We start from the raw sequence: 84,860 nt of genomic DNA on the forward strand, positions 1-84,860 counted from the left end.
CAATAGCCTTTTAGGTTATCTTTAAAATATTAAAAACTATTTATTTTATGAATCGAATTAAGTATATAGTAGTACTACTTCTTGTTAACCTTTCTTTTTTTTCTTGTAAAAGTTCGTTACCACCTACTGCTGAAATATCCTTTGAGCAAAAACTAAGAAATTTGTTCCCTACAGCAGATATAAGCGCAATACAGGTAAATGATCATTTTACAGAATCGTACCGATTGATATTAAAACAACCATTGGACCACAACAATCCAGATGCAGGAACTTTTGATCATTATGTATATCTCTCTCATTCTGATTATTCGCAGCCCACAGTATTAGTTACCGAAGGGTATTCTGCAAAACATAGAACATATGAGTTAAGTACTCTGTTAAAGGCAAATCAGGTTATGGTAGAATATCGATTTTATGGAAAATCAAGACCAAATCCGATTCCGTGGAAGTACCTGACCAATGATCAGGCTATTCAGGATTATCATCTTCTGGTTACTAAACTTAAAAAAATATATACCAACAAATGGATATCTACAGGAATAAGTAAAGGAGGGGAGACTGTATTGATTTATAAATCAAAGTACCCAAAAGATATGGATGCTGCAGTTTCTTATGTTGCTCCTTTGATTAATACCCGAGAAGACCCAAGAACGCAAGAACATATCGATACTGTTGGAACCGATGAGTGCAGAACTAAGATTACTAATTTTCAACGGTTATTGTTAACTCGAAGAGAGGCTCTTTTAAAGGAAATTGATCAACATTCGAGAAAAAAGAAAATGAGTTTTACAAAAGTATCCCCAGAAGAGGCTCTAGAATACGCAGTACTAGAATTCCCTTTTTCTTTTTGGCAATGGGGAGGCAAGTGTGATGAAATTCCTAATGGGAATGCCGATCCTACTACCTTATTTACTTACCTTAATAAAGTAGTAGGCATTGGCTTTTATAATGATAAAACATATCACAACCTATTACCTTCTTATTATCAACATATGGTAGAGCTTGGGTATTACGGATTTGATAGTACTCCTGTGCAGGATTTAATTAAAGTGGTAAAACAGCCTACTAATATGAGATTCGCACCCAAAAATGTTACTATGGTGTATGATCAGGATTATATTAAAAAGGTTAGGGATTATGTAGAGAACAAAGGAGATCATATCATTTATATTTATGGAGAATATGATCCCTGGGGAGCATGTTCACCTACCCCAAAACCTCATGTAAATGCCTTAAAAATGGTATTACCCAAAGGAAGTCATAGTACCAGGATTAAAAATTTCTCAAAAGAAGATCAGAGAAAAATCTATGATAAATTACAAGCATGGTTGTAAAAGATGATTACGCTTATTTACAATAAATTTTAAGCCTGTAGCATCTGCTACAGGCTTAAAAATAATAACAGATGATGGATTAATACATTTTTAAAACTTGAAATTCGTCATAGCTTAACATCCAGGTACCATCTTTTTTTACCCATTTTTCCTGGTAAATTTTTCCTTCCCCAATATTCATAGACCAATCTGAAGAGATTTTAACTCCATTTGGAGAAACTACTCTAAATGTGGGATTGTGATAGGTTAGGTTTTTTGCGCCAGAGGTAATTAATTTTTGCCAAAACTGGGTAATCTTAGGTTTACCGTGTACTAATTTAGCCATAGGAATGGCATTCATTGTAGCATTCTCGAGATATCCATTGGTAAATGTTTCTGTATTTTGTGTGTTAAACCCCTTAGTTATGTGTATAGATGCCTTAATAACAGCTTCTAGCATTTGATGACTTGCAATAGGATTTGTTTTATTTTCTTTAGAAGTTTTAAATTGTTCTACTACTTCAAAATCATCATATGTGAGTACCCACTTCCCCTTTTTTTTCTCCCACTTTTCTTGAAAAATAACTCCTCTTCCTACATTCATGCTCCAATTTGCAGATAATAAAGCAGTTGATGTATTTACGACTTCTATACTTAGATCGGTATAGATTAAGTTTGTGGCTCCCGATTGTATAAAAGGTTGCCAAAAATCGGTAATTTCCCGAACGCCTCTTTTTATACCAAAGGGTTGGGCGCTCATCATAGCTTTTGGGTCATAGCCTTCAATACAGGTATTACTTTTTCCTTTATTAAATGCTAATATCCATTCTTTACTGGCATTAAGTACTTCTAATGCTATTTCATGATGTGCAGTAGGAGAATGTTCTGCATAAGATTGCTTTACAGTTTCTTTTTTCTCTTCTGGTTTATCTTGGATCCAGGCAATAGAAACTATCAGGATCAAACATAATATTACTGTGTTTACTACTTTCATTTGTTTATTTTTTGAATTATAAGTGCAAAGAAAGCAGTAGAAAAGGTGTCATACTTGTGACTTTTATCACACTAGGTATCTTTTTTTAGAATTCTAATTTCTTGTTTTCCTAATGCAACGATTCCTTCTGTTTCTAATTTTTTTAGAAGTCTTGAAATTACTTCTCTTGTAGTGGCTAACTCCCTGGCTAATTGTTGATGTGACCTTTGTAAAACAGCATTATTAGATTCTATCATTAGATATTCGAGTAAACGTTCTCTAAGAGGTTTAAAAGCAAGTTTTGAGTAGTTATTAATTAGTACATTGTAGCTATCTCTAAATGTATTTATAGTAAATCGATTCCAGGATTTATATGTAAAACACCAATCTTTTACGAATCTTACAGGGATATTTAATACTATTGATTCTTCTTCGACAATAGCATTAACGGTACTTTTGCAATCTTCAAAACAGGCAGATAAAGAAAGGGTACAGGTTTCCATATCTCCTAAATAATAAATAAGGATTTCACGTTCTTCATTTTCCTGATATACTCTAACTTTTCCGCTGATTACAATTTTCAGAACTTTAATATATTTATTTTCTTTTATTAGAAACTCACCTTTTTGATGTTTAGAAATAGAAGTTTTTTCCCGAAGCTCTTTTTTGAGTTCTTCTTCTGATATGTGTAGTTTTTGAAATACTTGATCTAACATAATCTAGGGGTGTTTTCGTTTCACAGAACTACTTTTTCAGAGTTTATGGTATTGATAATTCTATTTTAGACTATACTTTAAAGTTAAGTATGAATGATGATAAAAATAATCATTTTAAATTCTTATCAAATTATATGACTTATGCTGTAATCTACAAGAAGCGCAAACCGTTATGATTTGCGCTTTCTACTCTTGTTAAAAGCTTTTATTCTTCGTCTTTAATTTTTAAAAGAATATTGGCTAGTTGTTCTGGTTGAGAGAAATTTGGAGTATGGCTAGAATGTAAAGTGAATACTTTTTTTACCTTTCCTTTATACATCGCTCTTTGTACTTCGATGGGTATAGCCCTATCTTCTGTACATTCTATATAGTACTTTGGGATTCGCCCAAAATTACTTTCTGTAACTTCTAACTCATACATGAGTGGGGCAGATGGCTCTGGAACAATATAGGGTTTGGCACCTTCAAAAACTTCTTTAGGGATATCATGAGCAAAAGCATTTTGGATTTCATTTTCATTTACCAGGGCGTAAGTTTTATCTTCAGACAGGTAGAAATTATCTACCGCTACTGAACCTTCTACTCCTTGAGCTGCACTAAAAAAAGAGCCTCCATTAGGTAATAAAAATGCGGTAAGATAGACGATACTTTTTACTTTATCGGGTCGTATTTCTGCCGCCCTGCTAACGGTGATGCCATTAAAACTGTGTCCGACCAATATCACAGGTTGTTCTTGTTTATCGAGAATATCTGTAATTGCTTTTACATAATCTGTCATTGTAATGGTGGCAGGAGGTGTTTTGTCGTTTCCATGCCCGGGAAGGTCTGGAGTAATTATAGTATGCCCTTCGTCTCTTAATTTTGAAGCTACATTTTCCCATTGCCAGGCACCTAACCAGGCAGAGTGTACTAATACATACGTTTCTTTTTTTGTTTCCATAATGTTACTTTTTTTTGTGTTTACATTGTTGTTTGCACCATTGCTAAATGTTACTATTCCGATCAGGAAAACAGCAACTAATTTTAATTTTCGTTTCATAAATTTTTAGCGTATTACTTATGGCACAAATGTATATGCGGAAACAGCCTTAAACTTGTACCTTTTGACACAAGTGGCTAATATTTTTTTATTTTTTCTGAAGAGACTATGAAAGAAGTTCTATTTTCTTGAACTGTAGTTTTACAATACGATCCGATTCATATTGCTTTAAGATTTTTGAAACTACTTCTCGGGTGGTACCTACTTCTTTGGCTAATTGTTGATGTGAGATATGTATGATTGAAGAATTATTTCTATTCGCTTCGGATCTTAGGTAATCTATTACTCTTTCATTGATTTTTTTAAAGGCTAGATCTTTGTAAGAAAGTAGTAAATCTTCATAACTTATAATGAAGGAATTAGTGGTAAAGGTATTCCAGGATTTAAATGTAAAACTCCATTCGGATACAAATCGCACCGGAATTTTAATAATTGTGGTTTCTATTTCTGTTTTGGCATGTACCAGGCTTTTACAATCTCTAAATGTTGCAGATAATGATAATACACAAGTCTGGATTGGATTTACATAATACAGTAAAATTTGGCGATCCTCATTTTCTTGCCAAACCCTTACTTTTCCCGAAATTACAATAGCTAACCACTTGATATATTTATCTTGCTCTACAATAAAGGTGTCCTTTGGTACCGTTTGTAATATTCCTTCTTTAAGAATATGTTCTTTCAGTTTTTCTTCTACAATATTCAAGCCTTTAAATAACTGTTCGAACTCGGTCATTTTTATGAATGAAAAAATAATTAGTACTATCTTAATTACTACAAATATATGTAAGTGATTATACTTACAGCGCACCTATTTTGAAACACTCATTATGCATTGTTAGTATCGGTATAATAAGTTTTAGTATGTTCGCTTTTATTTTCCTCCGCCTGGTAAATTTGTTTTAAGGTAATGGGTTAATGTTTCACGTAAGTGTCTAGAGGTGTTTTCTCCTTCATAGATACCATGAGATCGGTTAGGATATGATACCATAGAGAATATTTTATTATGACGAATAAGCGCATTAGCCAGTACTTCTATACTTTGATAATGAACATTATCATCTCCTGTTCCGTGAATCAGTAATAAATCTCCTTTAAGGTTTTTGGCAAAATTAACAGGAGAGCCTTTTTCATAACTTTCGGGCATAAGTTGTGGTATTCCCGAATATCGTTCCTGGTAAATGTTATCATATAATCTTTGATCAGATACTGGGGCTACTGCCATTCCCATTTTATAGATTTCTGGATATCTGAATAAAGCATTAAGCGTCATAGAACCACCACCGCTCCATCCCCAGATGCCAATACGATCCGGATCTACAAAATCAAACATTTCAATAATCTTTTGTGTCCCTTGTGCCTGGTCTGAAGAAGAAAGAACACCAATTTGCCCATACACACATTTTCGCCATTCTCTTCCTTTCGGCCCGGGAGTCCCGCGATTATCGATACTCATTATAATATACCCTTGCTGGGATAGCATGGTATGCCATAAATAGTTACTTCCACCCCAGGAATCTAATACGGTTTGGGACCAGGGTTCACCATATACATGAAATAACACAGGGTACTTTTTTGATGGGTCAAATGCCAGAGGTTTGATCATGTATGCATCCAGTGATGTACCATCGTCTAAAGAAATTTTAAAAAACTCTTGAGGATTGTGATCTATAGCTGCTATTTGCTTTTTTAGTTTTTGGTTAGAGACCAAAGTTTTAATCACTTTGTGATCGGGTAAAGAAATAATATCGGTAGTAGGAGGAAGGCCAGATTTAGAATAGGTATGTTGGGCAAATTTTCCATTCGGAGCTATGCGATATCGATGTGTTCCCGGTTGATCTTTTGGGGATAATCTTTCTGCTTTTCCTTTTTTATTAAGCTTGATTCTATACAAGTACCTTTGTGTGGCATTTTCTGGACTTGCCATATAATACAGCCATCCATTTTTTTCATCGATTAATTCAATATTAATCATATCTGAATCGGTAGGAGATACCTGAGTTTCATTACCATCTTTAACAAGGTAAAGCGCTTTCCAGCCACTTTTTTCACTCACCCAGGTAAATGTACTGGCATCCTCAAGGTATTTAAAATCATCTACAGCTTCTAACCAGGCAGTTTCTTTATCTTCATAAACCACCCGAGTACTCCCATCCAGAGTATTACAAAGCGTTACTTTATTATGATTTTGTGCCCTGTTGAGGTGTTGCAGAAGTAATGATTTAGAGTTCGGTTTCCAAATCATCCTAGGAATATATTGATTACTGGCATCGCCCGGGAGTTTCATCCAGGTTGTAACTCCTCCCGATGCATTAACGACTCCAACTTTTGCTTCAGACGGTTTTTCTCCTGCTTTAGGATACTGTACTGGTATTGTATACGAATAGATAGAATCTGTAGTATTGATCATCAGGAAATTTTTAATCTTACTGGCATCAATTCTCCAGTATGCAATCTTACTGCCATCGGGACTCCATCTAAAACCATCTCTACATGAGAATTCCTCTTCGTATGCCCAATCAAAGGTTCCGTTAATGATTTTATCTGTTCCGTCTGTTGTTAATGCTTTGATATTTCCATCGGTAAGTGATTCGATATAAATATTATGCTCTCTTACATACCCTATCTTATTTCCGTCAGGAGAGAACTTAGCAAACATAAGCGAAGAAGGTTTTGATTTTATACCTCCCAGTTTGATAAGTTTTTTTGTTTTTAAGTCTAGTACCCAATAATCTCCTTTGGTGTTATACCTCCATACTCGAGCAGAGTTGGTGAAAAATAAGACTTTACTTTTATCTGTAGACCAGGTGTAATTTTCTATACGAAGCGGAGTATCTGTTCCTTTAGGAATCATCCACTTTGCAGGAATTAAGATACTTTGTTCTCCTGTTTTAGTATCTGTTTTAATAATATCATAATACCCGTTGTTTTCTGAAGAAGCCACCAATGTGGTATATGAATCTCCGCCTTCGAACCATTTTAAAGCTTTTGATCGCTCTGAAGAAAAGTCTCTGCTACTAAAGATTTGTTCTAGTGAAAGTTTTGATTGTTGTGCAGATAAGATGCTTACACTTAGTATAACAAAGAATATGCAGCAGACCTTTTTGATCGTATTACAATGTATCATTAATCAGAAGTTTAATTTTAAAGAAATGTTCAATTTGGTGATTTCTCAAAGATATAGTGATATCGTATGGATTCTGCACTATAAGTTAACTAAACATGATACTATATTATCTTTTTTAGAGTTGTTTTGTTAAAAAACCAGAGAAAATAATACTTTATCTCGTAGTTCAATTTTGCTTCAGCATATAAAAATCCTTTTTGGAGATTCAGTTCAATTTAACTTAGAAGGATCATTATAGAGTGTTATTTTACTTTTTTAGAAGTTTGGTGTTATTAACGATTCGATATCTTGCAATAGATTAAGATGATACAGCAACCATCTGTTGTTTCTTTAATTCCTCTTCGTTTAAGTCTCGGGTTAACCAACCACTTCTACCCGCAGTAGCTATTGCATAAGGAGTAATCCAAAATAATGTAAAGGCATAAAAAACACTATATGGATAAGCCCAGAACGATTCTGATATAGTATGCTTTTTGGCATAAAATAAAGCTTGTATACTCGAAAAAACCAGTATACTCACCAATGTAGAACTAAGGAATAATAGTGGATATGTGCATATGAAAAATAACATTAATAGCGCAGCTGGATAGGCAGCTATCATTTTTAACCATTGGTTTAAGAGTAGTACCCTGGTACCAATTTTGGGTCCTTTTCTAAAATTTGTAAAGGCAAATTTACTCATAGCAATATTCTCACGAATGTTACTTCTTTCCCAGCGAATAAACATTTTGGATAAGTTTTTGTAGCGCTCTGGAGTGTTGGTATAAACGTATGCTTCACGCTGAAAAAATACTTTATAACCTTGTTTTAAAATCATATTGGTCATAGCACGATCTTCGCCAATTTTAGAAACTTGCCCCATGAATGTTTGACTAATCCAGCCTTGAAGACAATTGAAGACTGCTTCTCTACGATAAGCAGATAAAGCACCTGGGGTGCATAATACAGAACCTAATCTACTTTGTGCAGAGCGTATAAATTCGAAACTAAAGGCAAAACTCACATTTAACATGCGAGGAATTACAGCTTTTTCTTTGTTTAATACACGTACATTTCCTGCCACAGCACCGCATTCTTTATTTATAACAAAAGGGCTGGCCATAAGGCGCAACGTATCTTTTTTAACTATAGAATCACTATCAACAGTTATAAAAACTTCTCCTGTGGCTAAATTAAACCCACGGTATAGCGCGTGTCTTTTTCCTTTGTTTTTAGGTTGTTGGTAAATCGAAACCCGATCACCCAGAACTTCTTTAGCTTTTTGCATCCATTGCCATGTATTATCCTGGCTTCCGTCATCAATAGAAATTAACTGTAGTTTTTCTTTCGGGTAATCACTTTCGGCAAGACTAAGCAAAGTTTTATAAACCAATTCTCCTTCATTATAAGCAGGTACGATGACTGTGCAAGAAGGTAATTTGTCATACGGTACTGGTTTAATAACTTTATAACGTAGGTATAGAAACAGTATATAAATTAAAAAGCTAATTTTAAGAGTAAGTAGCACGATACCAGTGATCATTAAGGGGGTGCTCCAAGAGGTATTCATTCTTTCTAAATACACTTTTTCGAAATACGGTTGTAAGAAATAAAATAAAGATGCACCACCAAATATTAATAGAAATGTTGCTATTAGTATGAGAGGTGATGATACTTTTGAAATAAATTTATTTAGAATAGTAAAGGTGGTGTTTATAGGTGTTATTGTCTCCAAAGATTCGCAAGATGTTGATTGCTTCATGAATGTTTTCTTAAATTCCTCGTGAGAAAAAACAATATTGATGCCATTTTAGATAAGAATTGAATAACAAGTGTTTAGAGAATTACTCTAATTTTACAAGTGTAGAAATCTTACACACTTGTGTGTATTTATACGCCATCACTGCATGAAATTAGATGAGATGAGTATACTTTTATTTACAAAAAGACTCGACCTTAATTTATATAAGTACCCTAATCCTTGAACCTGAGATTAGGTTTTGATATGTCTTATGACCTTTTATGTTTGACTATATTTTGTCATAAGTTTATACATCATTATTTCTTTTACTATTATATATTTGTTTATCAAATTCTAAGTATAGTGTTGATTTTGATTGTTTTATGTGTTGTAAAATGATTAAATCGATTTATTACTGTGTTAAATAAAGTTATTTTGACTTTATTCTGTGAAATTAAATTAAAAACATAATGAAAATTAGTATTTGGTCGGATATTAGATGTCCTTTTTGTTATATCGGAAAAAAGAAATTCGAAACAGCATTAGAACGTTTTGCTCATAAGGATAATGTAATAGTAGAATGGAAAAGCTTTGAGTTAGATCCAGATTTAAAAACACAACCTCATATAGGTACTATAGCGTATTACGCAGATGTAAAAGGAATGGGGAGACAAAGTGCAGAGCAATTATTTGGCAATGCAACGCAAATGGCAAAAGAAGTAGGATTAGATTTTCATATAGAAAATGCGGTAACTGCAAATTCTCTTAATGCGCATAGATTAATTCACTTTGCAAAAACCAAAGGTTATGAAGAAGTTATGGGCGAGGCTTTGTTGAGTGCATATTTGATAGAAGGTAAAAATATAGACGATATAACATATCTGGCAGATTTGGCAGGTGCTATAGGAATGGATAAAGAAGAAACAACAAAAATGTTGGTTTCTGACGAATATACATACCATGTAAGACAAGACCAGATGGAGGCTAAGAATATTGGTGTAAACGGAGTGCCATTTTTTGTATTGAATAATAAATATGGAATTTCGGGAGCCCAATCTCCTGAAGCATTTTTACAAGTAATAGAAAAAGCGTGGAATGAGTATGAAAAAGAAAATCCAACTTTAGAAATCACAAAAGGAGATTCTTGTGATTTGGATGGTAATTGTAATTAATATTACGTATTCTTCAAAGAGTCACAGATAAAATTAGTCTCTTAAAAAACAAAATCGAAAAAATAAAAAACCATAAAAATAATTCGAGATTCTGATAAAAATACATAGGTATTACAAAAAATAAAGAAGGGATTGAATAAAACTATAGTAAATGAATGGGGAATTATAGGATTTTTTATATTTTCATGACTTAAGTAAAAAAGTATAGAAAAAAATTAAAAAACTAAAGTTTAATAAACAAATGAGAAACCTAATTAAAGTATTAATTCTTCTAATATCCTTATGTGGCTATAGTCAAGAGCAAAAGACACAAGTAAATGTATCTAAATTTTACAGAGAAGGTGACTTGTCGTTCTTACATATAGAGAAAGAAAAATACATTATAATGCAGATGACTCATTTTGAAAATGAAGAAAGCAATAAAAAAGAAATGATACTAAATGGGGTAGAGTATCGATTAAAGAAAGTATTTAAAATTAAAAACCTCAATTCAACTTCAGCTATTCATTCATTAGAATACTGGTCTAGTATAAATAATGACATTATATTAATGGATAAGTAGAAGGTATTTAGTCCTGATAACAAACGTTAATTAGATATACTATTTTAGTCACCGATTTTGTCACCTAAAATTAAGAAGCCTTGTATAATAATAAATACAAGGCTTTTTTGTGGAGTCGGAGAGGGCTGTAGCGATCAGTAAAATGTCCTGGGACATTTGCAGCGAAAGAGCCAGCTGGCGCATTGGCCGAATCCCCTGGGTACACAAAACCCTGCCATTTGGCAGGGTTGTAGTGGAGTCGGAGGGATTCGAACCCTCGTCCAAACAAGTAATACAATAGCTTTCTACACGTTTAGTTTTTGTTTAATTTTCGTCGATAAGAAAGACCAAAAACCGCCAACTTATCGCTTATTCTCAATTAAGTTTCGAAATTATATCAAGATCCTATAATTTCTAGGTTTACTTTTACGATACCTCATGATCAATCGCCGCAAACCAAGGCTCTTGAGAGGTATCCTGCTTGTTCACCTTGTGAACCGAGGCACTATCCTACTATAAATTCAGATTATGCAGCTAGGGCGTAGTTATTCTCGCCGTTTAAAAAAGTGAAATATGATATTTACGAGCTATATCCCAGCGCTCGACGTGCTTACCACTCCATTAATCTCGCTGTCAAAACCAGTCGACCCCAATGGTATTTTCCGAAATTTGATCATTATATTTCTTTAGAAAACAAAATATGCTCTCAATTTGACCAAAAATACTTTCGGGCAGCAAATATAATCATAATTATCATATCTTTACCCTCGTTTTTTAGTACAAAATTTATACCAATTCATATGACTAAGTTCGGTGTCATTAAAGAGCGAAAAAACCCGCCAGATCGTCGTGTCGTTTTTTCGCCAGATGGCCTAAAATCAGTAGTGACCAAATTTCCTCAAGCTTCTTTTATTGTCGAACCTTCTCATGTTAGAGTTTTTGATGACTCTGAGTATGAAAAAGCAGGTTTTACCGTTTCTGATGATCTATCAGATTGTGATGTACTACTTGGTGTAAAAGAAGTGCCTATTGCTGCTTTATTGCCCAACAAAAAGTACTTTTTCTTTTCGCATACGATCAAAAAACAAACGTATAACAGGGATTTACTAAAGGCAATTCTCGAAAAGAACATAGAACTATATGATCACGAAGTCATTGTGGGGCAGCATGGTTTTAGATTAATAGGATTTGGAAAATATGCTGGGATCGTTGGTACGTATAATGGATTTAGAGCCTGGGGACTTAAGTTTAATTCTTTTACCCTGCCAAAGGCCGAAACACTTAACGATCAAAAAGCATTAGAGTCTGAACTATCGAAAATTAAGCTACCTAATATAAAAATTGTCCTTACCGGAAACGGAAAAGTAGGAGGAGGAGCCAAAGAGATTCTCGATGCTATGAATATCAGACAAGTTGCTGTAGACGAATATCTTAATGCTACGTTTGATGAGCCGGTTTATGTTCAAATCGATGTGTTGGATTATAACAAGCGCAAAGATGGACGTACCATAGACAAGAGCGATTTTTATACAAACCCACAAGAATATGAAGGAGATTTTATGCGATTTGCAGAAGTGAGTGATATGTATATTGCAGGCCACTTTTTTGGAGACGGAGCACCTTATATTTTTACCAGGGAAGATGCAAAATCCGAAGATTTTAATATTAAGTTAGTAGCAGATATTTCATGTGATATCGATGGGCCGGTTGCCACTACAATTAGGTCTTCTACGATTGCAGATCCTATATATGGCTATAACCCGCAAACCGAAACCGAAACCGATGTTACAGATCCAAATGCAATCGGGGTCATGGCTGTTGATAATTTGCCATGTGAATTACCCAAAGATGCCAGTACAGGATTTGGAGATATGTTTTTAGAACATGTAATCCCTGCATTTTTTAATGATGACAAAGATGGTATTCTCGAAAGAGCAAGAATGACCAAAGACGGAAAGTTAACTGAGCGATATAGCTATCTTCAGGATTATGTAGAAGGTAAAGAATAATATGAATCAATAGATCAATACAATTAATATGACAACTCAGGAACTGGTTGCTCAAATACATGAAAAACAATCGTTTTTATGTATAGGATTAGATGTGGATTTAAATAAAATCCCTAAACATTTATTAGATAAAGAAGATCCTATTTTTGAGTTTAATAAAGCCATTATAGATGCTACGCATCACCTTGCGGTAGCCTATAAACCTAATACTGCTTTTTATGAAGCATACGGCATTAAAGGGTGGAAATCTCTCGAAAAAACAATTACCTATCTAAATGCAAATTATCCCGAGGTTTTTACAATTGCAGATGCCAAACGAGGAGATATTGGTAATACAAGTACAATGTATGCCAAAGCTTTTTTTGAAGACCTGGAGTTTGATTCTGTAACTGTTGCTCCTTATATGGGTAAAGATTCTGTAGAACCTTTTTTAGCTTTCGAAAATAAACACACAATTTTACTGGCATTGACATCTAATCAGGGCGCTTTTGATTTTCAGACAAAAAATGTAGAGGGAAAAGAATTGTACAAACAGGTATTAGAAGTTTCTAAATCTTATAAAAATTCTAAAAATTTAATGTACGTGGTTGGTGCAACCAAAGCCGAGTTTATCGGAGAAATTAGAAAAATAATACCAGATAGTTTTCTTTTGGTTCCTGGTGTAGGCGCACAAGGCGGAAATTTACAAGAAGTCTGCAGATACGGATTGAATGATCAGGTAGGACTGTTAATCAACTCTTCTAGAGGCATTATATATGCTTCAGATGGAGCAGATTATGCTAAAGCCGCAGCAGAAAAAGCGCTTGAACTTCAAAAACAAATGGAAAATATCCTGAAATCATAAAAATAAAAAAGGAACAAGAATAGTGCATACCCTTGTTCCTTTCCAAAAGGATAGAATTAACGTCTATTGGCGTTAAAAACATGTTTTGCATAACCATAAAGCCCGTATGCAATAAAAATAACGAAAAATGCCATTATACCATAAATGATAACATTTAGTAATATTGAACTCATAGCCCCAAAATTTTAATATTAATATCTTCTAAGATAAGAAGATAATTTCTAAAATCCTATTTTTAAGTATCTAATTATTAAGTATTTATGATTTTTTTATAATTTTTAAGAATTCATAAAACGTAACACGACCAACGATATGATACATACAGATCAATTGGGTAGGAGAATTGAATTTCCAAGACCTCCAAAGCGTATTGTTTCTTTGGTGCCTTCGCAAACCGAGTTATTAGTTTCGTTAGGAGTATCAGATGATATTGTTGGGGTTACCAAATTTTGCGTTCACCCAAAAACGATAAGAAGTCAAAAAGCTATTGTAGGAGGGACTAAGAAAGTCAATTATGAAAAAATTAAAAAGCTAAATCCTGATATTATTCTTTGTAATAAGGAAGAAAACACAAAAGAAATAGTAGAATATCTTGAAAAAGAATATCCTGTACATGTTTCAGATATTTTTTCTATATCAGAAGCTCTGGAAATGATTAAGCAATATGGAGATATTTTTGACAAAAAAGTAGAAGCAACTACACTGATATCTAAAATAAGATTAGAAAAAGACTCTTTTGACAATTTTGTGTCTGGGGTACCTCAAAAACGAGTTGCCTATTTTATCTGGAAAGATCCCTGGATGGTAACCGGTAAAAACACATTTGTAGATCATCTGCTAAAAGTAAATGGTTTTGTAAATGTCTTTGGCGATAAAGATCGTTATCCCGAAGTATCAAAAGAGGAACTTAGCACAATACAAGATTTAGACTTGATCATGTTATCCTCAGAACCATATCCATTTTCAGAAAAGCATATCGATGAATTGAAAAATACAACCACTGCAAAGATTATTTTGGTTGATGGAGAATATTTCTCATGGTATGGATCTCGACTTGCAGAAGCTTTTTCGTATTTTAGAACACTTCATGAAGTATAGAAAATTCTGTACATGACAATTATTTCTATACCATGCATGAAGTGTATTGGTATGAAATTAGCCCATACTTTATTTTTAAAAAACAGTACTAAACGGTTTTAGGAGTGTCAAATATTCATCAGGAAGATTGCCCTTCAATTTCTTTTATTTGAATTAAAATTTTATCAGCTTTTTGATGAAGTTGATCACTTTTTTCTTGATCAGTAAGTGCTAATTTGTATGCACTCTTCATTAATTTACAGTAGGTGTGCTGTAGTTTTTGCAATTCAGTTTTGTTCTTTAACCAGGCAAACATTTTTATTCTCTTACATTAATAGTGCAAAGATACTGGATAATAAAAAGGAGGTTTCTTAAGAATCAGTTAAGGTAGTCTAAAATTGTGATAAATAATATAAGACAAGTCTCTTAATCAATAATTAAGAGACTTGCTTAAGGTTTTATCGATCCTGCAATGCAAATACTCGTCGTAATAAGTCTGTTGTTCTGGAGCTAAGCTTAGTTCGGATTTCTTGCTCTTCTACAGCAATCATTGCATACACTCCTTTAAGAGCTTCACCCGTTACGTAATCAGTGAGATCCGGGTTAACATTATTTGTAAGGGGTATTGCATTATATTTTGTAATGATATTAGACCAAATTTTGTCTGCACCAACTTTAGAAAATGATTTATTGATTACAGGATTAAACTTTTGATATAGTTGACTACGAGTTTTACTCTCAAGGTATTGAGTAGCTGCCTTGTTGTTTCCCAGCAGTATTTGTTTAGCGTCATTAAACGTTATTTGTTTTACCGCACCTATGAATATAGGTGTTGCTTCTTTTACAGCATCTTCTGCAGCACGATTAATTGCTTTTAACCCTTCGTCTGCAAGTTTGCCTAATCCAATATCTCTTAATGTTTTATCTACTTTTTGTAATTCTTGCGGAAGAAGAATCTTAACAAGTTGATTCCTGTAAAAACCATCTTTTTGAGTAAGTTTTGTAACCTGCTTATCAATACCATTATCTAATGCCTCTCTAAGCCCGTTAGCAATATCAATATTAGTGATTCCAAATCCTCCCGTAGTTTGCGGTAGGTTATTTACAACTTGCTGTAACTCTGCACAGCTTGATAATAATAAGATGGCGAGTATACTAAAAATTTGTTTCATGATTTCTTATTAGATTTGAGATTGTGATTATAACTATTTTAAATACGCTGGTAAGATAATTTGAAATTTAATCATAATTACTTATTGCGAATTTTACCCGACCTTTAAAAATTAATAAATGTAGCCAGATGAAACCAAATTTAATTTTTTTAATACTATCTACTCTAATTATTTCATGTAAAAATGAAAAAGTATCGATAAAAAGCCAATCTGTTCTACAAAACGAATTTGATCAATACATAACTGTATTAGGAATTGCGCAGGATGGGGGATTTCCTCATATTAATAATACAGACGAATATATAGCGGTTCAAAAAGGTCTGGCAGATAAAGAATTGGTTACTGCATTGGGAGTTATTGATAAGAAAACCCATAAAAAATTTATGTTCGAGGCAACGCCAGATATGCCAGAACAATTGGCGCTCTTAGATAATGAACATCTAAAAAATGATGCTATTATCGATGGAGTATTTTTAACACATGCTCATATAGGGCACTATACAGGATTGATGCATTTTGGAAGAGAAGCTATGGGAGCAAATAAAATACCTGTGTATGCAATGCCAAGAATGCAATCTTTTTTAGAAACTAACGGCCCATGGTCGCAATTAGTCTCTTTGCAGAATATAGCTATTAAACCTATACAAGCAGATTCTACACTAACCTTAACAAAAGCGATACAAGTCATTCCTTTTTTGGTGCCTCATAGAGATGAATATTCTGAAACAGTAGGATATAAAATTATAGGAAATACTAAAAAAGCATTATTCATCCCGGATATTAATAAGTGGTCTCTATGGGAGAGAAATATTGTTGATCAGGTTAAACAAGTGGATTATGCATTTATTGACGCCACTTTTTTTAAAAACGGAGAAATCCCAAGACCAATGTCCGAAGTACCACATCCTTTTATCGAAGAAACCATTGTTTTATTTGAAAATGAACCTAAAGAAGTGAAATCGAAAATAATATTTATTCATTTTAACCATTCGAATCCCGTACTTCAAAAAAAGTATGAAGGAAGAACTGCTCTCGAAAAACAAGGGTATCATTTTGCAAATACCGGGGATGTTTTTCCTTTATAAAACATGACTTCATTGTTATAATAAAGAATTACTTTTTTTGTATTATTAAAGCGTTATTACCTGAGATGTTATTTCTTTCTAAATATTAGAAGGCCATAAGTACTAAGGTTAAAAGTTGAAATATAAAATCACTGAAAACAGGGGATAATACTTTTATGTATTGACTTACCTTTATAACTAATTCAAAATAAGTAAAAAGCTACAGATGCTTTAGGAAAACGACATGAAATTACCTAATACCCCCAGTGATACAAAAAAGCAAGAAACAATATCTTTGATAGAGGCTTGTAATCAAGAAGATATTCTGTTAGTAAAGCACTTACTTCAAATAGGGGCCGATGTAAATACGACTTCCGAATTAGGTTTTTCTGCGTTAAATATGGCAGTTATTAAGAATAATATTAAACTAATACATGTACTTCTTGATGCCGGGGCAGATATCAATTTTCAGAACACAGTTGTATTTGGTTTAGGTGAGACACCTCTTATATCTTCGATAAGAGAAAATAATGCAACTATTGTAGAATTTTTATTAAATCATGGGGCAGATCCTAATATCCCAAATCACTTTTATAAAACACCTTTGATGATAGCGGCAGAAGAAAATGCTCTGGAAGCTGCAAAAATATTATTAGCATATAAGGTGTCTATTGAGCATGGAATTCACACCGGGTCATATACAAAAACACCACTATGCATCGCTGTATTACATAATCATACAGAGATGGTTACTCTTCTTATACAGAACAGTGCAAAGATCAAACCGCTTAGAAAATTACCAAGGCATAAAATCAATCCCAAAATGGTAAAATGGTTAAAGCTGCGTAAATATTTATAAAAACCAGTATTCTGATTATAATGTTCTGTACTTTTAAAACAGAAGCATATTTTTATAACGCTTCCATTTTAAGAAAAAACTACAGTTTTATTATTATACACTAGTAATTTTCTTTCGAGATGATGTTTAATGGCTCGCGATAATACAATTTTTTCGAGATCTCGGCCTTTAAGCATAAAATCATCTGCATTATGAATGTGAGATACGCGTGCAATCTCTTGCTCGATAATAGGCCCGCCTTCTGGATCAGAAGTTACATAATGACTTGTTGCACCAATGATTTTTACACCTCTTTCGTAAGCAGAATGATATGGTTTTGTTCCAGGAAAAGCAGGTAAAAAAGAACGGTGTATGTTTATGATTTTATAAGGGAATTGATCTATAAAATCAGAAGAAATGATTTGCATATATCTCGCCAGAACTATAAAATCAATTTTATATTCTTTAAGAAGTTCAATTTGTTGTGTTTCAGCCTGTCTTTTGGTATCTGTTGTTACTGGGATGTATTTAAACGGGATATCAAAAGCATCAGCAATAGGCTTAAGATCTTCATGGTTACTTATAATAATGGGGATATGTACTTTTAATTCTCCAGAGGCATATCTTCCCAAAATATCATAAAGGCAATGATTATATTTAGAAACAAAAAGAGCCATTCGAGGCTTTTTTTCGGCATTGTACATTTCCCAATGCATATTATAATTTTCTGCAACATGTGTAGTAAAGGATTCTTTAAATAGTGCTAGTTTTTCTTCATCTTCATCAAATTCACATTCTAATCTCATAAAGAATTCCTTTAGTTCACGATCTACATGTTGTTCTATATAAATAGTATTCCCTTTTTTGGCCAGAATGAAATTGGTGACGGTTGCAATAATTCCTTTTCTGTCGGGGCAATTGATTAATAGGGTTGTTTTTTTCATTATGACTTGTGTTTTCTCAAGACATAAACTTACTATTATTGAACTGATTTTAGAAATTGTTTTTTCTTAAGTTTTATGAATTACCCTTATTTCCTTATGGATTTAAACTGTATTGCCATGATCAATGTGTGATTTTTAGAAAACTAACATAATTAATATTAAATTTGAACTATAAATAATGAAAGCATTAGATAGGTTAAATAAATTATATAATTCTAAAAAAATAATCCTTTTTGGTGCATATTTCGTAAATTGGCAGCAATAAAACCACTTTTTATTATCAATGGAACAAAAAACACCCTATACACCCAAGAATAAAGTAAGAATAGTTACCGCAGCTTCATTATTTGATGGGCATGATGCCGCTATTAATATTATGCGACGTATTATCCAGTCTACAGGAGTAGAAGTCATTCACTTAGGTCACGATCGCAGTGTAGAAGAGGTTGTGAATTGTGCCATACAAGAAGATGCAAATGCTATCGCGATGACTTCTTATCAAGGAGGGCATAACGAATATTTTAAATACATGTATGATTTGCTAAAAGAAAAAGGAGCAACTCATATTAAAATATTTGGTGGCGGTGGTGGAGTAATTCTTCCCGAAGAGATCAAAGAACTGATGGATTATGGGATTACTCGTATATATTCTCCTGATGATGGAAGAGAATTAGGGTTGCAAGGGATGATCAATGACCTGGTAGAGAGATCAGATTTTCCTATAGGAGATCGCCTTAATGGAGAAGTAGAGCATCTGGCAGAAAAAGAAATTGGTTCTATTGCCCGAGTTATTTCTGCTGCAGAAAATTTTCCTGAAGTAGCTAAGGATACTTTAGAGCAAATTCATATAAAAAATAAAACATCTAAAACACCTGTTCTTGGGATTACTGGTACAGGTGGTGCCGGTAAATCATCATTAGTAGATGAGTTAGTTCGTCGATTTTTGATTGATTTCCCTAAAAAAACGATCGGATTAATTTCTGTAGATCCTTCTAAACGTAAAACAGGAGGAGCGCTGTTAGGAGATAGAATTAGAATGAATGCTATTAATTCTCCAAGAGTATACATGCGTTCTCTGGCTACACGACAATCTAATTTGGCATTGTCTAAGTATGTAGCAGAAGCTATAGAAGTGCTTAAGGCTGCAGAGTTTGATCTTATCATTCTCGAAACCTCGGGAATCGGTCAGTCTGATACCGAAATCTTAGAACATAGTGATACCTCACTATATGTAATGACACCAGAGTTTGGTGCTGCAACGCAATTAGAGAAAATAGATATGCTGGATTTTGCAGACTTGGTGGCTATCAATAAGTTTGATAAAAGAGGTTCTTTGGATGCATTGCGGGATGTAAAAAAACAATATATGCGTAATCATCAATTGTGGGATATTCCACAGGATGAATTACCGGTATTCGGTACTATTGCGTCGCAGTTTAATGACCCGGGAATGAATACGCTCTACAAAGCAATTATGGATAAAATTGTAGAGAAAACAGAAGCAGAATTGAAATCTGATTTTCATATTTCTAAAGAAATGTCAGAAAAGATATTTGTTATTCCACCAAGCCGAACCCGATATCTATCAGAAATTTCTGAAAATAACAGAGCGTATGATAAAACTGCAAATACCCAAGTAGAAGTTGCGCAAAAATTATACGGGATTTATAAAACAATTTGTAGCGTTACTAATAGTAACGCTCTTACGTTATCTAAGAATGGTATTGATGAAGAAAGCCTTCAGGATGTGAAAAATGAAGATAATGCCTCATTTCTGAAATTACTTTTGGCAGAATTTGATAGAGTAAAACTTAATCTTGATCCTTATAATTGGGAAATTATTACAGGATGGGCTGCTAAAGTCAAAAAATATAAGGACCCTATTTATTCTTTTAAGGTAAGAGATAAAGAAATTAAAATAGAAACCCATACAGAATCTTTATCGCATAGTCAGATTCCTAAAGTGGCTCTACCAAAATATGAAGCCTGGGGAGATATCTTAAAGTGGTGCTTGCAAGAAAATGTACCAGGTGAGTTTCCTTATGCTTCGGGATTATATCCTTTTAAGCGTACCGGAGAAGATCCGACCCGTATGTTTGCCGGAGAAGGAGGTCCAGAACGTACCAATCGACGTTTTCACTATGTAAGTTTAGGAATGCCTGCCAAACGACTTTCTACGGCCTTTGATTCGGTAACACTATATGGAAACGATCCAGATCAGAGACCCGATATCTATGGTAAAATTGGTAATGCAGGAGTGTCGATTTGCTGTCTTGACGATGCAAAGAAACTATACTCTGGATTTGATTTAACACATGCCATGACTTCGGTGAGTATGACCATTAATGGTCCTGCTCCAATGCTGTTAGGTTTCTTTATGAATGCAGCAATCGATCAGAACTGTGAGAAATATATTAAAGAAAATAATCTTGAGAACGAAGTAGCATCAAAAATCAAAAAGATATATGCAAAAAAAGGCGTAGAACGCCCAGAATATCAAGGTGAACTTCCCGAAGGTAACGATGGATTAGGGTTAATGCTTCTTGGTGTTACAGGAGATCAGGTCCTACCCGCAGATGTATATAATGAAATTAAAGCTACGACTCTAAACACTGTTCGTGGTACGGTACAAGCAGATATACTTAAAGAAGACCAGGCACAAAATACCTGTATTTTCTCTACAGAATTTGCATTGCGTTTAATGGGAGATGTGCAAGAATATTTTATTGATCAACAAGTACGTAACTTCTATTCGGTATCCATTTCTGGATATCATATAGCAGAAGCAGGAGCAAACCCGATTACACAATTAGCATTAACATTGGCAAATGGTTTTACTTATGTAGAGTATTACTTAAGTCGTGGAATGGATATTAATAAATTTGGCCCTAACTTATCCTTCTTTTTCTCTAATGGTATTGATCCAGAATACGCAGTTATTGGCCGTGTAGCACGTAAAATATGGGCAAAAGCTTTAAAAAATAAGTACGGAGCAAATTCTAGAGCCCAGATGTTGAAATATCATATTCAGACCTCGGGTAGATCATTACATGCTCAGGAAATTGATTTTAATGATATTCGTACAACACTTCAGGCGTTATATGCGATCTATGACAATTGTAATTCATTGCATACCAATGCTTATGATGAAGCAATTACTACACCAACAGAAGAATCTGTACGTAGGGCAATGGCAATACAATTGATTATTAATAAAGAACTGGGGCTTGCTAAAAACGAGAACCCGATTCAAGGATCTTTTATTATAGAAGAACTAACAGATCTTGTTGAAGAAGCAGTACTGGTAGAGTTTGATAGGATTACAGAACGAGGAGGAGTGCTTGGGGCAATGGAAACGATGTACCAACGTAGTAAAATACAAGAAGAAAGTTTGTATTATGAAACATTGAAACATAATGGAAAGTTTCCGATTATTGGCGTGAATACATTTTTAAGTTCTAAAGGATCACCAACGGTAACACCAGGAGAAGTAATTCGTGCAACAGAAGAGGAGAAGCAATATCAAATCAAAATGTTAAACGAATTGCATAAAGGAAATGCTGATTCTACGACAGAACTACTAAAAAATCTACAACAAAAAGCCATCAATAACCAGAATATTTTTGAAGCTTTGATGGAGGTGTGTAAAAAATGCTCTTTAGGCCAGATTACATCAGCATTATTTGAAGTAGGAGGGCAGTATAGACGAAATATGTAAAACTTTGCCTTTATAAGCAAAACATAATATAAAATACATGTAACAAAACCTCACAAACCTTCAAGACTTGTGAGGTTTGCTTCTTTATAGTATCAAGTTAAATCAATTTAAAACTTCATATTGTTTTGGGTTTATTTATAAAAGATTAATAATGATCAAAATTTCAATATCTTTAAGCACAAGTAAATATCTAATCTGTGTTTAGTACCATAGAATATACAGTAACTGCAATTGTGTGCCTTATTTCGGCAATAGTGATTCAGCGTATTTTTAGCAAAGAAAAACTTCGTGGAGCCGATAAAAAAGCTATTCATGGGATTAAATGGTTTGGATTGGCAATATTTGTTTGGGGTTTGGGAGCCTTGGTTAACTTAATCATGGTCGAAGGATTACGATGGTCTTCGACTAATAAAATCCTAATTTATTTTGGTGTATTGGTTTCTTTGGCAAACTCGTTGTTTATTTTATTATCCCTTCCATCAATAGAACACCCTCAAAAACCAGGTATTGTAGTGCGATTGGTACAACGTTTTAGTGTTCGAGAATTTATCGGACTCTTTTGCGGTGTTTTAGGAATGATCACCTTTGTTTTTATCGCATCTTCCTATGGCAATCCCGAGATTAGTAATAATTTTATTTGGTTAATCGATATCCCTATTTCCATTTTAGTAGCTATTTCGTTGCTATATGAACTTAATAAAGCTTTTGTAGGCAGGCAGATGAGGTTTATGTATTTACCTACTTTTGCACTATTTGTACTCATTGTAATTGCTGTTTCTCATCGTATGATACCGCAGGATAGAGTATTGCAATTTATCGACCAGCAATTTTGGGGAGTATTGGGTAGTATTACTGCTATTTCGTTCAAATTTCTTTTTATCCTTTTGTTTTCTATTCTTTTATATAGCTGGAAATTTCTTTCAGAAAAAGAACAGCAACAAAGCCTGGCTCAAAAACTGGAAATTCAAAAAGCAAAACTCGAAAAAGAAAACGAACAATTACAAATAGCAAATGAAAGCCATTTAGATACGATCAAGACATTAAAAACTAACCTAAAAACGATAAAGGCAACTTCGAAAATAGAACTTTCTGATAGACAAAAAGAAGTTTTAGGGTACCTGGCATATTATGGAAACTATAAATCATATACCGAAATTGCGCAGGAAATGCACATTAGCACAGATGGATTTCAGACCCATATTCATCAAATAAAAAAGATGCTTAACATAAGTGGGGCGGGAGGTAAAGAGCAATTAATCGCTTTTGCAAAAGCTAATAGTTTTCTTCAGTATACTTCGCTAAAAGATGATACGTAACCGTATGCTTAACCATTCTGGTCGTAAATTTTGAATACTACTTAACCTTTTATGGTTTCAGTTTTTAGAGCAATTTGCTTTAAAAATTTAAGTATGTTATTTCCTTGTATTATTTCTGAACAAAATTTAGATGAAAATATCAATCGTGTTTTTGGTGACGCTACCAGTTGGTTTGTCGATGCAATTCTAGCCGAAATTCCTATAACAGAAACCGTAGGAATTCCCTGGGTAGTTGTAGTATTGCTATTAGGTGCTGGATATTTTACGTTATATTTTAAATTCATTAATGTAAGAAGTTTTTATACCGCAATACAAGTAGTTCGAGGAAAGTATGATGTTCTAGAGAGTTTAGATCAGGAAGAGGCAGATGAATTCTCTTCTGAAAACATTTCGGTAAAAGAAAGAAATAAGGATACTAATGTAAACGGAGAAGTTAGTCATTTTCAGGCATTAACTACAGCTGTTTCGGCTACAGTAGGGCTGGGTAATATTGCAGGTGTCGCAATTGCCTTGTCTATTGGTGGTGCAGGAGCAACACTCTGGATGATTATTATTGGGGTGTTAGGGATGTCTTCAAAATTTGTAGAATGCACATTGGGAGTTAAATACAGGGAGGTAGATAGTGACGGGAAAATTTTTGGAGGCCCTATGTATTATTTAACCAAAGGATTAGGAGAAAAAGGCTATACCAAGTTTGGTAAGGTGTTATCTGTAATTTTTGCTATTATGTGTATAGGAGGATCATTTGGTGGTGGTAATATGTTTCAGGTAAATCAGGCATTTAAATTGTTTGATCATGTGATAATTTCGGATAATTCAATGTTACATGGACAAGGTTGGGTGTTTGGAGTTATCATGGCAATATTAGTGGGTGTTGTCATTATTGGTGGAATCAAAAAAATAGCTAGTGTAACCGATAAGATCGTACCCTTTATGGTGTTGATTTACATTACAGCAGTCTTAACAGTTTTGGTACTATATAGTTCTGCTATTCCTGCCGCATTTAATGCAATTTGGGAAGGTGCTTTTCATCCTGAAGGAGTGATGGGAGGTTTTGTAGGAGTATTAGTTCAGGGGTTTAGACGAGGAGCTTTTAGTAATGAAGCAGGAGTTGGTAGTGCTTCAATAGCGCATAGTGCGGTAAAAACACGTTTCCCTGCAAGCGAAGGACTAGTGGCATTGCTCGAACCTTTTATCGATACCGTAGTTGTGTGTACAATGACTGCCTTGGTCCTGATCATAACGGGGCAGGTAGATACAAGTACCGAAATTGATTTTGAACAAGGAGTCCTTCTTACGGCCTCTGCATTAGAAAGTGGCGTTTCATGGTTTCCGTACCTTCTTACAATTGCAGTATTACTTTTTGCTTTCTCTTCTATGATTTCATGGTCATATTATGGATACCAGGCCTGGAGTTATCTTTTTGGAAGAAGCAAACGTACAGAATACCTGTATAAATCTATTTTTTGTTGCTTTACAGTAATAGGCGCTGCAGCTACACTAAATGCAGTTACAGATTTTAGTGATGCCATGATTTTTGCGATGATGGTACCTAATATGATAGGTTTATTTTTATTAAGCCCTAAAGTGAAAGATGAATTAAAACGTTACAAAGATAGTATTGCCAGAAGAGTTAGGTAATATTATACAATGAAAAAAGGCAAAATCGATAAAGAGAAAACTTTATAAACTCATCATCCAGGAACGTTGCAGATGTTTAAATTTTCTAAGCTCTTTACGTAATAGAATTAAGAATTCTTTTCCATTACTTTCGGATTGTTCAAGACGTTCACAGTTTTTATAAAGCCTATTGGTAATATGTATCAGAGAATTAGCATGTCTTATACGCTCATCCTGAAAGATTTGATTTTCGGCTTTAATTATTTTGGGAGCCAGTGCATCTGATTGTCTTATGATGTCACCTGTAAAATAAATATGAGGATGCTCACTCCCATTATTTTGTAATGGAGCTAAATCATGAACAAGATAATTTGAAATACTTCTAGAGAGTGTAAATATCTCGAGAGCCTTCTTGTATAACCTTTTATTTCGGGGCTGTAATCTCATATCAATTTGTTACATCAAAAATAATGTTATTTTTAAAATTTTTTCTTTATTATTTAAAGTTAAATGGTTAATTTACATTAGTAATTAAGGACTTTTATTGCTTTTTGCTTAAAAGTGAAATTCTTGTACCCGAAATAATAATTAGAAGATGTAGATATATGTGATGTATAGTATAAAAGCTTAGATATGGATAGAAAAAGAGGGCTTGTGTATATACTATATAATCACTAAAAAAATTGAAAAATACTGTAATGAAAATAGATGCTATAAACTGGGATATTTTAAAGTGCTTACAACAAAATGCAAGACTGTCTAATACAGAAATAGGACGAAAAGTTGGTTTGAGTTCTCCTGCAGTTGCCGAAAGGATCAAAAAGATGGAAGATTATGGGATTTTAAAAGGGTATATTGCCGATGTTTCATATACCAAAACAGGATATCAATTAAAAGCAATAATTACACTACGAGCATTTATGGGTAGATTAAAGCCGTTTTTGATAAAGGTATCAGAATTTAAGGAAGTTATGAATTGTTATCGAATCACAGGTAACGAAAATATAATTATGGAAGTAGTGTTAAGAGATCAAATACATTTGCAAGAATTTATAGATAGGTTGATCACTTATGGAGAAGTCAAAACACATATTATATTATCTAATCTTATAGAGAATAATCCAATTACGGGACATATCGAATTTGGAGAACTAGATGTCTAATTTATGGCATGAGATTTGATTATATGTATATAAAGAACAATCTTTATCTTGTGTGAGGACATTAGTTTGGGGAACTAAAGAGAGTACAGGGAAAAGATGAAAAACGTCTGAATGCATTCAGACGTTTTTTTATGATGCTAAACCAGATTTTATTAAATTTATGAAGCAATTATGCATCTTTTTGTATCTGTTCCAGTCCTATAGGTATATAATCATAATTAAAACATAACGTTATGAAAAATAAAGAATGTATCTGTACATGTTCTAGTTGCATAGAAGGACAATGTTCTAATTGCTCCAGCATAGGATGCGAATGTAGTGAATGTAGCTGTTAACAATAACTTCCCTATTTCTATTTTTTTAGTAGAAATAGGGGTATTTCTGTTTTGATTTATGGAAACTTCGAATCTTTGGAAAATCTATCATGAAGACATTAGATTGTTTATAAAAAGTAAAGTAACAAATGATCAAACTGTAGATGATTTAATACAAGAGACTTTTATAAAAGTGCACAGTAATAAAAATAAACTTAGAGATCATTCTAAAATCAAATCCTGGTTGTTCACCATTGCAAGAAATACAGTATATGATTATTTAAAAGAAAATAAACAGACTATAGGTTTTGTAAAAGAACAAATATATGAAGAGACTACTGATCATTCTGAAAAAGATTGTCTCCCCGGGTTAATAAACAGATTACCAGAAAAATACCGAAAACCATTACTTCTTTCTGATGTAAAAGGGGTTAAACAAAAACAAATTGCCGAGCAATTAGGAATCCCGTTATCGACTGTTAAATCACAAATACAACGTGCTCGAAAAATGATCATACAAGGGTATATGGATTGTTGTAACTATAAACTTGATGATAAAGGAAAATTAGTTGGAGAGACTAAAGAGAAAGAAAATTGCAAAATATGTAGATAAAAACACTATTAAGTGGTATATTTTTTGTGTTATTTAGTTATAAATTCATTGCGTTGTGTCAATATTGTTTCTCAAAAAGCACCTCTTTTTTATTATACTTAGCCTAGGCTTAATAAGTTATGGGCAAAATACACTTACACTCAGAAAAGGTGCTGTTATAGATTCTTTGATTATTCCTTCAACAGGTAATCATTTTAGTATTTATTTACCCAAATCTTTTGATTTAAATAAAAGTTGGCCCTTATTGCTAGGGTTTGATAGTTCGGGAAACACAGGGAAAACCACACACTTGTATAGAGAAGCAGCCGAAGAACAAGGGTATATTGTTGCGGTTAGTAGTTTTCTAGAAAAGCAAGAAGCACAAAAAAAGGTAGAATATGTATCCGATTTTATGAACCATATTTTTTCTCTTTTTCCGATTCAAAAAGGAAGAGTCTATATTGCAGGAGTGCAAGAAGATGCAAAACTAGCATGTTTGTTAGCTACTTTATATCCTACTGAAGTGTTTGGCGTAATCGCAATAGAGGATACATATTTCTACGATTCGAGGATAAGGATCAAAAAAAGCTTTTCTTATCGAGGTATTGTAAGTATTGGTAATCATAAGTACCAGGATTTTTTCAATATTAAAAAGTACTTAAAAAGCAGAGCGGTTCCTGCCGATGTCTATGTATATGAAAAAGATGCTGTATCACTGCCCAATAAACAGATTAAAAAAGCACTTTCTGATTTTACATTACAGGCTATGAATAAAGGAAGGATGCCAAAAGATTCTATTTGGGTTCGGGATTTATTTCAGAAAGAAATGAAACGAGTAGAATTGTATCTGAATCATGATAAGTTTTTAAAAGCGTTTGATGAAGTAAAGCGTATGCGACTCAAATATGGCACCTTTTTTAATACCGATGACTTAAAAGAAAAACAGAAAGAAATTAGAAAAACCAAAGAATATAAGCAACAGAAACGACTAGAAACAAAATACCTGAACAAAGAAAATTTTCTTAGAGAGACATATTTATTTTCTATAGAAGAAGATATCGAAGTAAAAGAATTTGAAAATTTGGGATGGTGGAAGTATCAAATGTCAGAATTAGATACTTTGATTTTAGGAAAAGAAAAACTTGCCCGTCATATGGCCTATAGAATGAAAGGATATATGAAATACCTGGTTGATAGTTATAAAGACCAACTTCTTAAAGAAGAAGAAAATCTGGAGGAAAATTTATTCCTTAATATATTAAGCACATTAGTCGATAAAAAAGATTTTGAATCGTATCGAAAAGTGATTTCATTAAGTGCCCGGGATCAGGATAATGAAACCGCTTTATTCTATTTAGAGCAAATGCTGAAGAATGGATATAAAGATCTAAATGCATTATACACTATAGAAGGTACATTGGCTTTGAAGATGTCTGAAAAGTATAATAAATTAATAAAAAAATACCTCGGAAATTCTAAATACTTCTTTTCAAAATAAATTGAAATCATAAAATTTTGTGTATTTCATCGAATTTATGTGTTTTTTGTCGTCATTTTTTTGGTGTTTATGGTTTTTTTACATTATATTTACAATAGTAAAAAATACTTGATGTGTCATCCAGAATTAACATTTTAAACTGTGTGACGATACGGATTTAAAATATTAGTTTGGAATACATCAAGGGATAAATTAAGTGTGAGGACATTAGTCTAAAGACCCCGAATCTTGAAGCTAAAGAGAGTACGTAATTTTCCCTAAATACTGAAAGCGATCTGAACAAGGTCGCTTTCATTATTTTTATTTGTTAATTACCAAATGAGGTACCTTTTCCAGGTTCCAATCAATCACTAATCCTTTTGCCAGTGATCTTGCAATTTCTGCACCATATAAGTGTTCGCATAAATATAATGCGGCTTCAAAACTTTTGGCACCTCCGGCAGAAGTTATATACTTTTTGTCGTGTACAAATAGGACTTCTTTTCTAATATCCAGATTAGGAAAGGTACTACGCATTTGATCTATATCACTAGGAAAAGTAGTAGAAACTGCATTATCAAGAACCCCGGCTTTGGCAAGAACAAATGCTCCATCACAATGCGAGGTCATAAATAAGGCACTTTTATCAACTTGTTTTACAAAATCAATCATCGCTTTATCATCCAAATCAGTATCTAAATGGTGCTCGGCACTAGGGACTACCAAAATATCTATTTGAGGCAAAGAATCTTTTACATAATTATAATCTGGTATAATTTTTACGCCTTCAAATGTAGTTATTGGGTGATCTGTATTTGCAACAGTAAAAACATTCATTTGTTTTATGTTTTTACGATATTGAGTGTGTTGAAAAATATCAAAAGGAGCAGTAAATTCGGTATTATAGGTTCCATCCATAACAAGAAAGGCAACATTATATCGATTAGGTTCTAGTATAGGAAAGCTCTTTTTTTCTTCTATTGTTTCTGTTTTCACAGTGTTAGGTTGTTTCTCTTGCTGAACTTGAGTACAACTACAAATTAATATAATACAAAAGGTAAAAAAGAAATTTTTCATTGCTATGAGTTTTATAAATAATGGTTAACCAGATGTTTTTTCCCGATTAAGTTTTTGTTTTACGATATGTAATAAAAATGTTCCTAAAGCGGCAATCAAGATCATAAAAACCCAGGTATTTTCAAACCCAAAATTGTTTATGAATTGCATTCCAGAATTATGACCAAAAATATGCGCTAAAGAAAAAGACATGCTATACAATCCCATATAGGCTCCCTGTCTTCCTTTTTTTGATCTGTCTAAAGCAAAAGCGTTCCCGAATGGAAATGCGACCATCTCTCCAAGTGTGGCGATAATCATTCCGATAACCAAAACTCCAGCCCAGGGAGTAACTAATAAAAGCAGAAAGCTAATACCTGTTAGAACAAACCCACCAATAACATTCCCTATTTTAGATAATTTTGTCTTTTCCAGATATGCTATTAGTGGCATTTCAAAGAAAAATATCAAAGCACCATTTAAAGCAAGTAATAATCCGATTTTTTGTTCTGATAGTTGGTGTATTTCTTTATAATATAATGGAATAGTAGAAAAATACTGAACAAATATAAATCCAAATAAAGCCAGTGCTATTAAAAACAAAACATAAACACCATCTTTATGAGCACTTACCGGATTTTCTACGATAACCTCTTTGTCCTGTATTTTTGCTTTTTTAGGATGTAGTGTTTGTATCATCACTAGTCCTGCTATAATACAGGTAATCCCGTCTACCCAAAATAAACCATAATACCCAATAGATGCTATAATTAGTCCGCCAATTGCAGGGCCAGCAGAGAAGCCCAGATTAATAGCAAGTCGAATAAAAGTTAATGATCTGGTTTTATTCTCTGGTTTACTATAGGCACTTAATGCTACAAAAAAAGCTGGTCTTGCCATATCTGCAATTGCAATTAGAACAAAGAAACCAACGCAAATACTCCAGAAGCTAGTAAAATATTGAATGGCTATAAATGAGACACCCGTTAATAACAAAGAAATAAGTATAACTTTATAATACCCAATTTGATCACTTAGTTTACCTCCTAACCATGCACCTAGAAAAGAACCTAATCCATAACTGGTCATAATCCAGCCTACTTGTTGTAACGAAAAATTCAAGTCATCGGTTAAGTATAGTGATAAAAAGGGGATAACCATTGCCCCGGCTCTATTGATTAGAGTGATCAAAGCTAACCACCACACCTCTTTTGATAGCCCAGAAAAAGAGTTGAAATAATGAAGTAAAAGTTTTAGCAATGTATTCGTGATTTGTATTAGACTTCCAATTAATAGATAAAAGTAGTTTTTTATCTATTATTTAGGTATAATTTTATTAAAATTAATTAGTTAACTAATTGTAAATTGTACTTTTGCAAAAAAATAAAGGGGAAGTGTTCAGAATATCAATTTTATTTGTGTTTTTTATTGGGAATATAATTGCTCAGGATTCTATAGCGATAAAAAAAATATTGTCTTTTCAGGAAGAACTTAATAAAGATTTTGCTTCTGAAGAAACTTCACCTTTAACACCAAAAGATTTAGAACGTTTTAAAACGCTTCATTTTTTTGAAATCGATACTTCTTTCTGTATCCGTGCAAAATTTGTTCGTACACCATATGAGACACCTTTTGTAATGAAAACTACAACGGGTAGAGAACCTATATATGTTAAATATGGAGAGGCACATTTTATACTCCAGAAAAAACCGTATGTGTTACAGATATATCAAAATCAGGGATTAAAAACTCAACCAGAATTTGAAGATTATTTATTTCTCCCATTTACAGATTTAACTAATGGAGAATCAAGTTATGCAGGAGGACGTTTTATAGATTTAAAAATCCCTGAAGGGGACTATATTATTATTGATTTTAATACTTCTTATAATCCATATTGTGCGTATAATGATAGGTATTCTTGTCCAATACCTCCAGAAGTAAATCATCTTGATGTAAAGATTCCTGTTGGTGTTAAGACATATAAGAAATATCCAGAGAATAAATAGAAAAGCGCTCTGATTGCTCAGAACGCTTTTGCTTTATAAAATAGAAATATTAAAACTTGTATACTGCTCCTAGTACAAAAGAAGAAAGACTTTTTGTGACCCCTCTGTCATTATCTATAAAGGAATTTTCAGATGTAGTATCGATTCTTAATTCTGGTTTAAGTGTTAACTCTCCAATTGTATAATTTCCTGTAAGGGTAGCTGTAATAACATCTCCATCACCTTGTGTGTTTAACCCGATTATATCTGTTAACCCGCCATTATAAACCGAGAAGTATTCTCCTCGTATTCCTATAGCGAATTTTTCAGATGCTTTATATTGGGGATATAGTGCTACTCCGTAAAACCCAGAAGCATCTCCGTTTTCTTGTGGTTCTGTAGATACATAAGTTGTATTTACGCCAAGATAAAAATCTTGTGTTAGATCCCATCCTGTGGTAAGGTCTACCTGAAAAGTAGGGCCTACTTCTCCTGGTTCTCCTTCATTACCATATCTAAAATTTAGAAAAGCACTACCGTTATCCAGGGTATATCCTATTTGTGCACCAGCGATATAGGTGTCAAACGGATTATTTTCGGTATAATCACTAGGATTCATTACAGCAAGCGTAGCAGACCATTTTTTACTTATAGCAATATCTGCTTTCAAACCAGTATGTGAGAAAGGGCCGTATGAGAACATATATGAAGTAGAATAATTAAAATTTCCAGTTGGTGAAATCACTTCATATCCTATAAAAGTATTGAAATTACCAAAGGTTAGTTTAATGCTTTCGGTTACATTCCAATAGACAAATAATTGATTGATGATTTGGGCAGAATCGTTAGAATTAAATACAGCATCTTCGCCTCTGGGTCCGAAGACAAGATCAGCTACAAACCCAACTTTTTTATCTTCATACTCCAAAACGGTATTGGCCATGCCTAGTGCAAAACCATTTTCGTTTGCGAATGATGTTTTTGGAGCTACCGAGTCGTCGTTAGGAGCTGCAAAATTGTACCTGTAGTATCCATCAATAGATCCTGATAAACTTATTTTAGATAATAACTTATCTAGTGTTGATTTTGGTTTTTCTTCCTGGCTGATGGCTTTGGAACTTAACAAGATTAAAGTGAAAAAGGTTGCTTTTTTTAAAAATGTGGTGGTTTTTGTTTTCATAATAAACATTGATTACCGTTATAATTAGTTTTTAATTGGAACGATAAAACTATATAAAAACAAGTTTTACCCTATTTTTAATAGGGAATAAGTGCGTATTTTTACATATTTTTCAATTTATACCCTATTAAAATTAGGGTATAAATTTTATTTTTATGTTTTTTGGGAATTTAAAAGGGTGTTTTTAAGCTTTTAATTATGATATGTGCTTGTTTTGGTCTAAAAAGACTTTAGTAAACACATTATAAAGTAGAAGGTGATCAAAAAAAAACGATATAGATATATTTAGATAAAATGTATTGAGGGGATTAATACATTAAAAGTTTAATGTAACGCCTGGTTGCCTTTTTCTTTGGTTCTAATTCTGTAAGCATTCTCGATATTTGAAACAAATATTTTTCCATCACCGACTTCTCCGGTTTTAGCAGAATCAATTAGTGTATGAATTGTTTTTTCTTCAACTTCATCAGAGACCACTATAGATAAATAAATACGGGGGATATCAGATGTATTATAGGTGATTCCTCTATATATATGACCTTTCTTTTCATTACCAACACCGGTTACATCCCAATAAGTAAAGAAGTTTATGCCAATTTTATGTAGAGCATCTTTTACAGCTTCGAATTTTGATTTGCGTATAATTGCTTCAATTTTTTTCATAAGCCTTTATTTAAATTCATCTCTGGTATATTTTTATAGTATTATTTTACTATAAACATCCCTAAAAATATGAAAAGAACTCCAGCGACAAATGATCCGATAGCATAGATCATGAAATTAAGAAAATCTCCTGATTTTAGTAATACGTGATTTTCATAAGCAAATGTAGAAAAGGTAGTAAATCCTCCGCAAAAACCGGTTGCCAAAAGGGTAACTGTGTTTTGCGATATTACATTATTTTTAAGAGCTAGCCCTAGAATAATCCCAATAAAGAGACTACCTAAAATATTAGCTGTAAAGGTACCATATGGAATTCCTGTAGAAGAGCTATTAAGATATTTACTTATAAGGTAACGTGCAATGCTACCAGTACCACCTCCAATAAACACCAAGAATATTTGTTTCATCTGTTTTATCTATTGTTTTTAAGGCCAGGGTAACATTGATGTAATGTATTTTTGTGTAGAGTTTCCAATGATTTATGATCAATTAGATTACTCTATATTCTAATGTATTAAACTGCACTCTATCTAATCATAGAATGCAGTTTGTAAGGTGTTATTTTATTGGAATATAAATTTCTGTAACCCACTCAGCTGGATTTGGTTGTAAAGTCGGTTCTACCCGATATACTTCAAAAGCTGCAGATTCAGTATTGGGCTCTAAGTTATTTTCTGCAATATATTTATAACCAGCTTCCCATGCTTCTTTTAGATTATTGTAATCTCCCTTAAGTGTGGTTTTAACTACTTTCTGTCTTGGTAAAAAATCACAAAGAATAGAACTTTCTTTTGGGGTAACTACTTTATCTCTGGTAGGTATGGCAGTAGAGAAAATTGCAGTTCCCTGTTCCTCGTTATACTCATTAAATAATGTAAATGGCATTCCTGTTCGCGGAAGATTGTTTTGTTTCATATACGTATCCACTGCAGGAATCATTTCTTTCATTTTTTCAGGAATTACGGCTATTGAAGAAGCAGTAGCGCTATACATATAAAAACCACCTCCATGTTCTGTAACTCCATCTACATGAACCGCATATTTTTTCATTTTTTCATTAGCAAATGCGTCGAGTTTTTCGAGTCCGCGAGCATACATAGGTTTTATCATTTGCGATACACTACTATCTTGAGTAGCCCAGAATGCTTTTTCCATAAAAGATTGCTCACCTTTCATTCCCCAGGTTACTTTGGTCTTTTTGCCTTCAATTTTTTCAAATTTCCAATACACGTCACTTTTACTTTCACCCATTGGAGTAATAAACGTAATTTTTTGATCTATACTGGTAAATGGAGAAGTTTTTATAGTTTCCATTTTACCATCTCCTTCTGTTTCACTTTTCCAGCTATACGAAGCACCTTCACCACTTGTTTTTTCTGGATATTCCATGATGAAATCATCAGATTCATCCATCCAAGGTCCCCATTTATCCCAGGTTCTATACTCATTGATTGTAGCAAATAACAACTCATCGGGAGCATCGATTACTCTACTTTCTTCTACTTGAAACTCACCGTCTATGGTAGCAACATAAACAGCTCCGCCAATTATTACTAATAATAATAGAAAAAATAAATATTTTACTATTTTCATGTTAGTTAGTTTAGATTGTTTGGTCAGCTAATATAAACAATTTTAACATCCTTTTATTTTGTTACATTTGTCAAAACAATAAAATAAAATAAATGAAACTCGACAGAATATTATTTTTTATAGCGATCACCAGTTTAATGATTGCGTGTAAAAAGGATCCTAGTGTTAAGGATCAAATTGACCAACAGGAACAAAAGCAGGAGGTAACAGAGGAAAAGTTTGATTATGTTGTAGAGCAATTTGCAGATCTTAAAATTTTAAGATACCAAATTCCTGGCTGGGATAATCTTACTTTGAAAGAACAAAAATTAGTATATTATCTTACTCAGGCTGGGTTAAGCGGAAGAGATATTATGTGGGATCAGAATTACCGTCATAATCTTACTATTAGAAAAGCGTTAGAAAAAGTCTACACTTCTTATGAAGGTAATAAGAGTGATGCGAACTGGGAGGCTTTTGAAATATATCTAAAACGAGTTTGGTTTTCTAATGGGATTCATCACCATTACAGTAATGATAAAATCAAGCCAGAATTTAGTCAGGATTATTTTAGCTCTCTTCTTGCAGCTACAGGTACAGAAGTACCTAAAGAGGTGTATGAAGTGATTTTTAATGATCAAGATGCCAAAAAAGTAAATCAAGCAAAAGGAGTTGATAATGTAGCACTATCTGCAGTTAATTTTTATGGGCCTGGTGTTACCAATAACGACGTTACTTCGTTTTATGGCAAAATGAAATCCCCGAATGAAGAGAAACCTTTGTCTTTTGGTTTAAACTCTCAATTGGTAAAGGAGAATGGAGAATTAAAAGAGCGAGTATATAAGTCAGGAGGGTTGTATGGATCTGCAATCGATGAGATTATCAAATGGTTAGAGAAAGCAAAAGGTGTAGCAGAAAATGAAGCTCAGGGAGATGCGTTAGGATTATTGATCGAATATTATAAAACAGGAAATTTACAAACCTGGGATGATTATAATGTGGCATGGACAGCAGCTACTGAAGGTAATATCGATTACATTAATAGCTTTATTGAAGTGTATAATGATCCATTAGGGTATAGAGGTTCTTATGAAACTATTGTACAGATCAAAGATTTTGATATGTCTAAAAAAATGTCTGTGCTATCAGAAAATGCACAGTGGTTTGAAGATAATTCTCCATTAATGGATGCTCATAAAAAAGATAGCGTGGTAGGAGTTTCGTATAAAGTAGTAGCTGTTGCCGGAGAAGCGGGAGATGCATCACCAAGTACACCTATAGGAGTAAACCTTCCTAATGCAAATTGGATTAGAGCTGCTGTGGGTTCTAAATCTGTATCCTTGGGAAATATTATCGGAGCTTATAATAACGCTGGCGGTTCGGGACGTTTAAAAGAATTTGTACATGATGATGAAGAGTTCGAACTAGAAGAAAAATATGGACAATTAGCAGATAAATTACATACTGCATTACACGAAGTAGTTGGTCATGCATCTGGAAAATTAAACCCTGGAGTAGGTGAAACTAAAGAAACATTAAAAAACTATGCTTCTACTATGGAAGAAGGTCGTGCTGATTTAGTGGGATTGTACTACTTAATGGATCCAAAATTACAAGAACTGGGATTAGTTGAAGATTGGGAAAAGACCGGTAAAGCTGCTTATGATGGATATATCAGAAATGGATTAATGACACAATTGATTCGTTTAAACCTGGGTGATGATGTAGAAGAAGCACATATGCGTAATCGCCAGTGGGTGAGTGGCTGGGCTTTTGAGCAAGGAAAGAAAGATAATGTAATAGAGAAAGTAACCAGAGAAGGAAAAACCTACTATAATATTAATGATTATGCTAAGTTACGCGAAATTTTTGGACGTTTATTAAGAGAAACACAACGTATCAAATCTGAAGGAGATTATAAGGCAGCAGAAGCTTTGGTAGAAGGATATGGTGTAAAAGTAGATCAGGCATTACACGCAGAGGTATTAGAACGTAATAAGCAATTTACATCGGCGCCATATAGTGGTTTTGTAAACCCTGTTTTAGTACCTCAAGCCAATGAGGCAGATGAGATTACAGGTTTTGAAATATTCCAACCTAAAACCTTTGAAGAGCAAATGTTATGGTATAGTAAGAACTATAACTTCTTACCAGAGGTGAATTAGAGAAAAACTAAGTTATGCTAAACGCCCTTTCTGTATAGTAAGGGCGTTTTTTATGACAGTATCCAATGTTTTGTATAAATGAATAAAAGTTGTTTTAATTAGTATCTGGAGCGACATTGTCTGAGCCATTTCCTTTTCCTTCCGAGAGAGAGAACCCTATATTGATACCGATACCTAGCCAAAGCTTTTTATTGTATTTCCAATTTACTTCTTTATCATTATTACCTAAAAAATCTAGTCCAGAAAAAATTCCAAGGTTAATGTTTTTGTCAAAATGAAGAATCAAACCAAATGAAGTAGAAAAAGCACTAGCAGTTCGTTCTTCAGTAACATCACTATTTTTATTATTTAGATTGATCGAAGAAAGACCAATACCAATAGAGGGTTCATATAACCAACGATCTTCGATTTTTTTATTGAATCTAAATTGAAAACCGATATTCATTCCAAAGTTTATATTCTGTTCGAAATCAAAATCACTTATTCTTATCTTAAAAGGAATAGTATAAAAACCTGCTCTAACACCTCTGAAATAGGAGTAGATTTGATTTGTAAATGTATTAAAGTCTTTTCTGCTCATGCTATGATTAATTATAATGCCATCTTTTTCATAGAGCAACCGATTTAGTTTATATCCAGGGTCACCAGTAGTATCTGTATGGAATTTGTTTACCGTAAATATTATTGTATCATTTTTTTCATTTCCATCGGGTGAGGGTAGAATATTTATTACTTTGATTTTATACCCTTCTTTATAACTTATATTTGTGGTTTTATCCTTATAATTCGTGTTGAAAATATAGTTAGCTTGCAATTCTTGAGAAATACAATAATAAGTGCCAAGCAGGCTTATTGTTAGTAGTAATACAATTTTTTTCATGAGTATGAGTGTTTAATATATTATAAATCCACATTGAAGATGTAGTAAAAAGATTCTTAGAGTTTTTTAACTTGTTCCAGAATTTTTGTTAGAACCTGGTGTTAATAACCCTGCAATCGCACCAATTGCTGTAGAAGCAGTAGCGATTAAAATGTCTGGTACATCAAAATTCTCATTGATTTTATCCTGGCTGGTTAGTATAATTACCCCAACACAAATGGTGAGTACAATAATTCCAAGAAATAGAACTACAAGTCTATAAATGAGTTTATCATTGAACCATGGTTCAGATTTAAACTTTTTGATTGCGGCTACAGGATCTGACTTAAACTCTTGTTGAAGTGTAGCATCTTTTTCGAGAACGGTTTTAAATTGATTGAAAGAACGGACTTTGTTTTGCATGACTTAATGTTTTATTCCAAATCTACCTCACAATCAAGCACAAAAAAATACCCATAGCAGGGTATATTTATCTTCTAAAGGAAGGATTATCTAAAAATCATACTTTTTTTCGATGGCATACCGTAATAATTCTCCTTTACCATGAAGACCTAGTTTACGTATAATGTTTTTACGGTGGGTTTCTACAGTAGATACCGAATTAAAACGAATAGTAGCGATTTCTGATGAGGTCTTTCCTTGCCCGATGAGTGTTAGGATTTCCCGTTCACTTTTTGATAATAGTTGTTTTTTAGGAGCTTGTTTAGCATCTTTAGAGAAGAGCTTTGGGTCTATGGCGGCATCAAAATAAGTCTCTCCTTTTGTAACTTGTTGTATTGCTGTTAACACTTCATCCAAAGGGGAGTTTTTAAGTAAATATCCAGAAGCTCCTGCTTCGATCATTTGTCGAACAGCATCTTCTTGATCAAACATAGAGAAGGCAATAACTTTGGTATGAGGAAATTCTTTTTTTATGATTTTGGTAGCTGCAATACCATCAATTTTTGGCATTCTGATATCGGTAAGTACAACTTTAGGTTGTTTTCTTCTTACGATGTTAAGTAGCTCCTCTCCATCATTAGCCATACCAACAATACTAATTTCTTCTTCATACCGAAGAAGAAGTTCTACACCATCAATAAGAGATTGGTGATCTTCTGCAATAGCTACTGTGATCATATAGGTATATTTATGATAATATTAGTTCCTTTTCCTATAGTAGAATCAATCTCAAAGGTACCTTCGAGATGTTCTACTCGTTTTTCAATATTTCTTAATCCCATCCCTTCTTTTTTTGGTAGTATTTTGGCATCGAAGCCTTTACCATTATCTTCTATGATAATATTTAAAAGAGAATCATGATTGGTTAAAGAGATATGTATTTCTGAAGCTTTGGCATGTTTAATAGCATTGGTAATGAGCTCCTGTATCATTCTAAAGATTGATATTTCTAATGCATTATCCAATCGTTCCTCAAGTCCATAATCTTGTATCTCGATGTGCAAACCATCTCCATTGGATACTTGTTTTGCTAATTTTTTTATTGCGGGAAGCAGCCCTTGATTTGCCATTACTCCACTATTTTTCTCATGAGCGATAGTGCGTACTTTTTGATAGGCTTCATCTAACAGTGCATTCGTTTTGGTATATAATTCTTCTATATGTTCAACTTTGGGGTTGTCCTTATTGTTTTGCAAATGTTGAAAATGAAGTTTAACAGTTGCTAGTGTACTTCCCAGGTTGTCATGTAATTCATTAGCCAGGCGTTGTCGTTCTTTCTCTTGCCCGGATATCATAGCATCGATAGCAGAGAGTTCTTGTTCTTTAAGCAGCTTTTCTGTTTTTTGGATTTCGATCTCTCGTTCTTGCTCTGCGATACGTTGTTTGCGTTTGGTGTTTTTATATAAGAGAAATACAAATATTGAACCCACAAGGATAAGAGAAAGCGACCCTATTAGTAAATTTCTATTTTGTATTCGACTGGCTTCAGATTTTAAATTAGTATTAAGAAGCTGAACTATTTTCTTTTCTTTTTCTGCGGTTTGGTATTTGACTTCAATTTCATTTAATGCTATTGCCTTTTTATATTCGTTTAAGGAATCTGTATATTTGATAAATCGATCATTATAGAAAAAAGCACTATCGTATTTTTTTAGATTTCTATAATTTTTAGAAAGAAGAGAAGAAAGTTTAGATAATTTTAAAAAACTGTTTTTGGGAAGTTTGATTTTTGCAGCTTTTAGATAATAACTTTTGGCAGTTTCATGTTTTTTCTTAATAGAATATGAAATACCAATATTAGTGTTTACTCCAAACATTTCTACTTTTGCATAGTTGTGAGGGGTGTCTTTAAAAATCCTTAATGCTTTTTGGTAATAGTGTAATGCACTATCACTTTGCTTATGAAAATATGCGAAATTTGCTCCGATATGCATATATATTTTACCTTCAATGAAACGATTTTTACCTTTTTTTGCAATTGAGATAATGTCTTTGTACGCTTTAATGTGTTCTTTTTGAGTAGCACTAGTGTTTACAGTAGTTTTATAGAATTTTAATGTTGCTTTTTCTCCATTAAATCGCATATGTTTTTGATATATTTTAAAATATTCTGAAAAAAGCTGCATTGCTTTTCTATTTTTATATAATAATTCTATAATTTTTTTTGTTGAAAAACAGACTAATGTAGAATCTCTTTGAATTAAAGAAAGTTGTAAAGCTTCTTGATATTTGTTGTAAGCTAATGAGTCTTTAGGTATATTCTGCAAAAGATACTGATCTCCTTTTATTAACAAGCTTAAAATATTAGCAAAAGAAGTTCCATAATTATTGTTTTGAAATTCAAACTTTTCTAAGGATCCTTTTTTTAGTACGAGTATATCCCATTTTAAAAGTTTTTTTTCTTGAGGGTTTCTTACTGAATCTAGTATTTTTTCTGCTTCATTTAATTGATAATTCCCTATATAAAATAAAGCTTTTCTCGACAAATTTTTATGTTGAGAAAAGCTCTTTCCTATAGTTAGAAAAATAACTAATAATAAGTAGTATTTGTACATTTTGTAATCTATACGATTTTACATTAATTATCTTTATATAACATAAAACTTACAAATATGATTTCCTAGATCTATAACAATGGTTTCTTTTTCTCCATTTTTTCTTGTAATAGAAAAGGTATTAGGGATTGTGATATCTATAATGTTTTCTGGTTTTAAGATGGCACCAGTCTTTTTTACATAAGTACTTTGCTTCGGTGATGAATATTGAGTGTTAGGATCTTTAAGGGGATTGGTTAAAATTTCTAACTCTATTTTCCCTGGAACTGTTGGCTTACCATGAGTTATTTGCGTACCTATGCTTTTTTCTAAATGATATTCTTCAGGTGTTTCGCCTTTGTTGATCAATATAATTTTTCCGTGAGTTATTTCAAAAGCTGTTTCAGAATGAAATTTGAATTTACAAGCAATAACAAAATCTTGAAGGATGCCAATATGGATTGATTGGTAATCGTTTCTTTTTGAATCTATTACTAAAAATAAGTGTTCGTTTAGTTTCATAATATTAATGTTTTTAAGTTATTTAGTTACTTCAAAACTCTTAAAAAAGAGATCGTTAATCCATACCCAATACAAGGTATATTACCCTAATGGTTCAAAAAAACCAAAAAGACAGATAGGTTACATACCAATAGAGTAGTAACCAAAATGCAACTATTTTGACTGAATTCTAGGGGTGAATATGGTTTACTCGGGTTGTAAATACGTTTTTAACGCAAAAAGCAACAAAATAAAGATAATAAAACCAATGAGAATGAAAAGACTACCTTTATAATATTTGCGATGTAGTTTGATATCTTTTCGATAGCTAAATATCATTAAGATGACAAATGCTACTACAAAAAATCCTGCAAATATTAACTGCCCCTGACTAAACATAAATTGTTATTTTTACGGCAAAGATAATCTATAAAAATATACTGATGAAAGATAAAATTGCTGCGGTACAAGAATTTCATACCTCATTTAAACTAGGATATAAAAACGAACCTATAGCAGATTTGGGTGAAGCTAAAAATACACTTCGATTTAACTTGATGAAAGAGGAAAATGAAGAATATTTCGAGGCTGCTCAAAACAATGATTTGGTAGAAGTTGCTGATGCTTTGGGGGATATGTTATATATATTGTGTGGTACTATTATCGAGCATGGTATGCAGCATAAGATAGAAGAAGTGTTTAATGAAATCCAACGTAGTAATATGAGTAAACTAGGCGAAGATGGACAACCTATTTACAGAGAGGATGGTAAAGTACTTAAAGGGCCTAATTATTTTAAACCCAATATTAAAGAAATCTTAGACCGATAAAAAAATCCCGAAGAATATATTCTTCGGGATTTTTTATTAGAAATGATTCGTAATTTTGAATTCGTAATTCAAAAATTACACTTTATATCTCCAGCTAAAAGTATCTTCGGCTTTATTGTATTGAATATCCATTAGTGCTTTCTTGAAATAAGAAGCATAAGAATTTTCTTGCTTTTCGATTTCGTAATGCTCTCCTTTATATCCAAATGCTTTTACAGGACTCACCACAGCAGCAGTTCCCGCACCAAAAACTTCTTTTAAACTTCCGTTTTTTGCAGCTTCTACAATTTCGCTAACCTTAACAGGTCGTACATCTACTTTAATGCCTTCTTTTTCGGCAATAGTAATCAAACTTTTACGAGTGACTCCATCAAGAATTCTATCACTAACAGGAGCTGTAAGTAAAGTGTCATTAACTCTAAAGAACACATTCATTGTTCCTGCCTCTTCCATATATTCATGAGTATTAGCATCGGTCCAGATCACTTGTTGATACCCTTGTTCTTGCGCTAGTTTTGTTGGGTAGAATTGCCCAGCATAGTTTCCTGCAGCTTTTGCATATCCAAAACCTCCGTTAGCAGAACGACTAAATTTTTCTGCAACCAATACGCTTACATCTCCACTATAATAGGATTGAGCAGGTGAACATATGATCATAAACTTATATTCATCTGCTTCAGAAGCAGAAACACTTGCCTGGGTTGCAATCACAAAAGGGCGTATGTATAATGAATTTCCGTAACCAGGTTTAATCCATTCGTTATCTAATTTTAACAAGGCGTTTAACCCTTCAAAAAAGTAATCTTCAGGAAATTCTGGTATAGCCAAACGTTCTGCAGATATATTGATACGTTTAAAATTTTCGTCAGGTCTGAACAAAAAAGTATCTCCATTATCATCTTTATATGCTTTCATCCCTTCAAAAACTGCCTGGCCATAATGAAAAACACGAGCAGAAGGTTCCATAGTGAGTGGACCATAAGGAACAATTTCTGGAGTTTGCCATTCTCCATTCACATAATCACAGACGAACATATGATCTGTAAAAATTTTCCCGAAATTAAGATTTTCAAAATCTACTTGTCCAATTTTGGACTCACTTACTTCACTAATTTTCAAGGCTTGAGAAATTGTGTTTTTCATTTGTTTCAGTCGTTTTAATTATTTTACATTACATTGATTAAGAGGTTAAGAATGAGTGTAACCACCACATACTATAAGTAAGAGATTTAAATAGTTACTTTGAATAAAAGAATATCTAAATTTCTTAATGTTTGTTTTACCTGGTTTATCTTTTAAAAGTTAATGATAGCACTATGCTTTTTTACAGCTTGTTATCATATTCTTTGTCTCAAAACCAAAGGAATACTAACATCCTTTTAATACACTACAAAAATACCCTTTTCTTATAAAATAAGAATTTTAAAAATGTTTAATTTTGCAAAACATATAGATAATAAAGGATTATGAAAAAAAATGCACTGTTTTTTGTAGGATTGTTAGTTCTAATAGGTTGTAATTCATCGACTAAGACAGAAAACTTTTTTTCTGTTAACGATATTTCAGGTGAAAATTATAAAAGTTTTGGTAATAAAGTATCTTCAGACCAGATATATAATAAAGATGCAATAGCAGAAAAATATGAAAATTTAAAAGAAGGAGATACTGTAGCAGTCGCTTTTTCGAGTACAGTAAATGCTGTTTGTAAGGCTAAAGGCTGTTGGATGAAAGTAGCTTTGGATAATGATAAAGAAACTATGGTGAAGTTTAAAGATTACGGTTTCTTTGTGCCAAAGAACATAGAAAATGATACTATCATTGTCCAGGGTAAGGCATTTGTGATTGAGATGTCTGTAGACGAACAACGCCATTTTGCCAGTGATGCAGGAAAAACCGAAGAAGAAATTGCCAGTATTACGACTCCTAAGAAAACGTATTCTTTTGTAGCAGAAGGTGTTTTGATAAAAGAATAATGCAAGAAGAAATACAACGTAAAATTATTACCACTGCAGATGGTTCAAAAACCATTCATTTGCCAGAATTGAATGAGCATTACCATTCTAAACATGGTGCAATTAATGAAGCAAAACATGTATTTATAAAAAGTGGATTTGATCATGTTCTGAGTAAAAATGGGTCTGATTCTCTGGATATCATGGAGATGGGTTTTGGAACGGGGCTAAATGCTTTTATAACATTTCTTGAAGCAGAAAAAATTAACGTACCAATTTATTATGTTGGAGTAGAAGGATATCCGGTAGCCCTATCCGAGGCCAAACTAATGAATTATCCCGAAATGCTTGCTGTAAAAGAAAAACAACCGGTTTTTGATGCAATGCATCAATCTTTATGGGAATTGCCAGTAGACATCACCTCGAACTTTAAACTCGTTAAGCGTAAGCAGTTTTTTGCAGATATAACAGATAAAAATGGTTTTGATTTAATCTATTTTGATGCTTTTGGAGCTAGGGTACAACCCGAACTTTGGACAATAGAGATATTTAGAAAGATGTATGAAGCACTTCGTTCGAGAGGAGTCCTGGTTACTTATTCGGCAAAAGGTAGTGTAAGACGTGCAATGCAAGAGGTAGGTTTTGTGGTAGAAAGACTTCCTGGGCCACCAGGAAAACGAGAAATGCTTAGAGCGACAAAAGTAGAATCATAAATATACTATTTATTAGGAAGTTAGAAGAATACTAAACGTATGTTAAAGCTATAATAAAGAGATAGGTTTTATTATAAGTCGGTAGTATTTTGCAATAAATTAATTATCTAATAATTACTAAAAATTAGACATGTGAAAGTTTTAATTACTGGTGCAACAGGTTTGGTAGGTCAGGAAATAGTTAATCTGTGCCATCAATCTGGGATCGAAGTAAACTACCTCACCACTAGTAAAGACAAGCTAAGTTCTAAAACGAACTATACAGGTTACTTTTGGGACCCCAAAAAGGGCGAAATCGATATCAATTGTTTTGATGATGTCGAAGTGATTATTAATCTAGTTGGGGCGACAGTAGCAAAACGATGGACATCTTCTTATAAAAAAGAAATATTAGAAAGTAGGACACATACTGCTTCTTTTATTTTAGAATCTTTAAAAAACACAAAACATTCGGTTCGTCATATTGTTTCTGCTAGTGCTATCGGGATATATCCAGATTCTTTTCAGAATTATTATACAGAAGATGCTCCAGAGCGTGACACTGGATTTTTAGGAGAAGTAGTTACCCAATGGGAGGATGCTGTCTTGCAGTTTAAAACGTTAGATATAGAAGTTAGTTTACTTCGTATTGGATTGGTTTTGTCTGAGAAAGGAGGGGCTTTTCCTAAAATGGTAAAACCTATTCGATTTGGAATGGGAGCTTTTTTTGGAAACGGAAAACAATGGCAAAGCTGGATTCATGTTCATGATCTGGCCCGCATGTTTATGTTTGTCATAGAAGAAGAGCTAACAGGAGTTTTTAATGCAGTGGCCCCTAATCCTGTTTCTAACAAAAAATTAATGAATACTATAGCAGAGAAATTAGATAAAAAAATAATTTTACCTAATGTGCCAAGACTAACAATGAAATTATTTCTTGGAGAAATGCACAGCCTTTTATTTTCTAGTCAGCGTGTTAGTAGTAGTAAGATTTCTACTGCAGGATTTGATTTTAACTTTGATAATATAGCTTCAGCAGTAGACGTACTTATTGATAAAGAGCGTAGATAAAAAAACCGATACTCTTATGGTACCGGTTTATAGTTTTTATAAAAAACAGGGTTAAGCTTTATTAGCTTTAAGGCTAAGCTTTATTTCGATATCATCATTAATGAATTTATCTCCAAGGTTTTCAAAAACCGATTTAGATCCGTAATTTACACCCCATTCTGTACGATTAATAGTAAACACTTCAGTGTTTAATGTTATTACATCACCTTCAACAGAAGTTGTGGCAGGAAATGAGATGTTTTTCTTGGTACCTTTTATAGTTAAGTTTCCATCAATAAAAGTTTTCCCTTCTTTTTCTGTAATTCCGGTCACTTCAAAAACAGCTTTTGGAAATTTGGCAACATTAAAGAAATGATCTTCTTTTCCTTCTCCCTCTCCTTTAAGGTGTCCTTCCAGATAGGCTTTGTCATCTCCCTCAAGATCAGTAACATTTATAGAGGTCATATCAATGGTAAAAGATCCGCTCGTGATTGCTCCATCTTTAGTTTCGAATGTGCCACTAGCTAGTTTTAATGTCCCTGTATGTTTTTCTAAAGGTTTAGAACCAACCCAGTCTATAGAACTTGATGCAACATCTACATTATACGTAATAGCTTCAATTGGAGCTTCTTTTACCTCTTCTGGAGTATTAGCTTCTGTTTCGTTTTGTTTTTCTCCTTTACAGGAATAAGCAGTTATTAAAAGCACAGTAACAATAAGTGTGCTAACAAATTTAATTTTCATAAATATTAGTTTTAGTTAAAAATGATGTCAAAATTATTTTTTTATAGAAAGAATACTCTTAAATATATACTAAAAAAATCCTGTGACATTATGACATTAATTCAAAAATGGCAGTACTTTTGCTAATTCAAAATGAAAACGTATAAAAGGTACGAATTACATGAGTAAGAAAAATAAAAACACTGAAGATGTAAAAGATCAAGTAGAAGAAGTACTTGATGCTCCTGTCGAAGAGACAGAGAAAGAAGAGGTAGTAGATGCAGAAACACTACTAAAAGAAGAACTTGAAAAGGAAAAAGATAAATTTTTAAGACTTTTTGCCGAGTTTGAAAATTATAAAAAAAGAACCTCTAAAGAGCGTTTAGAATTGTTCAAAACTGCAAGTCAGGATGTTATACAGTCGATGTTACCTGTGTTAGATGATTTTGATCGTGCATTAAAAGAAATTGAGAAATCAGAAGATACGGCGCTTATTGAAGGCGTAGAGCTAATCCATAACAAACTGAAGGAAACTTTAAAAAGTAAAGGTTTATCTGAGGTAGAGGTATCTACAGGAGATGTTTTTAATGCAGATGATCACGAGGCAATTACGCAAATACCTGCTCCAAATGATGATCTAAAAGGAAAGATTGTAGACGTTATAGAAAAAGGATATAAACTGGGAGAGAAAGTGATTCGTTTTCCAAAAGTTGTGACTGGTCAATAAGAAATTATGAAGGAAGATTTTTATGACATATTAGGTATTAGCAAAAACGCTACAGGAGCTGAAATAAAAAAAGCATATCGTAAGAAAGCTATAGAATACCATCCCGATAAAAACCCAGGAGATAAGACTGCTGAAGAAAAATTTAAAAAGGCTGCAGAGGCATATGAGATTTTAAGCGATCCTGATAAAAAGGCACGCTATGATCAGTATGGACATCAGGCTTTTGAAGGCGGTGGCTTTGGCGGCGGCGGAATGAATATGGATGACATATTTAGTCAGTTTGGCGATATTTTTGGCGGTGGTTTTGGAGGCTTTAGCGGTTTTGGCGGCGGAGGCGGAAGACAACGTAGAGCTAAAGGAAGTAATCTTCGTATTCGTGTTAAACTTACATTAGAGGAAATTGCAAATGGTGTTGAAAAGAAGATTAAAGTAAAACGAAAAATTCAAGCGCCAGGTACTACATATAAGACATGTAGTACATGTAATGGAGCAGGACAGGTAACCAGAATTACTAACACTATCTTAGGGAGAATGCAAACGTCTTCTCCGTGCCCTGCTTGTGGAGGATCTGGTCAGACAATAGATCACAGGCCTGCCGATGCAGATGCTCAAGGGTTAAAAGCTGTAGAAGAAACCGTAAGCATAAAAATACCAGCAGGAGTAGAAGATGGGATGCAGCTTAAAGTTGCAGGAAAAGGTAATGAAGCTTCTGGTAATGGAATCGCAGGAGATCTTTTGGTTGCTATAGAAGAGCAAGAACATCCCGAATTACAGAGAGAAGGAAATAATTTGCACTATGATCTGTATATTAGTTTTTCTGAAGCTGTTTTAGGAGCATCCAGAGAAATTGATACCGTATCTGGTAAAGTGAGAATTAAGATAGAAGATGGGGTACAAAGTGGTAAGATTTTGAGATTGAGAGGAAAAGGAATTCCGAGTCTTAATGGTTACGGAAAAGGAGATCTTTTGGTACATGTTAATGTATGGACACCAAAAGCCCTGAGCAAAGAACAACGAGAATTTTTTGAAAAAATGGCTAAAGATGATCATTTTAGACCTAGCCCCGATAGTGGTGACAAGTCATTTTTTGAAAAAGTAAAAGATATGTTTTCTTAATAAAATTATGTGATTCGACCTACCTTGAATCATTATAATTCTATTAACGTTTGATTAAGAAAAATTCGTATATTTGAGACATCACTAGCGCATTTAGTGATAATTTTTCTTTTTCATAGCAATTTTTTTCCCATCCTTAATACTTGTATTCAGGGTGGGTTTTGTTTTTAGGATAATTCACTTATATGATTTGAGTTAAAAGAAGAGAAACCAATTTATATGCTATTTTATCTCATTAATCATTAACATAATTAGCATAAGTTTTTAAGTTTTCGTATCATTCGGGTTTCATATTAAACTACAATTATATTTTACTATCTATGGCTAATCTTTTAGAGGTACAACAAGCCACTAAACAATTTGGAGACTTTACGGCATTGCAAGATGTATCAATCCAAGTACCTAAAGGAAGTATATTTGGATTACTTGGCCCTAACGGAGCCGGAAAAACCACATTAATTAGAATCATTAATCAAATCACTTTACCCGATAAAGGGAGTGTATATCTGGATAATGAACCACTACAACCACAACATATTAGAGATATTGGTTATCTGCCAGAAGAAAGAGGTTTATATAAATCTATGAAAGTAGGTGAGCAAGCATTGTACCTGGCTCAATTAAAGGGGCTTAGTAAAACCGAAGCCAAAAAACGTTTAAAGTATTGGTTTGATAAATTTGATATTTCACATTGGTGGGACAAAAAAATACAAGAGCTCTCTAAAGGAATGGCACAAAAGGTACAGTTTATTGTAACTGTACTTCATAAACCTAAATTGCTAATTTTTGATGAACCCTTTAGCGGTTTTGATCCCATAAATGCCAATGTTATTAAAGATGAAATTCTACAACTAAGGGATGAAGGAGCAACAGTCATATTTTCTACGCATCGTATGGAAAGTGTAGAAGAGTTATGTGATCATATTGCCTTAATAAATAAGTCTAAAAAAATACTGGAAGGAAAAGTAACCGATATAAAGAGAGCTTATAAATCAAATACATTTGAAGTAGGTGTTTTAACAGAAAATAACACAGATTTATACACCACATTGCAAGGCAAATTTGATGTAACCCCTGCAAATTTTAAAACAATTGATGATCAATTGAAAATGAAAATAACTTTAGATAATAATACATCTTCGAATGAATTACTACAATATTTATCAAGTAAAGGTCAAGTAATGAGATTTAATGAAGTGATCCCAGGAGTTAACGAGATATTTATTAAAACCATTACAGAGAATGAGTAATCTAAAATTAATTATCAAAAGAGAATTTATAGCTCGAGTTCGCAATAGAACCTTTGTAGTGATGACCTTTTTAAGTCCGTTGATCATGGTAGGTATGATTTCTTTAATTGCCTGGCTCGCGACTTTAAACAATGATGAAATTCGTAAAGTAGCATTCTATGATGAAACAGGGTTGTTTAGTACAGATTTTAAAGATTCTGGTGATGTAGACTATATAGATTATAGTCATCTAACCTTAAACGATGCAAAAGATTCTGTGGTTATCAAAAAGCTTGATGGGTTATTGTATGTGCCAAAGAAAAATTCTAACAGTGAACTTGCCAAATCAATACAATTTTATGCAGATGAAGCACCAAGTATTTCAATACTTAATAGAATTGAAAAAATTATAGCGAGTAAGCTAACCAACCAAAATTTTAAAGAAAAAGGGCTGGATCTGGATGCTATAGAGAACTCAAAAGCCAAAGTAAATATTCTAATAGAAAATTTTTCTGGAGAGAAAACATCAAAGATGTCTAGTTATGTAAAAATGATTTTTGGAGGTTTAGCAGGATATTTCTTGATGATGTTTATTATCATTTATGGCAACATGGTAATGCGATCTGTTATCGAAGAAAAATCTAATCGAATTATCGAAATTATCATTTCTTCTGTAAAACCATTACAACTTATGATGGGTAAAATTCTGGGAACCTCTTTTGCAGGGATTCTTCAGTTTTTCATCTGGGTGATTTTGGGCGGAGTGTTACTTGCTGTGGTATCTTCGGTTTTTGGGATAGATCCGCAACCTGCGGGTATAGATCAGTCTATGGCCATGCAGGGAGATAGTCAGCAAGAAATACAACTAATACTTCAGGATATCATGAAACTTCCATTAGGAACCTTAGTGCTATCTTTTTTTATTTATTTCATCGGAGGATACTTTTTGTACAGCTCGATTTATGCAGCTATAGGTGCTGCTGTAGACAGTGAAACCGATTCGCAACAATTTATGTTGCCTATTATTTTACCACTAATGCTGGGGATTTATGTAGGGTTCTTTTCAGTAATAGAAAATCCTCATGGCACGGTATCTACAGTATTTTCTATGATTCCTTTAACTTCTCCAATAGTGATGTTAATGCGTATACCTTTTGGAGTGCCCTGGTGGGAAGTATTGATTTCTATGCTTCTATTAATAGGAAGTATTATCTTTATCACATGGATGGCCGGAAAAATATACAGAGTAGGAATACTCATGTATGGTAAAAAACCAAGCTATAAAGAGTTATTTAAGTGGATGAAATATTAACGTTATGATGCAGGAAGAAATTACAGAGCAAGTAAAAGAGCAGGTAAAAGAAGTAATTCCTAAAAATATTTGGGATACTCTGCAGGAATTTTTTAGTTACGAAATTTTTCATTTCGGAACAGACGAACACCCTTTTGTACTTACCGTAGGTCTGTTATTTTTCGTATTACTGGTTTTTGTTATTACCTCGGTTATTTTAAAATTTACGAAGAGAGTAGTTACCCGTAAAATGCAGAGCCAGGATAAACTCAAGTTTGAATCGGTATTCTCATTTTCGAAATACTTTATTTATCTTATAGTTATCTTTTTTGCATTAGATAGTATTGGATTTAATATCACAGCTATATTTGCTGCTTCTGCCGCGTTATTAGTTGGTGTAGGTCTAGCACTGCAAACCTTTATTCAGGATATTTTATCCGGGATATTTATTTTTATAGATCAAACGGTACATGTAGGTGATATTATAGAATTAGATGGTAAAGTAGGGCGAGTAGAAGAAATAAAATTAAGAACTACAAGAGCAGTAACCATAGATAATAAAGTCTTAATTATCCCTAATCATAAATATATGTCCTCGTCCTTATATAACTGGACCCAAAATGGGACAGTAACCAGAGAATCTGTTTCTGTGGGTGTTGCTTATGGTAGTGATACACAATTGGTGAAAGAATTATTGATTAAGGCAGCATCTTCTAATTCGAATGTGCTAAAAGACCCACCTCCGATGGTTTTATTTACAGATTTTGCAGATAGCTCATTAAATTTTAAATTAATTTTTACGATTGATGATAGTTTTCAATCGGGAGTTCCTAAAAGTGAGATTAGATTTGAAATAGATCGTTTGTTTAGAGAACATAAGATTAATATTCCTTTCCCGCAGCGTGAAGTTACCATTATAAAAGAATGAAAAAAAAGAGATAGAAAAGCATAACATACGCCCCAAAAAATGAGAAAGAAGAACCTGATTTTTATATGCATATTATTATATAGCTTTAATGGCGTACGTTGTCAGAGTACTGATTTAGCAAGAATCGAATATACATATATCCCGCAAGCTGATAGTGATAACGTCTATAGCCGTATTAGAGTTTCTGCTAATTATCCTATTAAAATGGATGATAAAGGAACGTATCTGGTAATCGGTGCGCAATATAGGTTTAATAATCTACAGATAAATGATGCGTTGGGATTTGACGATGAGGGAGAACTAAATAGTTTTCATACAGCAGCTGTAGAATTGGGGTATACTTTTAAGATGAAAAATAATTGGCGATTTGGAACTAAATTCGGAGTTGGGATTTCATCTAATTTTGAAGGATCGGGTGTAGAGAGCGATGATTTTAGATATAGAGGATCTTTATATTTTGTAAAAACGTATAAAAATATACAAGAACCAAAAACGGCTCGTTTAATTGTAGGGGTGCAATACACTAATCCTGCGAGTCTTAATTTTCCACTTCCTATCATTAATTATTATAAAAGATTTCACCAAAGTTGGTCCTATGCTATAGGGACTCCTAAAACAAATCTTAAATATTTTTTTAATGAGAAAAGTACACTCCAGGCCTTTGTCGGGCTGGATCGTTTTTATGGTAATTTGCAAAATAACAAAGCATATGTAGATGAAAACGGAGAAACAAAAGTAATAGAAAATGTATCGATGTTTAATGTTATGGGAGCATTGGGATATCAATATTATTTTACGGAACACTTATTGTTTTACACATATGCAGGATATACATTAAGTAATGAAATTCGTTTGCGAGATGGTAATCAAGAAAATGTATTAGCAATTAATGATAAGAATACATTCTATTTTCGTAGCGGAATAAAATTAAAAATATAATGGCAAAAATATTAGTAATCGAGGACGAAGCAGCAATCCGTAGGGTTCTTGTAAAAATTTTATCTGAAGAAAATAATAAATATGAAGTCTTTGAGGCCGAAGACGGGCTTTCTGGTATAGAAAAAATCAAAGCAGAAGATTATGATCTTGTACTTTGTGATATCAAAATGCCAAAAATGGATGGGGTAGAAGTACTAGAGGCTATAAAAAAGATAAAACCCGAGATTCCTATTGTCATGATTTCTGGTCACGGAGATCTGGACACTGCCGTAAATACAATGAGGTTAGGTGCTTTTGATTATATTTCTAAACCGCCAGATCTTAACCGTTTACTTAATACAGTACGCAATGCTTTAGATCGTAAAGAACTGGTCGTAGAGAATAAAATGCTTAAGAAAAAAGTCTCCAAAAATTATGAAATGATTGGAGAATCAAAAGCTATTTCGGATATCAAGAGCATCATCGAAAAAGTTGCTGCAACAGATGCAAGAGTTTTAATTACTGGCCCTAATGGTACAGGTAAAGAATTAGTTGCACACTGGATCCATCAAAAAAGCGATCGCTCAAAAGGACCAATGATAGAAGTAAACTGTGCAGCAATACCCGGAGAATTAATAGAAAGCGAACTTTTTGGACATGTAAAAGGAGCCTTTACATCGGCAAATAAAGATCGTGCCGGTAAGTTTGAAGCTGCTAATGGAGGAACTATATTTCTTGATGAAATAGGAGATATGAGCCTTTCTGCGCAAGCAAAAGTACTTAGAGCACTACAGGAAAATAAAATACAAAGAGTAGGTAGTGATAAAGATATCAAAGTAGATGTACGTGTTGTTGCAGCAACAAATAAAGATTTAAAGAAAGAAATAGCAGAAAATAAATTTAGAGAGGATCTCTATCATAGACTGGCGGTGATTTTGGTAAAAGTCCCAGCATTAAATGATAGAAGAGATGATATTCCTTTATTAATAGAGTATTTTGCTAAAAAAATATCAGGCGAACAAGGATCACCTATTAAAACGTTTTCTGCCAAAGCCATAAAACAATTACAGCAATATGATTGGACAGGTAATATTAGAGAACTACGCAATGTGGTCGAACGTTTAATTATTCTTGGCGGTAATGAAGTAAGTGAAGAAGATGTAAAATTATTTGCAGCTAAGTAATTATTAATTTTATCCTTTTATATAGTTGTAGCGATTGGTTATATTTTTTGATGAAAACAATTGTTGTAATTAATACATCTTATATTACGACCAATTCTAGTATATGCCCAAAATAATGAGAAGAATTTTATTGTTGACTTCGTTGTTGTGTATACCCTATATCTCCTCTGCTCAATATGATCCGGGAGCCACTAATTATGGGTTTGCAGCGGCAAAAAGTTTTGGGCTCGAAAATGAGTTAGCATTAGGAGCCAGGATAGAATATGCTTTTAATTGTTACACTACTTTTTTAGGAGAATACAATCGTTCATTTGCTATAGGTGCTGATGAAGAATATGAAGGGTATAATGAATTGGCAATTGGAGTAAATTTAATTCTGTTTAATTGGTACCCTACTACAATAACAGCTGGGATAGGGTATGTAGGTAATGATTCAGAGGAATTTGAAGCAATTGAAGAAGATGCTTTTCTGGGATTTAGAACAGGAAGTTTTAACCATGGAGCACAGATCAAAATAAGGGCATTACATCAGATTTCTATACCTGTACATATTTTTGTAGAACTTAATGTTAAGAGTTTAGGGCGAAGGTACGATACGTTTATGGTTGGATTTAGCTATGATTTTTATGCCAGATAGGCCTATTTGTCTTTTCAAATGTTTCTTATTGAACCTTATGTTTTGTTAAAAAAAACATATTAAAAAAGGGGTATTGATAAACTATTTTCCTACAAACACAAAACTTTAGTATCTTTCGGGTGACAACACAAATCATAGTATGAAGAAGATAAATCACAAAGACTTTATGGTGTCTGATACCATAGAATTATCCAAAATTCCAACCACCTTTGATCTTAATGAGAGTGAGAAAAAAATTGAAAAAGAACTCGAAGAAACACGTGAGAAATTAGGAAAACTTCAGGATACGTTATACGCCCATGGTAAGTATGCTGTACTGGTTTGTCTTCAGGGTATGGATACTGCAGGTAAGGATAGTTTGATCAGAGAAGTATTTAAAGATTTCAATACTCGTGGTATTATCGTTCATAGTTTTAAAGTACCTACGGCATTAGAACTAGGTCATGACTATTTATGGAGACACTATATCGCTTTGCCACAACGAGGAAAGTTTGGAGTCTTCAATAGAACACATTACGAAAATGTTTTGGTAACACGAGTACATCCCGAATATATAATGGGAGAAAATATTCCTCATATTAATACAGTAGAAGATATTAATGATGCATTTTGGGAGCAACGCTTTGAACAAATTCGAAATTTTGAAAAACATATTGCCGAAAATGGTACTTTGATTTATAAATTTTATTTGCATTTATCAAAAGAAGAACAGAAGAACAGGTTACTTCGCAGGCTAGAGAAGAAAGAAAAAAACTGGAAGTTTTCTGCAGGAGATCTAAAAGAGCGTAAACTTTGGGACCAATATCAGGATTGTTATCAGGATGCCATAAATAGAACTTCGTTACCACATGCACCGTGGTATGTGATTCCGGCAGATAATAAACCCGTAGCACGATATATTGTAGCAAAAACGTTATATACAACACTAAAAGAATATGATGATATACAAGAACCAGAATTAGATAACAAAACAAAAGCCAATCTGGATTTGTATAAACAAGAATTAGAGAACGAATAAAAAGTTTAAGAAACTATGGTAAGAACTATAATCTCTATCATTTTTGCAATTTTATCACTTAATAGCTTTGCACAGAATGAAGCAAAAGAAGATGCCACTATATTAAAAAAAATATATGATACCTCACTACTTAATGGTAAAAGTTATGCATGGCTGGATTATCTCTCTAATCAGATCGGAGGGAGACTTTCAGGTTCTGTAAATGCTCAACTGGCTGTAGAATGGGGAGAAAGAGAGTTGAAAAAGCTAGGCTTGGATAAAGTATGGTTGCAACCAGTAATGGTACCAAAATGGACTCGTGGTGTAACAGAATTTGCTTATATCGAAACAGAACCTGGTATAACCACCAATGTGCCAATTTGCGCATTAGGAGGTTCTGTGCCAACACCAATAGGGGGAGTTAAAGCTCCTATTGTAGAAGTTAAAGGATTAGAAGAACTTAAAGAGCTAGGCACCGATAAGATTAAAGGGAAAATAGTGTTTTTTAACAGACCTATGCAGGCAGATCTTATCGAAACATTTCGAGCTTACGGAGGATGTGTAGATCAACGATATTCTGGAGCAGCAGAAGCAGCTAAGTTTGGTGCTGTAGGTGTACTTGTTCGTTCTATGAACCTTAGGCTTGATGATTTTCCTCATACGGGATCAATGAGTTATGGTGATCTTAAAGATATGGAGAAGATTCCTGCTGCTGCAATAAGTACTAATGGAGCTGATTTATTAAGCTCTATGTTAACATTAAACCCTAAAATTAAATTTCATATTAATATGAACTGCCGCACCTGGAAAGATGTGCAATCATACAATGTAATTGGAGAAATTACAGGAAGTGAACTTCCTAAAGAATATATGGTAGTTGGTGGGCATTTAGATTCTTGGGATCTGGGAGATGGTTCTCATGATGATGGAGCAGGAATAGTACAGTCTATGGAAGTATTGAGACTATTTAAAGAAATAGGATATAAACCTAAACGATCTATTCGCGTAGTATTATTCATGAATGAAGAGAATGGATTACGTGGTGGTAAAAAATATGCAAAAGTAGCTAAGGATAAAGGTGAAAATCACGTCTTTGCTCTAGAAAGCGATGCCGGAGGGTTTACTCCCAGAGGCTTCTCGTTTGATTGTAATGATGCTAATTTTGCTCAGGTACAAAGCTGGAAACCTCTTTTTGAACCCTATCTGATACATTCTTTCACTCAAGGTGGAAGTGGTGCAGATATTGGGCCACTTAAAAAAGATGGAATTGTACTTGCAGGATTACGACCAGATTCACAACGCTATTTTGATTATCATCATGCAAAGAATGATACTTTTGATGCAGTTAATAAGCGAGAGCTCGAACTGGGTGCTGCTACAATGGCCAGCTTAATGTATCTTTTTGATAAGTATGGAACGAAATAGGTTTTTTATAGATGTTTTCAAGGTTACTTCATTGTAATAGATGGTATTAGATGAAATATGACTTTTAAATGATATCGAATTAATAAGCAAGATAAAAAATACCAAAAAAGTGATGCTTAAGTGATGTATATAAATGTTTTCATATCATTATGATAAAGATGAGAAATAATAGAATGAGAAATTTAATATATAAAGCACTATGTTTTACCCTAATTGTTGGTTTATTTTGTAATTGTACTTCAAAAACAGAGAAAAATATTGATAATACTAATATCTTATTAGGTAATAAGAAACATTTGGTGGTTCAAAAAATAAATAAAACCACTAATCATGTAGGAATCTTATCAAAACATAACTACAGAACAACTCATCATTATGAGTATGAATTTACTGTAGATAGAGGAGATGTAAATTGGAAAGGAGGTAGCGGAGAACCAAAGCATATTCTTTTTTGTAAAGACTCCATTTATCTTCATTATCTTAAGGAAAAATATGTTTCAATTCAGGATAGAGATACCACTAATTCTCAAATTGAAAATCATAAGGATTATAAAGTAGTAGAAGTGTTTGAAGTGTATATAGATAATCGGTATTTTTTTAATCTCTTTGGAAATGATTATTGGGTAGAAATTACACCTGAATCATATGCGAATAAAAAGATAACCTGTGATGAATATAGTATACCAAATGATAATGAGTTGTCATTAATTAATTAAAATATTGATAATTAAGAGATTCTCTTTTTAAAGTAAAATAAATATTTATCTAAAGCATATTACACGAATAGCTGAAACGATAGTGAAAATATTAGTAAAAAGGTTCTCTAATGTTATTTCTCTATTTAGTTTTTTATATTTTCTACATACTTCTCGTTTAGAAAAAAATAAATAACGTTAAATATACGATAAGAATCATTTAGTTTATTTCGGTTCTAATACCTTTGCGTCTTCAAAATTGTAAAATGCTACAACAATACACCAAAGAATTTCGATATAATCTAAAATTGGCTACACCAGTAATGCTGGGTATGTTGGGACATACTTTTGTTGGCCTGGTCGATAATATTATGGTGGGACAGTTAGGTACGGCAGAGTTGGCAGCTGTATCTCTGGGAAACAGTTTTATGTTTATAGCCATGTCTTTGGGAATAGGATTTTCTACTGCGATAACGCCACTGGTAGCAGAGGCCGATGGAGAAAACAATTTTGCTAGTGGTAAATCTGCATTTAAGCATGGGTTATTTTTATGTACTACATTAGGAATTGCATTATTTTTGTTGATACTCGTAGCAAAACCATTGATGTATTTAATGAAACAACCTTCAGAGGTGGTTGAATTGGCAATACCATATCTGGATCTGGTCGCTTTTTCCTTGATTCCGTTAGTAAGTTTTCAGGCATTAAAACAATTTTCAGATGGATTATCCATGACCAAGTATCCTATGTATGCAACTTTGGTCGCTAATTTGGTAAATATCGCCCTCAATTATATATTGATTTTCGGGAAATTTGGCTTTCCGCAAATGGGAATAGTTGGAGCAGCCGTCGGGACATTAGCTTCAAGGTTTGTAATGGTTATCTTTTTATGGGTTTTTCTAAAAAATAAAGAAAAATCTACCTCGTATGTGACTCATATCAAGTTTTTCTCACTAGAGAGAAAAATGATAAACAGAATAATAGCCTTGGGATTTCCTTCTGCATTACAAATGTTTTTTGAAGTGGCGATTTTTACTGCTGCGATATGGTTATCAGGTATTTTAGGTAAAAACTCGCAGGCAGCTAATCAAATTGCATTAAACCTATCTTCTATGACATTTATGGTAGCTATGGGATTAAGTGTAGCTGCAATGGTGCGTGTAGGCAATCAAAAAGGGCTTCAGCATTTTGTAGACCTAAGAAGAATCGCAATTTCAATATTTCTGCTCACTTTTTTATTAGCAGTTGTGTTTGCTTTAGTATTTGTTCTGTTTAACGATTTACTTCCCAGAATATATCTTGATATAGAAGATACCAAAAATATGGCAGATAATACCGAGGTAATTGCCATTGCAGCAAAGCTATTAGTTATTGCTGCATTATTTCAAATTTCAGATGGGATACAAGTTACTGTACTAGGAGCCTTGAGAGGTCTTCAGGATGTTAAAATTCCTACTTTAATTACGTTTATTGCATATTGGGTAGTAGGATTTCCTATTAGTTATTATTTAGGATTATATACCGAATATAAAAGTTCAGGAATTTGGATTGGATTGCTGGCAGGTCTTTCTGTTTCGGCATTGCTTCTATATCTTAGATTTAATGCTTTGACCAAAGGTTTGATCCAGAAGAATTAAATTTATAATCTCTTTTTTTGTCTGTCAAATTAAGGTTTTAGAAGTAATTTTTTAAATAAAAATAAAGAACAAATACCATTTTTATACTTATTACGTTTATTTGGTATTAACGAATAATTAACTATCTTTCCAAAAAAAGAGAACACAAAATATGAAAGTCCCAAATTCTAGATTTTGTCTACTGTTTGTAACGCTTACTATATTGGTTACGCAGAGTAGTATAAGTCAAAACTTTGTTCATAGTAAAAACCAAAACCTTATTCCCAATCCTAGTTTTGAAGCTACAAATGCAGCGATTTCACGACTGGAAATGGAGATGCAAAACTTTGGAATTATTAAGGATTGGAAAGCTACAATTAACTCTCCGGATGCTCACCATCCCAGATTAGCTGATATTAGATTTATTCATAAATCACCTAATTTCTTAAAGCAGTTTGGGGAGCAGGAACCCAGAACAGGAGAAGGTAAAGTAGGAATGTATATTGCCGGCGGTCCTTATAAAGAAGGAGTAACAGCCAAATTAAAGCAACCATTATCCAAGGGGAAATATTACTATTTTCATATGTACGTTTCTCTGGGAGAAGGGATTTCGAATTCCTGTACTTCATCTATTGGATCATATTTTACGGCTAGAAGGCCAAAAATAACGACTACTTCTAGATTCCCTTTAAATATAGAGTCTTCAAAAATGGTATGTAATACCAAGGAGTGGACTAAAGTTTGCGGGGTATATAGAGCAAAAGGAACAGAAAAATATATTTCTTTAGGATATTTCTCAGATAGTCCAAAAGGAAAATCTGTAAAAGGAGGAGGGTTTGATACAGCCTACTATTTTATAGATGATGTCTTACTCATGGAAATGAGGAATACCAAAAACCTTACCTCTAGCCAGGTGTGTGACATGGCTCTGGATTTTTCACCTGTAGAGTTTCTGGTAGGTGAAAGTGAAGCATACAAAGAAATTAAAGAAGCATTAGATTCTTATATTCAATATGTGACTATATTCAAAGTAAACAAAGTTCAAATTATAGGTCATGCAGACGATGCCGGTTCATCTTTTGAAAACGAAATCATGTCTGCAATGAGAGCAAGTAATGTAAAAAAATATTTTGTTGAACAAGGGATAGACGAATCTTTAATCGAAGTAGTAGCGGCTGGGGATACTATGCCTGTTGTTACAGTAAACTCTAATTTGGATCCAGAATCAAACAACAGAGTAGAAATTAAAATTGAATAGTAGTTCCCTAATAATTTTCTGATTTACTTAAAAAAGATAGTACCTTTGAAACTTTGTAATTTTAAGTATTCATTATGGACTTCCCAAAATTCTTACTAGGTGATAATACTGATTATCCAGATGCCATTTTTGTAATTCATACCGAGTTTCCGAGGTGTATTATCAACCTAGAAAATGATGAAGTAGAATGGCTTGAAGAGTTTGATAAAAATGATGAAAAAGAATTGTTAGAGGAAGCAGAAAATCTTTTTAAAGCTGCTAACGATTTTTATGATCGTGAAATAGAACGTTACGACGAATAAAAATAGATAAACGACCATAACAATGGAAGACCTTATACAATTAGACAAAGACCTTTTTTTATATCTTAATAATCTGGGAACATCTGTATGGGACGGATTTTGGTTATTTATGACAGAGAAGTTATACCAGATTCCTCTGTATTTAGTATTACTGATTTTTTTCTATAAATATTTTGGAATTAGAGGAACGATCATTACGTTGGTGGTTGTCGCATTATTAATTACTGCTACAGATCAACTATCAAATTTGTTTAAAAATGTCTTGTTTATGCGACCACGGCCATGTAGAGCAGATGGAGTAGCAGAGTTTACACGTTTTATTGCAGAACGATGTGGCCGACATGGGTATTTTTCTGGTCATGCAGCTAGCTCTATGGCATTAGCTTTTTTTACAGGGCTAACCTTACGAAAACATCTAAAGTACATCTTCCCATTTATGGTGATATGGTCAATTGTTGTTAGTTATAGCAGAATTTATATAGGAGTACATTATCCGGGCGATATCGTTACTGGTATGGCAATAGGTATTTTGTTGGGAGTAGGAGCGTTTAAACTACATACATTTCTGGTAAAGAAATACGGAGAAGTCGGATGATAAAAAGTAGGTTTAGATATATATTTTAATCTAAAACCTCTTTTTTTTCTTCTTTTTGCCAAAAAGACGCTTAAAGAAATTATCTCTTTTTTCGGGTTTACAATCCATATCTTTTAAAACTTCTTTTGAGCTTTCTTCAAATTTACTTTTTGTAATAGGATCAAATGTACTATCCAGGTTCATTTTTTGATACAATTTGGCGAAAATTGGTAGCGCAGTATTGGCTCCCTGTCCCAAAGCAGTAGTTTTAAAACCAATATTATAATTATCATTTCCTACCCAGGTGATCGTTACTAGATTTGGGGTGATCCCTACAAACCACCCATCCTTATTATCTTGGGTAGTTCCTGTTTTACCTGCAATATCATTTTTGAGATTATAAGTGGTTCTAAGTCTGGTTGCAGTACCTTGCTCTACAGTAGATTTCATCATTTCTAAAAGTACTTGCCTGGTGTAATCATTGTAAGCAGGAGTCTCAGCTATTTCGGGTTCGAAAGAAGCAATTAAACGACCATTTTTATCTTCAATTCTCGAAATATAGTAAGGCTTTACGCTCTTACCTTCATTTACATAACTTGCATAAGCTCCGGCCAATTCTTTTAATTTGATACCATCTGTACCCAGCGCCATTGCAGGTTCTTCAGAAAGTGTGGCAGTGATTCCTAGTTTTCTTACCTGATCTACAACTTTGGGAATACCCACTTTATTGAGCACCTTTACTGCAATAGTATTAACAGAATTACTAAGCGCTTTTTCTAATGTAAAATTAAGATATGGATCATTTTGTTCTGATGCATTTTTGGGTGTCCAGTTGTCTAAATTTGTATACGTAATTTCTTTTGTCGAGAAATAAGAACAAGGCTTTATGCCATTTTCTATAGCAGTGGTATACACAAAGGGTTTAAAAGTAGACCCTACCTGCCTTTCGCTTTGCGAAACATGGTCATACTTAAAATAACGATAATCAATCCCTCCCAGATATGCTTGTACTGCACCCGTTGTTGGCTCGATTGCGATCATTCCCGTATTCAAAAATTTCAAGTAATGTTGTATACTATCCAGAGAAGATATTTTTTGGGTAATGTTACCACTCCATTCGAATAATTCTATGTCTTTCTTTGCAGAAAGAGAATCTTCAATTTGTGCTTCTGTCAATCCTTGTTCCTTATATATAGCATAGATTTTAAGACTTTTGATCGCATTCTGAACAAGGTCTTTATTGTTTTTCCAGGGGGCAGCACTACCAAAAGATTTTTCATAATCGTTTTGTAATACCTGCATATGTTCTTTCATAGCTTCTTCAGCCAAAATCTGCATTTTGTAGTCTAATGTAGTATGCACAATTAAACCATCATTATAGATGTCATAAGTACTGCTGTCAGGTTTTTTATGCTTTTCTAAAATGTTGATCAATTCTTTTTTTACTTCTTCTCTGAAATAAGGTGCCAATCCAAGATCGTGATTAAAGTATTGATAATCCATAACGATAGGCTGACTCATGGTTTGATTTGATCGATGAGCACTTAAGTATCCATATTTAACCATTTGTTGAAGTACAACATCCCTTCTTAGCTGACTTCTCTCAGGAAACAGTCTTGGATTATAACTATGATTAGCTTTTAATGTTCCAACAAGTGTGGCCGCTTCAGAGAGTGTTAATTGATGAGTAGATTTATTAAAGAATTTCTGGGCAGCACTTTCAATTCCGTAAGTATTATCTGGAAAAGGTACAGTATTAAAATATAATGTGAGAATCTCTTTTTTTGAATATATATCTTCTATTCTTTTGGCAACAAAAGATTCTTTCAATTTATTGATTACGGTACTGAACAATTTATATTTTTTTCTCCCGAAGAGATTTTTTGCCAATTGTAAAGTTATGGTACTACCACCTCCCGAAGATTTATCCCGAAGCAGAATGGTCTTAAAAAATACACGTAGTAAACTTGTATTATCCACACCATCATGCTCATAGAAACGTACATCTTCTGTGGCTACTAGTGCATCTATAAGATGCTGGGGTAAATCCTCGTATGATATAGGTTGTCTGTCATAGATGTAGTATTTACCTATCATATGGCCATCTTTATCCAATACTTGAGTTGCCTCGGCCTGTTTTAAAGAACTTAGTTCTTCTTTATCAGGTAATTTACCCCAAAAACCAAAATAGATACTAACATAAAAGCAAATGCTGAAGAAAAGGAACCCACTAATGGTGTAGAATAGCCATTTTATCCATTTTTTTTTAAATATCGTCTTTATCATAATCATAATACCGACATACATAACGTCGAAAATGCCATATTATTAGGTGATATGGATTTCTTACTTTTTTATAAAATCTTAAATGAATGATACATTCGATTATTATTAAGAGTGTTGAAAAAAGATAGCGAAGCAATACACATAAATTTCCTAAAAAATTCTCGAAAAGTATGTTGAGGTTATAAGAGAATCTAAAATTTTTAACAAGTAAAAAAAATAAAAAAATAATCGATTTTTAAAGTTGATTTCTTAAAAGTTTCATTTTTTTTATTTAGACTTGTAGTAACAAATTACTCAGTGAAATAATATACACTCAATTGAAAATTACTTGGAGTAAATAAATTTAAAATACGCCAAGATTTATAATCGAGATAATAGCATTTAGCAAAAAAATGCTATTTGAAATATGTAAAGTATAGAATTAATTCTTAAACCTGTGAGTCCTATGAAAAGAGTAATTGTTGACTACAAAAAACTGAACAAAGACATTTTAAACCTACTTGTAGAGAAGTTTCCCGATGGTTATAATGATAGAGATATAGTTCATTTTAGAAACCAACATAATGAAGCAATAGAAGCTGTAGAAGTAAGAACAGAAGAGACAATCTATTTAGTCAAAATTAGCAAACGTCTGGCAGATACTATGGAAAGTTTTGAAGAGGAAGAAGAAAGTGTAAGCACTGGTAATACTATTCCTGAAGAAGTGAGTAAAGATCAGGTAGCAGGTATTGATGATAAATAATCTTAAAACTATGATGTCATCATTTCGGGTGGTGACATAAATAAAGATTATTTTTTTTCGAAATACACATTCTCTTTACTTTTGATATTTTTTTTATATGAATTTGGAGATTCTCCTGTTTTATTTTTAAAAAGCCTACTAAAATAAGAAGGACTTTCAAACCCTAGTATAAAAGAGATTTCTTTCGAGCTAATTTGGCTATAAAGAAGTAATCGTTTTGCTTCAATAATGATGCGATCAATAATTATTTTCTTGCTTGAGGCTCCATTAACAAGCATTGTGATCTCGGTTAGTTTTCTATTCGATAACCCCAACTCCTGAGCATAAAAATCACATTCGTGATAACTAGAAAAATTAAGTTCTAATAATTCTAGAAATTTATAGTACATCTTTTTTTCATAAGATTGATTTAAATTTTGATTACCACTGTTGATTTCATTGCATTTTCGTTGCAATTTCACTAATAAAGTGAGCAATAAAAAAACGATTGTATTCCTTCTTCCGTAAGAATATAAGGGAGATAAATACTCATAATGAAGTTGATCCAGAATTGCTTCAAAATGTGACACATCATCTTGGTCTAAAACAATAGTATTTACTCTGGAGATGTTATGAATTATTGATAAAAAAGAGATGTTATCGATTGTTGTTTGAAAAGGAATAAGCTCGCTATCAAAACGAATTAGAAAGCCTTGCATGTTTTTTCCTTTAATAAAATCATGTACCTGTCCTCGCTCTATTAAATAAAAGGTATTCGGAGTTTTTAGATTCACAAGCTCATCATCTATGTTCTGAAGTGCTTCACCAGATTTAAAATAAATAATCTCATGATATGTATGGCGATGAGGATCCCTTTTTTTTCTGTTTCTGTTTTTTTCGTGAAGTAAGGGACGCATAAAAAAGGGTAAATCTTTTTTATCCGAGAATTTATCTAATCGAATCAAATCTTTATCTTTCATACATCAAAAATAGCTCATTAGACTGCATTAATAATAATGAAATAACAAAAAGTGCAACAATTATAGCACTTTTATGAATCTACTTTGTTTTTAAATAAACGAGATTGCAACTAATAAATTATACTATGTTAACTTCATTACAAATAAAAGAGGAAGCAAATCGATTACATGATTCAGAAAAAAATAAAAAACAGGTAGCAGCCACAACAAATTATTTTCCTGAGATGGATATCAATGATGCCTATCAAATTCAGGAAGAGTGGGTTAATATCAAAAAAAAAGAAGGCAGAAAAGTAGTCGGATATAAAATTGGACTTACTTCAAAAGTTATGCAAGTCGCTATGAATATCAATGAACCCGACTATGGAACACTGCTAGACGATATGGTTTATGAAAATGGTTGTGAGATAAAGACTTCTGATTTTTTAGATCCCAGGATAGAGGTAGAGCTAGCTTTTGTGTTAAAAAAACCACTTTTTGGGGATACTCTTACAATAGAAGATGTATTGGATGCAACAGATTATGTAGTGCCTGTACTAGAACTTATTGCGGCACGTACATATCGGGTTGATCCCAATACCAATTATGTTAGAACTGTTAAAGATACAATTTCTGATAATGCAGCGAATGCAGGGATTATTTTGGGTAATACCAGAATTAATCCTCGAGATATAGATTTAAGATGGGTAGGCGCATTATTATACAAAAATGGAACTATCGAAGAGTCTGGTGTTGCTGCTGCAGTGCTTGATCACCCTGCCAGAGGAGTCATATGGTTAGCAAAAAAATATACAAAGCATAATATAACACTAGACGCTGGACAAATCATTTTGGCAGGTTCTTTTACACGTCCGGTTGTTGTAAAAGCCGGGGATACTATTACCGTTGATTATAATTCATTGGGAAAAATAACTTGTAATTTTATATAATATTATGAAATGAGTCATAACAATTAAAGTTGATGCCAACCGAAATGTTGAATATCAAATTCCATATGACATTTAAAAAACAATAAAAAAGAACAGATGAAAATTTCTAAAAATACATTCAAAGAAGCAGTATGTAATCGTGAAACCATTTATGGTATATGGAACGGTATTGTAGATACTATTACAGCAGAGATTTTAGCTGGTTCTGGATTTGATTGGATTGTAATTGATGGAGAGCATGCACCATTTGATTTACGAACTATACAGACACAACTGCAAGTAATGGCTGCATATGATGTACAGGTCGTTGTTCGTCCACCTGTTGGAGATTCGGTACTTATAAAGCAACTTATGGATATGGGAGTGCAAAGTTTATTAGTTCCTATGGTAGAAAGTGCATCGCAGGCAGAAGACCTTGTAAAGGCAATGCGTTATCCTCCAGAAGGATATAGGGGCATAGGTACAGCATTGGCACGAGCATCAAAATGGAATAGAACTAATGATTACTTTCTAGATGCTAATAATGAAATGTGTTTGATCTGCCAGGTAGAATCTGTTCAGGGAATTAATAATTTAGAAGAAATCTTAGCAGTAAATGGAGTAGATGGAGTATTTATAGGACCAGCAGATTTAGCAGGATCTATGGGGTACTTAGGGCAGCCTAATCACCCAAAAGTAAAAGAAGTAATAGTAAAAGCTATTCAGTTCATCAAAGCTAAAGGAAAAACAGCGGGAGTCCTTTCTGTCTCAAAAGAAATCGTAAACTATTATAGTGAGCATGGTGCTAATATGATTGGAGTTGGGATTGATACTCTTTTATTAGCAAAAGCGGCAAAAGGATTAGTAGAAGATTATAAACCAGAACAAAAAAACAATACGTCAAATACACGCTATTAATTTGTGAAAAACACAAAGATTTTGATAGTGAGAATTTGATTCAGAGATAAAAACAATAAACATAAAGGTATGAAGCATGTAAGATTTGCATATAATGGAGGAATCCATCAGGGGGTTTATGAAAATAATATGATACTAAAAGGTACACAAGAATTTAACCCTGATGACGTGATGTTTCTTCCGCCTGTAGATCCACAGGGAGTTGGCAAAGCGATAGGTGTGGCACTAGCTTATGCAGATCATGCCAAGGAATTAAAATTAGAGATTCCAGAATATCCCATATTGTTTCATAAAATGCCCCACACAATGATTGGGCATAAATCCAATATTATTGTTCCAGCGGGGATAGAGTATATGCATTACGAATGTGAACTAGTGGCAGTAATAGGTCGTTCATGCAGAAAAGTTAAAGCAGCCGATGCATTAGATTATGTTGGATATTATATGGTGGGTAATGAAATCACTGTTCGTGATTTTGTGGTTAATTATTACAGGCCACCACTTAAAGCAAAAGGATTTGATACCTGGGGACCTTGCGGGCCTTGGATGGTAGATGCCAAAGATATAGACCCTACTAATGTTTCTCTTAAAACATGGGTAAATGGCGAGTTAAGGCAAGAAGGGAATACCAAAAATATTAGACATAGCATTGCAGAATTGATAGAATATATGTCGGGTTTTATGACACTTAATCCCGGCGATATGATATGGTCAGGAACTCCAGAAGGAGTATCACATATTTACCCGGGAGATACGGTGATATGTGAAGTAGCAGGTATCGGAAAATTAGAAAATTACTTAATAGCAGAATAATGTTAGACAAGAATTTAGAAGTATTACAACAGTTTTTACCTCAATTAAAAGAAAGAGGTATCAAGAATCTTATCAATGGAAAAACTGTTGAAGCGATCTCGGGAAAAACATTTGAGAATACAACACCAATAGATGGCAACTTTATAACCCGGGTGGCCGAAAGTGATAAAGAGGATATCGATACTGCAGCACAGGCCGCAATGGATGCTTTTACAGAATGGAAAGCGATGCCTCATAAAAACAGACGAGATATTTTATATGCCATAGCAGAAAAAATAGAAGAGCATGCAGACGAAATTGCAGTGCTAGAAAGTTATGATACAGGGCAACCTATCCGCTTTATGAAAAAAGCAGCGATTAGAGGTGCTGCAAACTTTAAGTATTTTGCAGATAAAGCCATCGATGCACAAAATGGATTATCTACACCAGATACTCATCATGCAAACTATACTATTCGTCAACCTATAGGTCCGGTTGGGATCATTACCCCCTGGAATACTCCATTTATGTTAAGTACATGGAAAATAGCACCAGCTCTCGCGGCAGGTTGTACAGTTGTTCATAAACCTGCAGAGTTTAGTCCTGTAACAGCAAACAGACTTGCAGAATTAGCACATGAAGCAGGATTGCCAAAAGGAGTATGGAATGTTGTGCATGGCTTTGGAGAAACAGCAGGGAAATCATTAACAGAACACGAATATATAAAGGCAGTTGCATTTATTGGAGAAACTACAACAGGTAGCCACATTATAAAACAAGGAGCACCAACACTAAAAAGAGTGCATTTAGAATTAGGAGGGCAGAACCCTATTATTGTTTTTAATGATGCCGATGTAGATAGGGCTTTAGATGCTGCAATTTTTATGAAATACAGCCTTAATGGAGAACGATGTACATCTAGTAGTAGATTATTATTACAAAAAGATATCTATCCTGATTTTGTTGAAAAACTAAAAAAGAGAGTTGCCAGAATAAAAGTAGGGCACCCATTAGACCCGGAAACAGAAATTGGCCCTATGATTCACCCTACACATCAGGAAAAAGTATTGAGTTATGGCAAAATAGGAAAAAATGAAGGAGCAACTCTGGCAGTAGGAGGAGGTAAACCAGATGGATTAGAAAAAGGATGTTATGTAAATCCAACACTTTTTATTGATGCATCAAAAGATATGCGTATTGCTCAAGAAGAAGTTTTTGGACCTTTTTTAACTGTTATTCCATTTGAAACTGAGGATGAGGCTATTAAAATAGCTAATGCTGTAAAATATGGATTAACAGCTTATATCTGGACAAAAGATGTAGGTCGCGCACATCGAATAGCACATCTGGTAGAAGCAGGAATGGTTTGGATAAATTCGCAAAATGTAAGACACCTACCTACACCTTTTGGAGGAGTTAAATACAGTGGTATAGGGAGAGATGGTGGAGAGTATAGTTTTGATTTTTATATGGAAACCAAAAATATTTCTATAGCATTGGGAGATCATGATATCCCCAAATTAGGGATTGAATACTAATAATGATAAAAAAATAAGTATGGCATTAGTACCTCATAATTTCGATTTACCTTTTAATATTATTCGCTGTAGCCATGTAGAATATGCTGTAACCGATTTAGACGAATCACATAAGTTTTATGTAGATATATTAGGTTTAATTGAAACCGAAAGAACAGAAAATACGATTTACTTACGCGGTTTAGAAGAACAACAGCACCATTCTTATATTTTAAAAAAAGCAGAAGAACCTTCTGTATTGGCAGTAGGGTTTAAAGTAGCTTTTGAAAAAGATTTAGATGCGTTAAAAACACATTTAGATAGCATTAATGTTGATACTGAGTGGGTTTCAAAATATGCCGAAGACCGAACATTACGAGTTGTGTCACCGCAAGGTTTTATATTAGAGTTTTATGCACGTATGAAAAAAGTGCCTCAAAAACTTAGAGAGTATAAAGCGTATCAAGGAATGCATCCACAGCGATTTGATCACTTTAATGTCTTCACTCCCAATGCACAAGAAACATATGAGTTTTTTGTAAGTCAATTAGGATTTAGACTTACCGAATATTCTACGACAGAAAAAGGAGAAATGTGGGCTGCCTGGATGCATCGAAAAGGAAATGTTCATGATATGGCACTAACGAATGGAGATGGGCCAAGATTACATCATTCAGCTATTTGGGTACCTACCGCACTCAATATTATTCATTTACTAGATGTGATGTCTACTACCGGATATGTAAATAATATCGAGCGAGGACCAGGAAGACATGGAGTGTCCAATGCCTTTTTCTTATATATCCTGGATCCAGATGGTCATAGAATAGAAATTTATACCTGTGATTATTTAACCGTTGATCCCGATTTAGAACCATTGGGTTGGGATTTAAGGGACCCACAAAGACAAACTCTATGGGGAGCACCCGCACCAAGAAGTTGGTTTGAAAACGGAAGTACATTTATAAATACCAAAGTAAAAAAAGCAACCATGAAGGCGCGTCCAATAATAGCAGATTAGTAGTATGCCACATATAACATTAGAATGTTCAAATAATATTGAAGCAGATTTCAAAGCTATTTTTCAAACCTTAGCCGATGAACTCGTAGCTACGGGACATATCCCTCGATTAGGAGTAAAGTGTAGAGCAGTACCATCTAGTGATCATTTTATTATTGATGGTAATCCAGATTATAAGATGGTAAACCTATTGATTCGTTTACGCGAAGGTCGTTCTCTTGAAGTTCGAAAAGAATTATCTGAAATCGGAATGAAAGTGTTGCAAAAATATTTTGAAAAAGAGATAAATGCAAAAGAGATTATTCTTTCTACAGAGATCAAAGAATTGATAGTGGGATTAGATTTAACCAAAAATGCTGTAAGATAAATGAAATCAATACAAGAACTTTCGTTACACCCAAAGACTACATCTTTTTTTAATGACTTGTCTAAGAAAAACTTTATAAATAATGAATGGGTTTTAGCAGATTGTGATGAAGTTAGCGAGGTAATTAATCCTGCTAATGAAGAGGTGATAGCTACCATTCCTATTTCTTCATCAGAAGATGTAAATAAAGCAGTAGAGGCAGCCAAAAGAGCCTTGTATGCTTATGAATGGCGAAAAATACTTCCTACAGACCGAGAGCGATTACTCTATAAAATGGCTGATTTAATTGAAGAAAATGCAGATCATATTGCCGAAGTGATTACTTTAGAAAATGGAAAACCTTTTGCAGAAGCCAGAAAATCTGAAGTATTAGGAGCAGCCAAAACATTTAGGTACTATGCCGGATGGTGTAGTAAAATTGAAGGAGAAACCTTTAATATTTCTATTGCGCAACCCCATAGTAAACAAAATTTTGCATTTACACGTAGAGAACCTATAGGAGTAGTAGCAGCGGTTATACCCTGGAATACTCCATTCTCTATTGCAGCCTGGAAATTAGCGCCAGCTCTGGCGGCAGGTTGTACTGTAGTTTTAAAACCATCGGGAGAGACACCGCTGAATTCTTTGGTGCTGGGAGAACTTATAGCAGAAGCAGGTTTCCCGGCTGGTGTAGTCAATATTATATTAGGTAATGGAAGCACTACAGGAAATGCTTTAGTATCACATCCCGGTATTGATAAAGTAACTTTTACAGGATCTACTACCACAGGAAAAGCTATAGGAAAAGCTGCGATAGATGCTATTACAGGAATATCATTAGAACTGGGAGGAAAATCTCCGGCAGTTGTTTTTGAAGATGCAGATTTGGATTGGGCATCCCAATGCGTAACACAAGGTATTTTTAGAAATATGGGGCAAATTTGTGTTTCAGGCTCTAGAGTCTATATACAAGAAAAGGTTTATGATAAAGTCATGACTGATATTACGCATAGGGCTCAAAAAATGAAAATCGGACATGGATTTGAAGATAATGTGGATTTAGGGCCTATGGTATGTAAATCACATTTAGATACTGTTACTAATTATATTACAGTAGGTAATGAAGAAGGAGCTACTTTAATTTCAGGTGGAAAAAAGATAAAAGATAAAGGGTATTTTTTAGAGCCTGCTATTTTTTCAACTACAGATAACAACTTAAGAGTAGTACAAGAAGAGATTTTTGGCCCTGTACTGGTTGGTGTACCTTTTAAGACTATTGAAGAAGCAATTAAGTTAGCTAACCAGACTAATTATGGTCTCTCCTCTACTGTTTTTACTAAAGATGTTTCTAAGTCTATGAGAATGGTAGATGAACTAGAAGCTGGCTGGGTATGGATAAATTCTAATGCCAGATCAGATCCTCATTTCCCTTTAGGGGGATTTAAACAATCGGGGATAGGAAAAGAATTGGGAAAAGAGGGATTATATGCTTTTACAAAAACAAAAGCAGTAAATATAGTGTACTAAACTATGGCAAAATTAACGGGGGGACAGATCGTAGTACGATCATTAATAAAACAAGGAGTTAAAATCGTTTTTGGTTTACCAGGAGTACAAAACGACTGGCTGTACAATGCATTTTATGACTATCAAGATGAAATAACGGTCATACATACACGACATGAACAAGGAGTAGGGTATATGGCATTAGGATATTACCTGGCATCTGGAAAAACGGCAGTCTACAATGTGGTTCCCGGGCCAGGATTCCTTAATAGCTCAGCAGCTCTATTAACCGCCTATGGGTTGAATGCAAAGGTATTGGCATTAGTTGGTCAAACTCCTTTAAAAACTCAAGGAAAAGGCTGGGGAGTATTGCATGAATCTAAGGATCAATTAGGGATAATGAAACGCCTTACCAAATACTCGGATAAGGTGAATGACATTAAGGAAATACCACATAAAATACAGAAATCCTTTCAGGAAATGGAAACAGGAAGACCGCAGCCTGTAGGATTAGAAATTTCTATGGATTTACTAATGAGTTCTGATGAAATGGCGTTTCCAGCTTTAGAGAAAGAAAAACAAGAAATAGAAATAGACACATCTATAGTTAACAGGATAGCAGAAGCCTTGATACACGCAAAAAATCCATTAATTTTTGTTGGAAGCGGAGCTATGGATGCTAGTGAAGAAATAACAGCATTGGCTAATTATATGCAAATTCCGGTATTTGCATATCGAACCGGAAAAGGTATTGTTTCTTCTAGAAATTATCTAAGTCACCCTGTTCCGGCTGCGTATGAATTATGGAAAGAAGCAGATGTAGTGGTGGGGATAGGAAGTCATGTGCGTATGCCTATATTAAAATGGGGAACCGATGAACACCTGTCATTTATTAGTGTTAATATAGATATTAATGATCATGATAAAATTATGACACCCAATATTGCATTAACAGCTAATGCAGCGCAAGCATCAAAAGCAATTTTGGAGACACTTAAAAACAAGATTCCTCAAAGAACGAGTAGAGAAAAAGAAATGCAGGTATTAAAAGCGAGTTGGAAAGAAAAAACTGCATATTTAGAGCCCCAGGCAACGTATTTAAGAATTATTAGAGAAGAATTACCAGACGATGGGATTTTTGTAGATGAGCTAACTCAGGTTGGGTTTGCCAGTAGAATGTTATGGGAAGCTTACGCTCCTAGAACCTATTTGTCTACAGGGTATATGGGAACTTTAGGATGGGGGTTTCCTACTGCACTTGGAGCAAAAATAGCAAAACCAGAACTGCCTGTAATTACGGTTTGTGGTGACGGAGGGTTTATGTTTGCTGTACAAGAATTAGCTACAGCCGTACAACACAAGATAGGTGTAATCATTTGCTTGTTTAATAATAATGCTTTTGGTAATGTACAGAATATGCAGATCAATAATTATGGAAATAAAGTGATAGCTAGTGATTTGACAAACCCTGACTTTATTGCAATGGCAGAATCATACGGTGCTCATACAGAAAAAGTATCAGATTTTGATAGTTTTAGACAAGCAATACAAAAGGCAAAAAAACAAGAATTACCAACACTAATAGAAATAGGAGTAGGTATTGATATGCCTTCTACAGATCAATTTAAATCAATGCCTAAGCTGAGAGGTGTAAACTAACCTATAAAATATGTATACCGATGAAAATAGCGATTATTTCAGATATCCATGAAAATTTTCATAATCTTATTCTTGCATTAGAGGAAATTGAAAAACAGAATTGCAAACAAATACTTTGCTTAGGAGATTTAATGAATGCTGGTATTGCAAAAGTATTATCGTGCTCTACGATTCCTGTATTTATGATTTGGGGAAATAATGATGGCGAAAAAGTAGAAATTACTAAAGTGGCACATCATCAAGAAGGTAACCTTAGTGTAAGCCTAAATACATATGATTTTTTAGAAATAGATAATCGCAAAATTTTTATTTCTCATTACGACGACCTTGCTATTCCTATGGCGAACTCGGGATTATATGACGCCGTGTTTTTTGGGCATACTCATATATCCTCATTTCAAAAAGAAAATGAGACATGGGTTGTAAACCCCGGAGAGATTTCTGCTCATAAAACAGGAATAGCCTCTTTAGCCATTTATGATACAGACGCTAATAACGTAAATATTGTAGAACTTAAGAATAGCATAACATTAAAAACAGAATTAGTAACTGATTTTTTTAAGAAAAATAAAGAAGTATTAAAGCTTCGCTCTGAAAAGCTTTTGATGTAGGAAAGACGACAAAAAGTGCTATAATAATAACACTTTAATGTATTCTGTTTCAAAAACTAATTTTTACTTTTCTAGAGCCTATACCAAAATAATCAAATGATGTATAAAAAACATATACTAGAGACTATACCTTATAAAGTAGGCGCGACAAAAGCTGAAAGTAAAAACAAAAGTGAAGATCAAAAAATCTATAAGCTTTCTTCTAATGAGAATTTTTTAGGTCCTTCTCCAAAAGCATTAGAAGCAATACAAGAATCATTAAATGAATTGTCTGAATATCACCATAGAGATGATTCTGTGTTGAAAAAAGCCTTAGCAGAACACTATGATAATGGTATTAAAGCAGACCAGTATATAACAGCCAATAGTGGTGTAGAGATTATAGATATTATTTGTAGAGGATTTTTGGATACAGATAGCGAAGTAATCGTTTCGTCTCCAACATTTAAAGCTTATGGCAATTTTGCGACAATAGAAAATGCTACAGTAATTGATGTTCCTTTAAAAATTCCTGATTTTGGTTTAAATGTAGAGGGGATTATTGATGCGATTAATGAGAATACACGATTGATATTTTTAACTACACCTAATAATCCTACAGGAACTGTAATTCCTAAAAAAGATGTGGATTATTTATTAGATAATATTCCGGATACCGTTATTGTAGTTTATGATGAAGTATATTTTCATTTTGTAGAAGACCCGCAATTTTGTAATGCTGCATATTACATTAAGAAAAATAAAAATATAATAGCTATTCACAGTTTTTCTAAAGCATACGGATTAGCAGGTATGCGTATTGGTTATGCATTTTCGACTCCTAAAATTGCCTCGTATCTACAGAAAATCAGTAGACCTTTTATGATTAATGTATTAAGTACTGCAGCTGCAGTCGGAGCCTTAACAGATAATGAACATATAGAAAACACTCAAAAATTGATTAGCGAACAAAAAAAGTGGATGTATGTACAATTTGAGAAACTGGGTATTACCTATTGGAAAAGCGAAGCTAATTTTATTTTGTTTAAATCCCCAATAGCTGAAGAAAAAATCACAAGTGCATTTCTAAAAGCTGGTATCATGGTAAGACCATGTAGTAAATTTGGAGTTAAAGATCATATTAGAGTAACCGTAGCAACACCAAATGTAAATGCCAACTTTTTTGAAGTGTTAAAAGCATTACTATCAATTTAGACAAACTTGTAACATGAATTATTCATCATATATTGTTTTACCCAAAGAAGGAGAAATATATTCTATACTGGATACCGTCGCTTCTGAGGCTAAAATTGTATGTTTTACGGGGTTACCCGGAGTAGGAAAAAGTCTATATGTACAGCAATTTGCCTATATGGCATTACAAAAAAGGAGAAAGATTTCTATACTACAATGGGATGGTGCACGCCAGGGTTTTGAAACAGAACAAGTGTTGAAGATTTATCCTGAAATCGATGGAGTTACTCATGCAGGTATTAGAAAATCTTGTGGACTATGGTCTAGAAAAGCAGTTTATGATTGGTATCAATTACACAAAGACGATAATGAGGTATTAATCCTTGAGGCTCCTTTGGTAGGAAACAGGTTAGTAGAATTAGGTAAAAAAACAGAAGATGAATTAGAGCCTATATTATCAAGTGATAATACTCAATTTATACTACCAGTACCTTCAGATAAACTTAGAAAGCTAATAATAAGTAAACGAGTAAAAACTGCAAAGAATCCTAATCATGAAATGGAGAAAGCAGATGCTCAACCACATGTTCTTATGGCATTGTATCGAGAAATATGCGAAGTAGGTAAAAAGTGGGGAATGCAGGAACAATTAGGCGAAAACCAGGAGTATGATAAGTATTTTTACGAATCACTTTATAGAAAGGTACTTCGAGCGAGACATGTAAAAACATTATTTGTAAATGAAGCTTTTGAGGTGAATTCGGCATATGATATTCGGCAAAAGTTTTCTAAACTAACTCCTTCAATAGAAGAGGTCTCTTATTTTGTATCACTGGTACAAGAAAAATATCCGACAGATGAACAATTAGAAATGGCAGTAAATAATTGGTATGTATTGACATAGAGTTATGTTAAACATCTCGAAATTGAATAGATAAATACGATAGTCATAATTTTTGAAGAAACATTTTTTTTTTGAGTTATTCATTATTTAGACCTAACAAATATCTAGCTGCAGCAAAGGGCGTAATTTTATGTTGTTGTACAGCTTCAATTTTTGAATCTAGAGCAGCTTTAACTTTTGGATTGTTGTAGAAAGAGTTTTTTAATTGTTCTTCAATAGTTTGTAATAACCAAAATTTATTTTGTTGGATTCTGTTTTTTTCAAAAAATCCATTTTCAGAAGTGATTTTAAGATATTTTAAGATCATTTTCCAAATATCCTCAATACCAGTACCTTCTATAGCACTACAGGTTAATACTTCTGGCGACCAACTATTTTGGGTAAGAGGGTATAAGTGCAATGCTTTTCTAAATTGATTTTTGGCCTTACGGGCACGTGTTAGATTATCACCATCTGCCTTATTAATTACAAGGGCATCTGCCATTTCTATAATCCCTCGTTTGATACCTTGTAATTCGTCTCCTGCACCTGCCAATTTTAGTAATAAAAAGAAATCTACCATGCTATGCACAGCTGTTTCACTTTGCCCTACACCAACAGTTTCAATAATAATAACATCATAGCCTGCAGCTTCACAAAGGATAATAGACTCTCGCGTTTTTTGTGCTACTCCACCTAATGAATTTCCAGATGGAGAAGGGCGTATAAAAGCTTTAGAAGATCTTACCAATGATTCCATTCGGGTTTTATCCCCCAGAATACTGCCATGTGAAATTGTACTACTAGGATCCACAGCCAAAACAGCAACTTTTTTCCCTTTTTGTAATAACAAATTACCTAAAGCTTCTATAAAGGTGCTTTTACCTACACCGGGAACTCCTGTTATACCAATTCTTATAGATTTATTGGCATAAGGAAGGCACATTTCGATAAGTTGCTGTGCTTTTTCAATATGGTTTTGCTGGGTACTTTCGATTAATGTAATCCCTTTACTTAAAGCAGCAGTGTCCTGAGCAATGATTGCTTTAAAAATAGAGTCAATTATAATTTCCTTTTGCTGTAACTTTTTAAATCGATCAATTGCTTGACTACTAGTGCTAGAAGGTGTTTTAGAGGGAGAATTAGTATGTTTGGTAGAATCTTTAGACACAGAATAACTTTATGGCAAAGTTATAAATTCCTTTTGGAAACTTGTAATTAATATATAGGCCTTCTGATATTTTAGGTATTTGCAGCACTTTGTACTTAAAATGATACAAGTTTATCAAAGAGAACGTATTTATACTTTTATAGGAACTGCAATCGCAGTTCTATCCCACGCAAGATATAGTATGGTAAAATCATTTGCATTTTCAAAATAAATAGAAAATTGTTCTACGATATTTAATAAAGGTTGTACGGGGACTTCTACAGTGAGCACATCGTACGAGGCGTCTCGTTTGGCAGTACCATCCATGCCTACTCCCCAATCATATTCTTTACTATTAAAAATTACTTTCCAGGATTTTGGATTTGGAATAGTCCATAGTGAATAGGTCCCTGCCTTAAGTACAGTACCATCAACTAGAAGATCTTTGTCTGTTGTAAATGTAGTAGCCTCATTGGCACCAGTTCTCCATACTTCATTAAACGGAACCAGATTACCAAAGATTTCTCTACCCTTTTTGTATGGTCTGTTATAAAAAACAGTGAAAGTAGCATCCTTTGCTGTGTGAGTAACGATTTCTTCGGGACTATGTTTTTTGGTACTTTGCTTCATGAAATACATTCCTGCAAATCCAATCAATACTAATCCTGATAAAATGAGTACTGCTCGTTTTAAAAGTTTTGGCATAACGATTTTTTTAATCCTAAATATACTTCTTTTACAACTTATGTCTATGTTTAAATATTCATAAAAAGTAAGAAAGCTTTGGCAAGTTACTAAATAGAAGAGTACTATTTACATCATTTATACTACAAATACCATAACAAGTGTAGATATCATAAATACACATTGTGTTTTTTAATTATTTGATATACAATATATTGTTGGCGTGATATGATTTTTATGTATAATTTTGCAACATAGAATATATGTTTTCGTCTATATAGATGAGTACGATTTAAAACAGTTTTAAAATAATAATCACTAACCATAAAGTTAAGAAAGTTTGTTACAAAGCGAGCTAATAGAACAATGTAGGAATAACGATCGTAGAGCGCAAATGAAACTCTATAATAAGTACTGTGATGGTATGTATTATGTAGCGTTGCGTTTTCTTAAAGATCCATTTGAGGCGGAGGAAGCTATGCAAGAATCTTTCATTAAGGCTTTTACGCGACTTCATCAATTTACCGGAGATGTTACTTTTGGAGCTTGGCTTAAACGAATTGTTATAAATAAAAGCATAGATATGCTAAAAGCTAAGAAAATGAATATGGTTGCGATTAATGAGCAGGTTATGACTACCGTAGAAGAACAGAATGATTGGTCGGTGTCTGATTCTGTTACTGTAGAGGAGGTAAAAAAAGCAATTGAAAAATTGCCAGAAAAATATAAATATGCCGTCATGCTATTTTTGATAGAAGGGTATGACCATAATGAAATTAGTGAAGTACTGGATATTACACCAGTTTCTTCAAGAACATTGGTACATAGAGGAAAAAAGCAGCTACAGGAAGAATTAAAACATTTGAGACATGGCACAGGATATTAGAGAACTTTTAAAGCAGGATAAACAGATTCCTGCCGAGCAATTAAGAAAAGGGCACCAACAAAGGTTTATGTCCAGGTTAGAGAATGAATTTCCTAAAGAAACCAGAAAGTTCGATTATAAGTGGCTTAATATTGCTGCAAGTATTGTTGTTATCTTCTCGGTCTCTTTACTTACATATAATCAGCTAGGTAGTAGTGGTAACGAAGGAACCGAAATAGTAGATCTAAATACTGGCCCTGTAAAAAATTCCTCTGTAATATTAACTAAACAATCTTCTCCTCTGGCAGAAATATCTCCTGAGTATCAAGAAGTAGAAAATAGTATACTTACCAGTATAAAATTTCAATTATCACAAATTACAATTGATGATACAAATAGAGAGTTGGTAGAGAGTTTTATGGCCAGATTAGATAATCTTGATAAAGAGTACCAAAAACTTAATAAAGAATTAATAGAAGTTGGACCTAATGTTCAAAGTGTAGAGGCTATGATGGAGAATTTAACGATACGGTTATCACTTTTAAATAGACTAAAAGATAAACTAAAAGAATTAGAGAGAATTGAAAACGAAAATTACAATGAAGTACAGGCTTAATGTAGCGACTCTTGGCTTATTGTGTTGTGCAGGCTTATTTGCGCAAGACAGACAAGACAAATTAAATGAAAAGCTGTCAGTAAATGAAGATGTTACTGTTGTTCTTAACACGAGTCATACTAATATTGTTTTTGAAACCTGGAATAAAAATACAATCGAAGTAGAAGCTTACTTAGAAGGTAATCTTTCTGATGGAAACAGCAAACATATTCTTGATAGTTGGCAAGTAGATGTATTAGGAGATAGTCAAAAAGTAACTATTAATTCTACAGCAGGAAATTTATGGAGTCGAAATGTCACTGCTTCTAGTATCACGATGGATAGAAAAAGCTTACAGGAATTAAGGATGTTAAGCCCTATGATTACTGATATGCTAGGGCCTCTTATGGAAAACATTGCTAAAAACCCTATGCCAAGTACACTTTCTCAAAATCAAGCTAACGTTAATTATAATAACGGAACCTTTAAAGAAAATGATGAAAAATATATTAAGCAATGGGAGAGCCAGATACGCGAAAAATTTATTGATGAACAAAAGCAAAAATGGGCTAAACAATTTGAAGCTGACCCTAAAAGCAAGATAAAATTAGAAACCTGGGATGAGCAATATGGAAGAAAAATGGATGCATGGGCATCTCAATTAATACAAGATATTGGTAATCAGCAGAACGGTACAGCTAATGTTACAGTCTATAGATATAGTACAAGTAGAGTTAACACTAATAGTACAAGTAAAATCATTAAGGTACGTATTCCTAAAGAGGCTAAGCTAAGACTTAATATTCGCCATGGGGATGTGCAGTTAGCAGAAAAATCTAATAATATTAAAGCTTCTCTATCTCATACTAAACTATCTGCTAATATTATAGATGGCAAACAAACATTTATTAAAGCTTCTTATTCCCCTGTTTTTGTTCGACAATGGAACAATGGTAGATTGGTGATCAATTATGTTAAGAACTGTAGAATACAAAATGCTAAAAACCTTCTTGTTAATGCCGATTCTAGTAATGTTTTTATCCAACAACTTGATGAAAATGGAGCGATCTCTGGAAGCTTTGGAATAATTACTATAGCCAATCTTGGAGAATCTTTTTCGACCCTGGATCTGGCAGTTCAAAACAGTGATTTTAAATTAAATTTACCCAAAACAGCATTTAACCTTTCATATAGTGGGGCGCAAAGTATAATTTCTTTACCTAAGACTTTAGAAATAAATACAAGAAAGAATTTTGGTAATGTGTTTGTTAATGGGTTCCAGAATACGCGTAGTACAGATAAAATAATTACAATTAATGCTAAATATAGCGAGGTTGTATTAAATAATAAATAAAGTTTTTTCATAGTAATGTAGTGTTAATTATAGAAAAGCTCTATCGGTTTAGACTGATAGGGCTTTTTTAGTTGGTGTCATCCTACACCTAATTTAAATACATTCAATTCTTTACCCTAAAAGAGAAAAGAATTTTAAGATAATTGAACTAATAAATTAATTAGGTTTTTAAATTCACCTTAGATCAACCTTAGCTTAACATACCATATTTTTTTTCTATTGAATAGAGGGTAAAAACGTAAGTATAGTACAGAATAAGTCTTTTAATCTGTTGATTTTTGCTTTTAATCTGATTTTTTAACACTACTTAAAAAATAAACAATTGATAATCATGGTATTAACGTTAAATAAAGCTTGATTTGACATTTTTTGTGTCATTTGTCGAATATCGAAAACATTTGATCTAAAAGTCTGGTTTTTAATTTGTTTAACTATAAATATATAATATCATTGTATGGTAAAACCGTAATAAAATAATAACAACCCCCACTATAAAGTTTATAAAGATGAAATCAATAGCGTGTTTTTTTAGCTTATTTTTATTCTTAAATAGTTATGCAAATGACTTAGACCAAATCTTGGAAGTAGAGAAGGAAGGTCTTGTTGTGGTAGTTGTAGATTTTCAGGATGGAGATAAAATCAAATTATTCGAAGTAGAAAGCGGAGATCATATTTTATCCAAAACTCATGGGGAAATTGATTTGAGTCAATTACCAATGGGATCTTATTTACTTGAAAACAATCAAGGACAGTCTGTTGTTATCGTTCGTATGGAAGAAGATATTAATATTGAAGGTGCAATAGAAAATGTAGAAAGTGATTTTGTAGTAGAATATGATAGCGAAAGAGCAAATATGCCTTCAGAAGTTAATGTTGAAGAAGAATTTGTACATTATTATGAAAATTCTGAAACAAACCTTTTAGAGATAACAAGAGAAGGAGATTTTGTTACTGTGGTTAATTTTGAAGAAGGAGATAAAATCAAATTATTTGAAGTAAAAAATACGGTACATATTTTATCAAAAACGACAAATTTTGTAGACCTTAGCCAATTACCAGTTGGAGTTTATGTTTTAGAGAACAATAGAGGAGAATCTGTTGTTGTTGAAAAATTTGTAGATAATAACGACCTTGCAGCAGATATGTAATAAAGAATTTTATAATATACAAAAGCCTTCCAAACTTGGAAGGCTTTTTTTATGCAGTCTATTTAATTTACCAATGTTAATCTAAAAAGGTTTTAAGAAGCTCTTATAGCTTTTTATAGGATTATTATATATAACCTAATGTTAATGAGTACGATATCTAAATTTGATTATATCCTTCTGTAAATTAAGAATTAGATTCTCTATTTTCTGGTTGGATAGTCAAAAACGCAAATAAAAAATATCCTGATGTAATCACATCAGGATATTTTTTTATCAAGTAATACTTCTGTTTATTTATCCAGGTTTTTTGTCATGGTGAAACCAGTGAATAAACCAATTCCAGCCATTAAGAAGATCGTACCAGGATAAGCAATATCTTCATCTACACCAACAGATAAATGTAGAATACCTGCTATAAAAATTCCAACTCCAATACCCATTAATAATAAGGATAAATTTAGAATAAGTACTTTCCATACAGGAGTAACTCTTTTTTCTTTACTACTATAAAATATAGAAGCATCTGCTCCTTTTTCTATAAGAGCCATACGTTCTTTATTTCTAGCTGAAATAAATAAATAAATAATTCCAAAAAATACACCAAAGATTGCAGGTACTATAATTACTTCTGATCCCATCATGTTTTTAGTTTAAAAGATTAATACTGTTCGTTTTTCTAATTAAGACGAAGAGTAATTCGAAGCGGTTACAAAAAAGATGAAAAAAATATTTTGTACTTTTTAATAGAAATTATGTAACCAACGATTATATAGTGTCGTCCTATGAGAAAATGAACCATCAATCAGATCAATATTATATTAATCAAGTGCTAGAAGGGCAGGTGAATGCTTTTTCGGTTCTGGTAGAACGTTACCAGGGTTTAGTGTACACAGTAGTGTATCGTATGATTAAGAATAAAGAACAGGCAGAAGAAGTTGCTCAGGATTCTTTTATCAAGGCATATAAATCCTTGAGTAACTATAGAGGTGATGCCAAGTTTTCTACGTGGTTATATACTATTGCATATCGAAAAAGCTTAGATGCAATCAAAGCAAGTAAAAGAATGATAACTTCTGAGCTTATAGAAGAAGTAAGTGAAGGAGAAATGGAACTGGTTGGTGATGCACTAAACTATTTGCAAGTAAAAGAAAGAAAAAAAATTATATCAGATAGTATAATGAAGCTTCCTGAAGATGAGGCTGCGATTATTACACTATACTATTTTGAGGAAAAAAGTGTAAAAGAAATTGTAGAAATTGTAAATTTAACAGCAGATAATGTGAAAATAAAGTTATATCGTAGTAGAAAAAAACTATATTCGATATTGAAGCATCACATTTCTCCAGAAATTAGTAGTAAAAATGGAAGAGCAATATAAAGACATCAAGGATTTAGTCAAAGAAGCTGGATTAGAGACTCCTTCAGAAAATTTTCTGAAGAATGTTATGGATCAGGTAGAACTTTCGGCTATCGAGGTGTCACCTGCATACAAACCTTTGATTTCTAAGAAAGTTTGGTTTATGGTTGGTGTTGCTACTGCTATGCTACTGTGTACCATACCTTTTTTATCAGAGAGTGAAGAATCGATTTTAGGTACTATTGATTTTTCTTTTTTTGATAAGATAAGTTTCAAAAATCCATTTTCTGGATTTACTTTTTATAAAACTACTATATACGGTATTTTATTTCTAGCCCTTTTATTTCTTATACAAATAACAGTTTTAAAACGGAGAATTGATAGACGATTCTCTCTATAATTATTGAGTAGATTTTGATTCTTTAAGAACAAAAAATACACACAAAAAACTACCTAAAAACACATTATAGTAGGGGATACTCTATAATGTTTTTTTAGGTAGTTAGTGTAAAA

82 protein-coding genes and 1 other RNA gene are annotated in these 84,860 nt (G+C 33.2%); 53 read left to right on the forward strand and 30 right to left on the reverse strand.

All coding sequences use genetic code 11. The annotated features are described in order from the left end of the window. The first annotated feature begins 47 nt into the window (after window positions 1-47). Complete coding sequence (locus ATO12_RS17600) at window positions 48-1,334, forward strand: S28 family serine protease (protein ID WP_034244270.1); 1,287 nt, start codon at window positions 48-50, stop codon at window positions 1,332-1,334. Window positions 1,335-1,413: 79 nt separating this feature from the next. Here the strand turns inward: ATO12_RS17600 and ATO12_RS25055 are convergent, their stop codons facing one another. The 6 genes from ATO12_RS25055 to ATO12_RS17630 form a co-directional block, all read right to left on the reverse strand. Beyond that, on the reverse strand, window positions 1,414-2,307 hold the full coding sequence (locus tag ATO12_RS25055) for a hypothetical protein (RefSeq protein ID WP_051575921.1): 894 nt from the start codon (window positions 2,305-2,307) through the stop codon (window positions 1,414-1,416). Between the two features lie 71 nt (window positions 2,308-2,378). After that, the gene (locus tag ATO12_RS17610) at window positions 2,379-3,002 is read right to left on the reverse strand and encodes a Crp/Fnr family transcriptional regulator (protein WP_034244271.1); all 624 of its coding nucleotides are present in this window, start codon (window positions 3,000-3,002) and stop codon (window positions 2,379-2,381) included. 205 nt (window positions 3,003-3,207) lie between these two features. Further along, window positions 3,208-4,041, reverse strand: a complete 834-nt coding sequence (locus ATO12_RS17615) for an alpha/beta fold hydrolase (protein WP_205625250.1) — start codon at window positions 4,039-4,041, stop codon at window positions 3,208-3,210. Window positions 4,042-4,147: 106 nt separating this feature from the next. Further along, a complete protein-coding gene (locus ATO12_RS17620) occupies window positions 4,148-4,777 on the reverse strand; it encodes a Crp/Fnr family transcriptional regulator (RefSeq protein WP_034244272.1) in 630 nt (209 codons plus the stop codon). 138 nt (window positions 4,778-4,915) lie between these two features. After that, window positions 4,916-7,168: a S9 family peptidase gene (locus tag ATO12_RS17625; RefSeq protein ID WP_034244274.1), complete on the reverse strand. Its 2,253-nt coding sequence runs from the start codon at window positions 7,166-7,168 to the stop codon at window positions 4,916-4,918. Between the two features lie 298 nt (window positions 7,169-7,466). Then, window positions 7,467-8,909, reverse strand: a complete 1,443-nt coding sequence (locus ATO12_RS17630; RefSeq protein WP_034244276.1) for a glycosyltransferase — start codon at window positions 8,907-8,909, stop codon at window positions 7,467-7,469. A 449-nt stretch (window positions 8,910-9,358) separates the two neighbouring features. Here ATO12_RS17630 and ATO12_RS17635 point away from each other — a divergent pair, with 449 nt between their 5' ends. Both ATO12_RS17635 and ATO12_RS17640 read left to right on the forward strand, forming a co-directional pair. Further along, window positions 9,359-10,060, forward strand: coding sequence for a DsbA family oxidoreductase (locus ATO12_RS17635; protein ID WP_034244279.1), 702 nt, complete (start codon window positions 9,359-9,361; stop codon window positions 10,058-10,060). A 241-nt stretch (window positions 10,061-10,301) separates the two neighbouring features. Next, window positions 10,302-10,622: a hypothetical protein gene (locus ATO12_RS17640; protein ID WP_034244281.1), complete on the forward strand. Its 321-nt coding sequence runs from the start codon at window positions 10,302-10,304 to the stop codon at window positions 10,620-10,622. Between the two features lie 230 nt (window positions 10,623-10,852). Here the strand turns inward: ATO12_RS17640 and ssrA are convergent. Continuing rightward, window positions 10,853-11,252, reverse strand: a transfer-messenger RNA (tmRNA) gene (gene ssrA / locus ATO12_RS25380). A 149-nt stretch (window positions 11,253-11,401) separates the two neighbouring features. On the opposite strand from ssrA, the gene ATO12_RS17645 reads away from it, so the two are divergent. The 3 genes from ATO12_RS17645 to ATO12_RS17655 all read left to right on the forward strand — a co-directional run bounded on the left by ATO12_RS17645 (window position 11,402) and on the right by ATO12_RS17655 (window position 14,552). Next, complete coding sequence (locus tag ATO12_RS17645; RefSeq protein ID WP_034244283.1) at window positions 11,402-12,610, forward strand: NAD(P)-dependent oxidoreductase; 1,209 nt, start codon at window positions 11,402-11,404, stop codon at window positions 12,608-12,610. A 28-nt stretch (window positions 12,611-12,638) separates the two neighbouring features. Continuing rightward, a complete protein-coding gene (pyrF, locus tag ATO12_RS17650; protein ID WP_034244286.1) occupies window positions 12,639-13,454 on the forward strand; it encodes an orotidine-5'-phosphate decarboxylase in 816 nt (271 codons plus the stop codon). Window positions 13,455-13,766: 312 nt separating this feature from the next. Continuing rightward, window positions 13,767-14,552 carry an ABC transporter substrate-binding protein gene (locus tag ATO12_RS17655; RefSeq protein WP_034244289.1) on the forward strand — a complete coding sequence of 262 codons (786 nt, stop codon included), beginning with the start codon at window positions 13,767-13,769 and terminating at the stop codon, window positions 14,550-14,552. Between the two features lie 118 nt (window positions 14,553-14,670). Here ATO12_RS17655 and ATO12_RS25715 read toward each other — a convergent pair whose 3' ends face one another. Next, window positions 14,671-14,847: a Lacal_2735 family protein gene (locus ATO12_RS25715; protein ID WP_117590071.1), complete on the reverse strand. Its 177-nt coding sequence runs from the start codon at window positions 14,845-14,847 to the stop codon at window positions 14,671-14,673. 142 nt (window positions 14,848-14,989) lie between these two features. Then, window positions 14,990-15,703 (reverse strand): DUF4197 domain-containing protein, encoded by a 714-nt coding sequence (locus ATO12_RS17660; protein ID WP_034244293.1) that lies wholly within the window; start codon window positions 15,701-15,703, stop codon window positions 14,990-14,992. A 128-nt stretch (window positions 15,704-15,831) separates the two neighbouring features. On the opposite strand from ATO12_RS17660, the gene ATO12_RS17665 reads away from it, so the two are divergent. Further along, a complete protein-coding gene (locus ATO12_RS17665) occupies window positions 15,832-16,788 on the forward strand; it encodes an MBL fold metallo-hydrolase (RefSeq protein ID WP_034244296.1) in 957 nt (318 codons plus the stop codon). Window positions 16,789-17,011: 223 nt separating this feature from the next. Then, entirely contained in the window at window positions 17,012-17,626 is a 615-nt protein-coding gene (locus ATO12_RS17670) for an ankyrin repeat domain-containing protein (RefSeq protein ID WP_034244299.1), read from the forward strand. A gap of 68 nt (window positions 17,627-17,694) precedes the next feature. Here the strand turns inward: ATO12_RS17670 and purU are convergent, their stop codons facing one another. Next, window positions 17,695-18,549 (reverse strand): formyltetrahydrofolate deformylase, encoded by an 855-nt coding sequence (gene purU, locus ATO12_RS17675; protein WP_034244302.1) that lies wholly within the window; start codon window positions 18,547-18,549, stop codon window positions 17,695-17,697. 283 nt (window positions 18,550-18,832) lie between these two features. On the opposite strand from purU, the gene ATO12_RS17680 reads away from it, so the two are divergent. From ATO12_RS17680 to ATO12_RS17690, 3 genes are all read left to right on the forward strand, one after another. Next, window positions 18,833-22,267 (forward strand): methylmalonyl-CoA mutase family protein, encoded by a 3,435-nt coding sequence (locus tag ATO12_RS17680; protein ID WP_034244305.1) that lies wholly within the window; start codon window positions 18,833-18,835, stop codon window positions 22,265-22,267. A gap of 197 nt (window positions 22,268-22,464) precedes the next feature. Then, window positions 22,465-23,583 carry a helix-turn-helix transcriptional regulator gene (locus ATO12_RS17685; protein WP_034244308.1) on the forward strand — a complete coding sequence of 373 codons (1,119 nt, stop codon included), beginning with the start codon at window positions 22,465-22,467 and terminating at the stop codon, window positions 23,581-23,583. Window positions 23,584-23,676: 93 nt separating this feature from the next. Further along, a complete protein-coding gene (locus ATO12_RS17690) occupies window positions 23,677-25,224 on the forward strand; it encodes an alanine/glycine:cation symporter family protein (RefSeq protein ID WP_034244549.1) in 1,548 nt (515 codons plus the stop codon). A gap of 42 nt (window positions 25,225-25,266) precedes the next feature. Here the strand turns inward: ATO12_RS17690 and ATO12_RS17695 are convergent, their stop codons facing one another. Then, complete coding sequence (locus tag ATO12_RS17695; protein ID WP_034244311.1) at window positions 25,267-25,650, reverse strand: hypothetical protein; 384 nt, start codon at window positions 25,648-25,650, stop codon at window positions 25,267-25,269. 251 nt (window positions 25,651-25,901) lie between these two features. Here ATO12_RS17695 and ATO12_RS17700 point away from each other — a divergent pair, with 251 nt between their 5' ends. The 3 genes from ATO12_RS17700 (at window position 25,902) to ATO12_RS17710 (ending at window position 28,770) form a co-directional block, all read left to right on the forward strand. Then, window positions 25,902-26,366 carry an Lrp/AsnC family transcriptional regulator gene (locus ATO12_RS17700; RefSeq protein ID WP_034244313.1) on the forward strand — a complete coding sequence of 155 codons (465 nt, stop codon included), beginning with the start codon at window positions 25,902-25,904 and terminating at the stop codon, window positions 26,364-26,366. Window positions 26,367-26,759: 393 nt separating this feature from the next. Continuing rightward, entirely contained in the window at window positions 26,760-27,293 is a 534-nt protein-coding gene (locus ATO12_RS17705) for a sigma-70 family RNA polymerase sigma factor (protein ID WP_034244315.1), read from the forward strand. Between the two features lie 55 nt (window positions 27,294-27,348). Then, a complete protein-coding gene (locus ATO12_RS17710) occupies window positions 27,349-28,770 on the forward strand; it encodes a hypothetical protein (RefSeq protein WP_131248855.1) in 1,422 nt (473 codons plus the stop codon). Window positions 28,771-29,070: 300 nt separating this feature from the next. On the opposite strand, the gene ATO12_RS17715 is transcribed toward ATO12_RS17710, so the two are convergent. After that, complete coding sequence (locus ATO12_RS17715) at window positions 29,071-29,826, reverse strand: DJ-1/PfpI family protein (protein ID WP_034244320.1); 756 nt, start codon at window positions 29,824-29,826, stop codon at window positions 29,071-29,073. A 24-nt stretch (window positions 29,827-29,850) separates the two neighbouring features. Then, the gene (locus ATO12_RS17720; RefSeq protein ID WP_034244322.1) at window positions 29,851-31,065 is read right to left on the reverse strand and encodes an MFS transporter; all 1,215 of its coding nucleotides are present in this window, start codon (window positions 31,063-31,065) and stop codon (window positions 29,851-29,853) included. A 134-nt stretch (window positions 31,066-31,199) separates the two neighbouring features. On the opposite strand from ATO12_RS17720, the gene ATO12_RS17725 reads away from it, so the two are divergent. Next, window positions 31,200-31,814, forward strand: coding sequence for a DUF1684 domain-containing protein (locus ATO12_RS17725; protein ID WP_034244553.1), 615 nt, complete (start codon window positions 31,200-31,202; stop codon window positions 31,812-31,814). Between the two features lie 49 nt (window positions 31,815-31,863). Here the strand turns inward: ATO12_RS17725 and ATO12_RS17730 are convergent, their stop codons facing one another. The 4 genes from ATO12_RS17730 to ATO12_RS17745 all read right to left on the reverse strand — a co-directional run bounded on the left by ATO12_RS17730 (window position 31,864) and on the right by ATO12_RS17745 (window position 35,229). Beyond that, complete coding sequence (locus tag ATO12_RS17730) at window positions 31,864-32,973, reverse strand: porin (protein ID WP_034244556.1); 1,110 nt, start codon at window positions 32,971-32,973, stop codon at window positions 31,864-31,866. Between the two features lie 324 nt (window positions 32,974-33,297). Then, window positions 33,298-33,636: a P-II family nitrogen regulator gene (locus ATO12_RS17735; protein ID WP_034244325.1), complete on the reverse strand. Its 339-nt coding sequence runs from the start codon at window positions 33,634-33,636 to the stop codon at window positions 33,298-33,300. A gap of 41 nt (window positions 33,637-33,677) precedes the next feature. After that, on the reverse strand, window positions 33,678-34,043 hold the full coding sequence (gene crcB, locus ATO12_RS17740) for a fluoride efflux transporter CrcB (RefSeq protein WP_034244328.1): 366 nt from the start codon (window positions 34,041-34,043) through the stop codon (window positions 33,678-33,680). Window positions 34,044-34,194: 151 nt separating this feature from the next. Further along, window positions 34,195-35,229, reverse strand: a complete 1,035-nt coding sequence (locus ATO12_RS17745) for an SRPBCC family protein (RefSeq protein WP_034244331.1) — start codon at window positions 35,227-35,229, stop codon at window positions 34,195-34,197. A 92-nt stretch (window positions 35,230-35,321) separates the two neighbouring features. On the opposite strand from ATO12_RS17745, the gene ATO12_RS17750 reads away from it, so the two are divergent. Next, window positions 35,322-37,373 carry a dipeptidyl-peptidase 3 family protein gene (locus ATO12_RS17750; RefSeq protein ID WP_034244332.1) on the forward strand — a complete coding sequence of 684 codons (2,052 nt, stop codon included), beginning with the start codon at window positions 35,322-35,324 and terminating at the stop codon, window positions 37,371-37,373. Between the two features lie 94 nt (window positions 37,374-37,467). Here the strand turns inward: ATO12_RS17750 and ATO12_RS17755 are convergent, their stop codons facing one another. The 6 genes from ATO12_RS17755 to ATO12_RS26505 all read right to left on the reverse strand — a co-directional run bounded on the left by ATO12_RS17755 (window position 37,468) and on the right by ATO12_RS26505 (window position 42,128). Further along, entirely contained in the window at window positions 37,468-38,253 is a 786-nt protein-coding gene (locus ATO12_RS17755) for a hypothetical protein (RefSeq protein WP_034244333.1), read from the reverse strand. A gap of 66 nt (window positions 38,254-38,319) precedes the next feature. Continuing rightward, a complete protein-coding gene (locus ATO12_RS17760; RefSeq protein WP_034244335.1) occupies window positions 38,320-38,655 on the reverse strand; it encodes a hypothetical protein in 336 nt (111 codons plus the stop codon). A 90-nt stretch (window positions 38,656-38,745) separates the two neighbouring features. Then, complete coding sequence (locus tag ATO12_RS17765; protein ID WP_034244338.1) at window positions 38,746-39,372, reverse strand: response regulator transcription factor; 627 nt, start codon at window positions 39,370-39,372, stop codon at window positions 38,746-38,748. Then, window positions 39,369-41,180, reverse strand: a complete 1,812-nt coding sequence (locus ATO12_RS17770; protein WP_165583405.1) for a sensor histidine kinase — start codon at window positions 41,178-41,180, stop codon at window positions 39,369-39,371. The genes ATO12_RS17765 and ATO12_RS17770 overlap by 4 nt, the downstream gene beginning before the upstream one ends. Before the next feature lie 102 nt (window positions 41,181-41,282). Next, window positions 41,283-41,750, reverse strand: a complete 468-nt coding sequence (locus tag ATO12_RS17775) for a hypothetical protein (protein ID WP_034244343.1) — start codon at window positions 41,748-41,750, stop codon at window positions 41,283-41,285. Window positions 41,751-41,936: 186 nt separating this feature from the next. Continuing rightward, window positions 41,937-42,128 carry a hypothetical protein gene (locus ATO12_RS26505; RefSeq protein ID WP_081802105.1) on the reverse strand — a complete coding sequence of 64 codons (192 nt, stop codon included), beginning with the start codon at window positions 42,126-42,128 and terminating at the stop codon, window positions 41,937-41,939. A gap of 44 nt (window positions 42,129-42,172) precedes the next feature. On the opposite strand from ATO12_RS26505, the gene ATO12_RS17780 reads away from it, so the two are divergent. Then, window positions 42,173-42,559: a pyrophosphohydrolase domain-containing protein gene (locus tag ATO12_RS17780; RefSeq protein WP_025667702.1), complete on the forward strand. Its 387-nt coding sequence runs from the start codon at window positions 42,173-42,175 to the stop codon at window positions 42,557-42,559. A 75-nt stretch (window positions 42,560-42,634) separates the two neighbouring features. On the opposite strand, the gene ATO12_RS17785 is transcribed toward ATO12_RS17780, so the two are convergent. Next, a complete protein-coding gene (locus tag ATO12_RS17785) occupies window positions 42,635-43,702 on the reverse strand; it encodes a branched-chain amino acid aminotransferase (RefSeq protein WP_034244345.1) in 1,068 nt (355 codons plus the stop codon). A 323-nt stretch (window positions 43,703-44,025) separates the two neighbouring features. Between ATO12_RS17785 and ATO12_RS17790 the strand changes: the two genes are divergently transcribed. The 3 genes from ATO12_RS17790 to ATO12_RS17800 all read left to right on the forward strand — a co-directional run bounded on the left by ATO12_RS17790 (window position 44,026) and on the right by ATO12_RS17800 (window position 46,274). Next, entirely contained in the window at window positions 44,026-44,532 is a 507-nt protein-coding gene (locus ATO12_RS17790; protein WP_034244348.1) for a DUF4920 domain-containing protein, read from the forward strand. A gap of 11 nt (window positions 44,533-44,543) precedes the next feature. Continuing rightward, window positions 44,544-45,224 (forward strand): tRNA (5-methylaminomethyl-2-thiouridine)(34)-methyltransferase MnmD, encoded by a 681-nt coding sequence (gene mnmD / locus ATO12_RS17795; RefSeq protein WP_034244557.1) that lies wholly within the window; start codon window positions 44,544-44,546, stop codon window positions 45,222-45,224. A 132-nt stretch (window positions 45,225-45,356) separates the two neighbouring features. Next, a complete protein-coding gene (locus tag ATO12_RS17800; protein WP_034244350.1) occupies window positions 45,357-46,274 on the forward strand; it encodes a TIGR01777 family oxidoreductase in 918 nt (305 codons plus the stop codon). 51 nt (window positions 46,275-46,325) lie between these two features. Here ATO12_RS17800 and ATO12_RS17805 read toward each other — a convergent pair whose 3' ends face one another. Continuing rightward, a complete protein-coding gene (locus ATO12_RS17805; RefSeq protein WP_034244352.1) occupies window positions 46,326-46,997 on the reverse strand; it encodes a YceI family protein in 672 nt (223 codons plus the stop codon). A gap of 160 nt (window positions 46,998-47,157) precedes the next feature. Here ATO12_RS17805 and ATO12_RS17810 point away from each other — a divergent pair, with 160 nt between their 5' ends. From ATO12_RS17810 to ATO12_RS17880, 15 genes are all read left to right on the forward strand, one after another. After that, the gene (locus ATO12_RS17810) at window positions 47,158-47,703 is read left to right on the forward strand and encodes a nucleotide exchange factor GrpE (RefSeq protein WP_034244354.1); all 546 of its coding nucleotides are present in this window, start codon (window positions 47,158-47,160) and stop codon (window positions 47,701-47,703) included. A gap of 6 nt (window positions 47,704-47,709) precedes the next feature. After that, on the forward strand, window positions 47,710-48,819 hold the full coding sequence (dnaJ, locus tag ATO12_RS17815) for a molecular chaperone DnaJ (protein WP_034244356.1): 1,110 nt from the start codon (window positions 47,710-47,712) through the stop codon (window positions 48,817-48,819). A 320-nt stretch (window positions 48,820-49,139) separates the two neighbouring features. After that, window positions 49,140-50,069, forward strand: coding sequence for an ABC transporter ATP-binding protein (locus ATO12_RS17820; protein WP_034244358.1), 930 nt, complete (start codon window positions 49,140-49,142; stop codon window positions 50,067-50,069). Next, window positions 50,062-51,360 carry an ABC transporter permease gene (locus tag ATO12_RS17825; RefSeq protein WP_034244361.1) on the forward strand — a complete coding sequence of 433 codons (1,299 nt, stop codon included), beginning with the start codon at window positions 50,062-50,064 and terminating at the stop codon, window positions 51,358-51,360. Before ATO12_RS17820 ends, ATO12_RS17825 begins: the two co-directional genes overlap by 8 nt. A 4-nt stretch (window positions 51,361-51,364) precedes the next feature. Next, on the forward strand, window positions 51,365-52,267 hold the full coding sequence (locus ATO12_RS17830; RefSeq protein WP_316932932.1) for a mechanosensitive ion channel family protein: 903 nt from the start codon (window positions 51,365-51,367) through the stop codon (window positions 52,265-52,267). A gap of 39 nt (window positions 52,268-52,306) precedes the next feature. Further along, a complete protein-coding gene (locus tag ATO12_RS17835; RefSeq protein ID WP_034244368.1) occupies window positions 52,307-53,206 on the forward strand; it encodes a hypothetical protein in 900 nt (299 codons plus the stop codon). Further along, on the forward strand, window positions 53,206-54,369 hold the full coding sequence (locus ATO12_RS17840) for a sigma-54-dependent transcriptional regulator (RefSeq protein ID WP_034244372.1): 1,164 nt from the start codon (window positions 53,206-53,208) through the stop codon (window positions 54,367-54,369). Before ATO12_RS17835 ends, ATO12_RS17840 begins: the two co-directional genes overlap by 1 nt. A 115-nt stretch (window positions 54,370-54,484) precedes the next feature. Beyond that, window positions 54,485-55,006: a hypothetical protein gene (locus ATO12_RS17845; RefSeq protein ID WP_131248856.1), complete on the forward strand. Its 522-nt coding sequence runs from the start codon at window positions 54,485-54,487 to the stop codon at window positions 55,004-55,006. Window positions 55,007-55,145: 139 nt separating this feature from the next. Continuing rightward, entirely contained in the window at window positions 55,146-56,024 is an 879-nt protein-coding gene (locus ATO12_RS17850; RefSeq protein WP_034244376.1) for a PPK2 family polyphosphate kinase, read from the forward strand. Between the two features lie 15 nt (window positions 56,025-56,039). Then, window positions 56,040-57,428, forward strand: a complete 1,389-nt coding sequence (locus ATO12_RS17855; RefSeq protein WP_034244378.1) for a M20/M25/M40 family metallo-hydrolase — start codon at window positions 56,040-56,042, stop codon at window positions 57,426-57,428. A 173-nt stretch (window positions 57,429-57,601) separates the two neighbouring features. Continuing rightward, window positions 57,602-58,144 (forward strand): hypothetical protein, encoded by a 543-nt coding sequence (locus ATO12_RS17860; protein WP_034244380.1) that lies wholly within the window; start codon window positions 57,602-57,604, stop codon window positions 58,142-58,144. 245 nt (window positions 58,145-58,389) lie between these two features. Beyond that, entirely contained in the window at window positions 58,390-59,760 is a 1,371-nt protein-coding gene (locus tag ATO12_RS17865) for an MATE family efflux transporter (protein WP_034244382.1), read from the forward strand. A 151-nt stretch (window positions 59,761-59,911) separates the two neighbouring features. Further along, window positions 59,912-60,997, forward strand: coding sequence for an OmpA family protein (locus tag ATO12_RS25060; protein WP_081802106.1), 1,086 nt, complete (start codon window positions 59,912-59,914; stop codon window positions 60,995-60,997). A gap of 74 nt (window positions 60,998-61,071) precedes the next feature. Continuing rightward, window positions 61,072-61,299, forward strand: a complete 228-nt coding sequence (locus ATO12_RS17875) for a hypothetical protein (RefSeq protein WP_034244384.1) — start codon at window positions 61,072-61,074, stop codon at window positions 61,297-61,299. A gap of 22 nt (window positions 61,300-61,321) precedes the next feature. Next, window positions 61,322-61,894 carry a phosphatase PAP2 family protein gene (locus ATO12_RS17880; protein ID WP_034244386.1) on the forward strand — a complete coding sequence of 191 codons (573 nt, stop codon included), beginning with the start codon at window positions 61,322-61,324 and terminating at the stop codon, window positions 61,892-61,894. A gap of 30 nt (window positions 61,895-61,924) precedes the next feature. Here the strand turns inward: ATO12_RS17880 and ATO12_RS17885 are convergent, their stop codons facing one another. Then, window positions 61,925-64,159 carry a penicillin-binding protein 1A gene (locus tag ATO12_RS17885; RefSeq protein WP_034244564.1) on the reverse strand — a complete coding sequence of 745 codons (2,235 nt, stop codon included), beginning with the start codon at window positions 64,157-64,159 and terminating at the stop codon, window positions 61,925-61,927. A 445-nt stretch (window positions 64,160-64,604) separates the two neighbouring features. On the opposite strand from ATO12_RS17885, the gene ATO12_RS17890 reads away from it, so the two are divergent. After that, window positions 64,605-64,901, forward strand: a complete 297-nt coding sequence (locus ATO12_RS17890) for a hypothetical protein (RefSeq protein ID WP_034244388.1) — start codon at window positions 64,605-64,607, stop codon at window positions 64,899-64,901. A 47-nt stretch (window positions 64,902-64,948) separates the two neighbouring features. Here the strand turns inward: ATO12_RS17890 and ATO12_RS17895 are convergent, their stop codons facing one another. Next, entirely contained in the window at window positions 64,949-65,860 is a 912-nt protein-coding gene (locus tag ATO12_RS17895) for an AraC family transcriptional regulator (protein WP_034244391.1), read from the reverse strand. A 125-nt stretch (window positions 65,861-65,985) separates the two neighbouring features. On the opposite strand from ATO12_RS17895, the gene hpaH reads away from it, so the two are divergent. The 11 genes from hpaH (at window position 65,986) to ATO12_RS17950 (ending at window position 77,215) form a co-directional block, all read left to right on the forward strand. After that, the gene (hpaH, locus tag ATO12_RS17900; protein ID WP_034244393.1) at window positions 65,986-66,789 is read left to right on the forward strand and encodes a 2-oxo-hept-4-ene-1,7-dioate hydratase; all 804 of its coding nucleotides are present in this window, start codon (window positions 65,986-65,988) and stop codon (window positions 66,787-66,789) included. A gap of 96 nt (window positions 66,790-66,885) precedes the next feature. Next, on the forward strand, window positions 66,886-67,686 hold the full coding sequence (locus ATO12_RS17905) for an aldolase/citrate lyase family protein (protein ID WP_034244397.1): 801 nt from the start codon (window positions 66,886-66,888) through the stop codon (window positions 67,684-67,686). A gap of 69 nt (window positions 67,687-67,755) precedes the next feature. Continuing rightward, window positions 67,756-68,499 (forward strand): fumarylacetoacetate hydrolase family protein, encoded by a 744-nt coding sequence (locus ATO12_RS17910; RefSeq protein ID WP_034244399.1) that lies wholly within the window; start codon window positions 67,756-67,758, stop codon window positions 68,497-68,499. Next, window positions 68,499-70,016: a 5-carboxymethyl-2-hydroxymuconate semialdehyde dehydrogenase gene (hpaE, locus tag ATO12_RS17915; protein ID WP_034244401.1), complete on the forward strand. Its 1,518-nt coding sequence runs from the start codon at window positions 68,499-68,501 to the stop codon at window positions 70,014-70,016. Before ATO12_RS17910 ends, hpaE begins: the two co-directional genes overlap by 1 nt. Before the next feature lie 19 nt (window positions 70,017-70,035). After that, window positions 70,036-71,016, forward strand: a complete 981-nt coding sequence (gene hpaD / locus ATO12_RS17920; RefSeq protein ID WP_034244566.1) for a 3,4-dihydroxyphenylacetate 2,3-dioxygenase — start codon at window positions 70,036-70,038, stop codon at window positions 71,014-71,016. Between the two features lie 4 nt (window positions 71,017-71,020). Then, window positions 71,021-71,383, forward strand: a complete 363-nt coding sequence (locus ATO12_RS17925) for a 5-carboxymethyl-2-hydroxymuconate Delta-isomerase (RefSeq protein ID WP_051575924.1) — start codon at window positions 71,021-71,023, stop codon at window positions 71,381-71,383. Next, entirely contained in the window at window positions 71,384-72,889 is a 1,506-nt protein-coding gene (locus tag ATO12_RS17930) for an aldehyde dehydrogenase family protein (RefSeq protein ID WP_034244404.1), read from the forward strand. A gap of 3 nt (window positions 72,890-72,892) precedes the next feature. Then, window positions 72,893-74,527 (forward strand): thiamine pyrophosphate-dependent enzyme, encoded by a 1,635-nt coding sequence (locus ATO12_RS17935; RefSeq protein WP_034244407.1) that lies wholly within the window; start codon window positions 72,893-72,895, stop codon window positions 74,525-74,527. 20 nt (window positions 74,528-74,547) lie between these two features. Continuing rightward, window positions 74,548-75,138, forward strand: a complete 591-nt coding sequence (locus ATO12_RS25065; protein ID WP_051575925.1) for a metallophosphoesterase — start codon at window positions 74,548-74,550, stop codon at window positions 75,136-75,138. A 99-nt stretch (window positions 75,139-75,237) separates the two neighbouring features. Next, window positions 75,238-76,332, forward strand: a complete 1,095-nt coding sequence (hisC, locus tag ATO12_RS17945) for a histidinol-phosphate transaminase (RefSeq protein WP_051575926.1) — start codon at window positions 75,238-75,240, stop codon at window positions 76,330-76,332. A 13-nt stretch (window positions 76,333-76,345) separates the two neighbouring features. Further along, window positions 76,346-77,215 carry a hypothetical protein gene (locus ATO12_RS17950; protein ID WP_034244410.1) on the forward strand — a complete coding sequence of 290 codons (870 nt, stop codon included), beginning with the start codon at window positions 76,346-76,348 and terminating at the stop codon, window positions 77,213-77,215. A 76-nt stretch (window positions 77,216-77,291) separates the two neighbouring features. Here ATO12_RS17950 and meaB read toward each other — a convergent pair whose 3' ends face one another. Beyond that, window positions 77,292-78,365 (reverse strand): methylmalonyl Co-A mutase-associated GTPase MeaB, encoded by a 1,074-nt coding sequence (meaB, locus tag ATO12_RS17955; protein WP_034244412.1) that lies wholly within the window; start codon window positions 78,363-78,365, stop codon window positions 77,292-77,294. 129 nt (window positions 78,366-78,494) lie between these two features. Continuing rightward, complete coding sequence (locus ATO12_RS17960) at window positions 78,495-79,049, reverse strand: DUF2911 domain-containing protein (protein ID WP_034244414.1); 555 nt, start codon at window positions 79,047-79,049, stop codon at window positions 78,495-78,497. Between the two features lie 319 nt (window positions 79,050-79,368). Here ATO12_RS17960 and ATO12_RS17965 point away from each other — a divergent pair, with 319 nt between their 5' ends. The 4 genes from ATO12_RS17965 (at window position 79,369) to ATO12_RS17980 (ending at window position 82,990) form a co-directional block, all read left to right on the forward strand. Then, the gene (locus ATO12_RS17965) at window positions 79,369-79,914 is read left to right on the forward strand and encodes an RNA polymerase sigma factor (protein ID WP_034244416.1); all 546 of its coding nucleotides are present in this window, start codon (window positions 79,369-79,371) and stop codon (window positions 79,912-79,914) included. Then, window positions 79,898-80,509 (forward strand): hypothetical protein, encoded by a 612-nt coding sequence (locus ATO12_RS17970; RefSeq protein ID WP_034244417.1) that lies wholly within the window; start codon window positions 79,898-79,900, stop codon window positions 80,507-80,509. Before ATO12_RS17965 ends, ATO12_RS17970 begins: the two co-directional genes overlap by 17 nt. Next, on the forward strand, window positions 80,493-81,842 hold the full coding sequence (locus tag ATO12_RS17975; RefSeq protein WP_034244420.1) for a hypothetical protein: 1,350 nt from the start codon (window positions 80,493-80,495) through the stop codon (window positions 81,840-81,842). The genes ATO12_RS17970 and ATO12_RS17975 overlap by 17 nt, the downstream gene beginning before the upstream one ends. Before the next feature lie 506 nt (window positions 81,843-82,348). Further along, window positions 82,349-82,990: a hypothetical protein gene (locus ATO12_RS17980; RefSeq protein WP_034244422.1), complete on the forward strand. Its 642-nt coding sequence runs from the start codon at window positions 82,349-82,351 to the stop codon at window positions 82,988-82,990. 290 nt (window positions 82,991-83,280) lie between these two features. On the opposite strand, the gene ATO12_RS17985 is transcribed toward ATO12_RS17980, so the two are convergent. Beyond that, window positions 83,281-83,628 (reverse strand): DUF6249 domain-containing protein, encoded by a 348-nt coding sequence (locus ATO12_RS17985; protein WP_034244424.1) that lies wholly within the window; start codon window positions 83,626-83,628, stop codon window positions 83,281-83,283. Between the two features lie 152 nt (window positions 83,629-83,780). Here ATO12_RS17985 and ATO12_RS17990 point away from each other — a divergent pair, with 152 nt between their 5' ends. Beyond that, the gene (locus ATO12_RS17990; protein WP_034244427.1) at window positions 83,781-84,368 is read left to right on the forward strand and encodes an RNA polymerase sigma factor; all 588 of its coding nucleotides are present in this window, start codon (window positions 83,781-83,783) and stop codon (window positions 84,366-84,368) included. Beyond that, on the forward strand, window positions 84,352-84,747 hold the full coding sequence (locus ATO12_RS17995) for a hypothetical protein (RefSeq protein ID WP_034244430.1): 396 nt from the start codon (window positions 84,352-84,354) through the stop codon (window positions 84,745-84,747). The genes ATO12_RS17990 and ATO12_RS17995 overlap by 17 nt, the downstream gene beginning before the upstream one ends. The last annotated feature ends 113 nt before the right edge of the window (window positions 84,748-84,860 follow it).

Origin of the sequence: Aquimarina atlantica (assembly GCF_000626715.1) — a bacterium.
Lineage (GTDB): Bacteria > Bacteroidota > Bacteroidia > Flavobacteriales > Flavobacteriaceae > Aquimarina > Aquimarina atlantica.

Excerpts from the sequence above, each read along its gene's own strand:
- ATO12_RS17600 (WP_034244270.1), top strand. The coding sequence starts at position 48 with ATGAATCGAATTAAGTATATAGTAGTACTACTTCTTGTTAACCTTTCT.
- ATO12_RS25055 (WP_051575921.1), bottom strand. The coding sequence starts at position 2,307 with ATGAAAGTAGTAAACACAGTAATATTATGTTTGATCCTGATAGTTTCT.
- ATO12_RS17610 (WP_034244271.1), bottom strand. The coding sequence starts at position 3,002 with ATGTTAGATCAAGTATTTCAAAAACTACACATATCAGAAGAAGAACTC.
- ATO12_RS17615 (WP_205625250.1), bottom strand. The coding sequence starts at position 4,041 with ATGAAACGAAAATTAAAATTAGTTGCTGTTTTCCTGATCGGAATAGTA.
- ATO12_RS17620 (WP_034244272.1), bottom strand. The coding sequence starts at position 4,777 with ATGACCGAGTTCGAACAGTTATTTAAAGGCTTGAATATTGTAGAAGAA.
- ATO12_RS17625 (WP_034244274.1), bottom strand. The coding sequence starts at position 7,168 with ATGATACATTGTAATACGATCAAAAAGGTCTGCTGCATATTCTTTGTT.
- ATO12_RS17630 (WP_034244276.1), bottom strand. The coding sequence starts at position 8,909 with ATGAAGCAATCAACATCTTGCGAATCTTTGGAGACAATAACACCTATA.
- ATO12_RS17635 (WP_034244279.1), top strand. The coding sequence starts at position 9,359 with ATGAAAATTAGTATTTGGTCGGATATTAGATGTCCTTTTTGTTATATC.
- ATO12_RS17640 (WP_034244281.1), top strand. The coding sequence starts at position 10,302 with ATGAGAAACCTAATTAAAGTATTAATTCTTCTAATATCCTTATGTGGC.
- ATO12_RS17645 (WP_034244283.1), top strand. The coding sequence starts at position 11,402 with ATGACTAAGTTCGGTGTCATTAAAGAGCGAAAAAACCCGCCAGATCGT.
- pyrF (WP_034244286.1), top strand. The coding sequence starts at position 12,639 with ATGACAACTCAGGAACTGGTTGCTCAAATACATGAAAAACAATCGTTT.
- ATO12_RS17655 (WP_034244289.1), top strand. The coding sequence starts at position 13,767 with ATGATACATACAGATCAATTGGGTAGGAGAATTGAATTTCCAAGACCT.
- ATO12_RS25715 (WP_117590071.1), bottom strand. The coding sequence starts at position 14,847 with ATGTTTGCCTGGTTAAAGAACAAAACTGAATTGCAAAAACTACAGCAC.
- ATO12_RS17660 (WP_034244293.1), bottom strand. The coding sequence starts at position 15,703 with ATGAAACAAATTTTTAGTATACTCGCCATCTTATTATTATCAAGCTGT.
- ATO12_RS17665 (WP_034244296.1), top strand. The coding sequence starts at position 15,832 with ATGAAACCAAATTTAATTTTTTTAATACTATCTACTCTAATTATTTCA.
- ATO12_RS17670 (WP_034244299.1), top strand. The coding sequence starts at position 17,012 with ATGAAATTACCTAATACCCCCAGTGATACAAAAAAGCAAGAAACAATA.
- purU (WP_034244302.1), bottom strand. The coding sequence starts at position 18,549 with ATGAAAAAAACAACCCTATTAATCAATTGCCCCGACAGAAAAGGAATT.
- ATO12_RS17680 (WP_034244305.1), top strand. The coding sequence starts at position 18,833 with ATGGAACAAAAAACACCCTATACACCCAAGAATAAAGTAAGAATAGTT.
- ATO12_RS17690 (WP_034244549.1), top strand. The coding sequence starts at position 23,677 with ATGTTATTTCCTTGTATTATTTCTGAACAAAATTTAGATGAAAATATC.
- ATO12_RS17695 (WP_034244311.1), bottom strand. The coding sequence starts at position 25,650 with ATGAGATTACAGCCCCGAAATAAAAGGTTATACAAGAAGGCTCTCGAG.
- ATO12_RS17700 (WP_034244313.1), top strand. The coding sequence starts at position 25,902 with ATGAAAATAGATGCTATAAACTGGGATATTTTAAAGTGCTTACAACAA.
- ATO12_RS17705 (WP_034244315.1), top strand. The coding sequence starts at position 26,760 with ATGGAAACTTCGAATCTTTGGAAAATCTATCATGAAGACATTAGATTG.
- ATO12_RS17715 (WP_034244320.1), bottom strand. The coding sequence starts at position 29,826 with ATGAAAAATTTCTTTTTTACCTTTTGTATTATATTAATTTGTAGTTGT.
- ATO12_RS17730 (WP_034244556.1), bottom strand. The coding sequence starts at position 32,973 with ATGAAAACAAAAACCACCACATTTTTAAAAAAAGCAACCTTTTTCACT.
- ATO12_RS17735 (WP_034244325.1), bottom strand. The coding sequence starts at position 33,636 with ATGAAAAAAATTGAAGCAATTATACGCAAATCAAAATTCGAAGCTGTA.
- crcB (WP_034244328.1), bottom strand. The coding sequence starts at position 34,043 with ATGAAACAAATATTCTTGGTGTTTATTGGAGGTGGTACTGGTAGCATT.
- ATO12_RS17745 (WP_034244331.1), bottom strand. The coding sequence starts at position 35,229 with ATGAAAATAGTAAAATATTTATTTTTTCTATTATTATTAGTAATAATT.
- ATO12_RS17750 (WP_034244332.1), top strand. The coding sequence starts at position 35,322 with ATGAAACTCGACAGAATATTATTTTTTATAGCGATCACCAGTTTAATG.
- ATO12_RS17755 (WP_034244333.1), bottom strand. The coding sequence starts at position 38,253 with ATGAAAAAAATTGTATTACTACTAACAATAAGCCTGCTTGGCACTTAT.
- ATO12_RS17760 (WP_034244335.1), bottom strand. The coding sequence starts at position 38,655 with ATGCAAAACAAAGTCCGTTCTTTCAATCAATTTAAAACCGTTCTCGAA.
- ATO12_RS17765 (WP_034244338.1), bottom strand. The coding sequence starts at position 39,372 with ATGATCACAGTAGCTATTGCAGAAGATCACCAATCTCTTATTGATGGT.
- ATO12_RS17775 (WP_034244343.1), bottom strand. The coding sequence starts at position 41,750 with ATGAAACTAAACGAACACTTATTTTTAGTAATAGATTCAAAAAGAAAC.
- ATO12_RS26505 (WP_081802105.1), bottom strand. The coding sequence starts at position 42,128 with ATGTTTAGTCAGGGGCAGTTAATATTTGCAGGATTTTTTGTAGTAGCA.
- ATO12_RS17780 (WP_025667702.1), top strand. The coding sequence starts at position 42,173 with ATGAAAGATAAAATTGCTGCGGTACAAGAATTTCATACCTCATTTAAA.
- ATO12_RS17785 (WP_034244345.1), bottom strand. The coding sequence starts at position 43,702 with ATGAAAAACACAATTTCTCAAGCCTTGAAAATTAGTGAAGTAAGTGAG.
- ATO12_RS17790 (WP_034244348.1), top strand. The coding sequence starts at position 44,026 with ATGAAAAAAAATGCACTGTTTTTTGTAGGATTGTTAGTTCTAATAGGT.
- ATO12_RS17805 (WP_034244352.1), bottom strand. The coding sequence starts at position 46,997 with ATGAAAATTAAATTTGTTAGCACACTTATTGTTACTGTGCTTTTAATA.
- ATO12_RS17810 (WP_034244354.1), top strand. The coding sequence starts at position 47,158 with ATGAGTAAGAAAAATAAAAACACTGAAGATGTAAAAGATCAAGTAGAA.
- dnaJ (WP_034244356.1), top strand. The coding sequence starts at position 47,710 with ATGAAGGAAGATTTTTATGACATATTAGGTATTAGCAAAAACGCTACA.
- ATO12_RS17820 (WP_034244358.1), top strand. The coding sequence starts at position 49,140 with ATGGCTAATCTTTTAGAGGTACAACAAGCCACTAAACAATTTGGAGAC.
- ATO12_RS17825 (WP_034244361.1), top strand. The coding sequence starts at position 50,062 with ATGAGTAATCTAAAATTAATTATCAAAAGAGAATTTATAGCTCGAGTT.
- ATO12_RS17830 (WP_316932932.1), top strand. The coding sequence starts at position 51,365 with ATGATGCAGGAAGAAATTACAGAGCAAGTAAAAGAGCAGGTAAAAGAA.
- ATO12_RS17835 (WP_034244368.1), top strand. The coding sequence starts at position 52,307 with ATGAGAAAGAAGAACCTGATTTTTATATGCATATTATTATATAGCTTT.
- ATO12_RS17840 (WP_034244372.1), top strand. The coding sequence starts at position 53,206 with ATGGCAAAAATATTAGTAATCGAGGACGAAGCAGCAATCCGTAGGGTT.
- ATO12_RS17845 (WP_131248856.1), top strand. The coding sequence starts at position 54,485 with ATGAGAAGAATTTTATTGTTGACTTCGTTGTTGTGTATACCCTATATC.
- ATO12_RS17850 (WP_034244376.1), top strand. The coding sequence starts at position 55,146 with ATGAAGAAGATAAATCACAAAGACTTTATGGTGTCTGATACCATAGAA.
- ATO12_RS17855 (WP_034244378.1), top strand. The coding sequence starts at position 56,040 with ATGGTAAGAACTATAATCTCTATCATTTTTGCAATTTTATCACTTAAT.
- ATO12_RS17860 (WP_034244380.1), top strand. The coding sequence starts at position 57,602 with ATGAGAAATTTAATATATAAAGCACTATGTTTTACCCTAATTGTTGGT.
- ATO12_RS17865 (WP_034244382.1), top strand. The coding sequence starts at position 58,390 with ATGCTACAACAATACACCAAAGAATTTCGATATAATCTAAAATTGGCT.
- ATO12_RS25060 (WP_081802106.1), top strand. The coding sequence starts at position 59,912 with ATGAAAGTCCCAAATTCTAGATTTTGTCTACTGTTTGTAACGCTTACT.
- ATO12_RS17875 (WP_034244384.1), top strand. The coding sequence starts at position 61,072 with ATGGACTTCCCAAAATTCTTACTAGGTGATAATACTGATTATCCAGAT.
- ATO12_RS17880 (WP_034244386.1), top strand. The coding sequence starts at position 61,322 with ATGGAAGACCTTATACAATTAGACAAAGACCTTTTTTTATATCTTAAT.
- ATO12_RS17885 (WP_034244564.1), bottom strand. The coding sequence starts at position 64,159 with ATGATAAAGACGATATTTAAAAAAAAATGGATAAAATGGCTATTCTAC.
- ATO12_RS17890 (WP_034244388.1), top strand. The coding sequence starts at position 64,605 with ATGAAAAGAGTAATTGTTGACTACAAAAAACTGAACAAAGACATTTTA.
- ATO12_RS17895 (WP_034244391.1), bottom strand. The coding sequence starts at position 65,860 with ATGAAAGATAAAGATTTGATTCGATTAGATAAATTCTCGGATAAAAAA.
- hpaH (WP_034244393.1), top strand. The coding sequence starts at position 65,986 with ATGTTAACTTCATTACAAATAAAAGAGGAAGCAAATCGATTACATGAT.
- ATO12_RS17905 (WP_034244397.1), top strand. The coding sequence starts at position 66,886 with ATGAAAATTTCTAAAAATACATTCAAAGAAGCAGTATGTAATCGTGAA.
- ATO12_RS17910 (WP_034244399.1), top strand. The coding sequence starts at position 67,756 with ATGAAGCATGTAAGATTTGCATATAATGGAGGAATCCATCAGGGGGTT.
- hpaE (WP_034244401.1), top strand. The coding sequence starts at position 68,499 with ATGTTAGACAAGAATTTAGAAGTATTACAACAGTTTTTACCTCAATTA.
- hpaD (WP_034244566.1), top strand. The coding sequence starts at position 70,036 with ATGGCATTAGTACCTCATAATTTCGATTTACCTTTTAATATTATTCGC.
- ATO12_RS17925 (WP_051575924.1), top strand. The coding sequence starts at position 71,021 with ATGCCACATATAACATTAGAATGTTCAAATAATATTGAAGCAGATTTC.
- ATO12_RS17930 (WP_034244404.1), top strand. The coding sequence starts at position 71,384 with ATGAAATCAATACAAGAACTTTCGTTACACCCAAAGACTACATCTTTT.
- ATO12_RS17935 (WP_034244407.1), top strand. The coding sequence starts at position 72,893 with ATGGCAAAATTAACGGGGGGACAGATCGTAGTACGATCATTAATAAAA.
- ATO12_RS25065 (WP_051575925.1), top strand. The coding sequence starts at position 74,548 with ATGAAAATAGCGATTATTTCAGATATCCATGAAAATTTTCATAATCTT.
- hisC (WP_051575926.1), top strand. The coding sequence starts at position 75,238 with ATGTATAAAAAACATATACTAGAGACTATACCTTATAAAGTAGGCGCG.
- ATO12_RS17950 (WP_034244410.1), top strand. The coding sequence starts at position 76,346 with ATGAATTATTCATCATATATTGTTTTACCCAAAGAAGGAGAAATATAT.
- ATO12_RS17960 (WP_034244414.1), bottom strand. The coding sequence starts at position 79,049 with ATGCCAAAACTTTTAAAACGAGCAGTACTCATTTTATCAGGATTAGTA.
- ATO12_RS17970 (WP_034244417.1), top strand. The coding sequence starts at position 79,898 with ATGGCACAGGATATTAGAGAACTTTTAAAGCAGGATAAACAGATTCCT.
- ATO12_RS17975 (WP_034244420.1), top strand. The coding sequence starts at position 80,493 with ATGAAGTACAGGCTTAATGTAGCGACTCTTGGCTTATTGTGTTGTGCA.
- ATO12_RS17980 (WP_034244422.1), top strand. The coding sequence starts at position 82,349 with ATGAAATCAATAGCGTGTTTTTTTAGCTTATTTTTATTCTTAAATAGT.
- ATO12_RS17985 (WP_034244424.1), bottom strand. The coding sequence starts at position 83,628 with ATGGGATCAGAAGTAATTATAGTACCTGCAATCTTTGGTGTATTTTTT.
- ATO12_RS17990 (WP_034244427.1), top strand. The coding sequence starts at position 83,781 with ATGAACCATCAATCAGATCAATATTATATTAATCAAGTGCTAGAAGGG.
- ATO12_RS17995 (WP_034244430.1), top strand. The coding sequence starts at position 84,352 with ATGGAAGAGCAATATAAAGACATCAAGGATTTAGTCAAAGAAGCTGGA.